At 64.9% G+C, this 112,740-nt stretch carries 100 protein-coding genes and 1 tRNA gene (1 of these 101 only partly in view); 34 read left to right on the top strand and 67 right to left on the bottom strand.

Annotated elements, in window-relative coordinates; genetic code table 11:
• Positions 1–504, bottom strand: partial view of an alpha/beta fold hydrolase gene (locus tag H1D44_RS10110; RefSeq protein WP_181514730.1) — the 5' portion only. Its footprint begins 306 nt before the window's first position; the window shows 504 of its 810 coding nt (coding positions 1–504); the start codon lies at positions 502–504; its stop codon lies off the left edge, out of view.
• Positions 505–727: 223 nt separating this feature from the next.
• On the opposite strand from H1D44_RS10110, the gene H1D44_RS10105 reads away from it, so the two are divergent.
• Complete coding sequence (locus tag H1D44_RS10105; RefSeq protein ID WP_181514729.1) at positions 728–1,675, top strand: AEC family transporter; 948 nt, start codon at positions 728–730, stop codon at positions 1,673–1,675.
• 19 nt (positions 1,676–1,694) lie between these two features.
• On the opposite strand, the gene H1D44_RS10100 is transcribed toward H1D44_RS10105, so the two are convergent.
• The 8 genes from H1D44_RS10100 to H1D44_RS10065 all read right to left on the bottom strand — a co-directional run bounded on the left by H1D44_RS10100 (position 1,695) and on the right by H1D44_RS10065 (position 9,964).
• Complete coding sequence (locus H1D44_RS10100; protein WP_181514728.1) at positions 1,695–2,003, bottom strand: antibiotic biosynthesis monooxygenase family protein; 309 nt, start codon at positions 2,001–2,003, stop codon at positions 1,695–1,697.
• Positions 2,004–2,016: 13 nt separating this feature from the next.
• A complete protein-coding gene (sixA, locus tag H1D44_RS10095; protein ID WP_181514727.1) occupies positions 2,017–2,490 on the bottom strand; it encodes a phosphohistidine phosphatase SixA in 474 nt (157 codons plus the stop codon).
• Positions 2,487–3,560, bottom strand: coding sequence for an NAD(P)H-dependent glycerol-3-phosphate dehydrogenase (locus tag H1D44_RS10090; protein ID WP_181514726.1), 1,074 nt, complete (start codon positions 3,558–3,560; stop codon positions 2,487–2,489). The genes sixA and H1D44_RS10090 overlap by 4 nt, the downstream gene beginning before the upstream one ends.
• Before the next feature lie 127 nt (positions 3,561–3,687).
• Positions 3,688–5,130 (bottom strand): NAD(P)(+) transhydrogenase (Re/Si-specific) subunit beta, encoded by a 1,443-nt coding sequence (locus H1D44_RS10085; RefSeq protein WP_181514725.1) that lies wholly within the window; start codon positions 5,128–5,130, stop codon positions 3,688–3,690.
• A gap of 19 nt (positions 5,131–5,149) precedes the next feature.
• A complete protein-coding gene (locus H1D44_RS10080; protein WP_181514724.1) occupies positions 5,150–6,721 on the bottom strand; it encodes a Re/Si-specific NAD(P)(+) transhydrogenase subunit alpha in 1,572 nt (523 codons plus the stop codon).
• A gap of 261 nt (positions 6,722–6,982) precedes the next feature.
• Positions 6,983–8,887 (bottom strand): molecular chaperone HtpG, encoded by a 1,905-nt coding sequence (gene htpG / locus H1D44_RS10075; protein ID WP_181514723.1) that lies wholly within the window; start codon positions 8,885–8,887, stop codon positions 6,983–6,985.
• Positions 8,888–8,979: 92 nt separating this feature from the next.
• A complete protein-coding gene (locus H1D44_RS10070) occupies positions 8,980–9,450 on the bottom strand; it encodes a PaaI family thioesterase (RefSeq protein WP_181514722.1) in 471 nt (156 codons plus the stop codon).
• Entirely contained in the window at positions 9,443–9,964 is a 522-nt protein-coding gene (locus H1D44_RS10065) for a hotdog fold thioesterase (protein ID WP_181514721.1), read from the bottom strand. Before H1D44_RS10065 ends, H1D44_RS10070 begins: the two co-directional genes overlap by 8 nt.
• 184 nt (positions 9,965–10,148) lie before the next feature.
• Here H1D44_RS10065 and H1D44_RS10060 point away from each other — a divergent pair, with 184 nt between their 5' ends.
• Positions 10,149–12,101, top strand: coding sequence for a transglycosylase SLT domain-containing protein (locus H1D44_RS10060; RefSeq protein WP_181514720.1), 1,953 nt, complete (start codon positions 10,149–10,151; stop codon positions 12,099–12,101).
• Between the two features lie 14 nt (positions 12,102–12,115).
• Here the strand turns inward: H1D44_RS10060 and H1D44_RS10055 are convergent, their stop codons facing one another.
• Positions 12,116–12,757 carry a LysE family translocator gene (locus tag H1D44_RS10055; RefSeq protein ID WP_181514719.1) on the bottom strand — a complete coding sequence of 214 codons (642 nt, stop codon included), beginning with the start codon at positions 12,755–12,757 and terminating at the stop codon, positions 12,116–12,118.
• 327 nt (positions 12,758–13,084) lie between these two features.
• Between H1D44_RS10055 and H1D44_RS10050 the strand changes: the two genes are divergently transcribed.
• Positions 13,085–13,291, top strand: coding sequence for a cold-shock protein (locus H1D44_RS10050; RefSeq protein ID WP_181514718.1), 207 nt, complete (start codon positions 13,085–13,087; stop codon positions 13,289–13,291).
• 105 nt (positions 13,292–13,396) lie between these two features.
• Here the strand turns inward: H1D44_RS10050 and H1D44_RS10045 are convergent, their stop codons facing one another.
• The 3 genes from H1D44_RS10045 to H1D44_RS10035 form a co-directional block, all read right to left on the bottom strand.
• Entirely contained in the window at positions 13,397–14,098 is a 702-nt protein-coding gene (locus H1D44_RS10045) for a hypothetical protein (protein ID WP_181514717.1), read from the bottom strand.
• A gap of 150 nt (positions 14,099–14,248) precedes the next feature.
• Positions 14,249–16,162 carry a M48 family metallopeptidase gene (locus H1D44_RS10040; RefSeq protein ID WP_181514716.1) on the bottom strand — a complete coding sequence of 638 codons (1,914 nt, stop codon included), beginning with the start codon at positions 16,160–16,162 and terminating at the stop codon, positions 14,249–14,251.
• A gap of 11 nt (positions 16,163–16,173) precedes the next feature.
• Positions 16,174–16,770 (bottom strand): LemA family protein, encoded by a 597-nt coding sequence (locus tag H1D44_RS10035; RefSeq protein WP_181514715.1) that lies wholly within the window; start codon positions 16,768–16,770, stop codon positions 16,174–16,176.
• 194 nt (positions 16,771–16,964) lie between these two features.
• Here H1D44_RS10035 and H1D44_RS21240 point away from each other — a divergent pair, with 194 nt between their 5' ends.
• Genes H1D44_RS21240 through H1D44_RS10015 form a run of 4 tightly spaced genes read left to right on the top strand, consistent with a single transcriptional unit; the run spans position 16,965 to position 19,524 of the window.
• Positions 16,965–18,461: a DUF1538 domain-containing protein gene (locus tag H1D44_RS21240; RefSeq protein WP_338073457.1), complete on the top strand. Its 1,497-nt coding sequence runs from the start codon at positions 16,965–16,967 to the stop codon at positions 18,459–18,461.
• A complete protein-coding gene (locus tag H1D44_RS10025) occupies positions 18,458–18,820 on the top strand; it encodes a P-II family nitrogen regulator (protein WP_181514713.1) in 363 nt (120 codons plus the stop codon). Before H1D44_RS21240 ends, H1D44_RS10025 begins: the two co-directional genes overlap by 4 nt.
• Positions 18,821–18,833: 13 nt before the next feature.
• Positions 18,834–19,220, top strand: coding sequence for a CBS domain-containing protein (locus tag H1D44_RS10020; RefSeq protein ID WP_181514712.1), 387 nt, complete (start codon positions 18,834–18,836; stop codon positions 19,218–19,220).
• Between the two features lie 16 nt (positions 19,221–19,236).
• Complete coding sequence (locus H1D44_RS10015) at positions 19,237–19,524, top strand: hypothetical protein (protein WP_181514711.1); 288 nt, start codon at positions 19,237–19,239, stop codon at positions 19,522–19,524.
• 81 nt (positions 19,525–19,605) lie between these two features.
• On the opposite strand, the gene pepN is transcribed toward H1D44_RS10015, so the two are convergent.
• From pepN to H1D44_RS09990, 5 genes are all read right to left on the bottom strand, one after another.
• Positions 19,606–22,239, bottom strand: a complete 2,634-nt coding sequence (pepN, locus tag H1D44_RS10010; protein WP_181514710.1) for an aminopeptidase N — start codon at positions 22,237–22,239, stop codon at positions 19,606–19,608.
• A gap of 71 nt (positions 22,240–22,310) precedes the next feature.
• The gene (locus H1D44_RS10005; RefSeq protein ID WP_181514709.1) at positions 22,311–22,715 is read right to left on the bottom strand and encodes a YbaN family protein; all 405 of its coding nucleotides are present in this window, start codon (positions 22,713–22,715) and stop codon (positions 22,311–22,313) included.
• Between the two features lie 144 nt (positions 22,716–22,859).
• On the bottom strand, positions 22,860–23,390 hold the full coding sequence (locus tag H1D44_RS10000) for an Hsp20/alpha crystallin family protein (protein ID WP_181514708.1): 531 nt from the start codon (positions 23,388–23,390) through the stop codon (positions 22,860–22,862).
• A 200-nt stretch (positions 23,391–23,590) separates the two neighbouring features.
• Positions 23,591–24,076, bottom strand: coding sequence for a YajQ family cyclic di-GMP-binding protein (locus H1D44_RS09995; protein WP_181514707.1), 486 nt, complete (start codon positions 24,074–24,076; stop codon positions 23,591–23,593).
• 71 nt (positions 24,077–24,147) lie between these two features.
• Positions 24,148–24,636, bottom strand: coding sequence for a GNAT family N-acetyltransferase (locus H1D44_RS09990; protein ID WP_181514706.1), 489 nt, complete (start codon positions 24,634–24,636; stop codon positions 24,148–24,150).
• Between the two features lie 199 nt (positions 24,637–24,835).
• On the opposite strand from H1D44_RS09990, the gene H1D44_RS09985 reads away from it, so the two are divergent.
• The 7 genes from H1D44_RS09985 to H1D44_RS09955 all read left to right on the top strand — a co-directional run bounded on the left by H1D44_RS09985 (position 24,836) and on the right by H1D44_RS09955 (position 36,434).
• The gene (locus H1D44_RS09985; protein ID WP_181514705.1) at positions 24,836–26,341 is read left to right on the top strand and encodes a RimK family protein; all 1,506 of its coding nucleotides are present in this window, start codon (positions 24,836–24,838) and stop codon (positions 26,339–26,341) included.
• Positions 26,342–26,713: 372 nt separating this feature from the next.
• Positions 26,714–28,060, top strand: coding sequence for a UDP-glucose dehydrogenase family protein (locus tag H1D44_RS09980; protein ID WP_181514704.1), 1,347 nt, complete (start codon positions 26,714–26,716; stop codon positions 28,058–28,060).
• A 9-nt stretch (positions 28,061–28,069) separates the two neighbouring features.
• Entirely contained in the window at positions 28,070–29,992 is a 1,923-nt protein-coding gene (locus H1D44_RS09975) for a glycosyltransferase (RefSeq protein WP_181514703.1), read from the top strand.
• Between the two features lie 19 nt (positions 29,993–30,011).
• On the top strand, positions 30,012–31,571 hold the full coding sequence (locus tag H1D44_RS09970) for a PilZ domain-containing protein (protein WP_181514702.1): 1,560 nt from the start codon (positions 30,012–30,014) through the stop codon (positions 31,569–31,571).
• 1 nt (position 31,572) lies between these two features.
• Positions 31,573–32,457 carry a polysaccharide lyase gene (locus H1D44_RS09965; RefSeq protein WP_238984376.1) on the top strand — a complete coding sequence of 295 codons (885 nt, stop codon included), beginning with the start codon at positions 31,573–31,575 and terminating at the stop codon, positions 32,455–32,457.
• A 159-nt stretch (positions 32,458–32,616) separates the two neighbouring features.
• Positions 32,617–33,744, top strand: a complete 1,128-nt coding sequence (locus H1D44_RS09960; protein WP_238984375.1) for an alginate lyase family protein — start codon at positions 32,617–32,619, stop codon at positions 33,742–33,744.
• Between the two features lie 50 nt (positions 33,745–33,794).
• A complete protein-coding gene (locus H1D44_RS09955; protein WP_181514699.1) occupies positions 33,795–36,434 on the top strand; it encodes a tetratricopeptide repeat protein in 2,640 nt (879 codons plus the stop codon).
• Between the two features lie 269 nt (positions 36,435–36,703).
• On the opposite strand, the gene H1D44_RS09950 is transcribed toward H1D44_RS09955, so the two are convergent.
• The 11 genes from H1D44_RS09950 to H1D44_RS09900 all read right to left on the bottom strand — a co-directional run bounded on the left by H1D44_RS09950 (position 36,704) and on the right by H1D44_RS09900 (position 49,821).
• Positions 36,704–37,999 (bottom strand): adenylosuccinate synthase, encoded by a 1,296-nt coding sequence (locus tag H1D44_RS09950; protein ID WP_181514698.1) that lies wholly within the window; start codon positions 37,997–37,999, stop codon positions 36,704–36,706.
• 135 nt (positions 38,000–38,134) lie between these two features.
• On the bottom strand, positions 38,135–39,310 hold the full coding sequence (locus tag H1D44_RS09945) for an ATP phosphoribosyltransferase regulatory subunit (RefSeq protein ID WP_181514697.1): 1,176 nt from the start codon (positions 39,308–39,310) through the stop codon (positions 38,135–38,137).
• A 178-nt stretch (positions 39,311–39,488) separates the two neighbouring features.
• The gene (hflC, locus tag H1D44_RS09940) at positions 39,489–40,373 is read right to left on the bottom strand and encodes a protease modulator HflC (protein ID WP_181514696.1); all 885 of its coding nucleotides are present in this window, start codon (positions 40,371–40,373) and stop codon (positions 39,489–39,491) included.
• Positions 40,374–41,600, bottom strand: a complete 1,227-nt coding sequence (hflK, locus tag H1D44_RS09935) for an FtsH protease activity modulator HflK (RefSeq protein WP_181514695.1) — start codon at positions 41,598–41,600, stop codon at positions 40,374–40,376.
• Between the two features lie 150 nt (positions 41,601–41,750).
• Positions 41,751–43,067 carry a ribosome rescue GTPase HflX gene (gene hflX, locus H1D44_RS09930; protein WP_181514694.1) on the bottom strand — a complete coding sequence of 439 codons (1,317 nt, stop codon included), beginning with the start codon at positions 43,065–43,067 and terminating at the stop codon, positions 41,751–41,753.
• Positions 43,068–43,075: 8 nt separating this feature from the next.
• A complete protein-coding gene (hfq, locus tag H1D44_RS09925; protein WP_181514693.1) occupies positions 43,076–43,327 on the bottom strand; it encodes an RNA chaperone Hfq in 252 nt (83 codons plus the stop codon).
• Positions 43,328–43,416: 89 nt separating this feature from the next.
• Positions 43,417–44,358: a tRNA (adenosine(37)-N6)-dimethylallyltransferase MiaA gene (gene miaA, locus H1D44_RS09920; protein ID WP_181514692.1), complete on the bottom strand. Its 942-nt coding sequence runs from the start codon at positions 44,356–44,358 to the stop codon at positions 43,417–43,419.
• A gap of 13 nt (positions 44,359–44,371) precedes the next feature.
• Complete coding sequence (mutL, locus tag H1D44_RS09915; protein ID WP_181514691.1) at positions 44,372–46,303, bottom strand: DNA mismatch repair endonuclease MutL; 1,932 nt, start codon at positions 46,301–46,303, stop codon at positions 44,372–44,374.
• Positions 46,300–47,778 carry an N-acetylmuramoyl-L-alanine amidase gene (locus tag H1D44_RS09910; protein ID WP_181514690.1) on the bottom strand — a complete coding sequence of 493 codons (1,479 nt, stop codon included), beginning with the start codon at positions 47,776–47,778 and terminating at the stop codon, positions 46,300–46,302. The genes mutL and H1D44_RS09910 overlap by 4 nt, the downstream gene beginning before the upstream one ends.
• Positions 47,778–48,278 carry a tRNA (adenosine(37)-N6)-threonylcarbamoyltransferase complex ATPase subunit type 1 TsaE gene (gene tsaE / locus H1D44_RS09905; RefSeq protein WP_181514783.1) on the bottom strand — a complete coding sequence of 167 codons (501 nt, stop codon included), beginning with the start codon at positions 48,276–48,278 and terminating at the stop codon, positions 47,778–47,780. Before tsaE ends, H1D44_RS09910 begins: the two co-directional genes overlap by 1 nt.
• Entirely contained in the window at positions 48,259–49,821 is a 1,563-nt protein-coding gene (locus H1D44_RS09900; protein WP_181514689.1) for an NAD(P)H-hydrate dehydratase, read from the bottom strand. Before H1D44_RS09900 ends, tsaE begins: the two co-directional genes overlap by 20 nt.
• Positions 49,822–49,922: 101 nt before the next feature.
• Between H1D44_RS09900 and queG the strand changes: the two genes are divergently transcribed.
• On the top strand, positions 49,923–51,023 hold the full coding sequence (gene queG / locus H1D44_RS09895) for a tRNA epoxyqueuosine(34) reductase QueG (protein ID WP_181514688.1): 1,101 nt from the start codon (positions 49,923–49,925) through the stop codon (positions 51,021–51,023).
• Positions 51,024–51,180: 157 nt separating this feature from the next.
• Here queG and orn read toward each other — a convergent pair whose 3' ends face one another.
• The gene (gene orn / locus H1D44_RS09890; protein ID WP_181514687.1) at positions 51,181–51,765 is read right to left on the bottom strand and encodes an oligoribonuclease; all 585 of its coding nucleotides are present in this window, start codon (positions 51,763–51,765) and stop codon (positions 51,181–51,183) included.
• Between the two features lie 88 nt (positions 51,766–51,853).
• Between orn and rsgA the strand changes: the two genes are divergently transcribed.
• The 3 genes from rsgA to asd all read left to right on the top strand — a co-directional run bounded on the left by rsgA (position 51,854) and on the right by asd (position 54,850).
• Positions 51,854–52,885, top strand: coding sequence for a small ribosomal subunit biogenesis GTPase RsgA (gene rsgA, locus H1D44_RS09885; protein WP_181514686.1), 1,032 nt, complete (start codon positions 51,854–51,856; stop codon positions 52,883–52,885).
• 29 nt (positions 52,886–52,914) lie between these two features.
• A complete protein-coding gene (locus tag H1D44_RS09880; protein WP_181514685.1) occupies positions 52,915–53,745 on the top strand; it encodes a sulfurtransferase in 831 nt (276 codons plus the stop codon).
• A gap of 247 nt (positions 53,746–53,992) precedes the next feature.
• A complete protein-coding gene (gene asd / locus H1D44_RS09875) occupies positions 53,993–54,850 on the top strand; it encodes an archaetidylserine decarboxylase (RefSeq protein WP_181514684.1) in 858 nt (285 codons plus the stop codon).
• Positions 54,851–54,885: 35 nt separating this feature from the next.
• Here the strand turns inward: asd and epmA are convergent, their stop codons facing one another.
• Positions 54,886–55,872: an EF-P lysine aminoacylase EpmA gene (gene epmA, locus H1D44_RS09870; RefSeq protein WP_181514683.1), complete on the bottom strand. Its 987-nt coding sequence runs from the start codon at positions 55,870–55,872 to the stop codon at positions 54,886–54,888.
• A 312-nt stretch (positions 55,873–56,184) separates the two neighbouring features.
• Positions 56,185–56,751 carry an elongation factor P gene (efp, locus tag H1D44_RS09865; protein WP_181514682.1) on the bottom strand — a complete coding sequence of 189 codons (567 nt, stop codon included), beginning with the start codon at positions 56,749–56,751 and terminating at the stop codon, positions 56,185–56,187.
• Between the two features lie 103 nt (positions 56,752–56,854).
• Here efp and epmB point away from each other — a divergent pair, with 103 nt between their 5' ends.
• Positions 56,855–57,901, top strand: a complete 1,047-nt coding sequence (gene epmB, locus H1D44_RS09860) for an EF-P beta-lysylation protein EpmB (protein WP_181514681.1) — start codon at positions 56,855–56,857, stop codon at positions 57,899–57,901.
• On the opposite strand, the gene leuA is transcribed toward epmB, so the two are convergent.
• Positions 57,898–59,604 carry a 2-isopropylmalate synthase gene (gene leuA, locus H1D44_RS09855; protein ID WP_181514782.1) on the bottom strand — a complete coding sequence of 569 codons (1,707 nt, stop codon included), beginning with the start codon at positions 59,602–59,604 and terminating at the stop codon, positions 57,898–57,900. The genes epmB and leuA overlap by 4 nt on opposite strands.
• A gap of 336 nt (positions 59,605–59,940) precedes the next feature.
• Complete coding sequence (locus H1D44_RS09850) at positions 59,941–60,798, bottom strand: ion transporter (RefSeq protein ID WP_181514680.1); 858 nt, start codon at positions 60,796–60,798, stop codon at positions 59,941–59,943.
• A 542-nt stretch (positions 60,799–61,340) separates the two neighbouring features.
• Between H1D44_RS09850 and H1D44_RS09845 the strand changes: the two genes are divergently transcribed.
• Complete coding sequence (locus H1D44_RS09845) at positions 61,341–62,195, top strand: SDR family oxidoreductase (protein WP_181514679.1); 855 nt, start codon at positions 61,341–61,343, stop codon at positions 62,193–62,195.
• An 84-nt stretch (positions 62,196–62,279) separates the two neighbouring features.
• On the opposite strand, the gene H1D44_RS09840 is transcribed toward H1D44_RS09845, so the two are convergent.
• The 6 genes from H1D44_RS09840 to pgi form a co-directional block, all read right to left on the bottom strand.
• Positions 62,280–62,537: a TIGR02647 family protein gene (locus H1D44_RS09840; protein WP_181514678.1), complete on the bottom strand. Its 258-nt coding sequence runs from the start codon at positions 62,535–62,537 to the stop codon at positions 62,280–62,282.
• A gap of 95 nt (positions 62,538–62,632) precedes the next feature.
• Positions 62,633–63,853, bottom strand: coding sequence for a phosphoserine phosphatase SerB (gene serB / locus H1D44_RS09835; protein ID WP_181514677.1), 1,221 nt, complete (start codon positions 63,851–63,853; stop codon positions 62,633–62,635).
• Positions 63,854–63,912: 59 nt separating this feature from the next.
• Positions 63,913–66,174: a DNA topoisomerase IV subunit A gene (gene parC / locus H1D44_RS09830; RefSeq protein WP_181514676.1), complete on the bottom strand. Its 2,262-nt coding sequence runs from the start codon at positions 66,172–66,174 to the stop codon at positions 63,913–63,915.
• Between the two features lie 228 nt (positions 66,175–66,402).
• Entirely contained in the window at positions 66,403–68,283 is a 1,881-nt protein-coding gene (gene parE, locus H1D44_RS09825) for a DNA topoisomerase IV subunit B (protein ID WP_181514675.1), read from the bottom strand.
• An 85-nt stretch (positions 68,284–68,368) separates the two neighbouring features.
• On the bottom strand, positions 68,369–69,001 hold the full coding sequence (locus H1D44_RS09820; RefSeq protein ID WP_181514674.1) for a YqiA/YcfP family alpha/beta fold hydrolase: 633 nt from the start codon (positions 68,999–69,001) through the stop codon (positions 68,369–68,371).
• Positions 69,002–69,056: 55 nt separating this feature from the next.
• Positions 69,057–70,736 carry a glucose-6-phosphate isomerase gene (gene pgi / locus H1D44_RS09815; protein WP_181514673.1) on the bottom strand — a complete coding sequence of 560 codons (1,680 nt, stop codon included), beginning with the start codon at positions 70,734–70,736 and terminating at the stop codon, positions 69,057–69,059.
• 239 nt (positions 70,737–70,975) lie between these two features.
• Between pgi and cmoA the strand changes: the two genes are divergently transcribed.
• Together cmoA and cmoB are read left to right on the top strand one after the other, a co-directional pair.
• Positions 70,976–71,719: a carboxy-S-adenosyl-L-methionine synthase CmoA gene (gene cmoA / locus H1D44_RS09810; RefSeq protein WP_181514672.1), complete on the top strand. Its 744-nt coding sequence runs from the start codon at positions 70,976–70,978 to the stop codon at positions 71,717–71,719.
• 1 nt (position 71,720) lies between these two features.
• A complete protein-coding gene (gene cmoB / locus H1D44_RS09805) occupies positions 71,721–72,710 on the top strand; it encodes a tRNA 5-methoxyuridine(34)/uridine 5-oxyacetic acid(34) synthase CmoB (RefSeq protein ID WP_181514671.1) in 990 nt (329 codons plus the stop codon).
• A gap of 12 nt (positions 72,711–72,722) precedes the next feature.
• On the opposite strand, the gene H1D44_RS09800 is transcribed toward cmoB, so the two are convergent.
• On the bottom strand, positions 72,723–73,397 hold the full coding sequence (locus H1D44_RS09800; protein ID WP_181514670.1) for a zinc metallopeptidase: 675 nt from the start codon (positions 73,395–73,397) through the stop codon (positions 72,723–72,725).
• A gap of 170 nt (positions 73,398–73,567) precedes the next feature.
• On the opposite strand from H1D44_RS09800, the gene hemP reads away from it, so the two are divergent.
• From hemP to H1D44_RS09770, 6 genes are all read left to right on the top strand, one after another.
• On the top strand, positions 73,568–73,759 hold the full coding sequence (gene hemP / locus H1D44_RS09795) for a hemin uptake protein HemP (protein WP_181514669.1): 192 nt from the start codon (positions 73,568–73,570) through the stop codon (positions 73,757–73,759).
• Between the two features lie 106 nt (positions 73,760–73,865).
• Entirely contained in the window at positions 73,866–75,857 is a 1,992-nt protein-coding gene (locus H1D44_RS09790) for a TonB-dependent receptor domain-containing protein (protein WP_181514668.1), read from the top strand.
• Between the two features lie 14 nt (positions 75,858–75,871).
• The gene (locus H1D44_RS09785) at positions 75,872–76,930 is read left to right on the top strand and encodes a ChuX/HutX family heme-like substrate-binding protein (protein ID WP_181514667.1); all 1,059 of its coding nucleotides are present in this window, start codon (positions 75,872–75,874) and stop codon (positions 76,928–76,930) included.
• Positions 76,927–77,817, top strand: a complete 891-nt coding sequence (locus H1D44_RS09780; RefSeq protein ID WP_181514666.1) for a heme/hemin ABC transporter substrate-binding protein — start codon at positions 76,927–76,929, stop codon at positions 77,815–77,817. Before H1D44_RS09785 ends, H1D44_RS09780 begins: the two co-directional genes overlap by 4 nt.
• The gene (locus H1D44_RS09775) at positions 77,814–78,872 is read left to right on the top strand and encodes a FecCD family ABC transporter permease (RefSeq protein WP_220128041.1); all 1,059 of its coding nucleotides are present in this window, start codon (positions 77,814–77,816) and stop codon (positions 78,870–78,872) included. The genes H1D44_RS09780 and H1D44_RS09775 overlap by 4 nt, the downstream gene beginning before the upstream one ends.
• Complete coding sequence (locus H1D44_RS09770) at positions 78,866–79,627, top strand: ATP-binding cassette domain-containing protein (RefSeq protein WP_181514665.1); 762 nt, start codon at positions 78,866–78,868, stop codon at positions 79,625–79,627. The genes H1D44_RS09775 and H1D44_RS09770 overlap by 7 nt, the downstream gene beginning before the upstream one ends.
• Before the next feature lie 19 nt (positions 79,628–79,646).
• On the opposite strand, the gene H1D44_RS09765 is transcribed toward H1D44_RS09770, so the two are convergent.
• The 8 genes from H1D44_RS09765 to H1D44_RS09730 form a co-directional block, all read right to left on the bottom strand.
• Positions 79,647–80,129 (bottom strand): 20S proteasome subunit A/B, encoded by a 483-nt coding sequence (locus H1D44_RS09765; RefSeq protein ID WP_181514664.1) that lies wholly within the window; start codon positions 80,127–80,129, stop codon positions 79,647–79,649.
• Positions 80,130–80,297: 168 nt separating this feature from the next.
• Complete coding sequence (locus H1D44_RS09760; protein ID WP_181514663.1) at positions 80,298–81,380, bottom strand: App1 family protein; 1,083 nt, start codon at positions 81,378–81,380, stop codon at positions 80,298–80,300.
• A gap of 206 nt (positions 81,381–81,586) precedes the next feature.
• Positions 81,587–83,026, bottom strand: a complete 1,440-nt coding sequence (gene cysN, locus H1D44_RS09755) for a sulfate adenylyltransferase subunit CysN (RefSeq protein WP_181514662.1) — start codon at positions 83,024–83,026, stop codon at positions 81,587–81,589.
• 73 nt (positions 83,027–83,099) lie between these two features.
• Positions 83,100–84,071 (bottom strand): sulfate adenylyltransferase subunit CysD, encoded by a 972-nt coding sequence (gene cysD, locus H1D44_RS09750; protein WP_422671661.1) that lies wholly within the window; start codon positions 84,069–84,071, stop codon positions 83,100–83,102.
• 118 nt (positions 84,072–84,189) lie between these two features.
• Positions 84,190–84,927, bottom strand: coding sequence for a phosphodiesterase (locus H1D44_RS09745; RefSeq protein WP_181514661.1), 738 nt, complete (start codon positions 84,925–84,927; stop codon positions 84,190–84,192).
• Complete coding sequence (locus H1D44_RS09740) at positions 84,924–85,373, bottom strand: DUF1249 domain-containing protein (RefSeq protein WP_181514660.1); 450 nt, start codon at positions 85,371–85,373, stop codon at positions 84,924–84,926. The genes H1D44_RS09745 and H1D44_RS09740 overlap by 4 nt, the downstream gene beginning before the upstream one ends.
• Position 85,374: 1 nt before the next feature.
• Positions 85,375–86,019, bottom strand: a complete 645-nt coding sequence (locus H1D44_RS09735; protein ID WP_181514659.1) for an NUDIX domain-containing protein — start codon at positions 86,017–86,019, stop codon at positions 85,375–85,377.
• Between the two features lie 119 nt (positions 86,020–86,138).
• Positions 86,139–86,774 carry a TRAP transporter TatT component family protein gene (locus H1D44_RS09730; RefSeq protein ID WP_181514658.1) on the bottom strand — a complete coding sequence of 212 codons (636 nt, stop codon included), beginning with the start codon at positions 86,772–86,774 and terminating at the stop codon, positions 86,139–86,141.
• A 169-nt stretch (positions 86,775–86,943) separates the two neighbouring features.
• Between H1D44_RS09730 and greB the strand changes: the two genes are divergently transcribed.
• On the top strand, positions 86,944–87,492 hold the full coding sequence (gene greB / locus H1D44_RS09725) for a transcription elongation factor GreB (protein WP_181514657.1): 549 nt from the start codon (positions 86,944–86,946) through the stop codon (positions 87,490–87,492).
• Here greB and H1D44_RS09720 read toward each other — a convergent pair.
• Genes H1D44_RS09720 through H1D44_RS09710 form a run of 3 tightly spaced genes read right to left on the bottom strand, consistent with a single transcriptional unit; the run spans position 87,462 to position 90,818 of the window.
• Complete coding sequence (locus H1D44_RS09720) at positions 87,462–88,472, bottom strand: methyltransferase (protein WP_181514656.1); 1,011 nt, start codon at positions 88,470–88,472, stop codon at positions 87,462–87,464. The two genes, greB and H1D44_RS09720, sit on opposite strands and share 31 nt — an antisense overlap.
• Complete coding sequence (locus tag H1D44_RS09715; RefSeq protein ID WP_181514655.1) at positions 88,469–89,275, bottom strand: methyltransferase domain-containing protein; 807 nt, start codon at positions 89,273–89,275, stop codon at positions 88,469–88,471. Before H1D44_RS09715 ends, H1D44_RS09720 begins: the two co-directional genes overlap by 4 nt.
• A 34-nt stretch (positions 89,276–89,309) precedes the next feature.
• Positions 89,310–90,818, bottom strand: coding sequence for an amidase (locus H1D44_RS09710; RefSeq protein ID WP_181514654.1), 1,509 nt, complete (start codon positions 90,816–90,818; stop codon positions 89,310–89,312).
• Between the two features lie 118 nt (positions 90,819–90,936).
• On the opposite strand from H1D44_RS09710, the gene H1D44_RS09705 reads away from it, so the two are divergent.
• Positions 90,937–91,013 (top strand) — tRNA-Arg (locus tag H1D44_RS09705).
• 55 nt (positions 91,014–91,068) lie between these two features.
• Here H1D44_RS09705 and H1D44_RS09700 read toward each other — a convergent pair.
• Entirely contained in the window at positions 91,069–91,806 is a 738-nt protein-coding gene (locus H1D44_RS09700) for a Crp/Fnr family transcriptional regulator (RefSeq protein WP_181514653.1), read from the bottom strand.
• Positions 91,807–92,017: 211 nt separating this feature from the next.
• Here H1D44_RS09700 and H1D44_RS09695 point away from each other — a divergent pair, with 211 nt between their 5' ends.
• On the top strand, positions 92,018–92,275 hold the full coding sequence (locus H1D44_RS09695; protein WP_181514652.1) for a hypothetical protein: 258 nt from the start codon (positions 92,018–92,020) through the stop codon (positions 92,273–92,275).
• Between the two features lie 83 nt (positions 92,276–92,358).
• On the opposite strand, the gene H1D44_RS09690 is transcribed toward H1D44_RS09695, so the two are convergent.
• The 12 genes from H1D44_RS09690 to H1D44_RS09635 form a co-directional block, all read right to left on the bottom strand.
• Complete coding sequence (locus tag H1D44_RS09690) at positions 92,359–93,165, bottom strand: sulfite exporter TauE/SafE family protein (RefSeq protein ID WP_220128040.1); 807 nt, start codon at positions 93,163–93,165, stop codon at positions 92,359–92,361.
• 179 nt (positions 93,166–93,344) lie between these two features.
• Positions 93,345–94,094: a fumarate/nitrate reduction transcriptional regulator Fnr gene (fnr, locus tag H1D44_RS09685; protein ID WP_181514651.1), complete on the bottom strand. Its 750-nt coding sequence runs from the start codon at positions 94,092–94,094 to the stop codon at positions 93,345–93,347.
• 211 nt (positions 94,095–94,305) lie between these two features.
• On the bottom strand, positions 94,306–95,481 hold the full coding sequence (locus tag H1D44_RS09680; protein WP_181514650.1) for a porin: 1,176 nt from the start codon (positions 95,479–95,481) through the stop codon (positions 94,306–94,308).
• Positions 95,482–95,889: 408 nt separating this feature from the next.
• The gene (locus H1D44_RS09675) at positions 95,890–97,014 is read right to left on the bottom strand and encodes a ProQ/FINO family protein (protein ID WP_181514649.1); all 1,125 of its coding nucleotides are present in this window, start codon (positions 97,012–97,014) and stop codon (positions 95,890–95,892) included.
• Between the two features lie 48 nt (positions 97,015–97,062).
• A complete protein-coding gene (locus H1D44_RS09670; RefSeq protein ID WP_181514648.1) occupies positions 97,063–97,587 on the bottom strand; it encodes a dihydrofolate reductase in 525 nt (174 codons plus the stop codon).
• On the bottom strand, positions 97,584–98,423 hold the full coding sequence (locus H1D44_RS09665) for a thymidylate synthase (protein WP_181514647.1): 840 nt from the start codon (positions 98,421–98,423) through the stop codon (positions 97,584–97,586). Before H1D44_RS09665 ends, H1D44_RS09670 begins: the two co-directional genes overlap by 4 nt.
• Positions 98,424–98,503: 80 nt before the next feature.
• Positions 98,504–99,298 (bottom strand): prolipoprotein diacylglyceryl transferase, encoded by a 795-nt coding sequence (gene lgt, locus H1D44_RS09660; RefSeq protein WP_181514646.1) that lies wholly within the window; start codon positions 99,296–99,298, stop codon positions 98,504–98,506.
• A gap of 7 nt (positions 99,299–99,305) precedes the next feature.
• A complete protein-coding gene (locus H1D44_RS09655; RefSeq protein ID WP_181514645.1) occupies positions 99,306–100,100 on the bottom strand; it encodes a sulfite exporter TauE/SafE family protein in 795 nt (264 codons plus the stop codon).
• Positions 100,097–101,473: a response regulator gene (locus H1D44_RS09650; RefSeq protein ID WP_181514644.1), complete on the bottom strand. Its 1,377-nt coding sequence runs from the start codon at positions 101,471–101,473 to the stop codon at positions 100,097–100,099. Before H1D44_RS09650 ends, H1D44_RS09655 begins: the two co-directional genes overlap by 4 nt.
• Positions 101,474–101,541: 68 nt before the next feature.
• Positions 101,542–102,330: an NRDE family protein gene (locus H1D44_RS09645; RefSeq protein ID WP_181514643.1), complete on the bottom strand. Its 789-nt coding sequence runs from the start codon at positions 102,328–102,330 to the stop codon at positions 101,542–101,544.
• Positions 102,331–102,339: 9 nt separating this feature from the next.
• Entirely contained in the window at positions 102,340–104,601 is a 2,262-nt protein-coding gene (gene ptsP, locus H1D44_RS09640; RefSeq protein WP_181514778.1) for a phosphoenolpyruvate--protein phosphotransferase, read from the bottom strand.
• 134 nt (positions 104,602–104,735) lie between these two features.
• Positions 104,736–105,227 (bottom strand): RNA pyrophosphohydrolase, encoded by a 492-nt coding sequence (locus H1D44_RS09635; RefSeq protein ID WP_238984373.1) that lies wholly within the window; start codon positions 105,225–105,227, stop codon positions 104,736–104,738.
• Between the two features lie 204 nt (positions 105,228–105,431).
• Here H1D44_RS09635 and H1D44_RS09630 point away from each other — a divergent pair, with 204 nt between their 5' ends.
• On the top strand, positions 105,432–106,088 hold the full coding sequence (locus H1D44_RS09630) for a histidinol-phosphatase (RefSeq protein ID WP_181514641.1): 657 nt from the start codon (positions 105,432–105,434) through the stop codon (positions 106,086–106,088).
• A gap of 87 nt (positions 106,089–106,175) precedes the next feature.
• Here H1D44_RS09630 and H1D44_RS09625 read toward each other — a convergent pair whose 3' ends face one another.
• On the bottom strand, positions 106,176–107,150 hold the full coding sequence (locus H1D44_RS09625; protein WP_181514640.1) for a malate dehydrogenase: 975 nt from the start codon (positions 107,148–107,150) through the stop codon (positions 106,176–106,178).
• A 318-nt stretch (positions 107,151–107,468) separates the two neighbouring features.
• On the opposite strand from H1D44_RS09625, the gene H1D44_RS09620 reads away from it, so the two are divergent.
• Together H1D44_RS09620 and H1D44_RS09615 are read left to right on the top strand one after the other, a co-directional pair.
• On the top strand, positions 107,469–108,599 hold the full coding sequence (locus H1D44_RS09620; RefSeq protein ID WP_181514639.1) for an efflux RND transporter periplasmic adaptor subunit: 1,131 nt from the start codon (positions 107,469–107,471) through the stop codon (positions 108,597–108,599).
• 2 nt (positions 108,600–108,601) lie between these two features.
• The gene (locus H1D44_RS09615) at positions 108,602–111,685 is read left to right on the top strand and encodes an efflux RND transporter permease subunit (protein WP_181514638.1); all 3,084 of its coding nucleotides are present in this window, start codon (positions 108,602–108,604) and stop codon (positions 111,683–111,685) included.
• 87 nt (positions 111,686–111,772) lie between these two features.
• On the opposite strand, the gene rsd is transcribed toward H1D44_RS09615, so the two are convergent.
• Positions 111,773–112,261 carry a sigma D regulator gene (gene rsd, locus H1D44_RS09610; RefSeq protein ID WP_181514637.1) on the bottom strand — a complete coding sequence of 163 codons (489 nt, stop codon included), beginning with the start codon at positions 112,259–112,261 and terminating at the stop codon, positions 111,773–111,775.
• Between the last annotated feature and the right edge of the window lie 479 nt (positions 112,262–112,740).

Below are 112,740 nucleotides of genomic sequence, written 5' to 3'. Positions count from 1 at the left end.
CTCCACATAGTCATGCAGGGCTTGAGGAGTGAAACGCCGAAACAACCCGCGCCGGCGCAGGTGGTTGGCCATCGCCTCCCGGTCCGGCCACGAGGCACGACGCCCCTGGCTCTTGCCTGCAGGGGTCACCCTGTCGACGAAGCCGAAGCGTTTGGCGACCTTCATGCCCCAGGCATCGAGGCCAAGCATCAGCGGGGGATCGAGCATCACCACACAACGGAAGCGTTGCGGCGCATGCTCCGCCGCCATGGCCATCAGCACGCCGCCCATGGAGTGGCCTACGCCGATGATCGGCCCATCGTCATCGAGCACATGCTCCAGCAGCTCGTCGCGCAGCGCCAGCCAGTTGGCTCCCACGGGATAATCGGGGTGGTGTCCCAGGCGATCGACCGGGTGGATATCGAAGCGCTCATGCAGCGGCGCCAGCAGGCTGCGGTAGCTCATGCCGGGGAAACCGTTGGCATGGGCGAAGACCAATCGCGGAAGGGTGGGGCTTTCATTCATGACGGGATCCAGTATCGGCTCGGGCAGCTCGCCAGTGGCGATAGCAGGCTAACGGGTTTACTCTATCTCGCCAAGTCGACCTCCGGTCCATGTCGCATGCTTTTCTCCTGGAGCCCTGCATGACCCGTTCCTCTCGTCCTCGTCGTGATACCCGCGTACGCAACCGCGTATTCTTCCTGACCGTGATCGCTGCGATCATTGTCGGCCTGTGGTTGGTTCGCGGATGAACCTTTATCAGCTATTTCTCTCCACCCTCGAGATCACCCTGCCGGTTTTCGCCATGGTCTTCATCGGCCTGGGCCTCAAGCGCCTGGGCTGGATCGACCAAGCCTTCATTTCCACTGCATCGAGCCTGGTGTTCAAGGCCACCATGCCGACGCTGATCTTCCTCAGCATTATCAAGGCCGACCTGGACGCCACCCTGAATCCCGGGCTGCTCGGCTTCTTCGCCCTCGCCACCCTGGGCAGCTTCCTGCTGGCCTGGGGCTGGGCCATCCTGCGGGTGCCCTATGCCGATCGCGGCGTCTACGTGCAGGGGGCCTTTCGCGGCAACTGCGGCATCGTCGGCCTGGCGCTGGCGGCCGGCATGTACGGCGAATACGGGCTCTCCGCCGGCGGCCTGCTGCTCGGCGTGGTGATCCTCACCTACAATGCCTTCTCGGTCATCGCCCTGGCCACTTACCAGGAGGGCAAGAGCGCCGACTGGCGCAGCATCATCCACCATATCGTGCGTAACCCGCTGATCCTCGCCGTCGTCGCCGCGGTGCCGGTGGCCGCACTGGAGCTGCGCCTCCCCGGCTGGCTGATGACCTCGGGGGAGTACTTTGCCTCACTGACCCTGCCGCTGGCCCTGATCTGCATCGGCGCAACGCTGTCGCTGGGCTCCATCAGGGCGTCGGGCAGCCTGGCGACAGGTGCCAGTGTGATGAAGATGGTCACACTGCCGCTGCTTGCCACCCTCGCGGCCTGGCTGGTCGGCTTCGAGGGGCGCGAGCTGGGCGTGCTGTTCCTGTTCTTCGCCAGCCCCACGGCGGCGGCCAGCTTCGTGATGGTCAAGGCGATGGGCGGCAATGCCGCACTCTCGGCCAATATCATCGCCCTGAGCACGCTCATGGCCAGCCTGACCATCACCTTGGGGGTATTCGCCCTGAAAGTCATCGGCTGGATCTAGGCTGGATATGGGAAGCTGCCTAGGTATCGGTGCGGATGATGACCTCGAACTGCTCCAGCCCGCCGCCCTCGCCCACCGCCTCCTTGGGCATGGGGTTGGCGTGGGCGCGCTTGAAGTCCTCGCTACCGACCCAGGCACGAAAAGCCTCCTGGCTCTCCCACTCGGTTTCGACCACATAGGGGGCCTGGTTGCCCAGCGGGCGCAGCACGCGCATGGCGACGAAGCCGGGCTGCTTGTCTATCTCGCCAGCCCGGGCCCGGAAGCGCGCTTCGAAGGTGTCCTCATGGCCTGGCATGACGACGACGCGGTTGTTGACGATGAAGCTCATGGTGATATCCCTGTCAGCTGATGTCGTGGGGCCCAATGAAGCGTAGCAGCCGGGCGCACCCCGCCGCCCACACCTCGCCTTCGAGCTCCGCCACGCCAGCCGTGGGGAAACCAAGACCGCGGTCGACGCGGCCTTCCACCAGCAGCCCGGTAAGCAGGCCCACCAGCGGCATATGGCTGACCAGCACGATGGGCCGGTTCGCGCTCATGTCGAGCAACCAGTCGCACACCGCCGCCGGTGCATCATCGGGCGTAATGGCCGCATGCTCCATGGGCTCGAGCTGCAGCGCCTCGGCCAGGTGCGCCGCGGTCTGCCGGGCGCGCCGATAGGGGCTGGTGAAGAGCAGCCCCCCTTGAAGCGGCTGCTGGGCGAGCCAGGTCGACACTCGCTCGGCCTCGGCGTGGCCGCGGGCGGTCAACTCGCGCTCGCTGTCCGGGTAGCCCGGGCCGGCCTCACCGTGGCGCATGATGAAGAGGCGTGAGCTCATGATTTACCCTCGCCCGCCTCGACGCGGCGATGCGCCTGCTGCACGGCCTCTCGCGACAGCACGAACTCCACATCGCTGCTCTGTTCGCCGAGCATCAGCATGCGCGCCATCTCGCGCGCCGGCACGCCTTCGAAGAGGACCTGATAGAGCCCCTCGGCCAGGGGCATGTAGACCCCCTCCGCCCGCGCCTTGTCACGCACCAGGCGTATCGTATTGACGCCTTCGGCCACCTGACCCAGGGCCTCGACCGCTTCGTCGAGGCTCTTGCCCTGGCCCAGGGCGAACCCCACGCGATAGTTGCGCGACAGCTGCGACGAGCAGGTGACGATCAGATCGCCCACTCCGGCAAGCCCCAGGAAGGTCATGGGATTGGCGCCCAGGCTCACGGCGAAACGCCCCATCTCGGCAAGCGCCCGGGTCATCAGCATGCTGCGGGTGTTCTCGCCCATGCCCAGCGCTGCGGCCATACCGGCGGCGATGGCATAGATGTTCTTGAGCGAGCCACCCAGCTCCACGCCGTAGCGGTCGTTGCTGGCGTAGACGCGAAAGTAGTCGCAGCTCAGCGCCTGCTGAACGCGGGTTCGGGTCAGGGCGTCGTCGCTGGCCACCACGGTAGCGGTAAGCTGCTTCTGGGCGATCTCGGTGGCCAGGTTGGGCCCCGAGATCACACCGATGTGGGTAAAGCCAGTCTCCTCCTCGAGGATCTGGCTCATCAGCTTGAAGCCCTCCTCCTGGATACCCTTGGTAGTGCTGACCAGAATCTGATCGGCGTTGAGCCAGGGCAGCGCCTGGCGCACCACGTCGCGGAAGGCCTTGGATGGGATCGCCACCAGCACCAGCTCGGCGCCCTCGAGCACTTCGCGCATGTCGCTGGAAGCGCGCACCGCCGGATTGATGGCGTAGTCCGGCAGGTAGCGTGAATTGCGATGCTCCCGGTTGATCTGGGCAGCCAGCTCCGGGTCGCGCAGCCACTGGCATACCCTGTTCCCGTTGTCGGCGGCGATGCTCGCCAGCGCGGTACCGAAACTGCCGCCACCCAGGACTGCTACCCGCATGGGATCGTCTGACATGTCTGCCCCGTAAATCGCTCGTTATCCAATAGGAATCGTCATGAGTGTAACGAAGAATGCCCCCTTGCGGGGGCATTGCTTGCATGCGCCGGAAATGGGGCGGCACTCACTCCGCCCCGAGCCAGCCTCAGTCGAGCAGTGACAGCAGGGAATCGATGCTCTCCCGCGCATCGCCGTAGAACATCCGCGTGTTGTCCTTGTAGAACAGCGGGTTCTCGATGCCGGAGTAGCCGGTACCCTGGCCACGCTTGCAGACAAAGACCACGGTGGACTTCCAAACTTCCAGCACCGGCATGCCGGCGATGGGGCTGTTGGGGTCGTCCTGGGCCGCCGGATTGACGATGTCGTTGGAGCCGATGACGATGGTCACATCGGTCTTGGGGAAATCGTCGTTGATTTCGTCCATCTCCAGCACGATGTCGTAGGGGACTCGGGCCTCGGCCAGCAGCACATTCATGTGCCCCGGCAGACGCCCGGCCACCGGATGGATGGCGAAACGCACCTCCTTACCGGCCGAGCGCAGCTTGCGCACCAGCTCGCTTACCGCGTTCTGGGCCTGGGCCACGGCCATGCCATAGCCCGGCACGATCACTACGCTGTCGGCGTTGTTGAGACTGCTGGCAACGCCCGCGGCATCGATGGCCACCTGCTCGCCCTCGATCTCGGCGGCAGGCCCCTGGGTGCCGCCGAAGCCGCCCAGGATCACGCTGACGAAGTTGCGGTTCATCGCCTTGCACATGATGTAGGAGAGAATCGCCCCGGAAGAACCGACCAGCGCACCGGTGACGATCAGCAGGTCGTTGGAGAGCGTGAAGCCGATGGCTGCCGCCGCCCAGCCGGAATAGCTGTTGAGCATCGACACCACCACCGGCATGTCGGCGCCGCCGATGCCCATGATCAGGTGCCAGCCAATGAAGAACGCCAGCGCGGCGAGAATCAGCAGGGTCCAGAAACCGGCGCCGTTGAGGTAGAGGATCGCCAGCAGCAGGCAGACCACGGCCGCCCCGGCATTGAGCATATGGCCGCCGGGCAGCTTGTGCGGCTTGCCGTCGACCTTGCCGGCCAGCTTGCCGAAGGCGATCACGGAGCCGGTGAAGGTCACCGCGCCGATGAAGATGGCAAATACCACCTCCAGCTGCAGGAAGGTGAGCTCGTCGGGGGCCTTGGTCGCCACCAGGGCGGCGAAGGCGGAGAACTCCTGATGGGTAGCGTCCAGCGCCTGGGCCGCCAGCACCCGGCGCCGCTCGAGATCGGCGTTCCAGGCCACGAACACTGCCGCCAGGCCGACGAAACTGTGCAGCGCCGCCACCAGCTGCGGCATCTCGGTCATGGCCACCTGCTTGGCCACCTTCCAGCCGATCACCGAGCCGATCACGATCATCGGGATCATCAGCCAGTAGTTGCCGATGCCCGGGCCGAAGGCGGTGAACACCACTGCCACGCCCATGCCGACGATGCCGTACCACACCGCCCGCTTGGCCTTCTCCTGGTTGCTCAACCCGCCTAGGGAGAGCACGAACAGTACGCTTGCCGCGATCGCCGCGGCGGATACAAAACCTTGACCTAACATAGGGTTATCACTCCGCGGCTCAGGACTTCTGGAACATGGCCAGCATCCGGCGTGTCACCAGGAAGCCGCCCACGATATTGATGGTGGCGATCAGCACCGAGATCGCCGCCAGCAGCACCACGATCCAGTTACCCGAACCGATCTGCAGCACGGCACCCAGGATGATGATGCCGGAGATGGCATTGGTGACCGCCATCAATGGTGTGTGCAGGGAGTGGCTGACATTCCAGATCACCTGGAAACCGACGAAGCAGGCCAGCACGAAAACGATGAAGTGCTGCATGAACGAGGCCGGCGCAATCTGGCCAAGCAGCAGCATCAGCGCCCCGCCGATGCCCAAGAGGGTGACCTGGCGCTTGGTCTGCTCCACGAAGGTGGCATGCTCAGCAGCCCGTTTCTCCTCCGGCGTCGGCTCCTTGACCTTCTCCTTCGGCTTGGCCGCAGCGATCGCCTTGACCTTGGGCGGCGGCGGCGGGAAGGTGGTCTCACCCTTGTGGGTGACGGTGGCACCACGGATCACGTCGTCTTCCATGTCGTGCACGATCACGCCATCTTTTTCCGGCGTCAGATCGGTGAGCATGTGACGAATGTTGGTGGCGTAGAGCATCGACGACTGGGCGGCCATGCGCGAGGGGAAATCGCTGTAGCCCACCACCACCACGCCATTGTCGGTGACGATCCGCTGCTCCGGCACGGTCAGGTCGCAGTTGCCGCCCTTCTCGGCAGCAAGATCGATCACCACCGAGCCCGGCTTCATCGCCTTGACCATGTCCTCGAGCCACAGCTTGGGCGCCGGGCGGCCGGGGATCAGGGCGGTGGTGATGACGATATCGACTTCCGGCGCCTGTTCACGGAACAGCGCCAGCTGCTTCTCGCGGAATTCGGGACTGGAGGGCGCCGCGTAGCCGCCGGTACCGGCACCGTCCTGGGACTCCTCGAAGTCGAGGAAGAGGAATTCGGCGCCCATCGACTCGATCTGCTCGGCCACTTCGGGCCGCACGTCGAAGGCGCGCACCACCGCGCCCAGGCTGGTCGCCGTGCCGATGGCCGCCAGGCCGGCGACGCCGGCACCGACCACCAGCACCTTGGCCGGGGGCACCTTGCCCGCCGCGGTGACCTGGCCGGTGAAGAAGCGCCCGAACTGGTTGCCTGCCTCGATCACCGCCCGGTAGCCGGCGATATTGGCCATGGACGAGAGCGCATCCATCTTCTGTGCACGGGAGATACGCGGCACCATGTCCATGGCGACGACGGTCGCTCCCTTGCCACGGCAGCGTTCCATCAATGCCTCGTTCTGGGCCGGCCAGAAGAAGCTGATCAGGGTCTGGCCCTCGCGCAACAGCTCGGCTTCCGCCTCGCTGGGCTCGCGCACCTTGATCACGATCTCGGCGTCGCGCCAGAGCGCCTCGGCGCTCTCCACCACGCTGACGCCGGCATTGCGGTAGGCATCGTCATCGAAACCGGCGGCAACGCCGGCACCGCTTTCGATCAGGCATTCGTGTCCAAGCCTCTGGATGAGCTGCGCACTGTCGGGGGTCAGCGCGACACGCGCTTCTCCTTTGGCGAGCTCCTTGGGTGCACCAATCTTCACGTTGGATCTCCCTTATATGGTTATTGAACTTTCAGGTCAGGCAATCCAACTATTCATACCTGACCATGCCGCAATGCACAACTATAAAACGACTGTTTGAATAAAGTCGCGCGTCACAGTAGAGAGCTGAAATAACGAAAGAAAAATGGTAGGACGTTGACGTAAAGGGAAAGCAGGGAGCGACAGGAGAGTCACCAAAAGGCCTCCCGTGGGCGGCCTGATGGCAGGGCGCAAAGGCCGCGCTGACGCGGCCTTCGTGGATCAGGAGGTCAACAGCGCATTGAGGCGCCGCACGTAGGCCGCCGGGTCGTCGAGGTGGCCGCCTTCAGCGATAATGGCCTGGTCGAGCAGCACCAGGGCCAGATCGTCGAAGCGTTCGCCCTCGACGCCTTCGAGCCGCTCCACCAGAGCATGGGAGGGATTGAGTTCCAGGATCGGCTTGACCTCCGGCATCGCCTGGCCGGCGGCTTCCATGATACGGCGCATCTGGTAGCCCATCTCATGCTCGGGCAGCACCACGCAGGCCGGGGAGTCGGTCAGCCGGTGGGTCACCTTGACCTCCTGGACGGCATCGCCAAGTGAAGCCTTGACGCGCTTGACCAGGTCCTCCTTGGCCTTGGCGGTCTCCTCCTGGGCCTTCTTCTCCTCTTCGCCCTCGATATCGCCGAGGTCGAGCTCACCCTTGGCCACATCGACGAAGCGCTTGCCCTCGAACTCGTGCAGATGGCTCATCAGCCACTCGTCGATGCGGTCGTGCAACAGCACGACTTCGATACCCTTCTTGCGGAAGATTTCCAGGTGCGGGCTGCTCTTGGCGGCATTGAAGCCATCCGCGACGATGTAGTAAATCTTCTCCTGCCCTTCCTTCATGCGCGAAACATAGTCGGCCAACGACTGGTCCTGGGTGGCGCTGTCGGTATGGGTAGTAGAGAAGCGCAGCAGGGCGGCGATCTTCTCGCGGTTGGCGAAGTCCTCCGCCGGGCCCTCCTTGAGTACGCTGCCGAAGGTGTTCCAGAAGTTCTGGTAGGCTTCCTGGTCCTTGGCCAGCTTCTTGAGCATGTCGAGCGCCCGCTTGGTCAGCGCGCTCTTGATCTTGTCGACCTTGGGATCCTGCTGCAGCAGCTCGCGGGAAACGTTCAACGACAGCTCCCGTGTATCGAGCACCCCCTTGATGAAACGCAGGTAGAGCGGCAGGAACTGCTCGGCATCGTCCATGATGAATACGCGCTGGACGTAGAGCTTGACGCCACGTGAGCCGTCTCGCTCGTAGAGGTCGAAGGGCGCTCGCCCCGGGACGTAAAGCAGGCTGGTGTATTCCAGCTTGCCCTCGACCTTGTTGTGGCTCCAGGTCAGCGGATCGCTGAAATCATGGGCCACATGCTTGTAGAACGCCTTGTATTCGTCGTCGGAAATCTCGCTCTTGGGCCGAACCCACAGCGCGGTGGCTTCGTTGACGGTCTCCCAGGTGGTGACCTCGCTGCCCTCGATTTCGTTGCCCTCGTCGTCCTTGGCAGCCTCGACCCGAGGCATGCGCACCGGCACTTCGATATGGTCGGAGTACTTGCGCACCAGGCTCTGCAGGCGGAAATCGTCGGCAAACTCCTTGGCGTCCTGCTTCAGGTGCAGGACGATCTCGGTACCGTGAAGCTCGCGCTCGAGATCGGCCACGCTGAACTCGCCCTCACCCTTCGAGTGCCACTCGACGCCTTCCCCCTTTGGACTGCCCGCCTTGCGGGTGCGCACGGTGACCTCGTCGGCGACGATGAAGCTGGAGTAGAAGCCTACGCCGAACTGGCCGATCAGGCGTGCATCCTTCTGCTGCTCGCCGGAAAGCTGCTGGAGGAACTCGGCGGTTCCGCTGCGCGCGATGGTACCGAGGTTCTTGATCACTTCGTCGCGGCTCATGCCGATACCGTTGTCGCGCACAGTGACGGTAGCGCTTTTCTCGTCATGCTCGATCTCGATGCGCAGCTCGCTGTCGCCCTCGTAGAGCGCATCGTTGTCGAGTGCGGCATAGCGCAGCTTGTCGCAGGCGTCGGCGGCATTGGAAATCAGCTCGCGCAGGAAGATCTCCCGGTTGGAATACAGGGAGTGGATCATCAGGTGCAGCAGCTGCTTGACCTCGGTCTGGAAGCCGAGGGTTTCCTCGTGAGCGGTCGTGGACATGGATAGCGTACCTCATGGCTTGAACCCACGGCGGCGCGTGCTGCGCCGCCGTTTCAGAACTGTTCAGCGATATGGGGTCCACTCGTCGGTTTTCAAGCGTCGTCAGGCTCCGGCGAGCCCAGCACCAGATGCAGGCGGGCCGTTGCCACGGGCTGGTCTTCCGCTTCCTGCCACGCCGAGACCTGGACGTTGGCCAACCGGCGCCCCTCGCGCAAGAGCTGGCATCGAGCATAAGTGGGCACCACCCGCGCCGTACGCAGGTAATCAATGGAGAAGTCGACGATGCGCGGCAGTCGCGGCTCACGCGCCGAAAGCATGAGGTCCAGCGTGCCCGCGGTTTCCATGAAGGCCGCCACGACGCCGCCATGCAGTGCCGGCAGCAGGATATTGCCGATATTGTGCTCGTGGGGCTCAAGGCGAAAGACCAGGCCATCGCCACCGCTGTCGGGGCTGGCCGTAACGCCGATATAACGGGCATAGGGCAGGCGTTCGAGCCAGGCGGCAACGTCCCCTTCGGCCCGCGTCCTGGCAAGCCAGGCAACGTCATGAAATCCTTCAGGCATGGTCGTCCTCCCCGAACAGCGCCTCGGCGAAGCCCGCCGGCGTATTGCGCGCCCCGAGACGGACGAAGTTGCCGATGCCGCGGGCAATCGGCCGCTGCGGGTCCTGCCACAGCGTGCCTTCGGTGAAAACCATGGCGCCGGTCACGCGCAGCACGCGGGCCTCGGCCATGATCGGCTGGCCGGCCAGGGCCGGGCGGTAGTGATCGACCCGCAGGTCGAGGGTGGGACACACCTCCGGCGCGGGCAGCCCGCACAGCACCGCCGAGCCGCAAACGGTATCCAGCAGCATGGTCAGCACACCGCCATGCACCAGGCCGCGCTCGACGTCACCGAGCAGCGTATCGCGCCAGGGCAACCGCATACGCACCTGGGGTGGCGTGACATCCTCGACTTCCAGGCCAAGCTCACGGGTATGGGGAATCACATTGACGAAGCGAGCCAGGCCGGCTCGCCACACGTCGGGGCTGCGGACGGCTGCAGCGGGCCCGCTCCCGGAAGATTTGCTCGATTTCACCCGCCCCCCTAACAAGCGTTTGATTTGGTTTCGACAGACTAGTTTGCGCCTGCCGGCGGCACAAGCACCATGGCGTTGACCGTTACGTTGACTGAGCGAGAAAACGGCGCAACGGTCTACTCAAGACAGCCCTGATCGGCGAGGATAGAGTGAGTTCGTCATCGCCTTGTGGAGGCCGTCAAACATGCGCCATTTCTTATTTTTCCGCCGTTCGGCCTGCTGGCTGGCTGCGGCCGCTCTGAGTTTCTCTTTCACCGCGCATGCCCAACCCAGCGACAGCGCCATGCGCTCGGCCCTCGAGGCCGCGCGCAATCAGCAGTGGGACCGTATCGACCCGGCCGAGATCGACGGCCATGTGCTCGAGGGGTATGTCGAGTATCACCAGCTGCGCAGCCGCCTGCCCCAAGCCGAGCCAAGCCAGGTGCTGGATTTCATCGAGCGTCATGCGGACTCTCCTCTGGGAGAGTGGATGCGTGGCCAGGCGATCAGTCGCTACGGAGAAGCAGGGCGCTTCGGCAGCCTTCTCGCCGTGGCCGACGGCGTGCCCAGCGGTACAGAGCGGCGCTGCTACTACTACACGGCACTGCTGGATAGCGACCCTCAGGCCGCAGCCGAGGGAGGACGCGAGCTGTGGCACGTGGGGAGCTCGCAGCCCTCGGCCTGCGACACCCTTTTCGAGAACCTTCGTTCCAGTGGCGAAATCGATCAGTTCGCCGTCTGGGAACGCAAGATGCTCGCCTGGCAGATGGGCGAGACCGGACTGACTCGCTTTCTGGGGCGCCTGCTTGGCAGCCGCTGGCAGGAGGGCCGCGACGCCGTGGAGCAGTTGCAGAACAGCTATGCCGACATCACCCGCATACCCACCTGCATCGGCCCCGAGTGCCGCGGCAGCGGGCCACTGTTTGTCGCTGCCATGCACGGCTTCACCCGCGCCGACACCGAAGCCGCTTACGAGGCGTGGCGCAAGATCGCCGCGCACCTGCCAATCGAGGAAGACCACCTGCACGCCATCGAAGAAGAATTGGCGTTCTATTCGCTGGTGCGCGGTATCGATCAAAACCTGGCCTGGGTCGACGAGGCCCTCCCGCGCATCGGCACGACCCGCGTGCTCGAGCTGCGTATTCGCCACGCCCTGGCCGAGCGCGACTGGTCCGGTGCCCTGACCTGGCTCGAGCAGCTACCGCAAGAAAGTCGCGAAGAGAGCCGTTGGCAATACTGGAAGGCGCGAGCTCACGAACAGCTCGGCGACGACGAGCTCGCCGAGGTGGCCTATGCCAAGGCAGCCCAGGGGCGCAACTTCTTTGCCTTCGCCGCCGCCGATCGCATCGGCCGGCCCTACTCACTCAATCTCGAACGCAGTCGTTTCGATGAGGACACACGGAACGAGATAGCACGCTGGCCAGCCGTGCAACGTACCGAGGCCCTGAAGCGTATCGGTGAGGAGGGGCTGGCCAACAGCGAATGGCAGCACGCCGTGACTACCGCCTCGCCCCGTGAAAAGAGGGCGCTGGCCGACTATGCCGCTAACCGCGGCTGGCATGCACGGCTGGTGCAGACGACCATCGCCGGACAGCTGTGGGATGCGCTCGACTGGCGCTTTCCCGAAGCCTACCGAGACCACTTCCTCTCCTGGGGCCAGCAGACCGGGGTGGACCCCTACCTGCTGATGGGCATCACGCGGCGCGAGAGCGCCTATAACCCCAACGCCCTCTCCCCGGCGGGGGCTCGTGGGCTGATGCAGATCATGCCGGGCACCGCCACGCTGCTCAGCCGTCAACTCGGCATCAGCGATCCCGGCCCATACGGCATCCTCGATCCCGAGCTCAACATTCGCCTGGGCAGCACCTACATTCGCGACATGATCGACCGCTACCGAGGCAATCGCCTGGCTGCAGCGGCGGCCTACAATGCCGGCCCAGGCCGAGTGGACCGCTGGCTGCGTGACGCCCCCGAAGAGTTCGACCTGTTCGTGGAGTCGATCCCCTTTCGCGAGACCCGCGACTACGTCCAGGCGGTTCTCGCCTATCGGGTGATCTTCGAAAGCCTGGCCAACGGCGGCACCAGCGAGGGCGTGTCGATGCTGAGCCAGTCCGAGAAGACGGTACGCTATGACGCCTCCCTGCTTGCACGCAACTGAACCGTCGCCTGGCCTCAGGCAGGCTGGCGCTCCAGCGCCAGCCTGATCCCCAGCAGGATCAGTACCGCTCCTGTCATGCCGTTCAGTGCGCGGGCGAACAGCCGGCTGCCAAGCCAGCGTCCCGCGCTGCCCACCATCAGGACAATGGCGACCTGCCACAGGTTGGCAATCACGAAATGCACCCCGGCAAGCCACAGCGACTTGAGCAGTACCGGGTCGGTCGGAGCGATGAACTGGGGCAGAAAGGCCATGTAGAAGACGATGGTCTTGGGGTTGAGCACATTGGACAGCAGCCCCTCGCGGATTGGCCTCCAGGTCGAGCCAGCCTGGAGCTCGCCCGCCACAGCTGTCACCGGCAGGCCTGCGCCACGCCGGGCGGCCAGGAGTCCATTCACACCCAGCCAGATGAGGTAGGCCGCCCCGGCCAGCTTGAGCACGCTGAACGCCCAGGCGGATTGCAGGAGGATCACGGAGATGCCGAGTGCAGAGATCGTCGCATGAACGAACAGGCCACAGCAGATGGCCAGGCTGGTCAACACGCCATCCCGCACGCCACCGCGTGCGGTATTGCGAATGACCAACAGCGTGTCGACTCCCGGACTCATCGAAAGCAGCGTGATCGCAACCAGGAAGGAAAGGAATTGTGCATCCAGCATGTCAGTTATCCCCTGGGGAAAGGGAGAGCGCCCTCCCGTAGCGCGTAGCGAGGCTTCAAAGACCCCGCCGAATTGCATGCAACGTTGGTAATGTAGGGTAACGGAATCGCTGGACGCTCGGAAATTTTCTATCTACAGTGAATTGAGCGTATGGCCTGGACAACAGCCAGGAACATTCGCTGCGTAGGCCTGAAAGTGGAAAGTCGTCCCGTCGTATGTCGAGCTTTCGATGCACCCGAAGCGCACTTTTCGTCTCGCGCCCACGCACTTCGGGCTTCGGTATTCCGAGTGCCCAGCACGATCAATCAGTAAGCAAGGAAATCGACAATGGCAACTGGCACTGTCAAGTGGTTCAACGATACCAAGGGCTACGGCTTCATCTCTCCGGACGACGGCGGCGATGACCTTTTCGCACATTTCTCCGAGATTCAGGCTGAAGGCTTCAAGACCCTGCAGGACGGTCAGAAGGTTACCTTCGAAGTGACCCAGGGCAAGAAAGGCCTTCAGGCCTCCAATATCCGGGTTTCCAACTGAGGCCATCACCTCGGAAATGAGATGACCCGGTGCCATGCCTTCGAAGGAAGACATGGCAGATAGACGAAAGGCTCGCCAACCAGGCGAGCCTTTTTCGCACATGTCTCAGTCGTCGATCTCGAACTGCGGCGCTTCACCGCTGCCAGGCTCGCTGCGCTCGGCTTCCTGGAACTGTTCCTCGAGCTGGCGCTGGGCCTCTTCGAAGCGGCGCTCCGTCTCTTCGAGCCAGGCGTCGATGTCCGACTGGGTCACTTCTCCCGTGCGCTCCGCTTCCTGGTCGATATCAGATGAGACGTCGGCGGCCGGCTCCTCGCCGGGAGCGAGCGCCCTGTCGAGCTCGTCATCACTCTCCATCGGCTCCAGCGCGGGGGGACTCTGCTCCACCTCGTCGAAGCTCTGCTCGATCTGGCGCTGCGCCTCCTCGAAGCGGCGTTCGGTATCCTCGAGAATGGCATCGATGTCGGCACTGGTCGGCTCACCCGGCAGGGCGCCCCCCTCTTCAAGCGCATCGACGGGAGATTCCCCCAGGGTCTCGGCCTCCGCTTCGATCTCTTCATCGGCTCCGAGTTCGGTCTCCTCTTCGGGAATGGCGGGAAGAGACTCGTCTTCGGTGTCCACCTCCTCGCTCGCCGCGGGCGGCGGTGTCTCGGGCTCATCGTGGGACACTTCGACTTCAGGCTCGGCGTCGGTCATCGTCTCGTCGGGCTGGGCCGTTGCGTCAGCCTCTTCGGCATCCTCGCCGCACCCCGCCAGCCCAAGGGCAAGCGTCAATGTCACGGCGGCAGGAATCCAGAGTCTTTTGGCCATCGGCTTTCTCCCATGCATATGAGACCAGCAAAAGGCCCCTATTCCAGCAAAGCCCGGCAGCCTCTGCAAGCTGCCGGGACATTTACCCTGTAATGGGTTGGACAGCGTGTGCGCAAAACGATCCCCAAATCAGCACTTCGTGAGCCGAACTCAATGCAGAGCCGTGACTGGCAGCGGGCAGCCCAGCGACCAGGCCACGGCGCGCAGAAGCTCAGCCTCCCGGGGCGATACCTGACCATCGTGAGCGAAACATTGGGCCATCGCCTGGAGAAGCCGGGTCCGCTCTTGATCGCTCAGCCGAGCGCAGCGATCCAGCGCCCAGTCCAGCTCCGCAGGCGTTGCCGGCTGGGCGACGAAGGGAGTGGACAGCGGCAGCTGCTCGGCCGCCTTGCGAAATGCCTCGCCCGCCTCTGACGCCTCACCACTCCCTGCCAGGGCCAAACTGGAAAGCAAACGTGCCACCGCGGCATCCGCCTGAGCCAGGGCCAGGCGATGGCCCGCACGAAGCGGTTTGCCGGCGCTGCCCGCTATCACCAGACGATGCAGCGCCCACTGCAGGGCGCCAGGATTTCGCTCTGTCGCCATCAGCCGCTGAAGACAGTCATGAAAGCGCGCATATTGCGCCACCGACTGCTGCCTCAACACAGGCAAGCATAGCTCGATCAGCGCTAGCCGCTGCCCCGGCGCCATTTCCGCCAGTGGCGCCTCGAGGCGATCCAACTCGGCCATCACTTCCGGCAAGGCCGCTTCCACCAACGCTTCGCGCTGGCACGCCCGGCTTTCGGGGTCGGCACCCATGAGCACGCCGTAAACCAGCGCACGCGCGGCATAGGGGTCATGGGCGGCCTCGAGCAAGGCGGTATCGATACCCTCCAGCGTCCTGAGTGCCTGAGCCAGATCATCACTGCCCGGCTCACCGACCCGCTGGCTCAGGTTCGAGGCGGCGGATGAGGCGGCAACCCCGGCCAGCGCCGCCGTTCGGGCCGCTTGCACCGGCGGCTCGTCAGCAGGTTCGGCGGGCTGCGAGGCGGCCTCGCCTTCACGACGCGGCTCGGGCAGCTCGCCGTCCCACTCGGGCTCGAGGCGGCGGATACGGGTGTCCAGGGGCGGATGGGTGGCGGTCAACCCGCGCAGGCTGGGCAGGCCGCGACTGAAGTAAAGGTGACTGAACTCCTCGGCGCGACTCGAGCGCAGCTCGGAGCCTTGGGCGTGGGCCGCCACGCGCTTGAGCGCGCCGGCCAGCCCCTCGGGGTTGCGGGTGTACTGGACCGCGCTGGCATCGGCGAGGAACTCACGCTGACGACTGACCGCCGCCTTGATCAGGTTGCCGCACAGCGTCCCGACGAAACCGACCAGCATCAGGGCCAGACCTGCACCGAGCAGCACGGCCTTGCCGTTGTTCTGGCGCGAGCCGCGCACCATGCGTCGGGTGGCCGTGGCTCGCAGCAGCATGCGCCCGACAAGGCCAATGACCAGGATGCCGTAAAGCAGGGCGATCAAGCGCATGTTGAGGCGCATGTCACCATGCAGCACATGGCTGAACTCGTGCGCAATCACCCCCTGCAGCTCGTCGCGGGAAAGGCTGCGAATGGCCCCTTGCGTCACGCCGATGGCCGCATCCTGGGGGGCATGTCCCGCGGCGAAGGCATTGATTCCGGGCTCATCGAGCAGGTAGACCGACGGCACGGGGAGCCCCGAGGCGATGGCCATCTCTTCCACCACGTTGAGCAGCCTGCGCTCGTCGGGGTCACGGGTATCGGCATTGATGGCGCGACCGCCCAGCGCCTCGGCGACCGCCGAACCGCCGGCACGCAGCTGACGATGCCGCGCCAGGCTGCCCATGCCGACCACCAGCAGCACGCCCAGGGCAATGCCGGCGATCAGGATCGGATCAAGCACTCGATCCAGCGCCACGCCGCCTGGCTGGCCGCCTTCGAGCAGCACCAGGGCCAGCGCCACCACCGCCACGGTAGCCGCGATCATGCCGGCAACTGCGATGACCAGCAGCATTATCAGCCACAGGGTCAATCGCCTCGCCTGCTCCTGGGCACCGAAGAAGTCCATGGCCGACCTCGTCAGAAGCGAACGCTGGGCGCCGCCTGGATCTCGGCGCTGTCGTCGAATTCCAGCAGGGCTGCATCCTCACGATGCCCCAACGGTCCCGCCAGCAGCACCGGCGGAAAGCTCTGCTTGTAGGTGTTGTACTGCATGACCGCATCGTTGAAGGCCTGGCGCGCAAAGGCGACGCGATTCTCGGTGCTGGTCAGCGTCTCGGAGAGCTGACGCATGTTGTCCGAGGCCTTGAGGTCGGGGTAGGCCTCCATCACCACATTGAGCCGCCCCAGCGCGGCGCCAAGTGCTCCCTCGGCCCCCGCCAGCTCGGCCATGGCGCCGGGCTCGCCCGGCCTGGCTGCCGCCGAGGCCAGTCCAGCCATGGCGGCATTGCGCGCCTCGGTCACGGCAGTCAGGGTGTCGCGTTCGTGGGCCATGTAGGCCTTGGCGGTCTCGACCAGGTTGGGGATCAGGTCGTAGCGTCGCTTCAGTTGCACCTCGATCTGGGCAAAGGCATTCTGATAGCGGTTCCTGAGGGCCACCAGCCGGTTGTAGATGCTGGCGCCATAGATGAGCAGCAGGGCCAGCACTACCAGCACAACAATCAATGTCACGTTCACTCGCTTTCTCCCACCCGTCGCCAATGGTCAGAGCTTGATATACATCAATGCATGAGCCTGCATTAGCGCCTGCTCAATGTTCTGGACCGATGGTATAGTGTGACAGCCGCCCGGGCCAGCCGCCCGCTTCGATGGCTGGCGATACGAACCTGTCACGGTGTCTCTTGCCTCAGCGAATTGCCAGGGAGTCGGTCTTGGTCGCGCAACTCAAGGATTTTCTACACGCCCTAGGCCATGCCCTGCGCAACCTGCTGCCGATCATCGTGGTCGTGGTAGCGTTTCAGGCCCTGCTGCTGCGCGAGTGGCCCGAGGGTGGGCTTGGCATCGCGATAGGTCTGCTCATCGTCGCCGTTGGGGTGGCGCTGTTCCTGCAAGGGCTCGAGCTGAGCATCTTCCCCGTCGGCAAGCGCCTGGCCAACCAGTTTGCCCGGCGCGGTTCCATGCCGTTGCTGATGCTGTTCGGCTTCGCCATCGGCTTCTCTGCCGTGGTGGCCGAGCCGGCCCTGATCGCGGTAGCCGACCAGGCGGCCATGATCAGCGAGGGTCGCATCGATGCCTTGACCCTGCGCCTGATCGTGGCCAGTTCAGTGGGCCTGGTGATGGCACTCGGCGTCTTTCGCGTGATCCTCGGCCACCCGCTGCACTGGTACATGATCGTCGGCTACGTGCTGGTGGTGCTGGTGACCTTCTTCGCCCCCGAAGAAATCGTCGGACTGGCCTACGATTCCGGCGGCGTGACCACCAATATCGTCACCGTACCGCTGATCGCCGCACTCGGCATCGGCCTGGCCTCCTCGATCCGAGGGCGCAACCCGCTGATCGATGGCTTCGGCCTGGTGGCCCTGGCGGTCATGGTGCCGATGATCAGCGTGCAACTCTACGGCATTATCGTCTACGCCGACCCCGGCGAGATCGCCAACGGCGGCGAGATGCTGCTGGCCGATGAGCAGACGGCAATGCCTGCAGGCTGGCTGACGATGATTCTCGACCTGTTCGGCATGCTGCGCGACGTGCTGCCGATCATCCTGGTGATCCTGTTCTTCCAGTACGCCGTACTGCGCCAATCTCTGGCCAGCCCGCTCAAGGTCGGGGTGGGCTTCGCCCTGGTCATCGTCGGCCTCTATGCCTTCGTGGTGGGCCTCAAGCTCGGCCTGTTTCCCATCGGCGAGCGTATGGCAGAGCAGCTGATCGCCTACGACAGCTGGATCTGGGTCTACCTGTTCGCCTTCTGCATCGGCTTTGCCACCACCATGGCGGAGCCGGCGCTGATTGCCGTCGGCCAGCAGGCCGAAGAGGCGGCTGCCGGCAAGATCCGGGGCAACGTCATCCGCATCCTGGTCGCCCTGGGCGTCGCCATCGGCATCACCATCGGCGTGCACCGAATCATCACCGGCGATTCGATTCACTACTACATCATTGGCGGCTACCTGCTGGTGATCTTTCTCACGGCGCTGGCTCCCCGTTACATCGTGGCGCTGGCCTTCGATCTGGGGGGCGTGACCACGTCCGAAGTGACGGTACCGCTGGTCACCGCGCTGGGCATCGGCCTGGCCAGTCAGATCGATGGCCGCAACGTCATGATCGACGGCTTCGGGCTGATCGCCTTCGCTTCGATCTTCCCTATCGTGACCGTAATGATCTATGCCATCCTCATGGAAAAAATGGCCCACCTCGGAGGCAAGAAGACATGAAGTTTTCGCTGTTGGTCGCCATCGTGCCCGAAGAGCTCGAACAGGAGTGCATCGATGCCGCCACCCAAGCCGGCGCTGTCGGCATGACGCTGATGACTGGACGCGGCATCGGCGGCGAGCGCAAGAAGACCTTCTTCGGCCTGACCTATGAGGGCAGCCAGAGCATCATGCTGCTGACCCTGGAGAAGGGCCTGTCGCTCAAGGTGCTCAAGACCATTCGCCAGGTTCTCAACCCCTCGGGTGAAGACTCCCGCGGCCTGGTGATGACGCTGCCGGTGGAACATCTGGGCGGTATCGACATGGCACAGGTCAAGCGCTTCGAAGAGCGGCTCAGGCAAGACGTTTTAGCGAGTGATTGACGGAGAGAACGAGATGCTGGTCAAGGACATCATGAAACGCGACGTGGTGACGGTATCCCCCTTCGCCACCCTGCGCGACGCGCTGAGCCTGATGAAGCGCCACAACCTAAAGAACCTGGTGGTGGAGCAGCAGGACCCCCACGATGCCTGGGGGCTGATCACCTACACCAATATCCTCAAGACCATCGTCGCCGAGAACGGGGATATCGACCTGATCAACGTCTACGACGTCTGCGCCAAGCCCGCCATCGGCGTGGGCGAGTCGCTGGACGTTCGGCATGTCGCCAGCCTGATGACCGACAGCGTGGTCAAGCGCGTACTGGTGCTGGAAGACAACAAATTGCTAGGCCTGGTCACCATGGATGATATCGTAGGGACCGTGCTCGACATGATCGAGTAAGCCGACCGGACCAGACATGCAAGAGTTCTTTACCTGGCTGGGCGAGACACTGGGCGAGATCATTCGCTTCGTGGTCGACCTGCTCGTCATCTTTTTCCGCGACCTGGGCGCCTCCGCCCGGGGCTTCTTCGATGGCCTAGCCTCGGCGCTGGGCATCCCACCCACCCTGATCAGCCTGGCCGTACTGCTGCTAGGGCTGTGGCTGCTCTACCTCGCCCTGCGCGCCCTGCTGCGTCGACGGCTAGTGGCCACCCTGATCTGGGCGCTGCTGGGGGTTACGGTGCTGAGCTGGCTCATCTATTAAGCCCAGCCCAAAACCATGTGCCGCCCCGTAGGGCGGCACTACTCGATACCAGGAAAGGCGGAATTTCCGCCTTTCCTTCCCTCAAGCAAGGGCTTTTTCGATCACCTCGTATACATTCGGCGAAAGTTTCTCGGCCCGGATACGTTCGAGTTCAGCCCTCATCAGTTCCTGGCGGGGCTCGTCGAAACGCTGCCAGCGGGTCAGCGGCGTGACCAGGCGCGAGGCGATCTCGGGATTGAGCCGGTTGAGTTCGATCACCACGTCGGCCAGCAGTCGATAACCCTCGCCGTCGGCACGATGGAAATTGATGCGGTTCTGGTTGACAAAGGTGCCGACCAAGGCACGCACCTTGTTGGGATTCTTCAGCGAGAAGGCCGGGTGAGCCATCAGATGCCTGACGCGATCCAGCGCGTCAGTCTGCGGCCGGGTGACCTGAATGGCGAACCACTGGTCCATCACCAGCGAGTCGTGGGCCCACTTCTCGCCGAAGCTGCGCAGGGCCGGGGCCGCCAGGTCATCGCGGCTGCTGTGGGTGAGCAACGTGAGCGCCTGGCGCACGTCGGTCATGTTGTGATCGGCTTCAAACTGGCGACGTGCGAGTTCGACACCTTCCTCGTCCTCGACGGCCATCAAGTAGCCAAGCGCCACGTTCTTGAGGCTGCGGCGGGCGATCTGCTCGGGTTGCGGCGCGTAGGGCTCGTCGCTTTCGTTCTCCTGATAGAGGCGCAGGAAATCGTCGCGAAGCGTCGCGGCCAGCGACTGCTTGACGAAGGTGCGCGCGGCATGAATCGCCTCGACGTCCACCAGCGGCTGCTGCTCGGCGATGTAGGCCTCGGAGGGCAGGGTCAACATCTCCGCCAGGACTGCCTTGTCGTCACCGCCTCGCTCCAGCAGGGAGCGGAAAGCGTCCACCACGCGTGGATCCATGACTTTCTCGACGCCGTTGCGATGAGCGGCGATGAGATCGTCCAGCGCCAGCATCGCCAGCCGTTGCCCGGCATCCCAGCGGTTGAAGCCATCCGAGTCGTTGGCCAGCAGGAAAGCCAGGTCTTCACGGCTATAGGGGAAGCGCAGCTGTACTGGCGCCGAGAAACCGCGCAGCAGCGAGGGTACCGGTGCCTCAGGAACATCGGTGAAGACGAAGGTCTGCTCTGCCTCACGCAGGTGGATCACACCGTCACTGCCGAGTGACTCGCCCTCCAGGCTCAGGCCCAGGTCGCGACCGGATTTCGTGCCCACCAGGCCCATGCGCACCGGGATATGCTGAGGCGCCTTTTCAGGCTGGTCGGGCGTAGCGGGCGTCCGCTGCCGCAGGGTGAGATGATATTCCGCATTGGCGTAATCATACTCGCCATAGGCATCGATCTCGGGGGTGCCAGCCTGGGAGTACCAGCGCATGAACTGGGTGAGGTCCTGGCCCGAGGCCTCGGCCATGCAGTCGACAAAGTCCTCGATGGTCACCGCCTGGCCGTCGAAGCGCTCGAAGTAGCGGTCGCTGCCGCGGCGGAAGGCCTCCTCCCCCATCAGGTTGTAGAGCATGCGCACCACTTCCGCGCCCTTCTCGTAGATGGTCAGGGTATAGAAGTTGGTGATCTCGATGTAGTGATCGGGGCGCACCGGGTGTGCCGTAGGGCCGGCATCCTCGGCAAACTGAGCGGTGCGGAAGAAGGCCACGTCCTCGATACGCTTGACCGCCGCCGAATTGACGTCGGCCGAGAAGCACTGGTCGCGAAAAACGGTGAAACCTTCCTTGAGCGACAGCTGGAACCAGTCGCGACAGGTGACCCGGTTGCCCGACCAGTTGTGAAAGTACTCATGGGCGACAATACCCTCGACCCGCTGGAAGGCGGCATCGGTGGCGGTATCCGGGTGTGTCAGCACTGCCGCCGAGTTGAAGAGGTTGAGCCCCTTGTTCTCCATCGCCCCCATGTTGAAGTCGTTGACCGCCACGATCATGAACAGGTCGAGGTCGTACTCGCGGCCATAGGTTTCTTCGTCCCACTTCATGGCGCGCTTGAGCGAGGCCATGGCGTGGTCGGTCTTGCCCAGGTTCTCCTCCTCGACCCAGATCTGCAGCGTGACCTCGCGCCCGCTCATGGTCGTGAAACGATCCTCCACCTTCTTCAAATCGCCGGCGACGAGGGCAAAGAGGTAGCTGGGCTTGGGGAAGGGGTCGTTCCAGGTCACGAAATGACGGCCGTCCGGCAGCTCGCCCCGCTTCACCGGGTTGCCGTTGGAGAGCAACACCGGCTGGCCCGCCTTGTCGCCGATCACCGTGGTGGAGTAGGTGGCCATCACATCAGGACGATCCGGGTAATAGGTGATCCGGCGAAAGCCTTCGGCTTCGCACTGGGTGCAGTACATGCCGCTGGAAAGATAGAGACCCTCGAGCGCCGTGTTGTCACACGGCGCGATCTCGACCTCGGTATCCAGGCGAAACCTGGCGGGCGGCTGGCGCACGCTCAAACCGTCATCGTCGAGCGTGTATTCGTCGCTTTCCAGCGCCTGGCCATCGATGGCGATGTGCTTGAGGATCAGCTGCTCGCCGTCCAGCCTGAGCGGTTCTCCCTCCTTGCACTCGGGATGACGCTCCATCTGCAGGCTTGCCTTGACCCGGGTGGCAGCAGGGTCCAGCTCGAAGGTGAGGTCGACGTGGGCGACACGATAGGCCGGAGGCCGGTAGTCGTGGCGGTAGGTCGGCTTGGGTTCAGACATCAAAATGCTCCTGTCCATGGTTGAGAGCATTGTACGGTTGGCGACCCCCGAACCTCAAAGCCGCGCCGCACTCAGCGCCGTACCAGCCGGTCGGATGAACCCACCGTGGCGGCCGGTTCCGGGCGCGTAGCGATCCATAGCCCCAGCAGCGAGAGTCCGACCACCAGCACCAGCTTGAGCCACAGCAGGCTTAGCGTCAGGAGCAGTACGAGGATCGAGAAGGCCAGCATGCCGCCTGCCAGCCACTTGGCATGGCGAGGAATCGCCCGCTCCCCCTCCCAGGCGACGACGGTGGGGCCGAAGCGGGGGTGCTCACGGATCCACAGGGCGAAGCGGGGCGACCCACGGGAAGCGGCCCACACGGCCAGCAGCATGAAGCAGGTCGTCGGCATCAGCGGCACGAACACGCCGATGACACCGAGTCCGAAGCTGACCCAGGCCAAGGCAATGAAGACGACGCGACGAAGCGACTGCATGCTGAGGCTCCTGCTGACGATGTCACACGATTCCTATTGAAGCCCATCTGCCAGGAGCAGGCCAATCGGCTGTGGCTATGGCACCGTTCGGAAAAAACGACGAAAAAAAGCTCGCCCGGAGGCGAGCCGTGAGCGCGGACCGATTCACTGGATCGGAATTTCGCGTCGCTGGGCCTTGATCTCCCCGCTGCGCGGCACCTGGATCTTGAGCACGCCATGGCTGAAGCTGGCCCGAATTTCCTCGGGCTGGGCATCACCAGGCAGGTCGAGGACCCGGCGAAAGCTGCCATAGGAGCGCTCGATACGCTGATACCTGTCCTCCTTGGTGGTACTCTCCTGGCGCTTCTCGCCTTCGATGATCAGGCGATCGTCATCCAGGGTCAGCTTGATGTCCTTTTCGTCGACTCCCGGCACTTCGACGCTGATCAGGTACTCCTCATCGCGCTCGGCGATGTCGAGCTGCGGTTTGAGCAGGCTCGACATCTCGTCGAAGCGACTTTCGAGGGAAGGCATGCCGAACTGGCGCATGACACCGTCCATCCAGCGGTCGAGTTCCTGATGCATCCCCAACAGGGGCGAAAGCTCGCCCTGCCGGGGTTCCACGGTGACCGGTGCCGCGCGATCCGCACGCTCGCTCTTGAACCAGTTCCAGGGGGACAACTTCTGCAGATTCATACGCCACCTCCTTTTCGTACCTTGATGACACGTGACGCATCGGACAGGGCCGACATGGCTCTGTCTCAGCAAACTAAGAATTAGTGGCGTCCCGGTGCATTTCAAGGTCAGAAGGAAGTGTACTTGCGCTGGATCAATCCAGCGCAAGTGACAAGGTCGCCATCGGCTCGGGCCCCAGCCGATGGCATGCTGCAGCGGGGTCAGTCGCGGAAGTTATCGAACTGCAGGGCCAGGTCAGGACCTCCCTCACCACGAAGCAGGGCCATGACCTGCTGCAGGTCGTCACGCTTCTTACCAGTCACCCTCACCTTCTCGCCCTGGATCTGTGCCTGCACCTTGAGCTTGCTGTCCTTGATCCGCTTGACGATATCCTTGGCTTCCTTCTGCTCCAGCCCTTGCTTGAGCTTGACCTCCTGGCGGGCACGAACCCCGGAGAGCTCGGGCTCCTGCACGTCCATGCAACGTGCATCGATGCCACGGGCTATCAGGCGATTACTCAACACGTCCAGCATCTGCTTGAGCTGAAAGTCGACTTCGGCTTCCAGTTGCACTGTGTCTCCGTTCAGCTCAAAGCTCGCCTTGACCCCCTTGAAGTCGAAGCGGCCCTGGATCTCACGGTTGGCCTGGTCAACGGCGTTGCTGGCTTCGTGCTTGTCGTATTCGGAAACGATATCGAAAGAAGGCATGTCTGATCCCTAGTGGCCCGGTCAATGTGAATGGAAGTCTACCAGCCTCCGGCGTGCCCTGCGCACTCGCACTATGTGGAGCTGATGGCTCGCGGCGTGACTTGGGCCGTATCGGCAAGAGGCTTGCTCATCTGCCAGCCGGCACAGCCGTCCTCGTAATAGTCTTCCAGCCAGCGCTCGAGGCGAAAGCCCATGCGACGGTAGAGCCCGATGGCAATGCGGTTGTCCGCCCTTACCTCGAGCCCCAGCATCCCGGCCCCCTGCTCGACGGCCTTGAGCTCCAGCGCTTCCAGCAGATGCCGCCCAAGGCCGCTGCCGCGAGCCTCGGGGTGAACGCAGAACGAATAGAGGCGAGCACGACGACTGCCGCGCCGAAACAGCAGGGTGCCATAGCCCATCAGGCGCTCGCCGTCAGCAGCCACGATGGTCTCGGCATGAGCACGATTCAGCAGGTGCCAGAGCTGGCGACGGCTGAAGCGGTCGCCGCTGAAGGCAACCTGCTCCAGCCGGTAAAGCGCGTCCAGGTCCTGCGGGCAGGCCCGGCGCAGTATCACGGTCATCGGGATCTCCGGTGCAGACTGCACATGGAAAACTTGCTACAAGCGTAGGTACTTGAGTAGGCGCTGCGGACGGCATTCTCGGCCGCGGCAATCATGAAATCATTTCACCTGCCGTTGCGCTTGTCGATAGCTATTGTCAGGAGCATGCTGGCCGCAGCGGCACTGTGCCGCCACCCCGCCCAACCGAATGGAAGCCCCCATGTGCCCCTTGCGTATCGTTGTCGATCAGCAGCAAGACTGGCAGCCCTACTATCCCTCCGAAGATCTGATCACGGCCGACGAGTTCCTTGCACTGGATCGACGTCATCGAAGTGGCATCGATCAGGATCGCAGCACCCACGTGATCAACCTGTGCGGGGAGCTCGACTATCTCGGTACCGGCTACTATGTCTCGCTGCTTGCGCAGGCACGGGGTCAGCGAGTACTACCCACCGTGGAGACACTCAATGAACTGTCACGCAAGGCTCTCATCGACCTGAGGCTGGATACCCTGGCGCCGCTGCTTGGTGAGTTGTCTCGCCAGGGTCGCCTGGCTGGGGACAGCGTGACTCTGCGCATATTGTTCGGTGAGTGCCACGCCCCCGAGCTGGCTCGCCTCGCCCGCAAGCTCTTCGAGCGACTACCCTGTCCGCTGCTCGAAGCACGCCTGGTCCAGCGTCACGACGCCTGGCGCCTGGCCCGCCTCAAGCCGATCGCGCTGCAAGAGCTGAATGCCGACGAACAGGACCTATTCGCTTCCGCACTCAATCGGCACTCGCGCAAGGTCTGGCGTACGCCCAAGGCTCGTCGCCGCTATCGTTTCGATCTGGCCATCCTGGTCGACCCTAAGGAGGCCATGCCGCCAAGCAATACCAGTGCGCTTAAGGCGTTCATACGCGCTGGACGCAAGCTGGGCATCGACGTCTCGTTGATCACCCGACGCGATGCCGGCCGACTTGCCGAGTTCGACGGCCTGTTCATCCGTGAGACGACTGCCCTGGACCATCACACCTACCGCATGGCCAGGCGAGCCGAGCACGAGGGACTCGTGGTGATCGACTCGCCGCGGGATATCCTGTGCTGTACCAACAAGGTATATCTGCATGCGCTGCTCCGGGCTCGGGGTGTGCCGGCACCGGAGGGTGTCCTGCTCAAGCGCCACGACCGTCACCCACTGGCCGAGAGGTTGTCCGGCCTGAGCTTCCCCATGGTGCTCAAGATTCCCGACGGCTCCTTCTCCCGCGGCGTCGTCAAGATCGAGTCGCTGGAGCTGCTCGAGCAAGAGGCCAGGCGGCTATTCGAGGATTCCGCCCTGCTGCTGCTGCAGGAGTGGCTTCCCACAGAGTACGACTGGCGCATCGGCGTACTCGACGGCAAGGTGCTGTTCGCCAGCCGCTACTACATGGCGCGCGGACACTGGCAGATTTATGACCACTCGGGTAGCCGGGTGAGGAGCGGCGGCTTTACCACTCACGACCCGTCCGAGGTGCCGCCTGCGGTGATAAAAGCTGCCTTGAAGGCCACACGACTGATAGGCAACGGCCTATATGGCGTCGACCTCAAGCAAGCGGGGGAACGGGTCGTGGTCATCGAGGTCAACGACAATCCCAACGTGGATGCCGGCATCGAGGATGCCGTCCTGGGCCGCGAACTCTACGAGCGGATCATGGCCGTCTTTCTGGCACGCATGGAAGCCCGGGTAACGGCAAGGTCGGCGAGCGAATAAGGCGTCGCTGCTTGGACACACCCTCCCCTTACTCAAAAAAACAAATCCCATCAATATATTACCCTGATACCTACTATGCTTGTCGCTGTTAGGAGACAGATCAAGCTCTTGATCTGCAAGGCTCAGTCAACTTTACGCCTCACGCGTCTCTTAATGGCGACACAATAGCACCATCACTTCTGATAACAACTCTCTATATCCACGCCAGCCATCTGACTGGAAAGGCTTTTTTCCAGTTGGCGTAGATGTTGCGTACTGAAAGGCACGCTAACGCGATAAACCCGGCCCTACCTCGCCATCCCGCGTCGGTACACACCGGCGGATGGCGCTGCTTGGATGACAGGGCCCTGACTGCAAGGAGCAACGACGACCATGAAAATCACTATCTTCGGTTCTGGCTATGTAGGTCTCGTCACCGGTGCCTGTCTGGCCGATGTCGGCCATCAGGTCATGTGCGTGGACGTCGATGAAGACAAGGTGGCACGGCTCAACGCTGGCGAGGTACCGATCTACGAACCTGGCCTGGAGGACCTGATCAGCAAGAACAAGGCGGCGGGACGCATCGAGTTCACGACGGATGCTGCCAAGGCAATCGAGTTCGGCCTGTTGCAGTTCATCGCCGTGGGCACTCCCTCGGACGAAGATGGCAGCGCCGACCTGAAGTATGTGCTGAAAGTCGCCGAAACCATCGGCCAGCACATGAACGACTACAAGATCGTCATCGACAAGTCGACCGTTCCGGTGGGAACAGCCAGCAAGGTTGAGCGTAGCGTAGCGGCCGAGCTGGAGAAGCGTGGCGTTGCTCTGGAGTTCGATGTCTGCTCCAACCCGGAGTTCCTCAAGGAAGGGGCTGCGATAGAAGATTTCTCGCGCGGCTCGCGCATCGTCGTCGGCACCGACTCGGAGCGCGTCAAGAAGGCGATGCTGGAATGCTACGGCCCCTACAACCGCCAGCGTGACAAGGTGATGTTCATGGGCGTGCGCAGCGCCGAGCTGACCAAGTACGCCGCCAATGCCATGCTGGCGACCAAGATCAGCTTCATCAACGAAGTGGCCAACCTGGCCGAACGCCTGGGTGCCGATGTCGAGGAAATCCGTCACGGTATCGGCTCCGACCCGCGTATCGGCTACAGCTTCATCTATCCTGGCTGCGGCTATGGCGGCTCCTGCTTCCCCAAGGACGTCAAGGCATTGGCCCATACCGCCGAGGAAATCGGTCATCCCGCAGAGATGATCAAGGCAGTCGAGCGCGTCAATGCACGGCAGAAGAGCAAGCTGTTCGAAAAGCTTTGCCAGGCTTTCGACGGTCAGCTCAAGGGCAAGACCATCGCGATCTGGGGGCTGGCCTTCAAGCCCAACACCGATGACATGCGCGAGGCACCCAGCCGCGAGCTGATGGAGGCGCTGTGGGACGCCGGTGCCCGGGTGCAAGCTTATGACCCGGAAGCCATGGACGAGTGCCGCCGCATCTACGGTCAGCGCGATGACCTGGTGCTGGCCGAGCGCCGTGACGACACCCTGGAAGGCGCCCACGCGCTGGTCATCTGCACCGAGTGGAAGGCGTTTCGCACCATCGACTTCCCCGAGCTTTACCAGACGCTCGAGGAGCCGGTACTGGTCGATGGCCGCAACCTGTTCCAACCCGATACCGTCAAGGCTGCAGGTCTCGCCTACTACGGCATCGGCCGAGGTGACTCCGTGCGGCCCGTGCTGGCCTGAGGAGCGCCCATGTCCGCAACTCCTCGAGACCCAACCACTGCCAGCCGACTCACGGAGGTCACCACCTTCGTGTTCGGCCTGGCGCTGCTGATCCTGATCGTCAGCGAGCTGCCGTCGGATGTGTTTTCGCCCGAGTCGCAGACCTTCTTCTTCGTCATCGGCACGATCGCCATCTGGCGTTACTCCTGGTGGGCGGTGCAGGCGGTGCGCTCGGTCTGGTACAACCGCGTCGTCTTCCCGCGCATGCGGGCCGAGGCCGATGCGGTCAGCGAGCTCGACAAGCCTTCGGAACTGTTCGTCCTGTGCACCTCCTTCCGCATCGAGGCACAGGTCAACTTCCAGGTCTATGACGCCCTGATCAGGGAGGCGAGCGAGTACGGCGTACCGACGACGGTGTTCGCCTCCGTCTCGGATCGCACCGACGTGGATGTCATCACCCACGTCATGGACGAGCACGGCTGGCCGAGCAACATCGAAGTGCGCTACATGTTCCAGAAAGGAGACGGCAAGCGCTCGGCCATGGCCGAGGTGCTGCGGGCAATCTCCCGGCGCTTGCCGGTGCCGGGTTCGCTGCTGATCTCCATGGATGGCGACATCCGGCTGGAACCAGGCACGCTTGAACGCTCGCTCTCCTTCTTTCAAGCGCAAGAAGATGTCGGTGCTATCACCACAAACAACCGGGCCGAGGTGACCGGCAACGATGCGACGCGGGAGTGGTACGACCTGCGCTACGCACAGCGGCACCTGATGATGAGTTCGATGTCGCTGTCACGTCGCCTGCTCGTCCTTACCGGACGCTACAGCGTGTTTCGTGCCGATCTCGCCACTCAACCGGACTTCATCGAGCTGATCGAGAGCGACCACGTCGACCACTGGCGCTTCGGTAACTTCAAGTTCCTGTCGGGGGACGACAAGTCTTCCTGGTACTGGCTGCTGAAGAACGGCTGGCGCATGCTCTACATCCCTGATGTCTACGTGACGGGGTTCGAGGAGCTGCCCGACCGGCGGCGCTTCTTTGCCTCGACCACCGACCTGATGCGTCGCTGGTATGGCAACATGCTGCGCACCAGCAACCGGGCAATCTCGCTGGGACCCCGCCCGATGGGCATGTTCACCTGGTGGAGCCTGGTCGATCAGCGCCTCTCGATGTGGACGACGCTGGTCGGGCCCACGGTGGTGACGCTGGTATCCCTCTTCATCAGGCCTTCGTTCTTCTTCGCCTACGTGCTCTGGATCCTGATGACCCGCGGCATCGCCACCTTGATCCTGGCCTGGCAGCGCGGCCGCTTCAGCCTGCTGTGGATCCCGCTGATCTATTACAACCAGGTGTGGGGCGCCATGCTGAAGACCTACGTGAGCTTTCGCTTCAACCGTCAGAAGTGGTCACGCCAAGGGATCTCGGCGGGGGAACCGGAGGATCCGGTGGCGGCACGTCGACAGCGCCTCATGGGGCACGTGCTACATGGTTTCGCCTATGGCGTCCTGCTGTTCGTGTTGATCCTGTCCACGGGGGTGATGAGTCCCCCGGACCGGGTATCGCTGCATATCGCTCGTGACCAGTCGCGGGAGAACAGCCAGCAACCCGAACAGCTCGACCGCTGGCTAAGCTCGACTCTCGCCGACAGGCAGAGAGAGGCCGTACAGCTCCCCCCTGGCCACTTCCGGCTGGAAGACGGCCTGGTCGAGATGGTGCAAAGAAGCGTCCAACCAGGCGACAAGCAGGTGCTGGGCAATCAGAACACCTCGCTGGCAATATCGCCCGCCCTGGCGGAGCTGATGCAGGGCCCCGACGGGAATCCCATTCAAGGCGCCGTCGAATGCACCATCGATGCGTCCTGCCAGCTGGCCCTCGAAGAACACAACCTGACCCTCGTCAACGTAAGACTCAGGGTCGAGCCCGCCGCACAACCCGATGTGGCGACTCTTCCCTGACGCAAGGAGCGACCAACGGATGGCTGATAAATTTTCACACGACGACCCCAAGCGGCATGAGCCAACATTAGGCGGGAGTCGCACCAGGAAGGAGCCCGACGCTTCCAGCGAATCGGGGAACGCCGATTACGACAGCGTTCGCTTGCAGCAAGGAGATCGCCTCCAGCACGAGCGCCGTGACGAGCGTGGCTACATCCGCGTCACGCTGCCGTTTCGTGTCGATCTCGCCGACAGCGACGCTGAGCTGAGTGGTAATGACGTCTCCCTGGGTGGCTTCTCTGCCCAGAGCCGGAATGGCTTTCAACCCGGCGAGCGCATCTCCGCCTCGCTGTTGATGATGGCCGGCGCCACCGAGTTGATCGTGCCACTGAAGGCCGAGTGCCTGCGTGCGGTCCCCGCCTCAGGCGGCGAGGGGTATGACGTCAGCTTCGAGATCACCGAGATCGAGCCGCAACACAGGGAGCTGCTGCGTCAGATCATTCGCAGTGCGCTCAGCGGACGCTCCCCCAACGTAGAAGGGCTGCTTGCCGGTGAAGATCCCCAGACTCCGCGCAAGCGGCAGGCAACCAAGCCGCTGCCGCCGGCACGGCCACCCAAGCCCATTGGGCGCTATGTCCTGCTGTTCGCCGCCATCGGCGTGCTGGTCCTCGTGGGCGCTGCCACCGCCTACCGCAACTTCATGCTGATCGAACCCAGTTTCGCCGCAGTGACAGCGCCGCGTATCGACATTCGCGCGCCAGGCCCGGGCATTCTCGGCGAGCATGAGCTGGTGGCTGGCGACGTGGTCGAGCGCGACCAGCTGTTGACCAACGTGGTCAACAGCGACCTGGAGTCCGATCTGATCCTCGCCGAGGCCGCGCTGGACTACAACAACCGGCTGCTCGACAACCTGCGCGAGCATATCGAAGGCGGCATGCAGGAAGTGAGCCTTGCCAATTCCGCCCAGCCGGCGAGCGGCGACACCATGACCTTCGAGTCGGTGTCGCCGGAGATCGCCCAGGCGCGCATCGACCAGTTCGAAACCGTACGTGACTACGAGAGCTCGCGCATCGCCGCCCTCGAGGCCCGCATGGCCAGCAATGACATCTACAGTCCCTGCGATTGCCTGGTGGCCTGGGCACTGAGCAGCGCCGACGGCGTCTACATCAACGAGAGCGAGCGGATCATGACGCTGATTCGCACCGACGAGGACGATGTGCTGGTCGAGGCGCTGGTGCACATGGACGATATCAGCCGCATCGACTCCGACCAGCAGGCCTATGTGACACTGGCCAATGCCAACCAACCGATTCGCGCCCGGGTACGCAACGTTGCCCTCGACGTCGAGCGCCAGCCTCGTGCCGGCTTCCCCAGTTGGGTGCGCCAGCAGCAAAACGTCGCCAGCGTGCTACTGGTACCAGAGGAGCCACTGCCGGCAGAAAGCGTCGGCCAGCCGGTCGACGTGCGTTTCGCCGAGACACCCCTGCTGGCAGCCGGGTCGGAGAGAATCTGGCAAGGCGTCCGCTCGGTCATCCAGTTTGGCGACGATATCTATCGCGCCGCCACGGAGGACGATGATGAAGTTACCGACGATAGCTAAGTTGAAAGCGCGCGCCACGGGTCAACCCCTGGGCCTGGTCTTGGGCGCCGTCTGCCTCCTGCCAGCCACGGCCGGATACACTGACGAGGGCCCCCAAGCCCTCGTTGGCATTCCCCAGGTCGAAGCCTGCTCGCAGCGCTACACCGCCATGGAGACACCGCGCCCGAGGCAGGCAGCCGATGCCGGCTCCGCCGATGGGCATGCCGCCGTACGCCAGAATTTCCATACCACTCGCCACTGGGGTACCGACAAGAACGTCGAACGACTGGGCAGCGGGCAGACCGGCATCGACGAACCCGGCCTGCGGGTCCACTACCCTGCCGGCACCTCATCGCCAGGTGAGGAGCCCCGCGGTGGCGCCGGCTTCTACAGCGAGCCACCTTCGCTGCAAGGTGCCGACCGTGCCTGCCTCAGCTACATGGTGCGCTTCCCGTCCGATTTCGATTTCGTGCAGGGCGGCAAGCTGCCAGGCCTGTATGGCGGCGAGGCCCCCTCGGGCGGCGAGGCAGTCGATGGGCTGAGCGGCTTCTCGCTGCGCCTGATGTGGCGTGAAGAAGGCGAAGGTGAGCTCTACCCCTACGTCGTCGGTTTCGAAGGCGCCTCGGTGGGCCGCGGCTTCTGGCGCTTCCCCCTCGGTCAATGGGTAACGATCGAGCAGGAGGTCGTGCTCAATGACCCCGGCCAGGAAAACGGTGTCGCTCGGCTCTGGGTCGACGGCCGACCGGTGTTGGAGCACCAGAGCGTGAACTTCCGCAACACGCCCGACCTGACCATCGATGGACTGATGTTCTCTACCTTCTTCGGCGGCACGGGGGAAGGGTGGCGGACACCACGTGACCAATACGTGGACTTTGCCGCTTTCCGTTTCTACGTCCCGGAATCTTGATTCACTCCGCATTCGAGCGCCAATGGAGCGACGCCGATCATGCCCCTTGCTGTAGTAAAAGGACTTATTCGACACCCCTTGCTGCCTCTGCTGCCGGCCGCCCTTCTTGCGATAGGTAGCGCGGCAGCGACGGCCGACACCCTCTCACGAGAAGAGCGCATGGCGCTCGATCTCTCCGACTATCGCGTCAACGATACCGATGCCAGCTATTTCGATGTCGAAGCGCGCATGGAGCTGCTGAACGAGACCCAGAACTCGATACTGCTACAAGAAAGGAAGGAAGCCGGACTCGGAATCAGCTGTCAGCAAAAACTGAACTTCGAGCCGATCACGACCCGCGGGGGCATACCGGGCTTCTACCCGAGCCCCGAAGAGTGGGAACTGGCTACCGAGCCGCTCTTCGCCTTCGAGGACAGCACCTCGGAGCTGGCCGGGGCCTTTGTCGCCACCGGCGACACCTTCTATGCCGACTGCCTGGTGAAATACCTTTACGGCTGGGCCGACGCCAAGGCGCTGACCACCTTCCGCTACGACTCCCTGGAGCCGCAGGCATGGTTCGCTTCCGAGTCGATGCTGTTTGCCGCGGCCATGGCCTACTCCGTCGTGCGTCCCTTCGTGGACGGCCTCGAGGAGGAACGAGCGGAAGTGGAGCGGTGGCTGCACGGTCTCGCCCTGCAGCATTCGGCCATTCCCGGCGAACCGGAAGAGAGCTGTTGCAACAACCATTTCTATCGTCGAGCGCTCTACGCCAGCATGGTCGGGGTGCTGGTCGAGGATGACGACCTGTTCCGCTTCGGTGTCAGCGCCATCTATTCGGCCCTGCACGACATGACCGAGAGCGGCGCCCTGCCGCTGGAAGTCGGACGTGGCCGCCGCGCCACCCACTACCAGAACTACGCACTGAACTACCTGATTACCAACATGCAGGTGATTGAGCGCCAGGGCTACGACATCTTCGAGCTCGAGTACGAAGGCAGCACCATTCATGAAGCCATCGACTTTCTGTTTCTGATTCTGGACGACCCGGCCGCGCTCGGCGATTACGCGCCGCTGGAGCAGTTCACCGGTTTCCTGCGCGACCCGCAGTACTTCACCTGGATGGACATCTACCTTGCCCATTACGACCACCCCCAGGTGGCCGACTTCGTGTCCCGGGTACGGCCCACCTACAACCGCAGTGCGGGTGGCTTCATCACACTCTATTTCATGACCCCAGATGCCCAGCAGCACGTCTTCATGGACGAAGAGCGTCGCAGTACCGAAGCATTTCGTGGCCTGGGTAATTAAGACAGGAACTCACTATCACACGACACGACATAGCATAGAGAGGGGAACACATGGAACGAATAGCGAACAGGACTCGGCGACTCCCCTCGCTGCGGCTGACCGCAGCGATAACCCTATCGGCATGGCTGGCGGGCTGCGCCATGACTCACGAGCCTCCTGGCGGGCAACATGCCGCCCCCATCCCCGCCGAATATGAAGCTTGGTTCGACGGCGGCATCGAGGCACCGATGGATGGCCACGACTGGGATCGCGTCAACCGCGCCCAGGATACCATCGAAGCCGGACACTACGAGGAGGCGATCGAGCAGCTACAGCCGCTGATGGAAATGGGCTTTCCCCCCGCCTATTACGAAATGGGCAAACTCTATGAGCGTGGCCTCGGTGTTGAAGCCGACCGCGTCGAGGCTGCCAGGCTCTACGGCAAGGCTATCGAGCGTCCGTCTCCCATCCACGGTCACGCCTCGCTCAACCTCGGCCGCCTCTATCTCGAGGGCAGAGGCGTGGAGCGTAATGACTTGCTCGCGTACTACCTCTTGTGGCAAGCCAAGGATGCCGACCTTGAGCGCAATGCCGATGCGCTTCTGGCCAGGCTGCTGGCCGAAGGTGGCGAGGGTGTCGAAGCGGACCCCGAGCTGGCCCAGCGCCTCTATGAGCAGGCGGCGGCGCGGGGTGAGGCGCAAGCGATAGAAGCCCTGGCCAAGGCCTACGCTCCCGGCGGCTGGCTGGAAGAGGATCCGGCACAGTCAATGGATTATGCCCAGCGCTACGCCGACGTACTCGAGAGCGAGGCGGCCGCAGGCGAGGTCAACGCCATGCTGCAGCTCGCCTCTCTCTACACCACCGACGGTTTGCTCGGCGACCAGCCCGACCAGCGGGTCCACTGGCTGCAGCAGGCGGCAGAAGCGGGCGACCTCGATGCCCTGGCCCGCGCCGGGCGAGACATGACTCGAGCCGGCGAGCAGCAACAGGGCGTCGCCCTGCTGGAGGATGCCGCCCGCCAGGGGCATGTCGATGCCATGGCCTTTCTCGGGCAGACGCTGCTGGAGCCCGAGGTCGGCAGCCCCGAACCCGTACGCGCCGAGCGCTGGCTGCGCGAGGCGATCGAGCACGGCTCCGTCGATGCCCACGTGATCCTCGGCCGCGCCCTGGTCGAAGGTCAGGCAGGACTCAACGACCTGCCTCGCGGCATGGGCCTGCTCGAGCAGGCCGCCGAGCGCCACGATCCCCTGGCTCTGGCTCAACTCGGCTCGCTCTACCTGAATGACGAGCGGGTTGCCGGCCAGCCCTATATCGCCCTCGACTATCTCGAACGCGGGCATGAACTTGGCCACCCCTGGGCTACCGAGCAGTTGGGCGACGCACTTCTCGAGGGACGGGGCTCCCCCCCCGACCCCAGCCGTGCCGAAGAGCTGCTGGAGAATGCCGCTGACCAAGGGCAGACCGGCGCCATGCGCATCCTTGGCGCGGCCTATCTGTCGGGTGACGTGCTACCCTACCACCCCACTCGGGGCCAGGACTTGCTCGAGCGAGCTGCGCAAGCGGGCGACACGACGGCCATGACCCAGCTGGGCGAGGCCTACCTGGATGGCTCCCTGGAGGACGTTCCCAGCGAGGGCATCCGGCTGGTCAGGCAGGCCGCTCAGCAGGGCGATGCCTACGCCATGGTCGTGCTCGGGCGCGCCTATCGCCATGGCGACGGCGTGGAGCGCGACCTTGCCGAGGCCAACCGCTGGCTCACCCAGGCCCAGCAGGAAGGCCATGACTCCGCCGACGATGCCCTGACCTACGTCCAGCGCGATCTCGGCGCCCAGGGCGACATAGAGGCCCTGGTTGCCGCAGCGGAGGACGGCCACCCTGGCGCCATGGCCGATCTCGGTCGAGCTTTCCTCAACGGCGAAGGCGTCGAACGCGACCAGGGCCGAGCGGAATACTGGCTAGGCCAGGCGCACCAGGCGGGCCATGCCGGTGCAGCCGCCAGCCTGGGTCGCATGTACATGGACCGCGGCGACAGCGCAACTGCTGTCGACTACCTGGAGGCTGCCGTGGCACGAGGTCACGCCGGGGCAAGGGCCAACCTGGGCGAGGCCTATCTGACCGGCGACCACGTCGACCAGGACGTGGAACGCGGCCTGGAACTACTGCATGCTGCGGCCGATGCAGGCATGCCTCATGCCGCTTTCCTGCTTGGCGAAGCCCACCAACACGGCGACGGCGTCGAACAGAATGCGGAAGAGGCTGAGCGCTGGTATCAGCAAGCCATTGATGCTGGCGCCGATTACGCTAACGCCGCCCTGGGCCTCGCCCTGATGCGCGGCGATGGTGCCATCGAGCAGGATGTCGAGCGCGGTTACGAGTTGCTTCACCAAGCCGCCGAACAAGGCCACCCCGGCGCTCAGGCCTCACTGGGACGCGAGTACCTGCGCGGCGGCAATATCGAAACCGACCCCGAGCGCGGCGCCAACTACCTTTATGAGGCGGCAAGCCAGGGGCACCGCAGCGCCCGTCTAGCACTGGCCGAGGCGTACCTCGCCTCCCGCGGGCTGCAGGCCAACCAGGAACAGGCCCTGCTGTGGCTCGACGATGTCTTCGAGAGCGAGGGACAGATGGCTGTCGAAACCCTGCGCCAGTTGCTCAGCGATGAGGAAGCCCTGGCCGCCGCCGGTGATGTCGAGGTGGAAACAGAAGAGTGATGACGAGTTCCCGCCGGGGTGGATACAGCAGCCGTATCGCCGGCGGGAATCGTTTCAACAGCAAGGGTGAGGTCGATGACTGCTACGACAGGAATGCCTGCGCCGCCACGGCTGCTGGGCCTGCCCTTGATGGGAGCACTTCTCACCAGGCCCATGGGACGCAGGAGTCGTGCCGGAGGCTATGCTCCCAACGGCTTCAAGCCCCTCACCATCAGATAAAACAAGGCCGGCACCCAGTGCCGGCCTTGAGTCTCGACGCCTTCTCGCGCTCAGCTATTGAACGGATTGCGTAGCACGATGGTTTCGTTGCGATCGGGCCCGGTCGAGACGATATCGATCGAGGTGCCGACCTTCTCCTCGAGGAAGCTGATGTAGGAGCGAGCGTTGGCCGGCAGATCCTCGATGCGCTTGGCACCCAGGGTCGACTCGCTCCAGCCCGGTAGATCCTCGTAGACCGGCTCGACCGCCTCGTAGCCCTCGGAATCCACCGGATTGTCGAGCACTTCCCCATCCTTGCTGCGATAGCCCACGCAGACGCGGATGTTCTCCAGGCCATCGAGCACGTCGAGCTTGGTCAGGCAGATGCCGGATACCGAGTTGATCTGCACCGCATGGCGCAGGGCGACGGCATCGAACCAGCCACAGCGTCTCGGGCGCCCAGTGGTGGCGCCAAACTCGTGGCCGCGTTCGGCCAGGTGGCGGCCATGGTCATCGAACAGCTCGGTAGGGAACGGGCCGGAGCCGACACGCGTAGTGTAGGCCTTGGTGATGCCGAGCACGTAGTCGAGGTAGAGCGGACCGACACCCGAACCGGTGGCGGTACCACCGGCAGTGGTGTTGGAGCTGGTGACGAACGGGTAAGTACCGTGGTCGATGTCCAGCAGCGAGCCCTGGGCACCCTCGAAGAGGATATTTTCGCCGGCGCGGCGCAGGTCGTGAACCAGGCCGACAGTATCGCAGACCATGGGCCGCAGCTCCTCGGCCATGGCCATGGCGCTGTCCAGCACCTCCTGGAAGTCGACCGCCTTCTCGCCGTGATAGTTGACCAGCACGAAGTTGTGGTAGTCGAGCACCTCGCCCAGCTTGGAGGCGAAACGCTCCCGATGCAGCATGTCACCCAGGCGCAGGCCGCGACGAGCGACCTTGTCCTCGTAGGCCGGACCGATGCCGCGGCCGGTGGTGCCGATCTTGGCCACGCCGCGGGCCTTCTCGCGGGCCAGGTCGAGGCGGACGTGATACGGCAGGATCAGCGGACATGCCGGTGAAAGACGCAGCCGTTCACGAACCGGCACGCCCTTCTCCTCGAGCTCGCGGATTTCCTTGATCAGCGCCTCGGGCGACAGCACCACGCCGTTACCGATGACGCAGGTCTTGTCCTGGCGCAGGATGCCGGATGGGATCAGGTGCAACACGGTTTTCTCGCCGTCGATGACCAGCGTGTGCCCGGCATTGTGGCCGCCCTGGAAACGTACTACCGCTGCCGCAGACTCGGTCAGCAGGTCGACTACCTTGCCCTTGCCCTCGTCTCCCCACTGTGTGCCCAATACGACTACGTTCTTGCCCATTGTGTCTCGTCTCTCGTGTCAGCGCCGCGAAAGTGCGCGTCGATGATCCGGCCCGCGGGCCGCGCTCGTCTTCCGGCCCGCTTGCCGGTATCGTTAAATCGGATGCTTCGCTCGGGCTTGGCCGACGCGTCCTGCCTAGAGTGCCTGCGTCTGCCAGTGTCCGTCGACCCATATCAGGCGCTGGCTGCAGCGGTGCGCCTCGGGAGAGGTCGCCTGCCCCGGCAAGGCCTGCACCACCCGATGCCCGCCTGCACGCAGCGAGGCAATCGCCTCGGCAATGCCCTCACCGGCCTCCGGCGCCCAGATGCCGTCACAGGGGGGCTCACTCTGTACCAGCGTGGCCAGCAGCTTCAAGTCCATGGAAAAGCCGGTGGCGGGTCGTGCACGCCCAAAGGCTCGACCGGTGTCGTCATAGCGACCACCCTTGGCCAGCGCCTGGCCATAACCTGGCACGAAGGCTGCAAACATCATCCCGGTGTGGTACTGATAGCCCCGCAGTTCAGCCAGGTCGAAATAGAATTCCACTTCGGGCTGCTCTTCGCTGACCCCGCGATGCAGCGCCCTGAGCTGGGCCAATGCCTCGGCCACCGCAGCCGGCGCACCGGCAAATGCCTCGCCTGCCGCCTCCAGGATCTCGGCGCCGCCATGGAGACGCCCCAGCGCGCGGAACATGTCCGCCAGGGCTGGATCACGCACGCTGGCCTCGACCTGCTGCGCCAGCGCACCGGGCGACTTGAGCTCCAGCGCTTCGAATAGCGCCCGCTCCTGATCACGGTTCAGTTCGGCAGCCTGTACCAGGCTACGGTAGATGCCAATGTGCCCCAGCGCCAGATGGAGCTCACCGGCGCCGGCGGTCTTGAGGCTCTGCAACGCCAGGCGCAGGATCTCCAGGTCCGCTTCCAGGCCGGCGTGGCCGAACAGCTCTACGCCGACCTGGACGGGACTGCGCCCGCCCTGGTGCTGATCGGCCTTGGCCCGCAGCACGTTAGTGCAGTAGCACAGCCGGGCCGGCCCCTGATGGTGCATCGAGTGAGCATCCATCCGCGCCACCTGGGGGGTCACATCGGCACTGACGCCCATCAAGCGGCCGGTCAGCTGGTCGGTCAACTTGAATGTCTGCAGATCCAGATCGGTACCGGTGCCGGTCAACAGGGAATCGAGAAATTCCACGGGAGGCGGCATCACCTGATCGTATCCCCAGCGGTAATACAGGTCGAGCAGCCCTCGGCGCAGCTCTTCCATGCGGCTCGCCTGTGGCGGCAGCACCTCATCCATGCCGTCGGGCAGCAGCCAGCGGTCAGCAATGGTCATGTCGTCAATCCTGCAAGGCGAAATGGGCGGGTAAAGACGTGGCGAAGGTAAAAAATGCCCACAAAAAAACCGGGCCACGCCCGGTTTACGGATTCTACCACGTTTGTCGGCCGGATGAACCCCGCCATCCATGCGGGTCGCCTGTCGGCCAGCCAGGCGGCTGGCCGACAGGATCGCATCACTCCTCGTTCTGGACGCCGGGGCCGCGCAGGTAGCGGAAGAAGTCGGTGCTCGGATCCAGCACCAGCATGTCCCGGTCGCCATCGAAGCTGTCGCGATAGGCGTTCAGGCTGCGCCAAAAGGTGAAGAACTCCGGATTCTGGCCATAGGACTCGGAGAAGATCGCTGCGGCTTCGGCATCGCCTTCACCACGCAGGGTCTCGGCACGCTCGGTGGCCTGGGCCAGCAGCACCTGGCGCCGACGATCGGCGTTGGCGCGAATGCGCTCGGCCTCCTCCTGACCCTGGGCACGCCACTCGCGGGCTTCACGCTCACGCTCGGAGCGCATGCGGTCGAAGACCGCCGCCGATACGTCTTCCGGCAGGTCGATCCGCTTGACCCGAACATCCAGAATCGACACCCCCAGCTCCTCGCGCATCAGCGAGTCGAGCTCCTGGGTCGGGCGGATCATCAGGTCGTCGCGACGCTCGGCGATGATCTGCTGCAGGTCGAGGCGGCCGAACTCGTTACGCAGGCTCTCGTCGACCCGCGGCTGAATCAAGCGAATAGCCATCATCTCGTCACCGGCGGTCGCCTCGTAGTAGCGGGTGGGGTTGACCACCTGCCACTTGACGTAGGAGTCCACGATCACCGCTTTCTGCTCGAGGGTCAGATAACGGCTGGTGTCGGTGTCCAGCGTCAGCACACGAGTATCGAACTTGCGCACCGTTTGAGTGATCGGCACCTTGAAGTGCAGGCCGGGCTGAATGTTCTCCTCGATGACTTCACCGAAGCGCAGCTTGACCGCGCGCTCGGTCTCGTCGACCACATAGAGACTGTTGCTGGCAAGCCAGGCCACGGCGGCCAGGCCGCCTACGATGATCAAGGAACGATTGTTGATCATTTAGCGACCCTCCCTGCGGATGCCACCGGTATTGCCACCCTGCGCCGAGCTGGTCGTACGCAGGCGCTCGAGCACGCGCGGGTCGAGTTCACCGCTTTCGCCGCGAGCCGCCTCACCGTTGCCTTCGCCGCCGCCAGTCTGGCCGCCGGGGCGCTGGTCGAGCGGCAGGTACATCAGCGGAGCATCGTCGCTCACGTCGATCAGCACCTTCGGCGTGCGAGCGAAGACGTCAGCCATGGCGTCGATGTAGAGACGCTCACGCATGATCTCCGGCGCGTTGCGGTACTGGGCCAGCAGCGCGTTGAAGCGGTTGACCTGACCCTGGGCTTCGGCCACTACCGACTCGCGGTAACCCTGGCCCTGCTCGACCAGACGCTGCGCCTGACCCTGGGCGGCCGGGATGATGGCGTTGGCGTAGGCCATGCCCTCGTTGATGGTCCGCTGACGATCCTCGCGGGCCCGGATCACGTCGTCGAAGGCATCGATGACAGGCGCCGGCGCAGAGGTCGACTCGATGTTGATGGTCTGCAGGCGAATCCCGGTGCCGTAGCTGTCCAGGTAGGTCTGCAGGCGGCTCGCCACCGAGCTACCGAGAATCTCACGACCCGAAGTCAGGATCTCGATCATGTCCGTGCCACCCACCACGTGACGCAGGGCGGAATCCAATGCGTTCTCGATGGAGAGCTGCGGATTGCGCACGTTGAGCACGAAGTCGCGGGGGTTGTTGACCTGATACTGTGCCGAGATCTCGACTTCGACGATGTTCTCGTCGCGGGTCAGCATCGACTGGGTCTGAGTGAGCGAGCGCACGCGGGTCACGTTGACCATGCGCACATCGTCGATCAACGGCGGATTCCAGTGCAGGCCGGGGCCCACCACGGTCTGGAACTCACCGAAACGGAGTACCACGCCTCGTTCGGCCTGGTCGACCAGATAGAAGCCCATTGCCCCCCAGATACCCAGGGCGATGACTACCAGCAGCCCTGGCAGCGCAAAGGTATTGCGAGGGCGACCGCCGCCCTTACCCCCTTGACCACCGCCGCCCTTGCCGCCGCGTCCGCCGAGCATGCTATTGAGTTTGTCCTGAAATTTCTTCAGGGCCTCGTCAAGGTCGGGTGGCCCCTGGTTACCACCACGGCCGCCACCGCCACCATTACCTCCGCCGCGCCGGCCCCCACCGCTCCAGGGGTCATGCTGGTTGCCGCCACCCGGCTCATTCCAAGCCATACGTCGTCTCCACTCTGCGTTACCTCCCCGCCGGCGTATCGAGCCGCCGCTCAGGGTTGTCGGTTGCTATCCTGTCATGGCGCCCAAGGGGCGCCTGATGCCATTGTCTCTAGGGGAAGCCAATCCAGGCGACCAGGAAGTCTGCAGCTGTTACGCATCCCATACCGGCCGTTCGCGTAGCTCGAACGGAAGATAATCTTCCGCCCGCTCTCCCAACCGGGCCATCAGCTGCAGGAAGTCTCGGCGCGGCATGCGAATCTCGAGCCGCACCTGTCCGCCCTCTTCATAATGTTCTTGTTGCACGGCTCCCAGCTCGTGCAGCCCTGCTCTCAGGCGGCCCTGCTGCGGAGACAGGCTGATGTCGAAGGCGATCACGTCCTCCGCCAGACATTCCGAAAGGGCCTGTTCGAGCAGCTCTAGGCCGCGCCCATCACGTGCCGACAGCCAGACCACCTCGGGCCGGCCCTGAGCGTCGCGCTCGATTCGCGGCGCGCTGTCGAGCAGGTCGATCTTGTTCATCACCTTCAGCATCGGCACGTCCAGCGCACCGATTTCATCGAGCACCCCTTCCACCTCAGCGACATTGAGGTCGCGATCCGGGTCAGCGGCATCGATCACATGCACCAGCAGCGATGCCTCGGCGGCTTCCTGCAGCGTGGCCTGGAAGGCTTCCACCAGCTTATGGGGAAGATGACGGATGAAGCCCACGGTGTCCGCCAGCACCACCGGGCCAACGTCGCCGATTTCCAGCCGCCGCAGCGTCGGATCGAGCGTAGCGAACAACTGATCGGCCGCATAGACCCTTGCCGACGTCAGGGCGTTGAATAGCGTCGATTTGCCGGCGTTGGTATAACCGACCAGTGAGACGCTGGGAATCTCTGCCCTGGCACGAGCGCGTCGATTCTGGTTGCGCTGACTGCGCACCTTGTCGAGCCGCTTGTGAATCGCCTTGATACGAGCCCGCAGCAGACGGCGGTCGGTCTCGAGCTGGGTCTCACCGGGACCGCGCAAGCCAATGCCACCCTTCTGGCGCTCGAGGTGCGTCCAGCCTCTGATCAGGCGGGTGGACATGTACTCCAGCTGCGCCAGCTCGACCTGAAGCTTACCCTCGTGGGTACGGGCACGCTGGGCGAAGATGTCGAGAATCAACCCGGTGCGATCAAGCACCCGGCACTTGAGCTCCCGCTCCAGGTTGCGCTCCTGGGAGGGCCTCAAGGCGTGGTTGAAGATGACCAGCTCCGCACCGTGAACCTTCAGGGCGTCGCGCAGCTCTTCCATCTTGCCAGTGCCGATGAAAGTGCGTGAATCAGGCCGATGCCGGCTGCCGGTGAGCAGCATGGCCGGCTCGGCACCGGCGGAACGGACCAGTTCCATGAACTCACCCGGATCCTCGCGTTCGCGCTCATCCTGGAAGTCGACATGAACCAGTATTGCCGTTTCGCCGGCATCGGGTCGTTCAAAAAACAATCAATACCTCACGCATTGCTGTCCTGCTGGGCCGCGGGATCCTGCGGCGGCAGCCGCACGTTGCGCGAAGGCACCACCGTGGAGATGGCGTGCTTGTAGACCATCTGACTGACGGTGTTGCGCAGCAGAATGACGAACTGATCGAAAGACTCGATCTGCCCCTGCAGCTTGATGCCGTTGACCAGGAAAATCGAAACCGGAATGCGCTCCTTGCGCAGGATATTCAGGTATGGGTCTTGAAGGGACTGCCCTTTGGACATGTTACCTCTCCCTAAAACATTCTTATGAGGGGTGGAAGTTGTGCTCTTTCTCGGCTGGTCGCCCGGCCACTCGAAGCCAACATCTTACGCTAAGAGCCAGATTCACGCACGAATTTCAGAATCTGGCCCAGCCTATCTCGTTGCTGGCTATCGACCCAATGCAGCCCCGGCCAGCTGCGCAGCCAGGTCAGTTGACGCTTGGCCAGCTGCCGGGTGGCCACGATGATGCGGTGGCGCAACGACTCGATTTCACCATGGCCGGCGTCAAGGTATTCCCACACCTGACGGTAGCCCACGCTCTTCATCGATGGCAGACCGGGGTGCAGGTCGCCTCGCGCTCTCAAGGCCTCGACTTCCGCCACCAGGCCTGCCGATAGCATGGCCTCGAAGCGCAAGGCGATTCGCTCATGCAGAACACGGCGATCATAGGGCGTGACTCCTATCGACAACACCTTCCAGGGAAAGGTTTCAGGCTGCTGCCGACGCCATAGCTCGGACAAGGTCTCTCCACTGGCCCGATACACCTCCAGCGCCCGCATCAGCCGTTGTGGATCGTTGGGGTGAATGCGCCCGGCGGCTTCGGGGTCGACCCTGGCAAGCTCGGCATGCAGCGCGGCAAGGCCACCGAATTCGGCCTCTCGCGCCAGCTCGGCGCGTATCGCCGGGTCTGCGGGAGGCAGGTTGGCAACCCCCTCGAGCAGGCGCTTGGCATACATCATGGTGCCGCCTACCAGCACGGGAATCCGCCCAACTGCGGTAATTTGCCGCATCTCGCGACGAGCGTCCTCGCGGAAGTCCGCCGCGGAGTAGGGCTCGGCCGGATCCCTGATATCGATCAACCGGTGTGGGGCTCGTGCCAGTTCCTCGGGCGACGGCTTGGCACTGCCAATATCCATGCCGCGGTAGACCATGGCCGAATCCATGCTGATCAACTCGCAGTCGAGCCGCTCATGCAGCGCGAACGCCAGGTCCGTCTTGCCGGCGGCAGTGGGCCCCATCAGCAGGATGGCCAGCGGGCGTCTGTCGGTCATGCAGGACGCCTCCTCACTGGCCACGCAGGAACAGTCGGTCGAGCTGCTTGAGCGACATCTCGGTCCAGGTGGGTCGACCATGGTTGCACTGCCCACTGCGCTCGGTACGCTCCATGTCGCGCAGCAGCGCATTCATTTCGGCCACGCTCAGACGCCGGTTGGCGCGCACGCTGCCGTGGCAAGCCATGGTCGCCAGCAACTCGTTGATCCGAGCCTCCAGCCTGTCGGAGCGCCCGTAGCGTTCCAGATCGCCCAGCATGTCGCGAATCAGGGGCTCGGCGTCGGCATCGGCCAGCAGCGCCGGCACCTGGCGTACGAGCAATGTCTCGGGCCCGGCCACATCGAGCTCGACACCCAGGCGACTGAAGGCTTCACGCTCGACCTCTGCGGTAGCCACCTCGGCATGGCTCGCTGCCATGGATACCGGCACCAGCAGCGGCTGCGCCTCGAGCGCACCAGCGTGGACCTGATTCTTCATGCGCTCGTAGACGATGCGTTCGTGAGCCGCATGCATATCGACGATGATCATGCCCTGAGCGGTCTGGGAGAGGATGTAGATCCCGTGAAGCTGGGCAATGGCGAAGCCCAGCGGCGGGATACCGCTGCCCTCCTCGTGCTCGGGTAGCACCGGGGCCACCGCCTCCGGCAGTGCCGTCGCTGACGCCACTGGGGTGCTGCCCTTCCCCGGCGCCTGCGGGGTAAGCAGGCGCTCTTCATGGTCGGGGTGGAGCGCACGATAACCATCCATGAAGGCACGCACCCGGTCGGGGGTCAATCTTTCGGTCGCCTCAGGAGCATCGTGCAGCGCCATCGGCCGCTGCTGCCAGCGCCCCGGTGTCTCGTGCACCTCGGCGGCACCTGGCGCATCCGCGCCCTGCTCGCCTGCCAGTCGCTCGCCCTGGCCCGGCACGGGCTCGGCCGGGCGCGCCTCGGCCAGAGCTCGGTGCAGGCTGGAGAAGAGGAAGTCATGTACCAGGCGGCCGTCGCGAAAGCGCACCTCGTGCTTGGTGGGATGGACGTTGACGTCGACCACCGTGGGGTCGACCTCGAGATAGAGCACGAATACCGGATGGCGACCGTGGAACAGCACGTCGCGGTAGGCCTGGCGGATGGCATGGGCCACCAGCCGGTCACGCACCACCCGGCCATTGACGAAGAAATACTGCTGGTCGGCCTGCGAGCGTGAGTGAGTGGGCAGGCCTACCCAGCCGCTCAGACGCAGGCCGCCGGCAGCAATGTCGAGGTGCAGGGCATTGTCGAGAAAGGACTTGCCCAGCAGCGCCGCGATGCGTCGCTCGCGGCGCGCCGGATCTTCGCCCGGTGGCAGCTGGTGAACGGTCTTCTGGTTGTGGCGCAACACCCAGGCGATGTCGAAGCGCGACAGCGCCAGGCGACGAAAGGCTTCCTCAACGTGACCGTACTCGGTTTTCTCGGTGCGCAGGAACTTGCGCCGTGCCGGGGTGTTGAAGAACAGGTCACGCACCGTCACCGAGGTACCGCGAGGGTGCGGCGCCGGGCTGACGCGGGGCTCCATCTGGCGCCCTTCCGCCACCACCCGCCAGCCGCCCCGGGGATCGTCCTCGACGTTGGCCACGAGTTCGAGTCGCGATACCGAACTGATCGAGGCCAGTGCCTCGCCGCGAAAACCAAGGCTCGCCACGCCTTCCAGGTCCTCCAGCGAAGCGATCTTGCTGGTGGCGTGACGCGACAGCGCCAGCGGCAGGTCGGCCTCGGCAATGCCGCTACCGTCGTCGCGTACGCGAATCAAGCGGCAACCGCCGGCCTCGAGCTCCACCTCGACCCGGGTGCTACCGGCATCGATGGCATTCTCGACCAGCTCCTTTACCACCGATGCCGGACGCTCCACCACTTCGCCGGCAGCGATCTGGTTGGCCAGGCGGGGATCGAGAATTCGAATGCGGCGAGCTTCATCAACGACCATCATGAGCGTGGTATCCGTAACACCTGACCGACGCGAATCACGTCGCCATTGATCTCGTTGGCCTGCTTGAGCTGCCCCACCGGCACGCCATGGCGGGCGGCGATCTGGGACAGAGTGTCACCAGGCTGGATGCGATACTCGTTGCTGGAGGGCGTGCGACGGTTGTCTCGCTGCCAGGCCAGCAGGCTCGCCGGCGGTGGGTTCCCGCGGAAGTGCGACTCGATGCCGGCGAAGATCGACTCGGCAAGCCGCTGCTGATGGCCCGAGTCGCGCAGACGACGCTCCTCGTCGGGGTTGGAGATGAACCCCGCCTCGATCAGCAGCGACGGAATGTCGGGCGACTTGAGCACCCGGAAGCCAGCCTGCTCCACCCGGCTTCGATGCAGCCGATTGACCTTGCCCAGCTGGTCCAGCACCTGGCCACCGATGGAGAGCGAATCGTTGAGCGTGGCGGTCATGGTCAGATCCAGCAGCACCCCGCGCAGCATCTCGTCCTTGTCCTTGAGAGAAAGGTTGCCGTCGACGCCACCGATCAGGTCGGCGCGATTCTCGCTCTCGGCCAGCCACTGGGCTGTCTCGGAGGTGGCGCCGCGCTGGGAGAGTGCATAGACGGCACTGCCGTTGGGCTGCGGGCTGGTAAAAGCATCGGCGTGAATGGAGACGAAGAAATCGGCCTTCTGCTCGCGGGCGATCTGGGTACGCTGGCGCAGTCCGATGAAGTAGTCGCCATCGCGAATCATCACCGCACGGAAACCTTCGGTGTTATCGACCAGGCGCTGCAGGCGTCGGCTGATCTCCAGGACCACGTCCTTCTCACGCGTCCCCCCGGGCCCGATCGCACCAGGGTCTTCGCCACCATGCCCAGGGTCGATGGCGATGATGATGTCGCGGCGCGGGTGCGGTGCCGCCGGCTTGCGGGCGACCACTTCGGGATCCACACGCGGCGCCTCGGAGTCTGGCTCACTTCGGTGGCGAGTGGCAGCAATCTCCTGCTCGCGGATCATTGCCTCGATCGGGTCGATGGGATTCTCCACCGCGCTTTCGCCCGGGTACTCCATGTCCACCACCAGGCGATGGCCATACTGCTCGTTGGGCGGCAGCGTGAAATGGCGCGGCTCCACTGCTCTTGAAAGCTCCAGAACGACGCGCAGCCCGCTACCGTCGCGTATGCCGCTACGCACGCCAGTGATGGCACTGCCATCCAGATCCAGGCTTCCCAGGTCGGTATTGAGCCGGCTCTCGTCGAGATCGATCACCAGGCGTTTGGGATCGTCCAGTAAGAAGACATTGGCCTCGGCATCGGCGGAAAGGTCGAAGACCAGGCGCGCATGGTCCGGCGCTGCCCACAGGCGGACATTGTCCACCTGCGCCGCCTGAGCCGGTACGCTCAAGCCAAACAGCAGGAAGAAGGAGAGGATCAATAGGCACAAAACGCTCAGTTTCCCGTCTTGGCCCATGGGCAAGGGTCGAGTGCTCATCACGACGTTTCACGCTCTCCATCGCTGATCAGGTCGGCCAGGGCGGGATCCCGGCCCAAAGCTTCGAGTACCGCACGCCCATGCTCGGTCAAAGCCTCGAGCCTGGCCTCGCGGCCCACCTCGCATAGCGACAGCGTAACCCACAGGTCGGGGCCCGGCAGCCAACCAGCGCCACGGCTCGGCCACTCTACGATGCACAGCGCATCGTCGGAGAAGAGGTCGCGGCCGCCGATGAACTCCAGCTCCTCGGGGTCGCCGAGGCGGTAGAGGTCGAAATGGTAGACTCGGCCTGCGCTCAGTTCATAGGGCTCGACCAGCGTATAGGTGGGACTCTTGACCGCGCCGAGGTGTCCGCAGGCTTTGAGAATCCCTCGGGCCAGGGTGGTCTTGCCGGCGCCCAGCTCGCCCTCGAGATAGAGGCGCCCTCGCCCCTGCATGGCCTTGCCCAGGCACTCCCCGAAAACCACCTGCCGGCACTCGTCATCGAGTCTTAAGCGCATCATGCCCCCCAGCAAGCACATGTAACCCCGGCTCGAAACCTGGATTGACGATAACTCGGGCATAGGATGCCAGATCGGCCGCCAGCAGGCCACGCTCCCCCGCGCTGCGTGCCGCCATGTCACCGGCCATGGCATGCACCATGACGCCCAGCCTGGCTGCGATTTCCAGCGCAAGGCCCTGGGAGAGGAGCGCACCGAGAATACCGGAGAGCACGTCCCCCATACCGCCGGAGGCCATCCCAGGGTTACCGTAGGGGCAGACGGTCATGCCTTCCGGCCCAGCCACCAGGGTGCCGGCTCCCTTGAGCACCGCCACGCCGCCGTAACGCCGCTGCAGCTCGCGTGCCGCCGCGGGCCGGTCGGCTTCCACCTCCGCCGCGCTACAGCCGAGCAGACGCCCCGCCTCGCCGGGGTGTGGCGTCAGGATCCAGTCGTCGCGACGCAGTTCACCAAAGCAAGAAGCGAGTAGGTTCAGGCCATCGGCATCCACCACCAGCGGCTTGGACTCGGTCAATGCCGCCTGCAGCATGCCCTGCCCCCAGGCGGCCTTGCCGAGACCGGGGCCGACCACCAGCACATCGGCCATGGCCGGCAGATCGCCAAGCTCGGCCACACCGCGCAGGCCATGAACCATCACCTCGGGGCGATAGGAAAGGCAGGCGGTGACGTGCTCTGGGGCGGTTACGAGACTGACCTTGCCAGCCCCCAGGCGTGCCGCCGCCTCGCTGGCCAGCAGCGCCGCACCGCCGAAACCCGGTGCGCCGCCCAGCACCAGCACATGCCCCATGGCCCCCTTGTGGGCATCGCGCGCGCGCGGTGGCAGCCAGGCCTGCAGCAGCTTCTCGTCGAGCAGCTCGGCCTCAGGCTGGAGGTCGTCATGCCCGCGTGCATCGACGCCAAGGGCACGAAAATGCACTTCGCCGGTCAAGGCCGGGGCGCGCCCGGTGTGCAGACCGATCTTGTCACCGATGAAGGTCACGGTACGCGTCGCGCGTACTGCCACACCGAGTTCGGCCCCGGTATCGGCAGCCAGGCCGGAAGGGATGTCGATGGCCAGCACCGGCAGGCCACTGGCGTTGACCGCCTCGATCGCATCGCGGAAGTCACCGCGAACTTCGCCTTCCAGGCCGGTACCCAGCAGCGCATCGACGACCACCTCGCCGCTGAAGGCAATCCCCTTGCGCCACGGCTCCAGTGTCACGCCCGCCGCCGCGGCCATTTCAGCAGCGAGCGCGGCATCACCCTCGAGCGTTTCCGGCGACTTCAGGGCAATGCGCTGGACCTGCACCCCCGCCACCGCCGCCAGCGCCGCCAGCACATGGCCGTCGCCACCGTTGTTACCGCCGCCGCACAGCACGCTGATTCGCTTTACCCCGGGCCAGCGTGACTTGAGACTCTGCCAGGCGGCCGTCGCGGCCCGCTGCATCAAGGCAAAACCCTCGACGCCGCCAGCGATGGTGCGGCGATCGAGCTCTCTTACCTGTTCCGCCCGGTATAGCGGCCGCAGGTTCAGCTGAATCTCATTGGAACGATTCCCGGACATCCCGTGTCTCCCTGCCGGTGTTGCTTTATCATGGGGAGTGTAAGCGCCACGGCGCTCAAGCCAATCCCCCCGCGACTTTTTTGCCCGGTTTTTTCTCTATCATGACCTCCCTTTCGCCGCTTGACGACACCGGCCTGAGCGAGCTGGCCTCTCGCATCAAGACGTGGGGCCGCGAGCTCGGCTTCCAGCAGGTCGGCATTGCCGACGTCGACCTGTCCGAGGACGAGCGCCATCTGCAGCGCTGGCTCGAAGCCGGCTATCACGGTGAGATGAGGTTCATGGCCAAGCACGGCACCAAGCGCACCCGGCCCGAAGAGCTGGTGCCGGGCACGCTGCGGGTGATCAGCGTGCGTCTGGACTATCTGCCCGCCGAGGTGGAGAGCGCCAAGGTGCTGGGGCAACCGGAGACGGCCTATGTGTCGCGCTATGCGGTGGGCCGCGACTACCACAAGCTGATGCGCAAGCGCCTGGCGACGCTGGCCAAGTGGATCGAGGACGAGATCGGCGCCTTCGGCTACCGCGCCTTCGTCGACTCGGCGCCGGTGATGGAGCGCGCCCTGGCACGCAAGGCCGGGCTCGGCTGGGTGGGCAAGAACGCCATGTTGCTCAATCCCCGGGCCGGCTCGCTGTTCTTTCTCGGCGAGCTCTACGTCGACCTGCCGCTACCCGTCGACCCGCCCTTCGACAGCGAGCACTGCGGTAACTGCAGCGCCTGTCGTACGGCCTGCCCCACCGGCGCCATCGTCGAGGACAAGGTAGTCGACTCCCGCGCCTGCATCTCCTATCTCACCATCGAGCTGTTCGGCGCCATTCCCGAACGCTATCGCGAGGCCATGGGCAACCGCGTGTTCGGCTGCGACGACTGCCAACTGGTCTGCCCCTTCACCCGCTTCGCCCGAGCCACGGCGGAGGATGACTTCGCCCCGCGTCATGACCTCGACCGCGCCAGCCTGGTGTCGCTGTTCGCCTGGGGCGAAGAGGAGTTCCTCGACAAGACCGCCGGCAGCCCGATCCGCCGCATCGGCTACGAGCGCTGGCTGCGCAACCTGGCGGTGGGGCTGGGCAACGCTCCCTGGAGCGAGAGCGTGGAGGCGGCCCTGCGCGCCCGCCTCGCCTACCCCTCCGACCTGGTGCGCGAACACGTGCGCTGGGCGCTCGAACGGCAGCGGGAGAAGCGTGGCAGGGTCATCCCCAGCGTCTGATTGGTGGCTGGGGCGCGGCTTTTCCGGGGACAGCTCTACGAGGAGGCGCTGTAAACCCATCCCTGGGCGCTACCTTTTCCATCCCTGGAAAAGGACCTCCTCTTCGAGCTGTCCCCGGCGCCGCTCACCTCGAAGTGTCACAAGCCAGGTATTGCCCCTACTCCTCCTCGTCGCGCTCGCTGCCGGCCAGACGCAAAAAGGTATTGCGATAGTGGGCCAGCTCCGCCAGCGATTCGCGAATGTCGTCCAGCGCCTGGTGGGTGTTGCGCTTGCTGAAGCCGGCCAGCGCCCCCGGATTCCAGCGCTTGGCCAGCTCCTTGAGGGTGGAGACATCCAGGTTGCGATAGTGGAAGAAAGCCAGCAGCTCGGGCATCTCGCGTTCGAGGAAGCGCCTGTCCTGATGCACGCTGTTGCCGCACATGGGCGAGGCACCGGGCACCACGTGTCGCTTCAGGAACTCGAGGGTCTGCCGCTCGGCCTCGGCAGTATCGATCCGGCTCTGCTTCACTCGCTCGACCAGGCCCGACTCGCCGTGGGTCTTCTGGTTCCAGGCATCCATCCCGGCGAGCAGGCTATCGGGCTGGTGCACCGCGATCACCGGCCCCTCGGCCACCAGGTTGAGGTCATTGTCGGTGACCAGGGTGGCTACCTCGATGATGCGTTCGCGCTCGGGGTCGAGTCCGGTCATCTCGAGGTCGATCCATACCAGCAGGTCCTCGCGCGGCGCAGCAGTGTCGGACATCGTTCAGGCTCCAGAGTTGAAGGGCGCGGCAGGACAGCTTGGGCCACGCTGAGTACAATGCCGTCATTGTAACGATCTTCGGGCGCCCATGAGCAAACGCAAGTTGAGCCGCCAGCAGCGCTGGCGGATCGAGAAGATACAGGCCGAGCGGGCCAAGCGCGCCGAGCAGCGCGACGAACAGGATCGCTCGAAGCTGGCTGCCGGTGAGTACGGTCCCGAGCGGACTGGGCGGGTCATCGCGCATTTCGGCCGCACGCTCGATGTGCAGGGAGCGGGGGAAGAAATCGTGCGCTGCCACCTGCGCGCCAATCTCGAAGGTCTGGTGACCGGCGATCGGGTCATCTGGCGAGCGGCCCAGGATATCGAAGGCAACATCGTCGAAGGCGTGGTGGTGGCGCGCAGTGACCGCCAGAACGTGCTGGAGCGCCCCGACCCGCGCGGTCAGCTCAAGCCGGTAGCGGCCAACATCGACCAGATCCTGATTGTCTTCGCCGTGGAGCCGGCACCACACCCCAACCTGATCGATCGCTACCTGGTCGCCGCCGAGGCTACTGGCATTGCCCCGGCGCTGGTACTCAACAAGATCGACCTGCTGCCCGAGGACGGCGGCGAACTGGGCGAGTTGCTGGCTCGCTACGAAGCGCTCGGCTATCCGGTGGTAACCACGACCACGGCCCGCGCCGAAGGGCTCGATGCCCTGCTGGAGTGCCTGGCCGGCCGCACTTCGGTGTTCGTTGGCCAGAGCGGCGTGGGCAAGTCGTCGCTGATCGACCGGTTGCTGCCCGACGAGTCGCTGCGCATCGGCGCGCTGTCGAAGGACTCGCGCAAGGGCACCCACACCACCACCACGGCGCGCCTCTACCGGCTACCCGCTGCCGACGATGCCGAACTCATCGACTCGCCGGGTATTCGCGAATTCGGCCTGATTCACCTGGACGAGCAGCAAGTCACCGAAGGCTTCATCGAGTTTCGTGACTATCTCGGCCACTGCCGCTTTCGCGACTGTCGCCACCGCCAGGAGCCGGGCTGCGCCCTGCTCGAGGCCGTGGAGCGCGGCGACATCCACCCCGAACGTTTTGCCAGCTATCGTCATATCGTCGATAGTCTCAACGAGACCTGATACGGCCCGATCGATACAAGGAGAGCGCCATGAGTTCCGAAGAGAATCTGCTGCCGCTGATCGTCGAACCCGAGCAGCTCGCCGAGCACCTGGACGACCCCCAGCTGTTGATCGTCGACGTGCCGCTGAGGTCGGAAAGCTATGAGGAGGGCCATGTGCCCGGCGCCGTGTTCCTCGATTTCCGTCGCCTGATGTGCGGCGAGGGCGAAGTGCCCAACGAGGTGCCGAGCCCAGAGGCGCTGTCACGGCTGTTGTCGTCGCTGGGCCTGACCCGCGACACCCACGTGGTGGCCTACGACGACGAGGGCGGCGGCTGGGCCGGACGCCTGCTGTGGACCCTGGAGCTGGTCGGCCATACCCGTTACTCCTACCTCAACGGCGGCATTCACGCATGGCGCCAGGCCGGCCAGCCCGTGTCCCATGAGCCGAGCGCAGCGACGCCCAGCGAGTACGAGGCCGAAGTTCTCCACCCCGAAGTCGCCATCGACCGACTGGAGCTGCAGGAGCGGCTGGGCGAAAAGGGCTTCGCCGTGTGGGACGCCCGTTCGCCGGCGGAGTATCGCGGCGAGAAGGGCGAGAACAAGCAGCTCGGACACATCCCCGGCGCGGTCAACATGGAGTGGACCGAAGCCATGGACAAGGAGCGTGCGCTGCGCATTCGCGACTACGCCGAGCTGATCACCGAACTCGAGGCGCTGGGACTCACCCCGGACATGGAAGTGGTCACTCACTGCCAGAGCCACCACCGCAGCGGCTTCACCTGGCTGGTGGGCAAGGCGCTGGGCTTCGAGAAAATCCGCGGCTATGCCGGCTCCTGGAAGGAGTGGGGCAACCGCGACGATACGCCGATAGAGAAGTAAACTACCCCCTCATCGCTGGGCGGTCATGCGAGGCGATTCGCGACAATCGAGAACGAAACCCTGGCCTTCGAGAGCCGGGTGACGCGCCGGGCAGGATCAAGGTCCCTCTTGCCTGTCGCGACGCGCACGTCCTAAATCGACATCTGTCGATTTGCGCTACCCGGCTCCCTCAGGCCAGCGTCCTCGATAAGGTCGCTTCACTGCCTCACAGATCGCGCAAAATTTGCCTGCATGGAATGGACTTACCTTGTCTCTCGCCAAGTTCTTCGCCCTGATCCAGTATCCGATTCCCCATCACCTGCTGTCGCGGCTGGTGGGCTGCCTTGCCGAAACCCGCGTCGCCTGGCTCAAGAATGCGCTCATTCGCGCCTTCATCAAGGTGTTCAAGGTCGACATGGGCGAAGCCGCCGAGCCGGACCCCACCGCCTACGCCACCTTCAACGACTTCTTCACTCGGGAGCTGAAGCCGGACGCCCGCCCCCTGGGCGAGGGCCTGCTGTGCCCCGCCGACGGCAACCTGTCCCAGTTCGGCCCCGTCGAGGCCGACAAGCTGTTGCAGGCCAAGGGGCACCACTTCTCGATGATCGACCTACTGGGTGGCGACGCCGAGGCAGCCAAGCGCTACAGCGGCGGCAGCTACGCCAATGTCTACCTCTCGCCCAAGGATTACCACCGCGTGCACATGCCGCTGGCCGGTACCCTGACCGAGATGGTCTACGTGCCGGGGCGGCTGTTCTCGGTCAACGCCGCCACTACCGACCATGTGCCCAACCTGTTCGCCCGCAACGAGCGCCTGGTGTGCCACTTCGATACCGAGCACGGCCCCATGGCCGTGGTGCTGGTCGGCGCCATGATCGTGGCCGCCATCGAGACGGTATGGGCCGGCCAGGTCACGCCGCTCTCGGGTCAGGTACAGCGCATCCGCTTCGACCAGCCGATCCATCTGGAGCGCGGTGCGGAAATGGGCCGCTTCAAGCTCGGCTCCACGGTGGTGCTGGCCTTCGGCGGCAAGGTCGATTTCGACGCCGCGCTGGCGCCCAAGACCAAGGTCAGCATGGGACAGTCGCTGGGTGGGGTACCCGATCCTGGCCCGGAGTTCGTCTAGCCTTCGTCCGGCGATTTTTTTAGACGAAGTCTGTATCAGCAGCGCGGCGTGGCGAAAGCCATCACCTCCGCCACGCTCGCTTTTCCCAGCGCCAGCTGAATCAGCCGGTCGATGCCCAGCGCCACACCGCTGCCGGCCGGCATGCCGTGCTCCAGCGCCGCCAGCAGACGCCGGTCGACGTCCACTTCGGGCAGGCCCAACTGGCGCCGGGCGGCGTTGTCCTCGGCGAAGCGAGCACGCTGCTCGTCAGCATCGATGAGCTCGTCGTAGCCGTTGGCAAGCTCCAGCCCGGCGAGATATACCTCGAAGCGCGAGGCAACCCACTCACCGTCCTCCGGATCGCGATGCCGCCTGGCCAGGGCTGCCTGGCTCGCCGGGTAGTCCACCACCACGTCGACTCCCTCGCGCCCCAGTGTGGGCTCGATGGCAAGGCTCATCAGCAGGTCAAGGCAGTCGTCGCGGGCGGCATCGCCCATGTCGAGCCCGCCGCGCAGGCCGGCCTGCCGCCGCAGCTCACCGAGCTCGACGCGGAAGGGGTCGAATCCCAGCGCCTCACGGTACAGCTCGCGATAGCGCCGACGGCGAAGCGGCCCCGCCTCATCCCCCTGTTCCCGGCCGAGCACCTGACGCATCAGCGCCACGGTCTCCTCGATCAGCTCGTCGAGGGAGAAGCCCGGGCGATACCACTCCAGCATGGTGAACTCGATGTTGTGGCGGCTGCCTACCTCGCCGTCGCGGAAGCTGCGTGCGAGCTGAAAGATCGGCCCTGAGCCTTCGGCCAGCAGCCGCTTCATGTGGAATTCCGGCGAGGTCTGCAGCCACAGCCGCTCGCGCCCCGCCGGCGTGGTCGCCTCCAGCGACAGCGAGGCCAGGTGCACGTCGGTGCTGCCGCCGTGACCCAGCACCGGCGTCTCCACCTCCAGTACACCGCGCGCGGCGAAGAACGCCCGCACCTCCGCCAGCAGCCGCGCCCGCTCGCGCAGCATCTCGATACTCGCCGTGGGGCGCCAGTCGGTTGCCATGACACGGTCTCCAGAACGATGAAGGCCACGCCGGAATAGCGTGGCCTACGTTGAACCGCGGCTTGCCGGCGACAGGTCTATGAGAGGGCGCTGTGAATACATCCCTGTACGCTATTTTTGCCATCCATGGCAAAAAACCCTCTCTACGACCTGTCCCCTACGCCGCTACCCCCACAGACCGTCCTAGCGCCCTCTCCGAGCGATGCTCAGACGAGGCGAATTCCGAGTAAGGCAGCGGAGTTTAGCAGCGCTAAATGAGCAAGCCGTCTCGGGATTCAACGACGTATGAGCGAGCGCAGGAAGGGCCACACCTCAAGCGCGGGAGACGTATTCGCCGGATCTCGTATCGACTTTCAGCACTTCACCCTGATTGATGAACAGCGGCACCCGCACCACGGCGCCGGAAGAGAGGGTTGCCGGCTTGGAGCCGCCCTGGGCGGTATCGCCCTTCAGGCCCGGGTCGGTCTCGACCACTTCCAGCTCAATGAAGTTGGGCGGCGTCACGCTGATGGCGTTATCGTTCCACAGCGTCACGGTGTAGGCGACCTGCTCCTTGAGCCACTTGAGAGTATCGCCCAGGGCTTTTTTCTCTACCGCGTACTGCTCGAAGGAGCCATCGGTCTTCATGAAATACCACATGTCCCCATCGGTGTAGAGGTACTCCATTTCGAGATCCATGACATCGGCGCCTTCAAGGGATTCGCCAGACTTGAAGGTCCGCTCCCACACCCGGCCGGTAATCAGGTTGCGCAGCTTGACGCGGTTGAATGCCTGCCCCTTGCCCGGCTTGACGAATTCATTCTCGACGATCGCACAGGGGTCGCCGTCCAGCATCACCTTCAGACCGCCCTTGAATTCGTTGGTAGAATAGCTAGCCATGTTGCCTCTCGAATGATTGGGCGCGCCGCAGCAAGCAGCGGGCGCGCAAGTAAATCGTATCGACGAGGTCTCGAGTCCTCGCCCTTCGTGACTGGTGTGCCGCATGATAACCCGAAGCTCCGCCCTTTTGCAGAGAACGGATCCGCCTGGCGCCGACGTGGCGCCCCTGACGCTTGAGTCCAGTTGGCAAACACAGCTGTCGCGAGCGGTTCGCGACCCGCGTGAACTGTGCCGCCGGCTGGGGCTGGACGAGGCCTGGCTGCTCGGCGCCGAGCGTGGCCATGCGCTGTTCGAGGTGCGCGTGCCCGAGGCGTTCCTGGCCCGCATGCGTTACGCCGACCCACAGGACCCGTTGCTACGCCAGGTGCTGCCGCTCGCCGCCGAAGGCGAGAGTGTCCCCGGCTATGTGGCGGATCCCCTGGCCGAAGCCGAACACACGCCGGGGCCTGGGCTGATTCACAAGTACGCCGGGCGGGTGCTGCTGATCGCAAGCCCGGCCTGCGCGGTGAACTGCCGCTACTGCTTCCGCCGTCACTTCCCCTACGACGACAACAGCCCCTCTCGGGCCCAGTGGGAGCGCTCGCTGGACACGCTACGCGAGGACCCGAGCCTCCATGAAGCGATTCTCTCCGGCGGCGACCCGCTGGCTGCCAGCGACCGCCAGCTCGCCTGGCTGACCGAGCGGCTAGAGGCGATTCCCCACCTCAAGCGTCTGCGTATCCACACCCGACTGCCGGTGGTGATCCCCGACCGGGTCGACGACGCCCTGCTCGGCTGGTTCGCCGCCACACGGCTGCAGAAGGTGGTAGTGCTGCATATCAATCATGCCCGGGAGATCGACCAGTCCGTGGTCGACGCCTGTGCACGGCTCAAGGCCGCCGGCGCCACCCTGCTCAACCAGAGCGTTCTGCTGCGCGGGGTCAATGACTCCGTCGAGGCGCTGGCCGAGCTCTCCGAGCGGCTGTTCGAGGCCGACGTACTGCCCTACTACCTGCACGTGCTCGACCCGGTCACTGGTGCGGCACATTTCGACGTGGCCGACGAAGAGGCCCGCGAACTGGTCGCGGGCCTGCGGGAAGTACTGCCAGGCTTCCTGTTGCCACGCCTGGTCAGGGAGATCCCCGGCGAGGCGAGCAAGACGCCGCTTTAGGCCAAGGTCTCCGCCGTCACATTGGCCGCCGCCGGCTGGGTGGAGACATGACGGTTGATGGCGCTCATCACCGCCTTCATCGAGGCGCTGGTGATGCTCTCGTCGGTGCCCACGCCGAACACCGCCTTGCCGTCGATGCGCACCTCCACGTAGGCGATCGCCTCGGCGTCGGAGCCCTGGCCGCGGGAGTGCTCGTGGTAGTCGATGATCTCCACGTCGTGGCCGGCCGCTGCCAGAGCCTTGATGAAGGCCGCCAGCGGACCGTTGCCCTCGCCGCCGATGGCGCGCCGCTCGCCGTGCTCATCGATATTGGCCTCGAGCTTGACCCGGGGGCTATCGGCTTCGGAAGCGAGGCGATGGTTGACCAGCGCATAGGGTGAGGTGCGCTCCAGGTACTCGTCGGCAAAGGCCTGGTAGATCATCTGCGAGGTGATCTCGCGCCCGGTACGGTCGGCCACTTCCTGCACCACCTGGCTGAACTCGATGGAGAGGCGGCGCGGCAGCTCGATACCGTGCTCCTGCTCGAGCAGGTAGGAGACCCCGCCCTTGCCCGACTGGCTGTTGACGCGAATTACTGCCTCGTAGCTGCGCCCCACGTCCAGCGGGTCAATGGGCAGGTAGGGCACTTCCCACATGGCTTCAGGGTTGGCGCGACGCTCGGCCATGCCCTTCTTGATCGCATCCTGATGGGAGCCGGAGAAGGCGGTGAACACCAGGTCGCCCACGTAGGGGTGGCGCGGGTGCACCGGCAGCTGGTTGCAGTACTCCACCTGACGCATGATCGGCGTGATGTTGGAGAAATCGAGTCCCGGGTGCACGCCCTGGGTATAGAGGTTCATGGCCAGCGTCACGATGTCGACGTTGCCGGTACGCTCGCCGTTGCCGAACAGCGTGCCCTCGACGCGGTCGGCGCCGGCCATCACGGTGAGCTCCGCCGCCGCCACACCGGTTCCACGATCATTATGTGGATGCACGCTGACGATCAGGTGGTCACGATTCTTGACGTTTCGACAGAACCACTCGACCTGATCGGCGTAGTTGTTGGGCGTGGCCGCCTCCACCGTGGCCGGCAGGTTGACGATCATCTTCTTCTCGGCCGTGGCGCCGTAGGCCTCCATCACCGCCTCGACCACCTCCTTGGCGAAGTCCATCTCGGTGGTGGTGAACAGCTCAGGCGAGTACTGGAAGGTCCAGTTAGTTTCCGGCGCGGCGTCCATCAGCTCGCGGATCTGGGTAGTGGCACCGACGGCAATGCCGATGCACTCCTCCTTGCTGACGTTGAACACCACGCGGCGGAAGACCGGGTCAGTAGCGTTATAGACGTGCACGATGGCGTTCTTGGCCCCCTTCAGCGACTCGAAGGTACGCTCGATCAGGTGTGGACGCGCCTGGGTCAGCACCTGAATGGTGACGTCATCCGGCACCTTGCCCTCTTCGATCAGGGCACGCACGAAATCGAAGTCCGTCTGCGACGCCGAAGGGAAGCCTACCTCGATCTCCTTGAAGCCGATCTTCACCAGCAGATCGAAGAAGCGCTGCTTGCGCTCGTGATCCATGGGGTCAATCAGCGCCTGGTTGCCATCGCGCAGGTCGACGCTGCACCACTGCGGCGGCGTCTCGATCCGACGATTCGGCCACTGGCGATCGGGCAAGTCGACGGCAACGAAGGGGCGGTACTTGGCGGCGGGGTTGTCGAGCATCATGGCGGTGTTCTCCCTGGCAATGCGGCGATCAGATTCGGTCACGAGCGAAGGCACCCCGAAGGCACATGCCGTTCGGGGTGTCGAGAATAAGGTCAGGTATCTTGCGGGTGCTGCAGCACACTTTACCAGGTCGATGAAAAACGACCCTGGTCGGCTGTGGGCGGCGACCGGCTACGCAGCGGATGAAACGAGCAATAACGGTGGGTGACATTGTACGACCTCGAGTTGACCTGGACAGACAGCGATGCAGCAGGCATCGCCCAGCACGCTCAGCGGCGGGCTAGTAGTAGTCGTAGGTCGAGGCGGTACAGTGTCGTGTTCATGGCTACTAGGGAATCAGCCTTGGCCCGCCTTGTCAACTCCTCCCGCCCGGTTTTGCTCTAGCAGGGTCTCCATGCGTGACAGCTGGTCACGCAGCTGGCGCACGTCGTCGCGCAGGCCGTGCAGCTCCGCCGCCTCGCCCTCGCCGCTCTCCAGTTCGATCTGGATGCTCTCCTTCTGCATCACGTCGAGCACGATGCCGATCATCATGTTGAGGAAGATGAAGGCGTTGAGGAAGATGAAGGTGAGGAAGAATATCCAGGCGTAGGGATAGTGCTCCATGGTGGGGTAGAGCACCGCCGTGGCCCAACTCTCGAAGGTAGCAACCTGGAACAGCGTCAGCATGGCCAGCGAGATGTTGCCCCACAGCCGCTCGTCGACGTCATGGAACAGGAAGCTGCCGATGGCCGCGTAGATGTAGAAGATGATGAACATCAGCAGCGCCACGTAGCCCATGCGCGGAATCGACTTGAACAGCGCTGCCATCAGCATGCGCAGCTCGGGGATCATCGACACCAGGCGCAACACGCGGAAGATGCGCAGCAGCCGCGCCAGCAGCACCATCTCGGAGTCGTCCATGGGGATCAGGCTGGCGGTGACGATGAGGAAGTCGAAGACGTTCCAGCCCTTCTTGAAGAAATCGAGCAGACGTCGCTCAGCCGCCATGCGGATCAGTATCTCCACCAGGAAGAATACCGTCACCGCCACATCCAGCACCCGCAGCCACTGCTGGAAGTGAGTGATCTCCTCATAGGTTCTCGCCCCGATCAGCAGGGCCGAGAGCACGATGATCGCAATCACCGTGAGTTCGAAGATCTTGTTGGCGCGCAGCCGCTCGAAGCGCTCGCGCCAGGTTTCGAAGGAAGCGCTCATGAGTCGTCTCGAAGCACACAATGACAGGGGACACAAAACCACGCCGGATCGCTCGACTCAGGCCTGGACAGGCTGGATAGCAAACCGACGCTTGGGCCGGCGTGATGGTAGCACGAGCAGAAAACGAAGGCGTGCCCATCCACACTTCGTAGTCGCACCCAAGGTTACGGCAGTGAAACCTTTATACACGCTCCCTCTCTTGAGCCTTCAGTCACGTGCCGCCTACTTTTTAGTCATCACGTACAAGGGAAGCGCTGATAAATCAGCGAGCGGGATGAAGCGGCTAGGTTCGTTCCCGACGAACCAACGCACTTCCCACATCCCTGTGGGTCGCAAGGCGCCCGGAGCACAGTACCGAGCGAAGCGACAAACAGCCGTAGGCTGGCCCCGAAGGGGAGAGAAGCCGAAGGGTGCGAGTCAACCGGAACCTATGGGGTATAGGTGAGGATTTCGACCGGGCTGGCGCACCAGCACCGCGCAACGCAGTGATTCGCACGCGCAGACATTTATGCAGTGTTTCCCAAGGAAAAGGAGTTCAGTACATGAACGATCAGAAGCAACCCCCACAGGAGCAGTCCCACCAGCCCGGCGCGGAGTACAAGATGGAGCCGCAGCCTGAGTACATTCGCGAGAGCTACCGCGGCGCCGACAAGCTCAAGGACAAGGTCGCGATCATCACCGGTGGCGACAGCGGCATAGGCCGCGCCGTGGCGGTGCACTACGCCCGCGAGGGCGCCGACTGCGTCATCGTGCACCTGGAAGAGGACACCGATGCCCGCGACACCCAGCGTCTCGTGGAAGCCGAAGGGCGCCGCTGCCTGGTGCTCAAGGGCGACGTGGGCGAGCCGTCATTCTGCGACGAGATCGTCGACAGGGCCCTGGCGGAATTCGGCAAGCTCAACGTGGTGGTGCACAACGCCGCCGAGCAGTACGACTGGGACGACATCACCGAGATTCCCCCTGACCAGCTCCAGCGCACCTTCCAGACCAACGTGTTCAGCCACTTCTACCTGACCAAGGCGGCCCTGCCCCACATGGGCGAGGGCGACTCCATTATCTGCACCTCTTCGATCAATGCCTTCAAGGGCAATCCGACGCTGATCGACTACACCGCCACCAAGGGCGCAATCCAGGGGCTGGTGCGCTCGCTGGCAGTACCGCTGGCCGAGAAAGGGATTCGCGTCAATTCGGTGGCCCCGGGGCCAGTGTGGACGCCGCTGATCCCGGCCAGCTTCGACGCCGAGAAGGTCGCCTCCTTCGGCCGCCAGGTGCCGATGAACCGCGCCGGCCAGCCTTCGGAGATGGGGCCAGCCTACGTCTACCTGGCCTGCGAGGAGTCCTCCTACATGAGTGGGCAGACACTGCACCTGAACGGCGGCGTGGTGTTGAATACCTGAGCCGAGGACCTGACGCGCGACGGCCGCCCGAAAGGCGGCCGTCACGTTTTGGTTCGGGTCGGATGACCAGCCCAAATGGTCCGGTCAGGTGGTCAGCTTGGCAGGATCCAGCAGCCCAGATAGCTCCTGGGCGTGGTGAGCGGCTTCACGCCCCCGGGGCGTGAGGTAGCCTCCGTCGGCCTGGGTCACCAGCCCCTTGGCATGCAGCCGCTCGGCGGCAGAAACCGCCTCCGGCGCAGCACTTGAGTGCACCTTGATGCCCTCCTGGCTGGTGTCGAGGTTGAACAGGCAGAGCAGGTTCAGCTCGTCCAGCCGTTCGGCAGAGAAATGCGCTTGGGCCATGGCCACCTCCAGTGCGATAGGTCCTTCGAGATAAGCTCTTCAAGTGAGCCCCTTCGAAGGTACGCCACTTCCCCGAGCTTAACCAGCCCGCTCTTTCAGCCGGCGCGGACGTCGTCTTCCAGATCCCCTTCGCGATAGCCCATCAGGTAGAGGACGGCATCGATACCCAGCGTCGAGATCGACTGGCGCGCCTGGCTGCGCACCAGCGGCTTGGCGCGAAAGGCAATGCCCAGGCCGGCGGCGGCCAGCATCTTGAGGTCGTTGGCGCCGTCGCCCACGGCGATGGTCTGCTCCATCGCAAGCCCTTCGCGCACGGCAATCTCACGCAGCAGTTCGGCCTTGCGGCTGGCATCGAGAATGGGCTCACGCACCTCGCCGGTGACCTTGCCCTTCTCGATGACCAGCTCGTTGGCATGGATCTCATCGAAGCCGAGCTTCTCCTGCAGATGACGGGCAAAGTAGGTGAAGCCGCCGGAAAGGATGGCCGTGCGATAGCCCAGACGCTTGAGGTGCTTCATCAGTCGCTCGACACCATCCATCATCGGCAGCTCTTCGGCGATCTCCGCCAGCACCGACTCATCCAGCCCCTTGAGCTTGGCCATACGCTCGCGAAAGCTCTGCTGGAAGTCGAGCTCGCCGCGCATGGCGCGCTCGGTGACTTCTGCTACGTCTGCGTAGACGCCGTGGCGGCGTGCCAGCTCGTCGATCACCTCGGCCTGGATCAGGGTCGAATCCATGTCGAAGCAGACCAGGCGCCGATGGCGCCGCCAGATGGAGTCTTCCTGGATGGCAATATCGACGCCGTGCATGGCGCCCAGCGCCAGTGCCTTTTCCCGCAGGCTCTCGAGATCGATCTCCTCCCCGCGCAGCCAGCACTCCACGCAGGAGCCGAAGGAAGGCGCACCGCCATCCAGGGGTTCACGCCCCGACAGACGGTGGATCAGCTCCACGGTGAGACCATGCTCGGCGGTCAATGCCCCCACCTCGGCCAGGATGCCTGCAGGCAGGTGCGGTGCCAGCAGGGTCAGGATCAGCCGCGGCTGGCTGGCCTGGACGCTCCAGCGCTGGTAGTCCTCGGCGCTGACCTGAATGGCCTGGACATCGAGGCCGAGGCTGTCGCCGGCCTCGCTGAGTGCCGCTTCCAGATCGTTGTCGCGATCGAGCCCGACCAGGGCCTCCAGCGAGACCATGCCGAAGGTCACGCTCTGGTTGATGTCGAGCAGCCGTGCGCCGCTGCGCGCCAGGGCCTGGCCCAGGCCGGCCAGTTGGCCGGGTCGTGCCGCGCCGGTGGCGCGTATCAGCAGTCGTCTTGTCATGCTTGCCTCAGGAACTATCCAGGACTGCGGCGGCCTCGGGGGCCGCGCTCTCATGTTTTTCAGCTGTCGACGCTCGATGCTTCCAGTCGGTCGACTTTCTGCAGCCCGCGGGGCAGTTTGCTGCCACGCCGGCCACGCTCGCCGCGATAATAGTCAAGATCGGCGTCCTTCAGGGTCAGGTGACGCTTGCCGGCATGGACGATGAGCGTGGCGCCGGCGGGCACCAGGGCGATGTCTCGCACCAGCTCCTCGCGCCGGGCGGCACGCGCCCCAGGGATGTCGATCATCTTGTTGCCCTTGCCCTTGGCCATCTCGGGCAACTGCTCCAGCGGGAACAGCAGCAGGCGTCCCTCGTTGGAAACCGCCGCGACCCAGATGTCCTCGCCCTCAGGCACGCGCACCGGTGCCATCACCCGGCAGCCCTTCGGCACCGAAAGCACCGCCTTGCCCGACTTGTTCTTGCCGGTCAGCTCCTCGAGCTTGGCGACGAAGCCGTAGCCGCCGTCGCTGGCCAGCAGGTAGCGGCGCTCGGGCGGGGCCAGCATCAATCCGGCCATGTGGGCACCGGCCACCACGTTGACCCGCCCGGTGACCGGCTCGCCCTGGCTGCGAGCGCTGGGCAAGTTGTGGGCGGCCAGGGTGTAGGCACGGCCGGTGTCGTCGAGCAGCACCAGCGGCTGGTTGGTCTTGCCGCGACCGGCCAGGGCAAAGCGATCGCCGGACTTGTAGGAAAGCCCTTCCGGATCGATATCGTGGCCCTTGGCGGCGCGAATCCAGCCCTTCTCGGAGAGCACCACGGTGATCGGGTCGGCACCGACAAGCTCGACCTCCGAGAGTGCCTTGGCTTCCTTGCGCTCGACGATGGGCGAGCGGCGTTCGTCGCCGTGTTCGCGGGCCGCCTCGCGCAGCTCCTCCTCGATCAGGTCGGTGAGCTTGGCCTCGCTGCCGAGCAACGCCTTCAGGCGCTTGCGTTCGGCTTCGAGCGCGTCCTGCTCGCCGCGGATCTTCATCTCCTCGAGCTTGGCCAGGTGGCGCAGGCGCAGCTCGAGAATCGCCTCGGCCTGGCGGTCGGAGAGGCCGAAGGCCGCCATCAATGCGCTCTTGGGCTCGTCCTCCTCGCGGATGATGCGAATCACCTCGTCGATGTTGAGGTAGGCGGCAAGCAGGCCTTCGAGGATGTGCAGGCGATCCTCGACCTTGCCCAGGCGATGCTCAAGGCGCCGGCGCACGGTCTTGCGGCGGAACGTGAGCCATTCGCCGAGCATGTCCGGCAGCGGCATCACCCGCGGCCGGCCGTCGAGGCCGATCACGTTGAGGTTGACGCGGATGTTCTTCTCGAGGTCGGTGGTGGCGAACAGGTGCGCCATCATCGCCTCGATGTCGACCCGGTTGGAGCGCGGCTCGATCACCAGTCGCGTCGGCTCCTCGTGGGTCGATTCGTCGCGCAGGTCGGCCACCATGGGCAGCTTCTTGGCCTGCATCTGTGCAGCGATCTGTTCGAGCACCTTGGCGCCGCTGACCTGGTAGGGCACGGCGGTGACCACTACCTTGCCCTCTTCCAGGGTGTAGCGGGCGCGCAGCTTCACCGAACCGCGCCCGCTCTCGTAGAGCTTACGCAGGTCGTCGCGGGAGGTGATGATCTCCGCTGCGGTGGGAAAGTCGGGGGCCGGCAGGTGCTCGAGCAGGTCTGTCGTGGTGGCCTCGGGGTGGCGCAGCAGGTGGCAGGTGGCCTCGACCACTTCGTGCACGTTGTGCGGCGGGATGTCGGTGGCCATGCCCACGGCGATACCGGTGCCGCCGTTGAGCAGCACGTGAGGCAGGCGCGCCGGCAGCACCACCGGCTCGTTCATGGTGCCGTCGAAGTTGGGGGTCCAGTCGACGGTGCCCTGGCCCAGCTCGGCGAGCAGCACCTCGGCAAACTTCGACAGGCGCGACTCGGTGTAGCGCATCGCCGCGAACGACTTGGGATCGTCGGGGCTACCCCAGTTGCCCTGACCGTCCACCAGCGGATAGCGGTAGCTGAACGGCTGCGCCATCAGCACCATCGCCTCGTAGCACGCGCTGTCGCCGTGGGGGTGGAACTTGCCCAGCACGTCGCCGACGGTACGCGCCGACTTCTTGTACTTGGCGCTGGCGTTCAGCGCCAGCTCGCGCATGGCGTAGACGATGCGTCGCTGCACCGGCTTCATGCCGTCGCCGATATGCGGCAGCGCCCGGTCGAGGATGACGTACATCGAGTAGTCGAGGTACGCCTTCTCGGTGTATTCGCGCAGCGAGAGGCGCTCGACGTCGCCCTCCGCTACCTGGATATCCATGGTCATACGATATGCCCTTGGTCAGGGTTCAATGTCTCTCGTTCCGGCCGCGGCTATCCCGGCGGCAGGCGCCGATTAGCCCTACTCCGTCTTCCCCATACACTGCGGAGCCGCTTCGAGCGAAGGCCAGGGTAGGCAGCCGCTGCGCGACAAAGCGGAGTTTACATCTTGTAAATGAGCATTTGGCGCGCAGTGGCTAACACCGCCTGGCCGAGCGCAGAAAGGCTCACTCATTCAGACTTCGATATCCGCCAGGTTGCCATAATCTTCCAGCCAGCTCTTGCGGTCGGCGGCGCGCTTCTTGGCCAGCAGCATGTCCATCATCTCCATGGTGCCGTCGCCGGCCTCGCGGGTGAGCTGCACCAGGCGACGGGTCTCCGGCGCCATGGTGGTCTCGCGCAGCTGCAGCGGGCTCATCTCGCCCAGTCCCTTGAAACGCTGCACGTTCGGCGTGCCGCGCTTGCCCTCGAGGCGACGCAGGATCGCCGCCTTCTCGCTCTCGTCGAGGGCGTAGTGGACCTCCTTGCCCAAGTCGATGCGGTAGAGCGGCGGCATGGCGACGAAGACGTGGCCGGCATCCACCAGCGCCGGGAAATGGCGCACGAACAGTGCACACAACAGCGTGGCGATGTGCAGGCCGTCGGAGTCGGCGTCGGCGAGGATGCAGATCTTGTGGTAGCGCAGCTGGCTGAGGTCGTCGCTGCCCGGGTCCATGCCCACCGCCACGGCGATGTCATGAACCTCCTGGGAGCCGTAGATGTCGTGGCTGTCGACCTCCCAAGTGTTGAGGATCTTGCCGCGCAGCGGCAGGATCGCCTGGGTCTCGCGGTTGCGCGCCTGCTTGGCGCTGCCGCCGGCCGAGTCGCCCTCCACCAGGAACAGCTCGCCCTGGGCCGGATCCTGGCCGGAACAGTCGGCCAGCTTGCCGGGCAAGGCGGGGCCAGAGGTGACCTTCTTGCGCGCCACCTTCTTGGCGCTCTTCTGGCGCCGCTGGGCGGCACTGATGACCAGCTCGGCGAGCGCCTCGGCCTGGTCGACGTGGTGGTTGAGCCACAGCGAGAAGGCGTCTTTCACCACTCCGGAGACGAAGGCCGCCACCGTGCGTGAGGAGAGACGCTCCTTGGTCTGGCCGGCAAACTGGGGGTCGAGCATCTTCACCGAGAGCACGTAGGCGACCCGCTCCCACAGGTCCTCGGCGGTAAGCTTGACGCCCCGCGGCAGCAGGTTGCGGTATTCGCAGAACTCGCGCAGGGCCTCGAGCAGGCCCGAGCGCAGGCCGTTGACGTGGGTGCCGCCCTGGGGCGTGGGGATGAGGTTGACGTAGCTCTCCATCAGCGTCTCGCCGCCTTCGGGTAGCCACTGCACCGCCCAGTCCACCGCCTGCTCGTCGTCGGCGAAGTGGCCCACCAAGGGCGAGGCCGGCAGCACCTCGAAGCCGTCGGTGGCCTGGGCCAGGTAGTCGCGCAGGCCATCCTCGTACTGCCACACATTCTCGGCGCCATCGGTTTCCACCAGGGTCACCTTGAGCCCCGGACACAGCACCGCCTTGGCCCGCAGCAGGTGCTTGAGCCGGCCCAGCGCCAGCTTCGGGCTGTCGAAGTAGGACTCGTCGGGCCAGAAGCGTACCAGGGTGCCGGTAGCACGCTTGGCTGCACTGCCGATTACCGCCAGTTCGGAAACCTTGTCGCCATGCTCGAAGGCCATGGCGTGTCGGGCACCGTCGCGCACCACCTCCACTTCCAGCCGCCGAGACAGGGCGTTTACCACCGACACCCCGACGCCGTGCAGGCCGCCCGAAAAGCGGTAGCTGGACTGGGAGAACTTGCCGCCGGCGTGCAGCCGGGTGAGGATCAGCTCGATCCCCGAGACGCCATGCTCGGGGTGGATGTCGATGGGCATGCCGCGGCCGTCATCGGATACCTCGATGCCGCCATCCTCGAGCAGGCGCACGGTGACTTCCCGGGCATGGCCGGCCAGCGCCTCGTCGACGCTGTTGTCGATGACTTCCTGGGCCAGGTGATTGGGGCGGGTGGTGTCGGTGTACATGCCGGGGCGCTTGCGCACCGGATCGAGACCGGAGAGTACTTCGATTGAGCTGGCACTGTACTGTGTCATGCGTGTCCCAAAGCCATTACGAATTCGATTGCGCTCCCAGCCGGCTTCCCCGCCCTTCCCTGGCCAGCGTGCTCCCGCAGCAGATTCAATCCGCTGCGATGGTGTCGAGACTCCCCGGTAGCAGCCGGTGACCACCATAGGCCAACACCGCCGGCAGATACGACTCCAGCATGCCGAAGACGTGATCTCCCCCGGGGTGAAGCAACGTCCGGGCGCCCCGGTAGAGCGCGAAGGCGTCCGCCGGATCGAGCGTCTCGTCGGCGGTGCCCAGTAGCAGCAAGTAGCGCTCGGGGGTGACCCGCTGCGGGGTCAGCTCGACCAGCTCCTCGCGATGCGCCGGCTCGACCATGAAGCGCTCGCCGGTGTGTTCGTTGAAAAAGGCCTCACCGACCCACTCTGCCACCAGTCGCGCCGGTCTTACCGCTGGGTTGACCAACACCGCCGGCAGCTCATGCCGCTCGGCCAGGCAAGTGACGAAGAAGCCTCCCATGGAACTGCCCACCAGCAGCGGATGGGGTCCCAGCTCGCTCAGCAGCGCTTCAGCCGAGCGCAGGGCCGCAGCGGGGCGATGCGGCAGCTGCGGCGTCTCGCAGGGTAGGGAGATCGCCGCACAGGCGCCACGCATCAATGCTGCCTTGGGCGAGCCATAACCGCTGTTGAAGCCATGCAGGTAGAGCAGCCCGCTCACTGGCTGCGGCGAGAGCGGTGCGCTCAGCATACCCAAGTCACTGTATGCATTACCAGCCGGAAAGCATCATTAGCTGTGCGCCACTTCAACGTTCGTTCTCCCGCTCGGCCTGCCATGCCGCCTCGATCAGCCCCCGAGTGGAGGCGTCCATGCCTTCATGCCCCCGGTGATCGGCCAGGATGCGCTCGGTTTCACCGGCAATCTGCTTGCCCAGCTCCACGCCCCACTGGTCGAAGGGGTTGATAGCCCAGATGGTGGCCTGGACGAACACCTTGTGCTCGTAGAGCGCAATCAGCGCGCCGAGGGTGGCAGGCGTCAGGCGATCGAGCAGCAGCGTGGTGGATGGCTGGTTGCCACGGTAGCGCTTGTGGCCCGGCCGCTCTCCCGGCTCGTCGATGGCGTCGTCCCCCAGCATCAGCAGCCGCGACTGGGCGAAGCAGTTGGCCAGGGTCAGGCGATGCTGGGCCTTGAGGTGGTTACGGGTAGCCACGTCCTCGACATTGTCGTAGCGCTTGAGCGGCGCGATGAAGTCGCACACCACCGGCTGGGTGCCCTGATGCAGCAGCTGGTAGAAGGCATGCTGGGCGTTGGGCCCGAGCTGCCCCCACAGCACCGGGCAGGTGGAGTAGTTCACCAGATCGCCGTCGTGGGTCGCCGACTTGCCGTTGGACTCCATCTCGAGCTGTTCGAGGTAGGCCGCGAAGTGCTCCAGGCGTCCATCGTAAGGCAGGATCGAGTGGGCACGGATGTCGAGGAAGTTGACGTTCCAGATACCGGCCAGGGCCAGCATCACCGGCAGGTTGTCTTCGAGCGGCGCCTGGGCAAAATGCTCGTCCATGGCGTGGGCGCCGGCGAGCAGTTCGCGAAATCCCTGCATCCCGATGACCAGCGCGATGGGCAGCCCGATGGCGCCCCACAGCGAGTAGCGACCGCCGACCCACTCCCAGAACAGCAGCTGATTGGCTTCGGCGATGCCCCACTCGCTCATCTTCTCGGGCTTGGCCGAGACACCGATGAAGTGCTGGCGCATCACCATCTTCTCATCCACTCCCTGAATGCCGTCCTCGACCAGGCGAGCCATCAGCCAATCGCGGGCGGTGAGTGCGTTCGACAGGGTGTCGATGGTAGTAAAGGACTTCGACGAGATGACGAACAGCGTGGTCTCGGGATTGAAGCGCTTGAGGTAGTCGACAAGCTGCGAGCCATCCATGGTCGAGGCAAAGTGAACCTCCACATGGTGAGCATCGGCCGGCCGGTGATCGGCCAGGGCATGGGTCACCATCAACGGACCGAGGTCGGAACCGCCGACACCCAGGTTGACGACGTCATGGATCGGCCGGCCAGTAGCACCGCGCCACTGCCGGGCGTGAAGGCGTTCGACCATGGTCTCCATGCGATCCAGAGTGGCGTGCACCCCAGGCACCACATCCTCGCCATCGACGATGAGCGAGGCGTCGGCGGGAAGGCGCAGCGCACTGTGAAGCGCCGGGCGATCTTCGCTGATATTGACGTGCTCGCCTTCGAGCAGCGCCTTGATACCCTGCGGGACACCGGCATCGCGGGCCAGCTCCAGCAGCAGCGCAAGCGTCGCATCGTTCCAGCGCTGCTTGGACAAGTCGAGGGTCAGCCCCGCCGCGCGGCGCGTGAAAGCCGTGCCTCGCTTCGGGTCGGCAAACAGCTGGCGCAGGTGGGTGCCGCGCAGCTCCCTGGCATGTTCCTGCAACCGCTGCCAGGCATCGGTCTGATCAATGGGTGCTTGGTTCATCGAAATCCTCCTTGACTCTTGCGAGAGCAACCGTGTCGTCGACGGTTTCCATCCAATATCGGGCAAACCCACTTAACACAGGCTAGCCTTGTATCCGCCTGTAAATCCATAGCGCGAGCGTGTCGCCACGCTCCGCTCGAATCCGCTCCGCGACAACTTGCAGCCGATTCGGCGCTATCCGTGCAGCCGGCCGACAGCAAGCGTAGAATACCGGCCTGTTCAACATCACCGGCCTGATCATGAGTGACGCATCTTATCGCGACGCGATCTTCTCTACACCCCTCGACCGGCTTGCGCGCTTCTCTTTCGACGAGCAAGTGGTGGCCTGCTTTCCCGACATGATTCGTCGTTCGGTGCCCGGCTACGGCCAGATCCTCGGCATGCTGGGGCTGATTGCCGGCCGTCACCTGCGGCATGGCGCCCATGTCTATGATCTGGGTTGCTCGCTGGGCGCCGCCAGCCTGGCCCTGGCCGGCCAACTGCCGCCAGAGGCCTTTCGCCTCACCGCGGTGGACCTCTCGCCGGCCATGGTGGCTCGCGCCCGTGAGACGCTGTCGGCAGAGTGCCCCGAGCATGCCGTCGAGGTGATCGAGGGCGATATCCGCACCCTCGACTACCAGCCCTGCGGCATGGTGATCCTCAACTTCACCCTGCAGTTCCTGCCCCCCGAGGACCGCGAGACGCTGCTGGCGCGCCTGTACAACGCCCTCGAACCGGGCGGTGTACTGGTACTCTCGGAGAAAGTGATAGACCCCGACGAACGCGACAATGCCTGGCGGGTAGAGCGCTACCACGACTTCAAGCGCGCCAACGGCTACAGCGAGCTGGAGATCAGCCAGAAGCGCACGGCGCTGGAGAACGTGCTGGTGCCGGATACCCTGGAAGCCCACCATGCACGCCTGGCGCGGGCCGGTTTCCCGCGCTCGCTGACCTGGTTCCAGTACCTCAACTTCGCCTCGCTGATCGCATTCAAGGAGGCCTGAGGTGGCGATCCCTGCCGAACACCGCGCGCTCTATTACGCCTTTATCGACCAGGGGCTGGATACCTGGCTGGCTCGCCTGCCGGAGCAGTTGGCCCGCGGCCTCGACCGCAAGCGCTTCGGAGACCTTCCCGCCTGGGAGAAAGCGGTAGCCAAGCTGCCCGAGCTGCCCGAGGCCCGCGACGTCCAGTTGGACGTCGATACCGTAACGGTGGATTGCCCCCTAGACGAGAGCCGGCGGCGCCAGTGCGAGAACCTGCTGCGCAAGCTGATGCCGTGGCGCAAGGGCCCCTACCGGCTCGCCAATATTCACATCGACACCGAGTGGCGCTCCGATTGGAAGTGGCAGCGGGTCGCCCCCCACCTGGCCCCACTGAGCGGCAGGCGGGTGCTCGACGTGGGCGGCGGCAGCGGCTACCACGCCTGGCGCATGGCCGGCGCCGGGGCCGCCTTCGTGCTGGTGATCGACCCCTCGCCGCGCTTCTATTTCCAGTTCCAGGCGCTGCGTCACTTCATCGGCAATGCCGACGGCGAGCGCACTCATTTCCTGCCGGTGGGCATCGAGGACGTACCGGAGAGGCTCGAGTTCTTCGACACGGTGTTCTCCATGGGCGTGCTCTACCACCGCCCCTCCCCGCTGGAGCATCTGCTGCAGCTCAAGGAGACCCTGCGCCCCGGCGGCGAGCTGGTGCTGGAGACGCTGGTGGTGGAAGGCGACGCCACCACGGTGCTGCTGCCCGGCGAGCGTTACGCCGCCATGCCCAATGTCTACTTCCTGCCCTCGTCCCGAGCGCTGTGCCAGTGGCTCGAGCGCTGCGGCTTCGTCAACGTGCGGGTGGTGGACGAAGCGTTCACGTCCCTGGAGGAGCAGCGCTCCACCGAGTGGATGACCTTCCAGTCGCTGGCCGACTTCCTCGACCCGGCCGACCCCACCCTAACCCGCGAGGGCTACCCCGCGCCGCGCCGGGCGGTCATCCTGGCCAACCGACTCTAGCAGTACCGCGGTTTAGCGTCTCAGGATGACCAGCCAGCGCCCCAGATTGAGAATACTGGCCAGCGAGGCGGCCACGTAGGTGAAGGCGCAGGCGGTCAGCACATGGCGTGCGCCAGGCATGTCGTAGGGGGGGACGTACTCCCGCAGCAGCGGCAGTGCCCGATTGAAGCTGGCATCGAACTCCACCGGCAGCGTGACCAGATGTACCAGCGCCGCAGTGCCGAAGCTGATCACCGCCATGGCGATCACCATGGCCATCCCCCCAGGCAGGCGGGTCAGGATGAACAGGAACGGAGCGGCCATCATCAGCAGCGCGCCCAGCTTCTCGGCACGCTGGGCCACACCCACCATGCGCGCCCGGGCAGTCAGCGGCGCATAACCTTCATGGTGCTGGATGGCGTGGCCCACCTCATGGGCAGCCACTGTCACCGCGGTGAGCGAGCGACCCTCGTAGTGCTCGGGGGAGAGTCGCACCCTTCGAGCCTCGGGGTCGTAGTGGTCGCCGTGCTCGGTCATCTCCACCTTGACCCCCTCGATACCCAGTCGCCTCAGCAGGTGGTCGGCCAGCTCGGCGCCGGTGCCGGGATAGTCGTCACGCCCCTTGGAATGGCGGGCGAGCACCCACTTGGCCCACATGTTAGGCAGCACGAAGATGGCCAGCAGAAAGGCGATCAGCAGCACGATCATGGCGTTTGCGGTCTCGTTTCAGTGTCTCGAATTTGGACCAAGCCTACCCGTTTCAGGTTCATGCGTCGCCCCAGCTCTTGATGCCGTTACTGATGCCGGGACTTGACGCCAGCCACGACAAAAACAATAATTATTCGCGTTTGACACAATAACCCATTCAGGCCGATACCATGTGCGCAACCTCCCCCGACCCGACAAAGGCCCGCGCGCAGACCACCGAAGGGTTCAATTCAGCGGGCAGACCGAGCGTAATCGAAAGCAGCAGGCTGCTCGACGAGCGGGGCCAATTGATCATCGAGCATCGCGGCAAGCGTTACCAACTGCGCGAGACGCGAAATGGAAAACTGATACTGACCTCATAACGCCGACGACCGAACCCATAACTCCGACGAAAAGAACGCCAGCCAGGTAGCCTTCGCCACCCAGCCAGCCGCTCATCGCCTGATACGACAAGGGAACTTCAGGAACATGAAGCGAGCATCGAGCTGCAGCGGCGCACTGGCGCTGCTGGTACTGTCACCTATCACCCTGGCCCAGACGCCTCCCGACGCTGCCACACTGCCCGAGCTGGCACCGCTGGTGGTGACCGGGACGCGTACCCCGGCGGACACCTTCTTCGCCCCGTTGATCGTCGACACGATCGATCGCCACGACCCAACGCTCGCCACCGCCTCGCGGGTCGAGGACATCCTCGCCGACCAGCCCGGACTGCACGTGGCCGGCCAGGGGCGACGCAACGGCCAGACCCTGAGCCTGCGTGGCTTCGGCAGGAACGGCGTGCTGGTACGCCTCGACGGCGTGCGCCAGGACATCGACACCGGCCATCTCGGCAACTTCTTCCTCGACCCCACGCTGCTGCGTGAGGTGCAGGTGGCCCGCGGCGCCCTGTCGAGCCTCTACGGCAGCAACGCCATGGGCGGAGTGGTCAGCTTCGAGACGGTGGACGCCGAGGATCTGCTGCGTTCGGGTGAAAGCAGCGGCGCCCGGCTTTCGCTGCGCGGCGCCACTGCCAACAACGAGCTCGGCGCCACGCTGAGCCTGTTCGGCAAACGCGACCTGGCCGACGGCGGCAGCCTCGACGGCCTACTCGCCCTGGGCCGCAGCGAGTCCGGCGACATCCGCCGCGCCGGGGGCCAGACCACGCCGGAAGATGCCAGCCTCGACAGCCTGCTGGCCAAGGGCGGCTGGCAGCTCGACGGCGATCACCGCCTGTTCGCCAGCTGGCAGCACTACGCCGAAGACGCCACCCAGCCGTCCAACCCCCAGCAGCTAGTGATCGAAGGCGAGCTGCGCAACCGCGACACCACGAGCGACAACCTGCAGTTGGGTCACCGCTGGTCGCCGGCACCAGTCACCCAGATCGACACTCGCCTGACCCTGAGCCGTCAGAACATCGAGGAACCCGGCGCAGAACGTACGCTAGAGCGCCTGGGCGTGCAGAGCGACGGCTACCATCGCCTGGATCACGGCTGGCTGTCGCAGACGCTGGCCTTCGGCGCCGAGGCGAGCCGAGCCACCCAGCGCCCAGGCGGCACGGCCTCGGGCTTCCCCGAGGCGGACATCGACAGCGTTGCCCTCTACCTCGACGACACCCTGACGGTGGGCCGCTATCTCGACCAGGGCGGTGTCGGCGAGTTCGACCTCGGCCTCGGCGCCCGCCACGACGGCTACTCCGCCGAGGACAGCCAGGGCCGCGAGAGCGACCGCAGCCGGGTCTCGCCGCGCCTCCGTCTGGCCTGGCGCCCCAGCGGCGATCTGATGCTCTACAGCGGCTATGCCGAGGCCTTCCGCGCCCCCACCCTCTCCGAGCTCTACGCCGACGAGCGCCACTTCGGCGGCTTCTGCATGGGCCCCTTCGTCTGTGTGCCCGACAACTTCTGGGTACCCAACCCCGACCTGCGCCCGGAAACCAGCAAGAGCTGGGAAAGCGGCCTGGCCTGGCGCTTCGGCGACTGGGGCCTGCGTGCCAGCTACTTCGATACCCGCGCCGAGGACTTCATCGACACCGAGGTCGACATCTTCGCCGGCACCACCCGGGCCACCAACGTCAACCGCGCCCGGCTATGGGGCTATGACGCCCGCCTCGACTGGTCGCCTGCGGACACTCCCGTCACGGCTTTCCTCGGCCTGGCCGAAGTGAGCGGTCACGACCGCGACAGCGGCGAGCCGCTGGGCAGCCTGACACCGCTGGAAGCGCTTACCGGCCTCGATTACCACCTGGTCGGCCCCGACCTGACCCTGGGCTGGCGCGGTCGCTTCGCCCGCTCCTTCGACAAGCAGGGCGAGGACGCAGCGCTGCCCGGCTACGGCCTGCACGACGTGCAGCTCGCCTGGCAGTTCTCGCCGCTGCTTTCCGCCTCGCTCAAGCTCCGCAACGTTGCCGACAAGGAGTGGTACCGCCCCGACGGCAACCTCGGCGACGGTCGCAGCCTGCTCGGCAATATCAGCCTTCAATGGTGACCAAGGAGAGATACATGAACGCTTCGACCCAAACCCGCCAAGCCATCCTCGACGCCCTCGACGCCGCCCGCGAGGCCACCCCTCACCTGCCGGCGCTGGACATCGCCCGGCGTCTGAGCATCAGCGAAGGTGAACTTCAGGCCGCCCGCCTCGGCCGCGACGTGTTCACCCTGCCGCTGTCGCCCCATGCGCTGGCCTCGCGTTTTCACCGGTTGGGCGAGGTCAAGGCGCTGACCCGCTCACGCCACGCGGTGCTCGAACAACAGGGATGCTACCCGACCCTGCGCGGCTCGGAGCAGGCCGGCCTGCTGCTCGACCCGGGCAGGCTGGACCTGCGCCTGCACCTGACCCAGTGGCATTGGACCTGCCTGATCCGCGACCGCATGCCCGGCAAGGAGGGCGGCACCGTCCAGCGCCTGAGCGTGCAGATCTTCGACCGACACGGCATCGCCCTGCACAAGCTGTTCTCGCTGGCAGCGGAGCCCCCCAAGACCTGGCAGGATCTGCGAGCACTAGCCAGCACGCAGGAGCCCGCTTTTACCCAGGCCGCCGAGCCGCTGCCACGCGCCCTGCCAACGGTGCCCACTCTGGACGAGGAGTGGGCGCAGTTGAGCGATGTGCATCAGTTCTTCGGCCTGCTGAACCGTCACCAGCTGCGTCGCCACGAGGCCAACGCTCTGATGGAGGGCCGTTTCACCCGGGCGCTGCACCTGGGCGCCTGCGAAACGGCGCTGCGCGAGGCCGCCCGCGGCGAACTGCCGCTGATGCTGTTCGTGGCAAGCCCCGGCTGCGTCCAGATCCGCACCGGCAAGGTTCCGGCGCCACAGCGCATGCGCGGCTGGCTCAACCTGTTCGGCAAGGATTTCACCCTGCATCTGGACGACGCCAACATCGCCCGCGCGTGGCAGGTGCACAAGCCCAATCGCGATGGCGGCGTTACCAGCCTGGAGGCCTTCGATGCCCAGGGCGGGCTGGTGCTGCAGATCTACGCCGAGCGCCGCGAGGGCCAGGGAGAACGCCGTGAATGGCGTCAGCTGCTGGACGGCCTCGATGCCCGCGAGGCTGCGGCATGAGGCTACCGTCCTGGCTGCCTTGGCTGGCCAGCCTGGCTCTGCTGATCTGGCACATGCAGGCGTCCGCCTCACCACCACGCACCGTGGTGATCGGCAGCGACATGGCTGAGATACTTGCCGCCCTCGATGCACTGGAAGGCGTGGTGGGACGCGACGACACCAGCCAGTACCCCGAGAGCGTGGCGGCGCTGCCCTCGGTGGGCTACCTGCGTCAGCTGGCGGCGGAAGGCATCCTGTCGCTTGCCCCGGAGCGCTTGATCGTGGCCGCCGCGGCCGGGCCGCGGGAGGTACTGGCCCAGCTCGAAGCCGTGGGCGTCGAGGTGGTGCGCATCGAGCAGGGAGCCAGTCTTGCCTCACTGCCCGACAAGATTCGTGCAGTGGCACATGCCCTCGACCGCACGGCCGAAGGCGAAGTGCTGGTCGCCGATATCGAGGCGGATCTCGCGCGGCTTGCCGAGCTGCGTGAAGCCGCGCCGAAACCGGCACCGAGGGCGATGTTCCTGCTCAGCCACAGCGGCATGACGCCCATGGCAGCAGGACGCAACACTGCCGGTCAGGCCGTGATCGAAGCGGCCGGGGGGCGCAACGCCTTCCCCGGCTTCAACGGCTACAAGGCGGTGGGGGCGGAAGCCCTGGTCGATGTGGCGCCCGAGGTGGCAATCGCGACCCGCAGCGGGTTAGAAGGCATCGGCGGCGCGGCCAGGCTGTGGCAGCTTCCCGGCCTGGCCATGACTCAAGCCGGCCGCGAACGGCGCCTCATCGTCTGCGACGACCAGGCGCTGCTCGGCTTCGGGCCGCGTACGCCTGCCGCACTGATGGCGCTGTACGAGGCTCTTTATGGAGAGCAAGAGCGCGCCGGGGCGGCCTGCGGGGAAGTGACATCATGAGTCGCACCTTGCCCTTGGCCGGGCCCTGGCGACGCCAGGTCCAAGGCCTGACAAAGCAGCCTCGCTCGCCCGGTCAGGTACTCGTTCTGCTGGGCCTGGCGGTACTGGCGGCACTACTGGTGGCGGCAATGAGCGGCAGCGTCGGGCTCTCGCCCCGAGTCCTGCTCGGCGAGTGGCCGAGCCCACTGGCCTGGCAGGTATGGTGGCAACTGCGCCTGCCGCGGCTGCTGCTGGCGGCGCTGGTGGGCGCCATGCTGGCCGGCAGCGGCGCGGCCATGCAGGGACTGTTTCGCAATCCGTTGGCCGACCCTACCCTGCTGGGCCTGGCCAGCGGCGCCGGCCTCGCCGTGGCGCTGTGGATCGTGCTGTTGGGCGGTGCCGGCGGCAGTCTCGGGCTCTACGGCCAGTTCCTTGCCGGCTTTCTCGGTGCGCTCGGCGTGTGCGTGCTGGTGTTCGCCCTGGGCCAGCGCCAGCACGGGCAGGAGGCACTCTTCACCCTGCTGCTGGCGGGGCTGGCGATCAATACCCTGGCGGGGGCCATGGGCGGTGTGATGGCCTTCATCGCCAGCGACGAGCAGCTGCGCCAGCTCAGCCTGTGGGGTATGGGCAGCCTCTCCCACGCGCTGTGGAGCGCCACCCTGGGCGCCCTGATCGGCATCCCGCCGGCGCTATGGTGGCTGCTGCGCTGCGCCCGCGGGCTCGACCTGCTGCAGCTCGGCGAGCTGACCGCCCACGGCGCCGGGCTCGATGCACCGCGACTCAAGCGCCACGTGGTGGTGGCCACCGCACTGGGAGTTGGCTTGTGCGTGGCGCTGGCCGGGATCATCGGCTTTCTCGGTCTGCTGGTGCCCCACTGCCTGCGCCTGTGGCTGGGGCCCGGGCATCGCCTGCTGCTGCCCGCCTCGATGCTGGGCGGTGCGCTGCTGCTGATCGTGGCCGACACCCTGGCACGCACCCTGGCGAGTCCGGCCGAGGTACCCGTGGGGCTGCTCACCAGCCTGCTCGGCGGCCCCTACTTCCTGTGGTTGCTGCTGAAGCGGAGAGCGCGATGCTGAGCCTGATCGAGGCCGGCTTCGCCCGGCCGCCCACCCTCGTCCCGTTCAGCGACCGCCTGATGCCGGGAGAGCTGCTCGCCATCGTCGGCCCCAACGGCGCCGGCAAGAGCACCCTGCTGTCGCTGCTCTCCGGTTTTCGCCGCCCCGAGCGTGGCACCGTCTGTCTCGACGACACGCCGCTGGCGGGCTGGGATCCCGCCGCTCTGGCTCGACGCCGGGCGCTGGTGGCCCAAAGCCTCACCCTGGGCTTCGACTGGCCGGTGCGTGAGCTGGTGGCCCTGGGCAGCGAGGCCACTGAGTCGGAAGTCGACGCGGTACTGGCACTGCTCGACCTCCAAGCGCTGGCCGAACGCGGCGCCCTCGGCCTTTCGGGCGGCGAAGCCCAACGGGTGATGATCGCCCGCGCCCTGTGCCAGTTGGGACTAGGACGCAGCGAGCAGCCCGAACCGGGCCGGGTGCTGCTGCTGGACGAGCCCACCAGCGCACTGGACATCGGCCAGCAGCAGCGCCTCCTGCGTCTGCTGCGCCACCTGGCACAGGCGCACCGGCTGGCCATCGCCTGCGTGCTGCACGATCTCAACCTGACGGCGCGCTACGCCCATCGCGTCTGGCTGCTGGAGCGCGGCCGCCGCATTGCCGCGGGCACACCGGCCGAGGTGCTCGACGGCTGCACCCTGGCCCGGGTCTTCGATGCCGAGCTGACGGTGGGCAGTCGCCAGGGCGATGGCTCGCCGCTGGTGCTGCTGGCACCCTGATCCCACCCCAAACAGCGCTTCAGGTCGTGACGGGGGTCGCCTCGACGTCACGCATCAGGGCGTCGAAGGGCACCGAGACCTTGACCCTGGGCGTGACGGACTGCACCTCGCCGCCGCTGTCGTGATCGCGGCTGATGGCGTACTCCACCGCCTCGACGGCGCTCTTGCCGTGGTCGATGGCGGCCAGCGCCCACTTCCAGCCGGTGCCGTAGGCTACGGGGCCGTTGACGGGAATTCGCACCAGCTTATTGAACATCTCGAAGACACCGTCGGGCCCGGCGATGATCATCTCGACCCGGCTGACGTTCGGCTTGTCGTTACGCGGTGCCCCGGCCTGCAGCCACTCCAGCACTTCCCACCACTCCTGCTGCTCGCCGGCGAAGGCAACCCATTCGCCGCTGTCGAGCTGGAACAGCTTCTGCGCATGGTTATAGGTCGAGCCGTTGACACTGATCAGCGAATCCGTCGCGAGCGTCGTTCCATCCCATACGATTGTGGTCATGCTGGATACCTCGGGTGATGAATGGCGCGGGCCTCAACGAGATTTAAACGAGCCCCCTGCGACAGGCGCAGGGTAGGATCGAAACATGCAAGAAATCGACACACGAACTCGAGGATTTGTAACCCATCAAGGCCAGGACTGGCGTCACGATCCAAGCATAAGGGAGCGCTAAGTAAAGGAGGCCTGTCGCACCTTTTCCAACCCCGCCGAGGAGATCAAGCCCTGGGCGAAGGCATGCTGGGCCATGTCCATACTGTCCTCGGCCAGCACCAGGTCACAGCCGGTATAGCGTATCTCGTCACGCAGCGCCTTGATGGCTCGCTCGCGCTCGGACCGACGTTCGACGCGACGTATATAGACGGCGCGAATGCGCTCGGGATACTCATGCACGATCTGGGCATAGACCTCCGGGTCGTGCTGCCCGCTGTCGCCGATCAGCACGCAAGGCAGTTCGTCTCGCATCGACAGCATGTGCTTGATCATATCGTACTTGTGATCCTCGGCACGCCGCGGCCACGGCTTGCGCAACGAGATACCCCACTCACGCAGGAACAGGATCGGCCCGACCGGGATACGATTGAGCTGGAAGAACTCCTCGAGCATCTCGTAGATGCTCCAGGGCCCTCGTGAAACATACAGGATCGGCCGTTTGGCATTACCGCTCCTGCCGGCGTGCAGCGCCTGGTAGAGAGCGGCTGCCCCGGGAAAGGCCATGCGCTGATGGGCCTGCTTGACGAACAGGCGATGCACCATGCGTAGCGTGTTGGCCACCCCCGTGTACATCACCGTATCGTCGATGTCGCTGATCACCAGCAGATCGGCGCCGACCTGGGGAACGTAGACCTCGGCGAAGGAGTGCACCGGCTCCGCGCCCGGCATGACCACGTGGAGGTCGGCATGATGCCAGGTGGCCTCCCGCGGCAGGGGGTGCTCGAGGGGCAGGTGAACGTCGAAGTAGCCGTCACGATCGGTGGTCACGGTGGTGACGTTGTCGCCCAGCCTGACCTTGACGGTGACCTCGGGCAGACCGTGGCGAAGGAGGCGCCGCACGATGTCCGCCAAGTCACGCAGCACGCCGTAGCGAGGAATTCGCTCGCCCAACGACGTCTGACGAAACACCCTGCCCATGAGGAAGGCTTCGTGGCGCGAGCCATAGCCGCGATAGGGATGCACCACGTAGCCGCCGCGCCCTCGGTCGCGCTTCATGGGACGGGCAGCATTGCGCAGCAGGCGCCTGAAGAGGCCCGTCATCCGGCCTCCCCAGAAGCACCAAGCCGGTGGCAATCGCTGATGCAGTAAGCTGTCGGCCAATCCTGGCGGTGCAACATGTCTCCTCCCTGACACTCAACAGGGCTCGACTTGCGCCGCGCCCTGTCTCTAGTGTGGAGGATAACGCCGTTTGTTCAACCACCTGCGGCTCGCCTGGACGAAAGACACTTGGCAAGCGCTGCGAGCATCTAACGCAGCAGGTCGCGCACGTCCTTTGCTTCCCAGTGTGGGAAATGGCGACGAATCAGCGCGTTGAACTCGAGTTCGAAGGCGGCCCAATCGACCTCGCTGCCTGTGCCCCCCGCCGCCTCGGCGGCACGACGCACCATGCCCGCCCCAACCGTGACGTTGGAGAGCCGGTCGATGACGATGAAGCTGCCGGTTCCCGGGCTCTGATCATACGCATCGAGCGGCACCTCGGCGGTCAGCTCGACCCGGCAGCGGGCAATGGCATTGAGTTCGAGCCGTTCGGTCGGGTGTCGCTCCAGGGTGTTGACGTCCACCTGGTGGTGAATGGCTTCCACACGGCCTGCCACCGAGCGACCGGCCAGGCGGATGTCGTACTGCCGGCCCGGCGTCAGCGGCTGCTCATGCATCCAGACGATGTCGGCATCGAAGGCATTGGTCAGCGTGACCTCGGCATCCTCGGCGACGATCCAGTCACCACGGGAGATGTCGATTTCATCCTCGAGGGTCACGGTCACCGCCTGGCCCGGCCACGCTGCCTCCAGGTCGCCGTCATAGGTCACCACGCGCTCTACCCGGCTGATCTTGCCCGAGGGCAGCGCCTTGACGGCCTGGCCCGGGCGCAGCACGCCTGCCTCCAGGGTACCGGCATAGCCGCGGAAATCGAGGTTGGGACGATTGACGTACTGCACCGGGAAACGCAGGTCGGTGAGATTGCGGTCGCGGCTGACCTCGACGCTTTCCAGCAGCTCCAGCAGGGCCGGTCCCGCCTCGCCATCGACCCGATACCATGGGGTACGGTCGCTGCGGTTGACCACGTTGTCGCCCTCCAGCGCCGACATCGGCACGAAACGCACGTCGTCGACCGCAAGCTGCTCGGCGAAGCGACGGTAGTCGGCGACGATCTCATCGAAGCGCGCCTCGTCGAAGCCCACCAGGTCCATCTTGTTCACCGCGATGACCAGGTGCTTGATGCCCAGCAGGTCGGCAATGAAGCTGTGGCGCCGGGTCTGGGTCTGCACGCCATAGCGGGCGTCGATCAGGATGATCGCCAGGTTGGCGGTTGAAGCGCCGGTGGCCATGTTGCGGGTGTACTGCTCGTGCCCCGGGGTGTCGGCGATGATGAACTTGCGCTTGTCGGTAGAGAAGAAGCGGTAGGCCACGTCGATAGTGATCCCCTGCTCGCGCTCCGACTGCAGGCCGTCGACCAGCAGCGCCAGGTCGACGGCATCGCCGGTGGTGCCGCTCTTCTTGGAGTCGCGGGTCAGCGCCGCCAGGTGATCGTCGAAGATCATCTTGGAGTCGTGCAGCAGTCGGCCGATCAGGGTCGACTTGCCGTCGTCGACGCTGCCGCAGGTGATGAAGCGCAGCAGGTCCTTGTTCTCGTGCTCGTGCAGGTACTGCTCGATGTTATCGGCAATTAGAGAAGACTGGTGGGCCATGGTGACATCCTGAAAATCATTGATCAGACACTGAGCGAAAAGTCAGCGAGACGCAGCGAGCTTTCGCCAGCGGCTAGAAGTACCCCTCACGCTTCTTCTTCTCCATCGAGCCCGCCTGGTCATGGTCGATGGCCCGGCCGCTGCGCTCGCTGGTGCGAGTCAGCAGCATCTCCTGGATGATCTCGGGCAGGGTGTCGGCCTTTGACTCCACCGCACCGGTCAACGGGTAGCAGCCCAGGGTGCGGAAGCGCACCCACTTCTCCTCGGGCAGTTCGCCGGAGGTCAGCGGCAGGCGCTCGTCGTCGACCATCACCAGCATGCCGTCGCGCTCCACCACCGGGCGCGGCGCGGCATAGTAGAGCGGCACGATGGGAATCTGCTCGAGGTAGATGTACTGCCAGATGTCCAGCTCGGTCCAGTTGGACAGCGGGAAGGCACGGATCGACTCACCCTTGTTGACCCGGGCGTTGTAGAGGTTCCACAGCTCCGGGCGCTGGCTCTTGGGATCCCAGCGGTGGAACTTGTCACGGAAGGAGAATACCCGCTCCTTGGCCCGGCTGGCTTCCTCGTCGCGGCGAGCACCGCCGAAGGCAGCATCGAAGCCGTACTTGTCCAGCGCCTGCTTGAGGGCCTGAGTCTTCATCACGTCGGTATAGCCGCTGGAGCCGTGATCGAAGGGGTTGATGCCGGCGGCACGCCCTTCCTCGTTGGTATGCACCAGCAGCTCCATGCCGACCTCGGCGGCCATGCGGTCGCGGAAGGCGATCATCTCGCGGAATTTCCAGGTGGTATCCACATGCAGCAGCGGGAACGGCGGCGGCCCGGGGAAGAACGCCTTGCGCGCCAGGTGCAGCATCACCGAGGAGTCCTTGCCGATGGAGTAGAGCATCACCGGGTTGCGGAACTCGGCGGCCACCTCGCGGATGATGTGAATCGACTCGGCTTCCAGCTGCTGGAGGTGGGTCAGCCGGCGCGGCGACAGCAAGGCTGCCGGGTCGGCAGCTGGAGTAGCCGGCTTCTGCTCGGGAGCTTGGAGAGTGGTCATCGGCCCGGATACCTCGCATGACGATGGGCAGGAAGGATCATGCGAACAGGGTAACGCTGCCTCAGTAATAACGTAAAAGAATGATTGCCTATCTTTTTATATCAAAAAGAAATCAACATCAGAGATCGACACGCTCGATCCAGGTCTGCCACTCCCGCTCGTGCAGATCCAGCACCCGGTATCCGGGCCGCGACGCCTCGTCGATGGCAAAAGCGTCGGCGCCGGCCAGGAACTGGTCGGTGGTGGAGGGGCAGCCGTAGACCATCACATCGCCTTCCTCGAGGGAGTGGCGGCCAGCATAGGCCTGGTGGATATGCCCGCAGAGAATGGCCTTGAGCTGAGTGAACGGCATCAGCGCCTGCCACAGGGCTTCGCTGTCCTTGAGCCCGATCTCGTCGAGCCAGACGGAACCAACGGCCAGCGGGGGATGATGCATGGCCAGCAGCGTGGGGCGCTCGTCCTGCGCAAGACGCTCCGCCAGGGCAGCGATCCGGTCCTCGCCAAGCTCACCGTGGGCCTGTCCGGCAACGCAGGTGTCGGCGATCAGCAAACGCCAGACACCGAGATCGATGTCGTCGTGTATGGCCCGGATATCCCGCATCAGGCCAGGCTGATCGTGATTGCCGCCGAACCAGAACCAGGGGCAGTCGAGGCTGGCAAGCACCCGCTCGGCGTTGTGGTAAGAAGCGTGGGTCTCGTCCTGGCTGATGTCACCGGTGACCAGGACCAGATCCGGGCGCTCGTGGCGCACCGCCTCCACCACGGCTTCGAGCTGACGCAGCGGAAACCCGGCTCGGGAGCGCGCAGCGGGATCGGCATGCAGATGGCAGTCGGTGAGCTGGACCAGACGCGTCATCCCGGCTGTTCCGTCAGGTTGGTCGGGTGGCCATGGGCCAGGCCATGAGCCAGCCATTCGCCGAGGAAGCGGTTGAGCTGGAGCTTCTCGTCGGGCTGGAACATGCGCACGTTGGGATAGCGGTAGCGTCCGCGGAAGTGGCGCTCGCGCTGGAAGTCGGTGACCTCGGCCATGCGCACGTCGTGGTAGAGGTGCACGCGCATGCGCGGCGGCTCGATCACGCCATCCATCAGGCTGCTCTGGCTGACACGGGCAATGGTGGTGTAGGGCGCCCGCTCCAGCACCGACAGCCACAGGGTGCCGAACCGGCCACGGGTGCCGGTCAGCTCGAATTCGCGCGTTGCCCCCACACCCAGATCGCCCAGTAACCGGGTCAGGCGCAGGTAGTTGGCGCTGCATTCGCCCTGCAGGCCTTTCAGATCGGTGACATAGGCGGTTCTCGCCATGCTACCCCCTTGCTCTCAGTGATGCGCGCTCGCTCGCCAACCAGTAGAAGGCGATCAGACACATGGCATTGTCGAGTCGCCCGGCCAACATTAGTTCCCAGGCCCGGTTAAACGGTAACACGTGGACGCGAATATCCTCGTGTTCTTCATCCAGCCCATGTACGCCTCCCAGGCCGCCGCAGTCGACCAGGGCACAGAATAGCGTCACCCGCTCCGTGCAGGCACCGGGGCTCGGGTAGTAGGTATGCAGCTCGATCAGCTCATCGACCTGGCAACCGGCCTCTTCCATGGCTTCGCGCCGGGCCACTTCGGCCGCGCTCTCGCCCGCATCCACCAGACCGGCGACGATTTCGAGCTTCCATGGTGATTGCGGATCGTCCAGGGCACCGGCACGGATCTGCTCGACCAGCGCCACACAGTCACGTTCGACGTCATAGAGCAGCACACCCACGGCGTCGTGGCGCACGTGGACTTCACGCACCATCTCGCCGCTCCAGCCACCTTCGAACAGACGATGGCGCAGGTGCACTTCATCCAGGCGGAAGAAGCCCTGATGCAGTCGACGCCGCTCGATCAGTTCGACATCATCCGCATGAAAGGCGGGAAGGAAGGCGGTTTCCCGGCCGCCATCGTAAGAGTCGGTCATGCCGGTCTCCGAATCTGCGAATGGCGACCATTATCATGACCGCAGCCGGGAAAGCCAACCGTTGCATGCGACCCCGCACGTTCGCAGCGACGAACGCACGGCGTGATGCATGGGCGGAATCAAAGCCTGGACAGCAGCGCTCGGGCCTCTTCACGCAGTGCTTCGTCCGAGGCCTGGCGATCCTCACGTGCCATGCCGTCGACAGCGCGCTGGGCATGCTCGCGCGCCTCCTGCTGGCGACCTTCGTCCTCGAGGAAAGTGGCATAGTAGTAGTTGACGTCGATGCCGTCGGGACGAATCTCCAGGGCACGCTGGAACATCTGTTCGGCGGTGTCGCTGTTGCCGAAGCCAACGGGGCGTCCCGGGGCGCGGTCGTAGAGCGCGCCCAGAGTCACGTAGGCCGAGCCGTTGCCGCCCTGGGGGTCGAGTTCGATGGCACGCTCCAGCGCATCGCGAGCGGAGCGGGCACTGCCGAGCGCGCCCAGGCCGCTGCGCTCACGGGCATGCGATGCCTCGATGATGCCGAGCCAGATCAGCGGCTGGGCCTCACCGGCATTGGCTTCGGCCAGCTGCTCGGCTTCATTCGCCAATGACTGGAGCGCACGGCGACGCTCGCCTTCCGCCTGCTGTGTCGTGATCTGCTCCCAGCGCTGCTTGAGCGCCTCGATCTCGCCCTCCCAGGCCAGGGCACCGGTGAACGGCGCGAGCAATAGGCCGGCGCCCAGTGCAGCGCCGATAAGCTGACGTCGTAACATGTCCAGACTCCTTTCTTCGCAAAGGTTGTTCTTGGGTACGGCAGGACCGCCCTAGAAATGTAACGAACGTTTGAATGATTCGCCAGCCCCATCGAAGCACGGATGCCTGGCCCCCTGCCGGCCAATGGCGTATGTTGCCTGATTCGCATCGATGGAGGAGCGCACCGGCATGAAGGGCCGCAACATGACGCGCTGGCGCGATCCCGCCAAGGATCCGCGCCAGGAGCCCAGGAGCAACCTGATCACCGCCGAGGGTGCGGCGCGCCTGCGCGGCATTCTCGATCACCTTTCGCGAATCAAGCGCCCCGAGCTGTCAGCCAAGGTGGGCGAGGCCGCAGCGCTGGGCGATCGCAGCGAAAATGCCGACTACACCTACAACAAGAAGGAGCTCAACCGGGTCATCGCCCGCATCCGCTACCTGACCAAGCGGCTCGACGAACTGCAGGTGGTGGATCGGCTGCCGGCGGATACCGACAAGGTCTACTTCGGTGCTTTCGTCACTCTTGAGGACGAGGCAGGCGAGGAGATGCAGATCCGCATTGTCGGCCACGACGAGACCGATACCACCAAGCGCTGGATCAGCGTCGATGCCCCGCTGGCCAAGGCACTGCTGGGCAAGGCGCTGGACGACGACGTGACGGTGAAGGCTCCGGCTGGCGACACCGCCTATATCATCACCGATATCGTTTACCGCGACCCTGCCACCCGCGCCCGATAGACCCGAAACCGGCGGTCGTCGGCAACGACCTGAAAGCCACCGAAGATGCTCTCGAGCAAGTCGGGATAGGGCAGGAAGGCGTTGGCCACCAGCCACAGCTCGCCGGCAGGGAGCAGGTGCGCCGGCGCTTCGCGAATCAGTCGCCCTGCCGGGCCGTAGTCGATGTTGCGCTCCTGATGAAACGGCGGGTTGCTGACGATGGCGGCAAAGCGCCTCGCCTTGAGGGTCGAATAGACATCGCCGGCCTGGACCTGCCCTTCGAGGCCATTGGCGGCCAGGGTTCGCCGGGTCGCCTCCACCGCGAAGCCGTTCACGTCTATCGCCGTCACCGTGTGGCCACGGCGAGCCAGCCAGGCGGCGATGATGCCGTCGCCGCAGCCTATGTCGAGGACTTCGCGCGACTGCCCGGGCTCCGGAAGGTCACGCTCGAGCCACTCGAGCAGCAGCCTGGTGCCTGCATCCAGCTTGCCGTGGCCGAACACGCCGGGATGGCTGACAAGCGTCAGCCCCTCGGCCTCGAAGGTGGTCCAGGCGGCGTCAGGGTCGAGGCCGACGTCACCGAGGCGGGTCTCGAACAGGATGCAGCGCCGCGCGCTGTCGAGCTTGCGACAGCCCAGCCCCAACGCGGCAAGCACCTTCAGCACCCGCTTGATGCCGCCCTGGTTCTCGCCCACCAACTGCAATCGCGTACCCGCCGGCAGGTTGGCGCACAGCCACAGCAGCCACCACTCGCCCAGCGCATGGCTCTTGGGCCAGAACAGCACCGCACCGGCAGGCTCGCCGACGGAGCCGGCATCGAACGGCGAGAGAGCGTGGCTTCCGCGTTCTCGCCAGGCCTGCAGCAGCCCATGGTCGGCGCTGAGGAGACTTCCCTCCCTCCCCTCGAGCCAGGCATCCCGCGGCGGGGCCACCCACAGCCAGCCGCGGTAGTCGGCGTCCTGACGCGCGAGTAATTGGCATACCGGCGTTTGCGCGCTCATCGGGGCGCCTCCTCAGATGATCCCTCCGCGCGTACCAGCGTATAGAGCAGGTAGCGGCCCAGGCGCCAGTGCGGCTCGGCCTGGCAATAGCGTCGCTCCAGCGCCACCAGGCGCTGCCAGTCGGCTTCGCTGGTCGGCGGGTGGCGCAGGTAGTCATGGAAAACGCGAATGCCCGCCACCGAGCGGACCGACAGCCCGCAGTCGCGGCTCCAGGTCGCGATCTGCTCATGACAAAGCGGCGAGATGGGGGTCAGCCTCTGCCGCTTGCCGGTTCCTTCGAGGCGGTCGTCCAGCGCCTTCTGCAGGTTGCCCTTGACCACGTTGGACATGCGCAGCGCATCGCGATTGAACACCATCAGCGAGAGCTGCCCGTGGGGGGCGAGAGCGCCGGCCAGCGTGGCGAGCGCCGCACGCGGATCGCTGAGCCACTCGAGAACCGCATGGCAGGCAATCAGTGGCCAAGGTCCGGGCGCCCTTTCCGGCAGCGCCTGCAGCGGTGCCTCGACAAAGGTGACCGGCCACTCGACGAGGTCCACACGGGCGCGCTCGAGCATCTCGCCGGCCGGCTCCAGCAGCGTCACGGTGTGGCCACGCCCGGCGAACCAGGCGGAGAGCTGGCCAAGGCCGCCGCCCACGTCCAGCATCGGCTGCCCATCGAGGTCGAGCATGGCCGGCAGCAGTTCGTCGAGCAGGGCCAGGCGCAGGGCGCCGCGCGGCCCGCCGTAGAGGCTGCCGGCAAACTTCTCGGCAAGACCGTCGAAATGCCGATCTCCGGCTGGCGAAAGTGGAGTGGAGTGGGTCATGGCTGTGCCTGGCGAAAGTATGTGGCGGGGCATTCTACCTATCCCGTGAAAGCCTGGGCAGGTGTCGTTGCCACTTCACCTCCTCTTCCAGCTGAGCCGCCAGCGCCAGCAGGCGGCGCTCGTCGCCCATGGCGCCGACGACCTGGACGCCGACCGGCAAGCCCTCCGGCGTGACATGCAGCGGCAGCGACATGGCCGGCTGGCCGGTGAGGTTGGCCAGCTGGGTGTAGGGCGTGCGGGACAGGGCATCGCGCGCCAGGTGGCGCAGCATGCCAGCCTTCAGCGCCAGCCTGGGCGCCCCGGGAAGGGCCAGCAGCGACATCAGCCGCTCATGGGAAGGTGGGGGGTAGAGCTCGCCGAGGCGCGGTGGCGGCGCTGCGGTTACCGGCATCAGAAGCATGTCGAAGCGGCGATGGAAGGCGCCCATGGCCCGGGCTGCCAGGTTCCACTCGCGCCTGGCCAGCTCATAGTCGCGTACCGAGAGGTGAAGGCCCAGGCGGCCGATGGCACGGGTGGCGGGCTCGATTTCGAGGCGTGAGACTGCCACGCCGGTTTCCCGGGCGATCCACGCCAGATCGGCGCTGACGTGTCCCAGGTAGAGCGTCAGGTAGGCGTTGGCCAGCGCCTCACCGTCGACCGGTGGATCGGCCCACTCGACGTGATGCCCGAGGCCTTCGAGCCTGGCCGCCGCCGCTTCCACCGCCTGGCGGACCTGAGGGTCCAGCTCGGTGCCGAGCGGCTTGCCCAGCGGCTCGCCTAGCGAGACCGCCACCCGCAGCGGCTCGGGCGGGCGCTCCAGCGCCGCCAGAAAGCCGCTTTCCCGGGCCACAGGATAGGGGCCACCCTCGTCCATGCCGTTGATGGCGTCAAGCAGCGCGGCGCTGTCGCGCACCGAACGGGTCAAGGCATGCTCGACCACCGCTCCCAGCCACACTTCGCCATGCATGGGCCCCTGCGGTACCCGTCCGCGTGAGGGCTTGAGCCCGAACAGGCCGCAGTAGCTGGCGGGTATCCGGATCGAGCCTCCACCGTCACCGGCCATGGCCACCGGTACCAGGCCAGCGGCCACCGCCGCGGCCGCGCCGCCGCTGGAGCCCCCGGGGGAAAGCTCGAGCTGCCAGGGGTTGCGGGGATGAGGGAAGGCGCGCGGTTCGGTGATGCCCATCAGCCCCAGCTCGGGCGTGGCCGTCTGGCCGAGCAGTGCGAAGCCCGCCTGGCGCAGCCGCGTGACCAGGCTCGAGTCTTCCTGGGGCCGCCAGGTCGCCAGGGATGCGCTGCCGAAGGCCAGCGGCTCGCCGACGATGGCCATCAGCAGATCCTTGGTCAGCGTCGGCACACCGGCAAAGGGTGCGGCATTGTCGACCCTCTCGCTCTCGTCTCGAGCGCGTTCGAATCGGGTACGCACCAGCGCCTGCACGCTCCGGTCACCGCGCTCGATGGCGGCGCAAGCGGCATCGAACACCTCCGTGCGGCTGACCTCACCCCGGCGGATCAGCTCAGCCAGGCCCAGAGCGTCGTGGCACTGATATTCAGCGATATCCATGGCTCATCTCGGCAACAGTCACTCAACGAATCATGCCGCCTGACGTTCCCCGGGGCAACGTCGACCGAGCCAACGGTTTATCTCGTTGCCACAAGGGCTTATAATGCGCAGCCGAAACGCCCCCTTAGCTCAGCTGGATAGAGCGGCCCCCTCCTAAGGGGCAGGTCTCAGGTTCGAATCCTGAAGGGGGCGCCATCTCTATCCATCCCCTTCTTCAAGTACGCTTTTTCGCCGAACGGCAGCCTTGCGCTCAGGCCACCGCCTCTCTCAAGTGCAGATAGTGTGGCTCGAACTCCCCCGCTTCCTGCAGCTCTTGCCAATCCAGGATGGTAACCTCGGATTTGCACCTCTTGATCAGGCTTCGGGCACGCAGCGCCTGAAAGACCCTGTTCATGTGGACCGTACTGATGCCGACCGCATCGGCCATCTGTTCCTGGGTTATTGGCAAGTCGAAGGCAGGGCCATTGATAAGCGCCACGGCCCTGAGCCGCATCTGCAGTTCGCAGAGCAGATGCGCGGTGCGAGTGAAGGAGTCGCGCTGACCGATGTTGAGCAGCCACTCGCGCATGAGGGCTGCGTCCACCAGGGTTTCGCGCCACAGGGCTGAAGCAAGGCGTGGGTAACATTCACAGATGCGGCGCAGGTCGGCATGTTGGATGAACCCCACCGTACAGGGGCTGATTGTGGCGATGCTGTTATCCATCACCGCCAGGTGCAGGCTCTGCAGGTCAGGAATATCGCCGGGCAGATGCAGCGCCATGATCTGGCGCTTCCCCGCTTGGCTCAGCTTGTAGACGCAGGTGAACCCCTCCAGGACCATGCAACACTGGTGAGGCCGGTCGCCGATACTGACGATATCTCGGTCGGCCTTGAGTGCCACCACCTGTACCGGCAGTTCCTTAAACGCCTGGCTCTCCTCGTCCGTAATGGGAAAGATGCTCTCTAGCCTGCGGCTTATCATATGAGGCGAATGTGTTTCGTCTGTCATGTCACACTTCCTTGCAGGTTGCAGGCCAATGACCTCACCCTAGGTCATGGGAGGCAACCTCGCGACCGCGCTTGTGCACACTTTTCACTCCAAGAGGAGTCACCGACCTGCTCGAGACAGTAGCCGACAGGCCTGAGTGACACAGGATGACGCCAGCCAAAATCGTGTTAGGATGATTAAGCCAACCATGAACTTCAGGCAGGAGGCCAGAATGTTTCAACGCACAAGGAAAGTCGCGTGTCCCGAATGCAACGGCACCAATTTCTGGAACGGCAATCCGAAACCCACCGACCAGCTCACTTGCCGCTACTGCGACGCCGTTGTCATCACCTATGCCGAGTACGTGGAGCAGGCGGCACTGCGTGAAGCCGAACGCATGATCGCGGAGTTCGTCGAGAGCGACGTTTCACGCGACCTGGCTGACCTCAAGGCGGTACTGTCCACGCCCGAACTGAAGCACAGCGCCTGAGCCGGCAGAAGCCATTCCTGAGCTGCCCTGCACCAGGGCCACCTTTTGTTGGCCCTGGCGCAGGCTGAATGGCGAGCAAAGTGCTAGGCGTTGAATACGGTGTACACCATCTGCAGTGCCAGCCCCATCAGCATCACCGCGAAGACCCGCTTGAGCATCGCCACCGGCAGGCGATGCGCCAGCCTGGCGCCCACGGGCGCCAGCAGAATGCTGAAGGGAGCCATCAGCAGCAGTGCAGGCACGTAGACGAAGCCCATTGCGGCGTCCGGCAGGCCAGGCGTACCCCAACCATTGATCAGGTAGCCCAGGGCACCGGCCAAGGCGATGGGTAGCCCCACCGCAGCCGAGGTTCCGATGGACATGGGCAGCTTGACGTTGCACCAGGTCAGGAACGGCACTGTCAGCGAACCACCGCCGATGGCCACCAGTGCCGAAATGCCACCGATCCCCAGACCCGCACCGCCAAGGCCTGCGGGGCCCGGCAGGTTCCGTGTCGGCTTCGGCTTGAGATTGGCCAGCATCTGGAGCGACATCAGGATCATGAAGCAGGCGAAGAAGATGGCCAGGCCGCTTGTCGGTATCAGGGCTGCCAAGAAAGTGGCCAGGAAGGTCCCCACCAGTATGCCCGGGGTCAGGGAACGGACGATCTCCCAGCGTACGGCTCCGTGGCGACGGTGAGAGAGCAGGCTCGCCGTGGAGGCGGGAATGATTGCGGCCATCGCCGTTCCCAGTGCCAGGTGAGCCAGATGCTCATGCGGCACGCCCTGCATGACGAACAGCGCCGTCAATATCGGCACCATGATGCCGCCGCCGCCAATACCCAACAGGCCGGCCATGATACCGACAACGCCACCCAGGGCCATGTAGGACAACCACCAGACCAGATCCAAAGCCGCTCCTCGCAGGGTCACGAACTCACAAGCGGCCCAGTCTATCAGAAACCTTGCATCTGGACCGGTTAGGCGTGTGCTGCGCCAGCCGCTTCATGGCCGAGACAATACGTCAGCTGGTGATGCAGGGATCCATGGGAAGTCGATAAACGGTCAAGGACAGCCCAGGCACATCGATTTCAATTCACCCCGCGCAGCCCCACGCCTTCGCGGGCCAGGCCCTCGAGTGACTCGATGTCGAGAAGGGTCATTTCGCGCCCGGCCACGGCGATCGTGCCCTGCTCCTGGAAGCGTGCCAGTACCCGGCTGACGGTTTCCAGCGCCAGACCGAGGTAGTTGGCAATATCCGATCGCGACATGGAGAGGCGAAAGCAGAACGGCGAGAAGCCGCGGGCACGGAAGCGCTCGGACAGGCCCAGCAGGAAGCTGGCCAGGCGCTGGTCGGCGGTACGCCCCGAGAGCAGGCACATCATGCGCTGGTCGCGGCGCAGCTCGCGGCTCATGCAGCGATAGAGCTGGCCGCGCAGCTCCGGCAGCTGCTCGGCCAGGTCCTCCAGTCGGGTGAACGGCAGTTCGCAGACGAAGGCACTTTCCAGCGCCACCACGCTGCCGTGGCACTCTGCCTCGCCGATGGCGTCGAGCCCCACCACCTCACCGGGCAGGTAGAAATGCGTGACCTGATCGCGCTGGCCCGGCTGGGCCACGCTCTGCTTGAGGCTACCGGAGCGTACCACGTAGAGGTTCTCGAAGGGCTCCCCCTGGCGCACCAGGGCCTGGCCACGCTTCAGCGCCTGCGGCACCTGAATGATGGCTTCGAAGGAGTGCAGGGCATCCAGCTCGAGCCCAAGGGGCAGGCAGCGGGCATGCAGGGTGCAGCGCTCGCAGCGGGGCACGCCGGGGCTCGACCGCCGGGCGGGCTGGGGCTTCATCAGCGCTCTCCTTTCTGCCGGGTGAGGGTAAACCTCGATTCTCGCCTGCGCCATGGCACATGTCCCGCCTGGCGCCTGTCCATGTTAACAAAAAGAAACGTTGATTGACCTGCATCAAGTCGACCATCGTCGGCAGCCAGGAACAAAAAAACCGGCCCCGAAGGGCCGGTTCTGTCGTCGACGAATCGACGTGTGTTGCGATCAGCTCGACTTAGAAGTCGTAGCGCAGACCGACGGTGAAGCGCAGGTCGTCGGTGATGTCTTCGATAGCCTGCTCAGAATCAAAGTCGTAGTCGACAACTTCAGCCCAGACGTACATCGGCTGGCTGAAGCGATAGTTGGCACCCAGAGTCCAGCGGTTCTGGCTGTCGACGCCATCCTGAGCCATACGCACACGGTTGTAGTCGGCGTAGATCTCACCCATGCCGTAGTCGAATACGCCCATGACAGTCCACAGGTTCTCGATGGCAGTAGCTGAGGGGTTATCAACCAGATCGGTCACTTCCTCATACTTCAGACCCGCACGGAAGGCCGGAGTGAACTGATACAGAGCGGCAGCAGCCCAGATGTCCTCGCCAGCGGGGTTGTTGGCACCACCAGCATAGCGAGCACCACGGTCGCTAACATCCTTGGACTGGTTGTAGCCCAGGCCCAGGTAGAGATCCTGCCACTCGTAGTTGACAGCCGCCTGCCAGCTCACGGTGGAGGAGTTATCACCATCGCCAGCAATTGCTGAAGGGCTTTCAGTTTCAAGAAGAAGTACTTCTTGACCGTCGGTCAAGCGCACTGTTTCACTATCGTTGCGATTGTTGCCACTCAGGTGCTTGGCCTGGACATGAGCCTGGAAGCCCTGCAGGTTCGGCGTGGAGTACTGGATGGAGTCACCGCGAGCGGAAGTCGCGCCACCGCTGGTGGAGGTGAAGCCTTCGTACTCTTGGATTTCGAAGTTGCTGGTCACGGCCTGGTAGAGTACGCCGTCGAAGTTACCGACGCGGACCATACCCCAGCTATCGCCCTGAAGACCCACGAAGGAGTTGCGGATCTGCATGGAGTCAGTGTTCTGCGCGTTGAGCTGCGGACGGAACTCCATGTTGGCGAAGACTTGCAGGTCAGGGGAGACCTGGTGGCGGGCACGGAAGCCGAAACGGGAGAAGACGTCGACGAATTCTGAGCCGCTTTCCTTGACGACAACACCAACTTCTTCACCGGTTGTCGCGTCAAAAGCGGAATAGGATCCGTCATACCCGCCGGTGGTCACACCGAGGTTGATGCGGCCGTAGACGTCGACCTGAGTGCCGTCCTGGTCGTAGACGGTGGCAGCCTGAGCAGCAGTGGCGCCGTAGACCATGGCACCGGCAATGGCAGTCGCTAACAGTGTCTTTTTCATCTCATTAGTTCCTTTCACTAGCTTACTGTTTCGATCGTTACTGCACGATCAATGATCGGTGCAGGTAGCTTGCCGGGCATGGGTCCCGCCGTGCTTGGCTCGGTTCCTTCCCAGGAAGGGCCGGGGCCGGACATGACCGCAGCGAAGCCTTGTTATAGTCCAATGCTCGCAGGTAGAACTCTATACCGGGAAAAAACGGAACGCAATAAGAAAAAACACTGTTTTCCTACGACGCTCGCCTCCCCGACGGAACTTTTCCCTGCCGATGCGGTCTTCGGCGCTGTTGCCCGAAAGCCGCGTGCCGCAGGCAATGGCAGTCAACTGGCCTGGCAGCGATGAGCCCGCACATCATGCCTCGCTGATAGAAGACAGGCAAGACCGGGCTTCTCACGTGACCGGGAGGCCTCGTCAACGCCCTTCGGTTTTCTGGCCATTATGCTTGGCCAGCAGGGCCGACAGCTTGGCCTCCATGCGCGTCTTAGGGTCTGCCGGGGCGGCGGGCGGCGCTTCTGCGGCCGGCTGGTTTCCGGCATTCGGTTTGGAGGCGCGCCGGGCCTTGTCGTGCTGTCGCTCTGCGGCGCCTTGACGCGGTGCGCGCGGCTTGTCGCCGTCGCGCTGCGGCTTGCTGCCGCCCGAGCGGCTGCGCTCGCGGCGCTCGGTCTGCAGACGCTCGAGCTTGCGCCGGGCGTGTTCGGCCGCCTGGGCATCGACGCTGCCTGCAGGGGCGCCGTCGAGATCGATGCGCTCGGCGCCTTCGCGGACGGCCTTGAGGTAGCGCGGCAGGTTGACGTAGCCCGCCAGTGCCCGGCGTACCAGCTTTTCGGGCCAGGGTTCGCGGGCAGACAGCTCATGATGGATTCCCACCTTGAGCGGCCGGGTATGTCCCTTGAAGAAAGTGCCGGGGTAGCGCTGATACCACTGCTTCAACAGGGCGTCGGCGGAGGGCGCCTGTTCGATGGCTAGCGCCCCCTGTCGCTCGCCCTTCTCCTCGGGCTGCAGCGTGCCGGGAGGCGTCGCCTGCTCTGATTCGGCGGGCCGTTGCCGAGCCGGCGAAGGGGGCTGGGCAGCAGGCGCCGGTGAGGCTTGGGATACCGGCTCGGCATCGCCTGCTGGCTGACGGCTATCAAGCTGCGACCCTGCGCCCTCACGTGCACGCTGTCCGATCAGCGCCGCAAGCCCCTGGGCGCGCCGCGCCGGGCCGGGGAAGGCCGGCGCGGGCTCACCCTTGCGCAGGCGCTCGCGCAGGCGGGCGTTGTCCTCCTCGAGCTCGCGGTTCTGTTCGTCGAGCTCGCGATTTTCCTCTACCAGCTCGAGACGTGCCGCCTCCAACTCCCTTCGGGCCGCTTCGGCCTCGGCAAGCTGAATCTCCAGCGCCTGATGTTTCGCGCGGTAAGTGCGCAGCTCATCGAGCGCATGGGCGGCTTGTGCCTCCAGGGCGCTTAATAGATGAAGTGAACGCTCTTCGATCAAACCGGCATCCTCCCGGAAAACGCTGCACCTTGGCGTGGCGAGCGAATCGCTACGTAGCCCCATGCATCCGCCTAGTGTGTGCCACAAGCGGGGCGCTGACAAACCGCTCCTTCACTCTTCCCTGCGGCGGTACTCCACAAAGCTGTACGCCGGCTGCCCCTCGGCGGGCGAGCCCGGCACCCGCTGCACCTCCTGCCATTCGCTCTCGTCCAGCTCGGGAAAGCGGGCATCGCCGTCTACATCGACATCCACCTCGGTGAGGTAGATGCGACTGGCGTGGCGCAACGCCTGGGCATAGATCTCACCGCCGCCCATCACCATGATCTCCTCGCTGGCGTCGATGGTAGCCTGCTGGTCGGCCAGGAGCAGCGCCGACTCGAGGTCGTGACAGACCCGCACGCCATCGTGCTGGAAGCTTTCGTCCCGCGTCACCACGATATTGATGCGACCCGGCAGCGGGCGACCGATGGAAGCAAAGGTCTTGCGCCCCATCACCAGCGGCTTGGCCTGGGTCATGCGCTTGAAGAACTTGAGGTCTTCGGGCAGGTGCCAGGGCAGCTTGTTGTCGACGCCGATCACGCCGTTGCGCGATACGGCGGCAATCATGGCTACCGGCACCAGGGTCTCGTCGTTCATACCGCCACCTCCGCCTTGATATGGGGATGAGGGTCGTAGCCTTCGATGGCGATGTGCTCGAAGCGGAAGTCGAACAGGTCGTCGACCTCGGGGTCGAGCAGTAGCCGAGGCGCCGGACGCGGCTTGCGAGAGAGCTGCAGTTCGGCCTGCTCGAGGTGGTTGAGGTAGAGGTGCGCATCGCCCAGGGTGTGGACGAAGTCGCCGGGCTCGAGGCCAGCCACTTGGGCGATCATCCGGGTCAGCAGCGCATAGCTGGCGATGTTGAACGGCACGCCGAGGAAGATGTCGGCGCTGCGCTGGTAGAGCTGGCAGGAGAGCCGCCCTTCGGCCACGTAGAACTGGAACAGGCAGTGGCACGGCGGCAGCGCCATCTCGTCGACCAGCGCAGGATTCCAGGCGGAGACGATCAGGCGACGCGAACTGGGATTGCTGCGCAGTTGCTCGAGCAGCTTGGCAATCTGGTCGACATGACCGCCGCGGGGGTCGGGCCAGCTGCGCCACTGGTAGCCGTAGACGGGACCGAGATCGCCGTTGTCGTCGGCCCACTCGTCCCAGATACTCACCCCGTTCTGCTTGAGGTAGGCGATATTGGTATCGCCGCGCAGGAACCACAGCAGCTCGTGGACGATCGAGCGCAGGTGCAGCTTCTTGGTGGTCACCAGAGGAAAGCCGCGGGAAAGGTCAAAGCGCATCTGGTGACCGAAGACCGAGCGGGTGCCCACCCCAGTGCGGTCAGAGCGCTCGACACCGTGCTGCAACACCTGCCGCATCAGGTCCAGGTAGGGCTGTTCGAGAGCGGGCTGTTCGAGTTCAGACAGGACGTTGTCGTCAGGCATCGTTGGCATGCTCTGTATTGAGGATCGATTGGGCAGTGAGTCTACCGTCTCTGCTCTCGCTCTCCTACTCTCGAGGCATTTCACTGTGCTCCTTTCCTCCCGACCACCGGCTGGCGCCGCGACCAGACGACCAGCACGATGCCGAACACGATCATCGGCAGCGTAAGCAGCATGCCCATGGTCACCCAGCCGAAGGCGATGAAGCCGATGTGGGCATCCGGCAGGCGGACGAATTCGACGCTGAAGCGGAACACGCCATAGAGCAGCAGGAACAGGCCCGAGACCAGGCCGCGGCGGCGCGGCTGAGCCGAGACCCACCACAGAATGACGAACAGCACCAGCCCCTCGAGAAAGGCTTCGTAGAGCGCCGTGGGGTGGCGCAGCTCCGGTCCCAGGCCGGGAAACGGCATGCCCCAGGGCAGCTCGGTGACCCGCCCCGGCAGCTCGCGGTTGATGAAGTTGCCGATGCGCCCCGCGCCCAGGCCGATGGGCACCATGGGGGCGAAGAAGTCGGTCAGGGTGAAAAAGGCCATGCGCTTCTTGCGGGCGAACCAGAGGGCGGCCAGCAGCACCCCGATCAGGCCGCCGTGAAAGCTCATGCCACCGTCCCACACGCGGAACACCCAGAGCGGATCGGCCAGCCACTGCCCCATGCCGTAGAACAACGCGTAGCCCAGGCGGCCACCCACGACCACGCCGATGGCAGCATAGAACAGCAGGTCGCCGACGTCGTCGCGGGTCAGGCCGAAGCGCTCGGCCCTGAGGCGGCCCAGCCACCACGCGCCGACGAAGCCGATCACGTACATCAGGCCATACCAGTGAACCTGGAACGGGCCAAGCGAGATGGCAACAGGATCGATATCGGGATAGTTCATTTAGACCTCAGAAAAGAAAGCGCAACCCAACGATGGCCAGCAGCGCGGCGAAGGAGAGCCGCAGTATGCGGGCCGGCAGCGCATGTGCCAGACGCACTCCCAGCCTGGCGAACGGTACGCTGGCCAGCACGATGCCGAGAAAGGCGGGCCACATGACGAAACCGGTTGCGCCGGACGGCAGTGCGGGGTGCCCCCACCCCACCACGATGAAGGTAGCGGCGCCGAACAGGGCGATAGGCAGGCCGCAGGCCGCGGAGGTTCCTACTGCCTGGGTCATGCTGGCACCACAACGAGACAGCCAGGGCACGCAGAGCGTGCCGCCGCCGATACCGAACAGTGCCGACAGGCCACCGATCACACCGCCTGCCACGCCCATGCCCAGACGTCCCGGCGATGCCCTGCCCGCCCTGGGGCCGATCCGCAGGGCCAGCTTGGCCGCCATCAGGAGCACGAACACACCGAACAGAGTGCCAAGGAATCCACTGGAAAGTGCCCCGGCGACAAACACGCCGGCAATGGCACCGAGCACGAGCCCTGGCAGCAGCGACATGAACCACTCCCGCTGGATGCTGCCCCGCTGGTGGTGCGCCCAGGCCGAGGAGGCGCCGGTGACGACAATGGTGGCAAGCGAGGTGCCGATCGACAGGTGCATGACGACGGCGGGGTCGACCTGCTGCAGGCCAAAGGCGAAGACCAGCGCCGGGACGATGATCAGGCCGCCGCCGATCCCGAACAGCCCGGCCAGGGTACCGGCAGCGGCCCCCAGCACCAGGTAGCCGAGAAAAGTGACGAGCAGCGTCATGTCAAGACCGGCTCCTCGAAGGCATCGGGACGCCAGTGGCGAAGCAGGTCGACCAGTTCCCGTGGAGCGTAAGGCTTGGCCAGGTAGTCATCCATGCCGGCCTCCTCGAAGCGCCGACGGTCGCTCTCCGTGGCACTGGCCGTCAGGGCCACGAGAATCGTGCGAGCGCGATCGGGGGTCAGCTCCTCCTGGCCTCTCCAGCGCCGGGCTGCCTCGACGCCATCCATTCCCGGCATGAAGATATCCATCAGAACCAGGTCGTAGGGCTGACGAAGCTGCTGCTCCAACGCCTCGACGCCACTGGCGACACTGTCGACCTGCAGCCCTTGTGCTTCCAGGAGCTGACTGGCCAGCATGCGATTGACGGGACCGTCGTCGACCACCAGCACGCGCAGCGAGCCGGCCCGGCCGGCGGGGCTCTGCGATGCGGATGGCGACTCTGTATCCTGCTCCCCGGCAAGGCTGCCGATGAGCAGTCTGACATCGGCGACACGCTCCCGCAGGTAGGTCTGGCGCTGAGCATCGACGGCGCCGACAGCCCCCTCCATGTCCTCGGTCAGCTCCTGCAGCAGCGGCTCCAGTTCACGCTGCAACAGGGTCAGGTAGCGCGACTTGAGCCGGGAGTCTTCCCGCGCACGCTCCCGGGCCGCCAGCAGGCCGCCGAACTCATGCGTACTCGACCGCTCGAAGAACAGCAGTTGGTAGGGCGACGCTTCCAGCCGCTCCATCATGCATGAACTCCAGCGCCCTTCGCTGTCGAGCACCTGCACTTCGACAGGCTTGCTGCCCACGCTCTGCTTGCTGAACAGGCGGGTGGCGGGGTCCTTCCCCGCCAGCGCTTCCAGGCTGTCGCCGAGCAACTGCTCCATCGCCAGGTTGGCCGCCACGATTCGCCCTTGATAGAGCAGCAGCCAGGGGCGCTGGCTGGCCATCAGCAGAACCTCCGGGCGCGGCATGGCCTCCAGGCGCGAGTGCAGCTCGATCATGCCACTGTGCAAGCCCTCAAGCTGGCCCAGCACCGAATCGTCGTAGGCTTCGAGCTGCCGGCCCGGCTCCAGCCAGGCAGGCAGCATCGGCTCGACCTCCTGCAGCAGCCGCTCCAGGCGGTCTATGCGGCTTTCGACCTGGTTCTCGCATTCACGTATGCGGTGACGTAGCTGCAGGATGAAGGCCGATGTCGTCAGTGTCGTGCCGACCAGCAGGGCCAGCAGCAGCCAGGTGGACTCCGCCCAAGAGGTGGGATCGGGCATGGCCAGCCACAGCACCGCCAGGACCAGCAGGCAGAGCAGCACCAGGGCCAGCTGGGCCAACAGCAGAGGCCACAGCAATGGCCAGATGAGGTAAGACCACATGCGGTCCTTGCGAACTACCATGGACGTGTCCCTGAACCAGGCTTTGTTGCGTGAGTTTACGCCGCCGCGCCTCGGCTGTCATGGCGACTTCAGGTAGGTAACCCCTTGCGGTGCAGGGACAATTCCTCGCGACTGACACCCTGCGGACACCCACCGGGGCCAAAGCGTCGCTCACCCAGCTCGATGACGCCGGCCTCGGCATGCCAGGTCACCCAGGTCGTCGCGCGGGTGCCATACTGCTCTCCGATGATGAAGGGAGGCGACAGGCGACGCTCCAGCTCGAGCCCGATTCCTGTATCCGGGAGATGTTCGTCGTCGGCTGACGCAGACTCGGACAGCGCGTTCAGCGCATCCCCCGGCCAGTTGCGCCTCAACGAGGTGGCAAGCCCCTGTCGCGCGGCAATGAGCTTGGGCCAAGGGGTGTCGAGGCTGGCGTTGGAAAGCCCATGGATACCGGGCGCGACTTCCTTGAGCAGCAGCTTGTCCCGGCCGCGGTGCAGATGCCAGAGGCGCTCGCCGTCACCGGCCAGCAGATTGAAGCCGGCATAGCGCCAGCCCTCGCCTTCGGCCAGGTGGTCGAGCCAGGCACCGAGATCGCGGCACTCCAACGCCTCGCGCACCAGGTGCCCTCGGCTCGGCGCAGCGGTCGAGACCTTGAGTGCGGGGTCACGAACGTTGGTTACCGCTGCAACGCGACCACGGCGATGCACGGCCAGCCAGCTACCGCCAGCCTCGAGGTCGCGCCCGCCTACGATGTCAGGCGCATCGTGCCAGGCACCGAGCGGCGCCGTGGGTCGCTGGTGGAATTCGTCACGATTGGCTACCAGCCGTAGCGGCGTTGACGCTCCTGGCTGAAAGTCGAAGGCAATCAAGCACATGGGCGCTGCTCAGTCCCTCGGCGGCAACAGGTGCGCCAGCTGCCACTCACTGAGCTGGGTAAACAGGTGGCTGCGCACGGCAGTGGGCGTATTCAAGGCCAGGGTTTCCTGTACCAGCATCCTTGCGGCGTCAAGCGGCACTCGCCGGATCGCTGCCCTGACCCGGGGCAGGCTGGGCGCATTCATCGAGAGCGCATCGAACCCCATACCCATCAGCAGCAGCGCACCGGCCGGATCTCCTGCCAGCTCACCGCAGACCGAAATGGGCTTCTTCAAGCGCCTGGCATCTTCCGCCAGGCGGGCCAGGGCTGACAACACGGCCGGATGGCACGCATCGTAGAGGCTGGCTACGCGAGGGTTGTTGCGATCCACCGCCAGCAGGTACTGGGTCAGGTCGTTGCTGCCCACGGAGAAGAAATCGGCGCGCTCGGCCAGGGCATCCAGCTGGTAGAGCGTGGCCGGCACCTCCAGCATGACGCCGACCTTGGGCCGTGTGGCCGTAATGCCCTCCTCCGCCAGCTCGCGGATGGCACGGTCGAGCATGCGCAATGCATCGTCGACTTCGTCGACGTTGGTCACCATCGGGAAGAGCACCTGCATGTTGTCGTAGCCCTGGGAGGCACGCAGCATGGCTCGAAGCTGCACCATCAGCACTTCCGGGTGGTCAAGGGTCACGCGGATGCCGCGCCAGCCGAGGAAAGGGTTGGCTTCGTCGATGGGAAAGTAGGGCAGATCCTTGTCGCCGCCGATGTCGAGGGTGCGCATCACCACCGGCAGCGGCGCGAAGCTTTCCAACTGGTCGCGGTAGAGGCGCATCTGCTCCTGCTCGCCGGGAAAGCGCTCGGCAATCATGAAGGGCACCTCGGTGCGGTACAGGCCCACCCCGCTGATTCGCTTCTTGAGCGTCGCCGTGGTGTCGATCGCCAGGCCGGTATTCACCATCAGGGGCACGGCATGGCCGTCCGGGGTTTCGCTGGGCAGGTCCTGCTCGTGCTCGAGCACTTCCGTCAGCGCCACCTCCTCGGCGATCAAGCTACTGTAGCGAGCCCTGAGTTCATCCGTAGGGCGCACGAACAAGCGACCGCGATGGCCGTCGAGCACCACCTCGGCCCCCGAAAGGCGCGGCAGCGGCAGGTCGACCATGCCCAGCACGGTAGGCACGCCCATGGCGCGAGCGACGATCGCCACGTGGGACGTGCTCGAACCTCGCACGGAAACCAGCCCGGCAAGGCGCTCCCTGGGTACCTCACCCAGCGTGGCGACGCTGATCTCGTCACCTATCAGGATGGTGCTCTCGGGGAAGGAGTCGGGTATCTGGGGGGTCTCCTCCTGCAGATGGGCCAGCACCCGGCGCCCCAGGTCACGGACATCGGCGGCCCGCTCACGCAAGTAGTCATCGTCGACCCGCTCCAGGTACTGCACGTGCCGCCGCACCACGTCGGCCAGGGCACCGGGAGCCCACTGGCCCTCGCGGATACGCTTCTCCACCTCCTGGGAAAGCGCCGCCTCACTGAGCATCTGCTGATAGACTTCGAACAGCGCCAGCTCCTGAGCAGAGATACGGTTGGCCAGGCGCTCGCCTGCCGCCCGAATCTCCTCGCGCACACAGTCGATGGCGGCCTTGAGTCGCGCGATCTCGTGCTCGACATCGGTCGGCACCAGGTCGGGAACACTGCCCAGGTCGGCCAGGGGCGCCACCACCACCACCTCGCCGATGGCCATGCCGGGCGAGGCGGCAACGCCGGTGAACATGGCCTGGCCGCCTGGCAGGGTGGGCTTGTTGAGGCTGCCGGTAGCCAGGGCATGCGCCAGCACCCCGGCGAGCTGCGCGCCCATGGTGATGAGGAAGGCTTCGTCTTCCTCATCGTAACGGCGCTGCTCGGCCTGCTGCACCACCAGCACCCCCAGCATGCGGCGCTGGTGGATGATCGGCACCCCGAGAAAACTGGAGTAACGCTCTTCGCCGGTCGCCTCGAAGTAGCGAAACTTCGGATGCGAGGGAGCATTTTCCAGATTGAGCGGCTCCTCGCGCTCTGCCACCAGGCCGACCAGACCCTCCCCCACTTTCAGGCTCACGCGCCCCACGGCCCGGCTGTGCAGGCCGATGGTTTCCATCAGCACCAGCTCTTCAGCCTCGGCATCGAAAAGATAGAAGGAGCACACGTCGGTGCGCATGGCCTTGCGGATACGACGGACCATGGTCGCCAGCGCCGCATCGAGGTTGCGAGCGCTGTTGACCTCTTGTATGACCCGGCGCAACACCTCTAGCATCGGCGCCTTGCTTTCCATTGTTGTCGTACCTCGCCTGGCTGAGGAGTCAAGGCCAAACACCGTGTGAAAGGTGCGCGGCGCTTCGTGGAGGGGCCCTGCGTTGCCCCGTGGGTAGGGTGAGCGCTCGCGTCGTGTCAGCGCCCTTCGAGAGCAAGGCGCTGAGCCCGAGGTGACAGCTCGCTAAGCGCCCGACGGTACACCTCACGCTTGAATGGCACCACCTGTCCCAGCGGGTACCAGTAGCTGACCCAACGCCAGTAGTCGAACTCGGGCTTGGCCGAGCTATCCATGCAGATCCGGCTCTCCTGGCAGCGAATCCGCAACAGAAACCACTTCTGTTTCTGACCGATGCAAACCGGTCTTGAGTTCATACGCACCATGCGCCGTGGCAGACGGTAGCGCAGCCATCCCCGTGTACAAGCAAGCAGCTCGACATCGTCGCAGGTCAAGCCGATTTCCTCTTCCAGCTCTCGATAGAGTGCCTGTTGCGGTGTCTCGGTTGACTTGATGCCTCCCTGGGGAAACTGCCACGCATTCTGTCCTACCCGACGCGCCCAAAGCAGTTGCCCACTGGCGTTGGCGATAATGATGCCAACGTTGGGGCGAAAGCCGTCAGCGTCGATCACGGACGTCACCTTGTAGAATTCGTCATTGAGTTCATTCTTCCACAAGGGCGCGAAGCGCATCAATACAACCATCAGGCAGCAGGCCGGCTATCTGGCGACCCGCTGAAACGACGCCGGACTTAGCATGGCGGGCTTTGTCTGACATAATCGCCAGCTTTCGCGCTCGTAGCACTACTTTTCTCATCACACCGCAAGGGGTAAGCCGTGAGTCTGGCCATCTTCGATCTGGACAACACCCTGATCGCCATCGACAGCGACCATGCCTGGGGTGAATTTCTACTCGAGCAGGGGGCCGTGAATGCCGAGGCCTACCGGGAGGCCAACGACCGCTTCATGGCGGACTACGAGGCGGGAACGCTCGATATTCACGCCTTCCTGGCGGTGGCCCTCAAGCCGCTGGCCGACAACAGTCCCGAGCAGCTTGCCGCCTGGCACCAGCAGTTCATGGCCAGCAAGATCGAACCCAACATCCTGCCCAAGGGCGAGGAGCTGCTGGCGCGCCACCGCAGCCGCGGGGACACCCTGCTGATCGTCACCGCCACCAACCGCTTCATCACCGGCCCCATCGCCGAGCGCCTGGGCGTTGATCACCTGATTGCAGTGGAGCCGGAAGTTCGGGACGGCCGCTATACCGGACGGGTCAGCGGTACCCCGAGCTATCGCGAAGGCAAGGTAGAACGCCTGGAAGAGTGGCTGGCGGACAAGGATCTCACGTTGGACAACGCCTGGTTCTACAGCGACTCCCACAACGACCTGCCGCTGCTGGAGCTGGTGGAACATCCGGTGGCAGTGGACCCTGACGCCACCCTGCGCGAGGTGGCCGAACGGCGCGGCTGGCGCATCATGAGCCTGAGAGACTGAGCCCAAAGGCCCGACAAGGCAGAAGTTTGAAACGACGGCGCCCCCGGCAATTTCTCGCCAGGGGCGCTATGCATCAGGGCGATGCTATCAGCCCAGCAGATGCTCGACGGCTGCGCGCTCTTCCCTCAGCTCGTCTTCAGTGGCCTTCATCCGGCCGCGGCTGAACTCGTCGATCTCCAGGCCCTGGACGATCTCGTAGTCGCCGTTCTGGCAGCGCACCGGATAGGAGTAGATGATGCCTTCCTCGATGCCGTAGCTGCCGTCGGACGGAATCGCCATGCTCACCACCTGGTCGGTACCAAGCGCCCAGTCGCGCATGTGGTCGATGGCGGAAGAAGCGGCCGAGGCAGCGGAAGAGGCTCCGCGCGCCTTGATGATCGCCGCGCCACGCTGCTGCACGGTGGGAATGAAGTCGTTCTCGTACCAGTCACGCTCGACCAGATCGAAAGCCGGCTTGCCGGCCACCTTGGTGTGAGCCAGGTCGGGGTACTGAGTGGCGCTGTGGTTGCCCCAGATGATCATGCTTTCGACATCGGTAACGCGCTTGCCGGTCTTCTGAGCCAGTTGGGTCAGGGCGCGGTTATGGTCGAGACGAGTCATCGCGGTGAACTGGCGCGGGCTCAGGTCCGGGGCGTTGCAGGAAGCGATCAGGGCGTTGGTGTTGGCCGGGTTGCCCACCACCAGCACCCGCACGTCACGGCTGGCGTTGTCGTTCAGCGCCTTGCCCTGCACGGAGAAGATCGCGGCGTTGGCTTCCAGCAGATCCTTGCGCTCCATGCCCGGGCCGCGCGGACGGGCGCCGACCAGCAGGGCAAAATCGGCATCCTTGAAGGCGACGTTGGGATCGTCGGTGGCAACGATCTCCTGCACCAGCGGGAAGGCGCAGTCGTTGACTTCCATGACCACGCCGTTCAGCGCGTCCAGGGCCTGGGGAATCTCGAGCAACTGGAGAATGACGGGCTGATCCGGGCCCAGCATGTCGCCAGCCGCAATACGGAAGATAAGGGAGTAGCTGATCTGGCCAGCACCGCCGGTAATGGCAATACGTACGGGATCTTTCATCGTTGCTCCTTGGGTTTTCAACGCGCGGGTTGACGCCGTGAGGATGGGCCAGGCGGGTAGGCTCGCCCGCCCTGGCCGAGATTCGGACCGCCAAGATGTTATGCTTGCATTGCACAAAACTCAATCCGACCTCTGACTAGGACATAGCGACGGGGTCGACTCGTTCGTGCCCACTGTCACCCGTCGGATCATGCGCTATCATGCAATGCTCGAAAAGCCAAGCGAGCGCTGCAGAATGGCGAGCGAGTCGCTCCGGCCGAACGCCGATCAGCGATGAGACGCTGATCAGGGCTTGTGTCGTCCACCAGGGAAGGTCGCATGCTGAAACGCCCCCCCATTTCTTCATTGCTGGCCATCCTGCTGCTGCTGGCCCTGCTACTCTGGCTGGCACTCGGAGACATCCAGCGCTTTCAGCGAGAAGCTCCCAGCGCCGAAGCCCCCTCCGACGAGACGCTGCCTCGCGTCGAATTTCGCACCAGCCAGGCCACGCCCTACACTCCCCGGCGGGTCGTCCAGGGCCAGCTTGAAGCCCATCGTGAAGTCGAGCTGCGCACACGGCATGCCGGGCGCGTGGTGGACCTGCCGGTGGCACAGGGAATCAGCGTGGAGGCCGGCGCCCCCCTGCTGGCGCTGACGCGCGACGCCCTCGAGGCACAGCTGGAGCGGGCCGAGGATCGACTGGCACTGGCGAGAGCCGAACTCGCAGGCGCCGAAGACCTGCGCCAGCGCAACCTGATCTCCCAGCCCGAGCTGCTGCGCCTGCAGAGCAGCGTCAGCGTGGCAGCGGCGGAACTGGCAGAGCTACGCCAGGCCTTCGACGAAACCCGTCCCTCGGCACCCTTCGACGGCGTGCTGGACCGGCTCTACGTCGAGCTGGGCGAGGTGCTCCAGATCGGCGAAGCCTTCGCTCGCCTGGTCGACGACCGACGCCTGACGGCCAGCGCCTGGGTGGCCCAGCGCGACGCCCATGAGCTGAGCCCCGGCCTGCCCGTCGAAGCCCGGTTGCTGGATGGCAGCCGACTGACCGGCGAGCTGACTCACGTGTCGAGTCGAGCCGACGAGGCCACGCGCTCCTTCTATATCGAAGCCGAGTTCGACAATCCTGAGCGCCGCCGCCTGGCCGGGGCCAGCGCCACCCTGGCGATCAGCCTGCCCGAACGCGAAGTGCACCGCTTCTCGCCTGCCCTGCTCGAGCTGGATGAGGAGGGTCGGCTGCGGGTCAAGCACCTGGATGAAGAGGATCGTGTGGTGAGTACGCCCATCACCCTGGTCGCCATCAATGCCACGGAAGCACGCGTCGACGGGCTTCCCGACACAATCCGCTTGATCTCCCTCGGCGGCGGTTTCGTCGCCCCCGGCGATGGCGTCGTCGCCGTGCCGGCCCAGGATGCGGCCGAGCCTGTCGCCGAAAATAGCGCCAATGCAGGCACAGAGCCGGAGTCACCCTGATCATGCGCACCCTGATCAAGGCCGCCCTGGATCGGTCGCGCACCACCTTGCTGCTGCTGCTCGCCCTGCTGCTGGCAGGCCTGGCCGCCTGGCAGGCAGTGCCCAAGGAGGCCAACCCGGACGTTCCCATACCCATCATCTACGTCTCGCTGGCCCTGGACGGAGTAAGCCCGGAGGACGGCGAGCGGCTGCTGGTGCGCCCCATGGAGCAGGAGCTGCGCACCATTGAGGGCGTGCGCAAGATGACCGCCCAGTCAAGCGAGGGCCATGCCGCCGTTACCCTGGAGTTCGATGCCGGTTTCGACCCTCGCCAGGCGCTGGCGGACGTGCGCGAACGCGTCGACATCGCCAACGCTTCGCTGCCCGATGAGGCCGAGGAGCCGCGGGTCTTCGAGGTCAACGTCGGCCTCTTCCCGGTATTGACCCTGGGGCTTTCGGGACCGATCGAGGAGCCCCAGCGGCTCGCCATCGCCCGACAGCTGCAGGAAGCCTTCGAAGGCGTACCCGAAGTGCTCGAGGTGGAGATCGGCGGCGAACGCGAGGAGCTGATGGAAATCGTCATCGATCCGCTGGTGCTGGACAGCTACGGCGTGGATTTCGATACCCTGTTCAACCTGATAACGCGCAACAACCGGCTGGTGGCTGCCGGCAGCCTGGACACCGGGGCCGGCCGTGCGCCGGTCAAGGTCCCCGGGGTGATCGAGAGCCTTGACGACGTGCTCGGCATGCCGGTGAAGGTGGATGGCGACCGGGTGGTGACCTTTGCCGACGTGGCCTGGATCCACCCCACCTTCAAGGATCCGGACGGGTTTGCTCGCATCGACGACGAGCCAGCCCTGGTACTGGAGATCTCCAAGCGCGCCGGCGCCAACCTGGTTGCCACCATCGAGGGCATACGCGACATTCTCGCCCAGGCCGCGCCGCTGCTCCCCGAGGAGCTCTCGATCACCACCATCATGGACCAGTCGGAAACCGTCGATCAGATGCTCTCGGAGCTGCTCAACAACGTGCTGACCGCCGTGGTTCTGGTACTGATCGTGATCCTGGCGGCCATGGGCGTACGCTCGGCCCTGATGGTAGGGCTGACCATACCCGGCGCCTTCCTCACCGGCATCCTGCTGATCTGGACCATCGGCTATACCCTCAACATCGTGGTGCTGTTCGCCCTCATTTTAGTCGCCGGCATGCTGGTGGACGGCGCCATCGTGGTCAGCGAACTGGCCGACCGTCACCTGCGCGAGGGCCAGTCGCCGAGGGAGGCCTGGGTCAACGCCGCGGCGCGCATGAGCTGGCCGGTGATCGCCGCCACCGCCACCACGCTTGCGGTCTTCGTGCCGCTATTGTTCTGGCCCGGCGTGGTAGGCGAATTCATGAAGTACCTTCCGGCCACGGTCATCCTCTGTCTGCTCGCCTCTCTGGCCATGGCACTGATCTTCCTGCCCACCCTGGGCGGCGTGTTCAGCGTGCGTGCCGGCAAGGCCCGCAGCAGCGCAGAGATGATCACCCCCGGCGGACGTCTGTACCGCACCCTCCTGGCCCGGCTGCTGGGCTGGCCCGGGCTGACGCTGCTGATCGCATTGCTGCTGATGGCGTTGATCTTCGTCAGCTACGGTCGCTTCAACCACGGCGTGGAATTCTTTCCCGACGTGGAGCCGGAAAACGCCCAGGTGCTGGTGCGCGCCCGCGGAGACTTCTCTGCGCTGGAGAAGGATGCCATCGTGCGCCGTGTCGAATCCCGGCTGGCCGGCATGAGCGAGGTCCAGGCACTCTATGCCCGCTCCTACGGCATCCCCAACGAGCAGCTCGGCAGCGACGTGATCGGGTCGGTGCAGTTCCAGTTGATCGACTGGCAGGAGCGTCGCCCGGCCCGGGTGATCATGGACGAGATGGCCCAGCGCACCGCCGACCTGCCTGGCGTCGTGCTGGAGTTTCGCGAGCAGGACATGGGACCGGGTGCCGGCAAGCCCATCGTACTCGAGATCACCGCCCAGCAAGCGGCAGACAGTGAAGAGGCCGTCGAGCGCATTCGTCGCGAGATGGAACGACTGGGTGGCTTCCGCGACATCGAGGACAATCGCAGCCTGCCCGGCATCGAATGGCGACTCAACGTCGACCGCGCCGCCGCCGCCCGCATGGGCGCCGATGTCGCCGCGGTAGGCAGCGCGGTGCAGCTGGTCACCAATGGTCTGAGGGTCGCGACCTATCGCCCCGCGCACGCCCCCGACGAGGTCGATATCAGCGTGCGCTTCCCGCAGGCCTGGCGCAGTATCGACCAGTTGGACCGGCTGACCCTCAACACCCCGCGCGGCCAAGTGCCGATCTCGCATTTCGCCACTCTGGAGCCGGCCCCCCGGGTGGGTACGCTGCATCGTATCGATGGCCAGCGCGCCATCACGCTGGAAGCAGACGTGGCCGCAGGCTACCAGCCCGAGGAGCGCCTGCGCGCGCTGCTGGCAGCACTGGGGCCACCGCCCGAGGGCGTGCGGGTCAACGTTGCCGGCGAGCAGGAAGAGCAGGAGGAAGCCAGCCGCTTCCTGATCACCGCCTTCCTCGTCGCCATAGGGCTGATGCTGCTGATCCTGGTGACCCAGTTCAACAGCCTCTACCAGGCGCTGCTGGTGCTCTCGGCGATCGTCTTCTCCACCGCCGGGGTGCTGATGGGCCTGCTGGTCAATGGCCAGCCGTTCGGCATCGTCATGGTGGGCATGGGAATCATCGCCCTGGCAGGGATCGTGGTGAACAACAACATCGTCCTGATCGATACTTACAACGAGCTACGCCAGGCGGGGATGGCTCCCCACGACGCCGCCCTGGAGGCCGGCGGCCTGCGCCTGCGCCCGGTACTGCTGACCGCGATCACCACCGTGCTGGGCCTGATGCCGATGGTGCTGGAGGTCAATGTCAACCTGTTCGCGCCGAGCCTGGGGTTTGGCGCCCCCTCGACCCAGTGGTGGACCCAGCTCTCCAGCGCCATCGCCGGCGGGCTGGTCTTTGCTACCGGACTCACCCTGCTGCTGACCCCGTGCATGCTGGTGCTCTGGCATCGCCGCCCGGCATCCGAGGCAGCCAAGCCTGCCGAAGCGTAAGCCGGGACGATGATAGCTGGAAAAACGCCGCCCGAGCACAGGCTCGGGCGGCGTTGTCATGAAGCGGTTCGAAAGGCGGCTCGGTCGTTACTCGGCCTCGGCCTCCGCCTGGGGGGTATGCGCCGCATGCAGGCGGGCAATCAACTGATCTTCCAGGGCGAAGCGCTCGGTCAGGCCCTTGGCCAGGCGATCCAGCCAGGCAGGCAGGCGCGGCAGAAAGTGCTGGCAACGCACGGGAGTCGAGTAGTCGGAGTCGAACGCCAGCACCAGCTCGGTGGAGAGTTCCAGGCGTTCCAGCAGCTTGGCGGCAATGCCCAGGGCCGCATGGTCCTCGAAGGCATGCGCTTCCTCGCGCAGCTGAGGGTAGATCTCGAAGTGGCCGGCGCTGATGTAATCCATCAACAGCTCGCTGAAGCGATCGATTTGCGGCTTGCCGACGGCTTCCAGCTCGCTATCGCAGGCCTCCTTCAGTTCGATGAAACTGACCAGCAGCTCACGACGTTCATCGAGCCATCGATCGATCAACTGATGCACGCCACCCCAGCGCTCCCTGGCCGTCTTGCATTGTTCCAGCATCGCGAGCCTCCTTCCCTTGTGAAGCCAGTGCAGCTCGAATACGTCGAGCTGCGAACCTGAAGTCCCAGACTCGCCGCTGCCAACCTGGCTGTCAATCCTCCCCGTAAACGAAACAGTGTTCTCGGTTTTACCCCGGCTCGGCCTCCAGGCATGGCCTGGCTCGGGCTCCCGGCCACCGGCAAGGCCAAGCCCATGAGAAAAAATGACTTTCGCGCCTTCTTCTATTGGCAATACGGGTCAGCAACGAGCTTTCTGGACTTTTTCCATCAGCCGGCCGAGTCGCATTTCGGCACAGCCGAAGCAAGCCCCGGATAAAATTCAAGCTTGAAACTTTAAGCTTGAACTACCTGGCAAACGCGTCTAGCCTGCTTAATCACTACAACAACGATACGGTTCCCGACAATGAGAATCGCCTGTCTCGGCGGCGGCCCCGCCGGCCTCTACTTCGCCATCAGCATGAAGCTGCACGACCCCGCCCA

Origin of the sequence: Billgrantia kenyensis (assembly GCF_013697085.1) — a bacterium.
Taxonomy (GTDB): Bacteria; Pseudomonadota; Gammaproteobacteria; order Pseudomonadales; family Halomonadaceae; genus Halomonas; species Halomonas kenyensis.
The sequence above is the reverse complement of the archived record's forward strand: the minus strand, read 5'-3'. Positions and strand labels throughout refer to the sequence as shown.

What these genes read in the sequence shown, in the direction of transcription:
- H1D44_RS10105 (WP_181514729.1), top strand. Translation starts at nt 728, where the DNA reads ATGAACCTTTATCAGCTATTTCTCTCCACCCTCGAGATCACCCTGCCG.
- H1D44_RS10100 (WP_181514728.1), bottom strand. Translation starts at nt 2,003, where the DNA reads ATGAGCTTCATCGTCAACAACCGCGTCGTCGTCATGCCAGGCCATGAG.
- sixA (WP_181514727.1), bottom strand. Translation starts at nt 2,490, where the DNA reads ATGAGCTCACGCCTCTTCATCATGCGCCACGGTGAGGCCGGCCCGGGC.
- H1D44_RS10090 (WP_181514726.1), bottom strand. Translation starts at nt 3,560, where the DNA reads ATGTCAGACGATCCCATGCGGGTAGCAGTCCTGGGTGGCGGCAGTTTC.
- H1D44_RS10085 (WP_181514725.1), bottom strand. Translation starts at nt 5,130, where the DNA reads ATGTTAGGTCAAGGTTTTGTATCCGCCGCGGCGATCGCGGCAAGCGTA.
- htpG (WP_181514723.1), bottom strand. Translation starts at nt 8,887, where the DNA reads ATGTCCACGACCGCTCACGAGGAAACCCTCGGCTTCCAGACCGAGGTC.
- H1D44_RS10070 (WP_181514722.1), bottom strand. Translation starts at nt 9,450, where the DNA reads ATGCCTGAAGGATTTCATGACGTTGCCTGGCTTGCCAGGACGCGGGCC.
- H1D44_RS10060 (WP_181514720.1), top strand. Translation starts at nt 10,149, where the DNA reads ATGCGCCATTTCTTATTTTTCCGCCGTTCGGCCTGCTGGCTGGCTGCG.
- H1D44_RS10055 (WP_181514719.1), bottom strand. Translation starts at nt 12,757, where the DNA reads ATGCTGGATGCACAATTCCTTTCCTTCCTGGTTGCGATCACGCTGCTT.
- H1D44_RS10050 (WP_181514718.1), top strand. Translation starts at nt 13,085, where the DNA reads ATGGCAACTGGCACTGTCAAGTGGTTCAACGATACCAAGGGCTACGGC.
- H1D44_RS10045 (WP_181514717.1), bottom strand. Translation starts at nt 14,098, where the DNA reads ATGGCCAAAAGACTCTGGATTCCTGCCGCCGTGACATTGACGCTTGCC.
- H1D44_RS10040 (WP_181514716.1), bottom strand. Translation starts at nt 16,162, where the DNA reads ATGGACTTCTTCGGTGCCCAGGAGCAGGCGAGGCGATTGACCCTGTGG.
- H1D44_RS10025 (WP_181514713.1), top strand. Translation starts at nt 18,458, where the DNA reads ATGAAGTTTTCGCTGTTGGTCGCCATCGTGCCCGAAGAGCTCGAACAG.
- H1D44_RS10020 (WP_181514712.1), top strand. Translation starts at nt 18,834, where the DNA reads ATGCTGGTCAAGGACATCATGAAACGCGACGTGGTGACGGTATCCCCC.
- H1D44_RS10015 (WP_181514711.1), top strand. Translation starts at nt 19,237, where the DNA reads ATGCAAGAGTTCTTTACCTGGCTGGGCGAGACACTGGGCGAGATCATT.
- pepN (WP_181514710.1), bottom strand. Translation starts at nt 22,239, where the DNA reads ATGTCTGAACCCAAGCCGACCTACCGCCACGACTACCGGCCTCCGGCC.
- H1D44_RS10005 (WP_181514709.1), bottom strand. Translation starts at nt 22,715, where the DNA reads ATGCAGTCGCTTCGTCGCGTCGTCTTCATTGCCTTGGCCTGGGTCAGC.
- H1D44_RS10000 (WP_181514708.1), bottom strand. Translation starts at nt 23,390, where the DNA reads ATGAATCTGCAGAAGTTGTCCCCCTGGAACTGGTTCAAGAGCGAGCGT.
- H1D44_RS09995 (WP_181514707.1), bottom strand. Translation starts at nt 24,076, where the DNA reads ATGCCTTCTTTCGATATCGTTTCCGAATACGACAAGCACGAAGCCAGC.
- H1D44_RS09990 (WP_181514706.1), bottom strand. Translation starts at nt 24,636, where the DNA reads ATGACCGTGATACTGCGCCGGGCCTGCCCGCAGGACCTGGACGCGCTT.
- H1D44_RS09985 (WP_181514705.1), top strand. Translation starts at nt 24,836, where the DNA reads ATGTGCCCCTTGCGTATCGTTGTCGATCAGCAGCAAGACTGGCAGCCC.
- H1D44_RS09980 (WP_181514704.1), top strand. Translation starts at nt 26,714, where the DNA reads ATGAAAATCACTATCTTCGGTTCTGGCTATGTAGGTCTCGTCACCGGT.
- H1D44_RS09975 (WP_181514703.1), top strand. Translation starts at nt 28,070, where the DNA reads ATGTCCGCAACTCCTCGAGACCCAACCACTGCCAGCCGACTCACGGAG.
- H1D44_RS09970 (WP_181514702.1), top strand. Translation starts at nt 30,012, where the DNA reads ATGGCTGATAAATTTTCACACGACGACCCCAAGCGGCATGAGCCAACA.
- H1D44_RS09960 (WP_238984375.1), top strand. Translation starts at nt 32,617, where the DNA reads ATGGCGCTCGATCTCTCCGACTATCGCGTCAACGATACCGATGCCAGC.
- H1D44_RS09955 (WP_181514699.1), top strand. Translation starts at nt 33,795, where the DNA reads ATGGAACGAATAGCGAACAGGACTCGGCGACTCCCCTCGCTGCGGCTG.
- H1D44_RS09950 (WP_181514698.1), bottom strand. Translation starts at nt 37,999, where the DNA reads ATGGGCAAGAACGTAGTCGTATTGGGCACACAGTGGGGAGACGAGGGC.
- H1D44_RS09945 (WP_181514697.1), bottom strand. Translation starts at nt 39,310, where the DNA reads ATGACCATTGCTGACCGCTGGCTGCTGCCCGACGGCATGGATGAGGTG.
- hflC (WP_181514696.1), bottom strand. Translation starts at nt 40,373, where the DNA reads ATGATCAACAATCGTTCCTTGATCATCGTAGGCGGCCTGGCCGCCGTG.
- hflK (WP_181514695.1), bottom strand. Translation starts at nt 41,600, where the DNA reads ATGGCTTGGAATGAGCCGGGTGGCGGCAACCAGCATGACCCCTGGAGC.
- hfq (WP_181514693.1), bottom strand. Translation starts at nt 43,327, where the DNA reads ATGTCCAAAGGGCAGTCCCTTCAAGACCCATACCTGAATATCCTGCGC.
- miaA (WP_181514692.1), bottom strand. Translation starts at nt 44,358, where the DNA reads ATGACCGACAGACGCCCGCTGGCCATCCTGCTGATGGGGCCCACTGCC.
- mutL (WP_181514691.1), bottom strand. Translation starts at nt 46,303, where the DNA reads ATGATGGTCGTTGATGAAGCTCGCCGCATTCGAATTCTCGATCCCCGC.
- H1D44_RS09910 (WP_181514690.1), bottom strand. Translation starts at nt 47,778, where the DNA reads ATGAGCACTCGACCCTTGCCCATGGGCCAAGACGGGAAACTGAGCGTT.
- tsaE (WP_181514783.1), bottom strand. Translation starts at nt 48,278, where the DNA reads ATGCGCTTAAGACTCGATGACGAGTGCCGGCAGGTGGTTTTCGGGGAG.
- H1D44_RS09900 (WP_181514689.1), bottom strand. Translation starts at nt 49,821, where the DNA reads ATGTCCGGGAATCGTTCCAATGAGATTCAGCTGAACCTGCGGCCGCTA.
- queG (WP_181514688.1), top strand. Translation starts at nt 49,923, where the DNA reads ATGACCTCCCTTTCGCCGCTTGACGACACCGGCCTGAGCGAGCTGGCC.
- orn (WP_181514687.1), bottom strand. Translation starts at nt 51,765, where the DNA reads ATGTCCGACACTGCTGCGCCGCGCGAGGACCTGCTGGTATGGATCGAC.
- rsgA (WP_181514686.1), top strand. Translation starts at nt 51,854, where the DNA reads ATGAGCAAACGCAAGTTGAGCCGCCAGCAGCGCTGGCGGATCGAGAAG.
- H1D44_RS09880 (WP_181514685.1), top strand. Translation starts at nt 52,915, where the DNA reads ATGAGTTCCGAAGAGAATCTGCTGCCGCTGATCGTCGAACCCGAGCAG.
- epmA (WP_181514683.1), bottom strand. Translation starts at nt 55,872, where the DNA reads ATGGCAACCGACTGGCGCCCCACGGCGAGTATCGAGATGCTGCGCGAG.
- efp (WP_181514682.1), bottom strand. Translation starts at nt 56,751, where the DNA reads ATGGCTAGCTATTCTACCAACGAATTCAAGGGCGGTCTGAAGGTGATG.
- epmB (WP_181514681.1), top strand. Translation starts at nt 56,855, where the DNA reads ATGATAACCCGAAGCTCCGCCCTTTTGCAGAGAACGGATCCGCCTGGC.
- leuA (WP_181514782.1), bottom strand. Translation starts at nt 59,604, where the DNA reads ATGATGCTCGACAACCCCGCCGCCAAGTACCGCCCCTTCGTTGCCGTC.
- H1D44_RS09850 (WP_181514680.1), bottom strand. Translation starts at nt 60,798, where the DNA reads ATGAGCGCTTCCTTCGAAACCTGGCGCGAGCGCTTCGAGCGGCTGCGC.
- H1D44_RS09845 (WP_181514679.1), top strand. Translation starts at nt 61,341, where the DNA reads ATGAACGATCAGAAGCAACCCCCACAGGAGCAGTCCCACCAGCCCGGC.
- H1D44_RS09840 (WP_181514678.1), bottom strand. Translation starts at nt 62,537, where the DNA reads ATGGCCCAAGCGCATTTCTCTGCCGAACGGCTGGACGAGCTGAACCTG.
- serB (WP_181514677.1), bottom strand. Translation starts at nt 63,853, where the DNA reads ATGACAAGACGACTGCTGATACGCGCCACCGGCGCGGCACGACCCGGC.
- parC (WP_181514676.1), bottom strand. Translation starts at nt 66,174, where the DNA reads ATGACCATGGATATCCAGGTAGCGGAGGGCGACGTCGAGCGCCTCTCG.
- parE (WP_181514675.1), bottom strand. Translation starts at nt 68,283, where the DNA reads ATGACACAGTACAGTGCCAGCTCAATCGAAGTACTCTCCGGTCTCGAT.
- H1D44_RS09820 (WP_181514674.1), bottom strand. Translation starts at nt 69,001, where the DNA reads ATGCTGAGCGCACCGCTCTCGCCGCAGCCAGTGAGCGGGCTGCTCTAC.
- pgi (WP_181514673.1), bottom strand. Translation starts at nt 70,736, where the DNA reads ATGAACCAAGCACCCATTGATCAGACCGATGCCTGGCAGCGGTTGCAG.
- cmoA (WP_181514672.1), top strand. Translation starts at nt 70,976, where the DNA reads ATGAGTGACGCATCTTATCGCGACGCGATCTTCTCTACACCCCTCGAC.
- H1D44_RS09800 (WP_181514670.1), bottom strand. Translation starts at nt 73,397, where the DNA reads ATGATCGTGCTGCTGATCGCCTTTCTGCTGGCCATCTTCGTGCTGCCT.
- hemP (WP_181514669.1), top strand. Translation starts at nt 73,568, where the DNA reads ATGTGCGCAACCTCCCCCGACCCGACAAAGGCCCGCGCGCAGACCACC.
- H1D44_RS09790 (WP_181514668.1), top strand. Translation starts at nt 73,866, where the DNA reads ATGAAGCGAGCATCGAGCTGCAGCGGCGCACTGGCGCTGCTGGTACTG.
- H1D44_RS09785 (WP_181514667.1), top strand. Translation starts at nt 75,872, where the DNA reads ATGAACGCTTCGACCCAAACCCGCCAAGCCATCCTCGACGCCCTCGAC.
- H1D44_RS09780 (WP_181514666.1), top strand. Translation starts at nt 76,927, where the DNA reads ATGAGGCTACCGTCCTGGCTGCCTTGGCTGGCCAGCCTGGCTCTGCTG.
- H1D44_RS09775 (WP_220128041.1), top strand. Translation starts at nt 77,814, where the DNA reads ATGAGTCGCACCTTGCCCTTGGCCGGGCCCTGGCGACGCCAGGTCCAA.
- H1D44_RS09770 (WP_181514665.1), top strand. Translation starts at nt 78,866, where the DNA reads ATGCTGAGCCTGATCGAGGCCGGCTTCGCCCGGCCGCCCACCCTCGTC.
- H1D44_RS09765 (WP_181514664.1), bottom strand. Translation starts at nt 80,129, where the DNA reads ATGACCACAATCGTATGGGATGGAACGACGCTCGCGACGGATTCGCTG.
- H1D44_RS09760 (WP_181514663.1), bottom strand. Translation starts at nt 81,380, where the DNA reads ATGACGGGCCTCTTCAGGCGCCTGCTGCGCAATGCTGCCCGTCCCATG.
- cysN (WP_181514662.1), bottom strand. Translation starts at nt 83,026, where the DNA reads ATGGCCCACCAGTCTTCTCTAATTGCCGATAACATCGAGCAGTACCTG.
- cysD (WP_422671661.1), bottom strand. Translation starts at nt 84,071, where the DNA reads ATGACCACTCTCCAAGCTCCCGAGCAGAAGCCGGCTACTCCAGCTGCC.
- H1D44_RS09745 (WP_181514661.1), bottom strand. Translation starts at nt 84,927, where the DNA reads ATGACGCGTCTGGTCCAGCTCACCGACTGCCATCTGCATGCCGATCCC.
- H1D44_RS09740 (WP_181514660.1), bottom strand. Translation starts at nt 85,373, where the DNA reads ATGGCGAGAACCGCCTATGTCACCGATCTGAAAGGCCTGCAGGGCGAA.
- H1D44_RS09735 (WP_181514659.1), bottom strand. Translation starts at nt 86,019, where the DNA reads ATGACCGACTCTTACGATGGCGGCCGGGAAACCGCCTTCCTTCCCGCC.
- H1D44_RS09730 (WP_181514658.1), bottom strand. Translation starts at nt 86,774, where the DNA reads ATGTTACGACGTCAGCTTATCGGCGCTGCACTGGGCGCCGGCCTATTG.
- greB (WP_181514657.1), top strand. Translation starts at nt 86,944, where the DNA reads ATGAAGGGCCGCAACATGACGCGCTGGCGCGATCCCGCCAAGGATCCG.
- H1D44_RS09720 (WP_181514656.1), bottom strand. Translation starts at nt 88,472, where the DNA reads ATGAGCGCGCAAACGCCGGTATGCCAATTACTCGCGCGTCAGGACGCC.
- H1D44_RS09715 (WP_181514655.1), bottom strand. Translation starts at nt 89,275, where the DNA reads ATGACCCACTCCACTCCACTTTCGCCAGCCGGAGATCGGCATTTCGAC.
- H1D44_RS09710 (WP_181514654.1), bottom strand. Translation starts at nt 90,818, where the DNA reads ATGGATATCGCTGAATATCAGTGCCACGACGCTCTGGGCCTGGCTGAG.
- H1D44_RS09700 (WP_181514653.1), bottom strand. Translation starts at nt 91,806, where the DNA reads ATGACAGACGAAACACATTCGCCTCATATGATAAGCCGCAGGCTAGAG.
- H1D44_RS09695 (WP_181514652.1), top strand. Translation starts at nt 92,018, where the DNA reads ATGTTTCAACGCACAAGGAAAGTCGCGTGTCCCGAATGCAACGGCACC.
- fnr (WP_181514651.1), bottom strand. Translation starts at nt 94,094, where the DNA reads ATGAAGCCCCAGCCCGCCCGGCGGTCGAGCCCCGGCGTGCCCCGCTGC.
- H1D44_RS09680 (WP_181514650.1), bottom strand. Translation starts at nt 95,481, where the DNA reads ATGAAAAAGACACTGTTAGCGACTGCCATTGCCGGTGCCATGGTCTAC.
- H1D44_RS09675 (WP_181514649.1), bottom strand. Translation starts at nt 97,014, where the DNA reads ATGGGGCTACGTAGCGATTCGCTCGCCACGCCAAGGTGCAGCGTTTTC.
- H1D44_RS09670 (WP_181514648.1), bottom strand. Translation starts at nt 97,587, where the DNA reads ATGAACGACGAGACCCTGGTGCCGGTAGCCATGATTGCCGCCGTATCG.
- H1D44_RS09665 (WP_181514647.1), bottom strand. Translation starts at nt 98,423, where the DNA reads ATGCCTGACGACAACGTCCTGTCTGAACTCGAACAGCCCGCTCTCGAA.
- lgt (WP_181514646.1), bottom strand. Translation starts at nt 99,298, where the DNA reads ATGAACTATCCCGATATCGATCCTGTTGCCATCTCGCTTGGCCCGTTC.
- H1D44_RS09655 (WP_181514645.1), bottom strand. Translation starts at nt 100,100, where the DNA reads ATGACGCTGCTCGTCACTTTTCTCGGCTACCTGGTGCTGGGGGCCGCT.
- H1D44_RS09650 (WP_181514644.1), bottom strand. Translation starts at nt 101,473, where the DNA reads ATGGTAGTTCGCAAGGACCGCATGTGGTCTTACCTCATCTGGCCATTG.
- H1D44_RS09645 (WP_181514643.1), bottom strand. Translation starts at nt 102,330, where the DNA reads ATGTGCTTGATTGCCTTCGACTTTCAGCCAGGAGCGTCAACGCCGCTA.
- ptsP (WP_181514778.1), bottom strand. Translation starts at nt 104,601, where the DNA reads ATGCTAGAGGTGTTGCGCCGGGTCATACAAGAGGTCAACAGCGCTCGC.
- H1D44_RS09625 (WP_181514640.1), bottom strand. Translation starts at nt 107,150, where the DNA reads ATGAAAGATCCCGTACGTATTGCCATTACCGGCGGTGCTGGCCAGATC.
- H1D44_RS09620 (WP_181514639.1), top strand. Translation starts at nt 107,469, where the DNA reads ATGCTGAAACGCCCCCCCATTTCTTCATTGCTGGCCATCCTGCTGCTG.
- H1D44_RS09615 (WP_181514638.1), top strand. Translation starts at nt 108,602, where the DNA reads ATGCGCACCCTGATCAAGGCCGCCCTGGATCGGTCGCGCACCACCTTG.
- rsd (WP_181514637.1), bottom strand. Translation starts at nt 112,261, where the DNA reads ATGCTGGAACAATGCAAGACGGCCAGGGAGCGCTGGGGTGGCGTGCAT.